The 103,645-nt window shown below is 67.0% G+C and carries 101 protein-coding genes (1 of these 101 cut by a window edge); 46 read left to right on the top strand and 55 right to left on the bottom strand.

The genetic code is table 11. The features are described 5' to 3' along the window. Positions 1–1,161, top strand: partial view of an RNA polymerase sigma factor gene (locus C2862_RS06375; RefSeq protein ID WP_136219376.1) — the 3' portion only. The gene continues 111 nt to the left of window position 1, outside the view; 1,161 of the gene's 1,272 nt are visible here — the last part of the coding sequence; its start codon lies beyond the left edge, outside the window; the stop codon is at positions 1,159–1,161. A gap of 83 nt (positions 1,162–1,244) precedes the next feature. Here the strand turns inward: C2862_RS06375 and C2862_RS06380 are convergent, their stop codons facing one another. From C2862_RS06380 to C2862_RS06390, 3 genes are all read right to left on the bottom strand, one after another. After that, positions 1,245–1,631, bottom strand: coding sequence for a cupin domain-containing protein (locus tag C2862_RS06380; RefSeq protein WP_136219268.1), 387 nt, complete (start codon positions 1,629–1,631; stop codon positions 1,245–1,247). Positions 1,632–1,730: 99 nt separating this feature from the next. Beyond that, positions 1,731–2,498, bottom strand: a complete 768-nt coding sequence (locus C2862_RS06385) for an anti-sigma factor (protein ID WP_136219269.1) — start codon at positions 2,496–2,498, stop codon at positions 1,731–1,733. After that, entirely contained in the window at positions 2,495–2,980 is a 486-nt protein-coding gene (locus C2862_RS06390; RefSeq protein ID WP_136219270.1) for an RNA polymerase sigma factor, read from the bottom strand. Before C2862_RS06390 ends, C2862_RS06385 begins: the two co-directional genes overlap by 4 nt. Before the next feature lie 105 nt (positions 2,981–3,085). Between C2862_RS06390 and C2862_RS06395 the strand changes: the two genes are divergently transcribed. The 6 genes from C2862_RS06395 (at position 3,086) to C2862_RS06420 (ending at position 8,435) form a co-directional block, all read left to right on the top strand. Continuing rightward, positions 3,086–4,393 (top strand): S8 family serine peptidase, encoded by a 1,308-nt coding sequence (locus tag C2862_RS06395; RefSeq protein ID WP_136219271.1) that lies wholly within the window; start codon positions 3,086–3,088, stop codon positions 4,391–4,393. Between the two features lie 100 nt (positions 4,394–4,493). Then, the gene (locus C2862_RS06400; protein ID WP_136219272.1) at positions 4,494–5,306 is read left to right on the top strand and encodes a hypothetical protein; all 813 of its coding nucleotides are present in this window, start codon (positions 4,494–4,496) and stop codon (positions 5,304–5,306) included. A gap of 163 nt (positions 5,307–5,469) precedes the next feature. Further along, positions 5,470–6,303 (top strand): ABC transporter substrate-binding protein, encoded by an 834-nt coding sequence (locus C2862_RS06405; RefSeq protein ID WP_136219273.1) that lies wholly within the window; start codon positions 5,470–5,472, stop codon positions 6,301–6,303. Between the two features lie 2 nt (positions 6,304–6,305). After that, the gene (locus tag C2862_RS06410) at positions 6,306–6,998 is read left to right on the top strand and encodes an amino acid ABC transporter permease (protein ID WP_136219274.1); all 693 of its coding nucleotides are present in this window, start codon (positions 6,306–6,308) and stop codon (positions 6,996–6,998) included. 7 nt (positions 6,999–7,005) lie between these two features. Next, complete coding sequence (locus C2862_RS06415) at positions 7,006–7,710, top strand: amino acid ABC transporter permease (RefSeq protein WP_136219275.1); 705 nt, start codon at positions 7,006–7,008, stop codon at positions 7,708–7,710. After that, entirely contained in the window at positions 7,707–8,435 is a 729-nt protein-coding gene (locus tag C2862_RS06420; protein WP_136219276.1) for an amino acid ABC transporter ATP-binding protein, read from the top strand. The genes C2862_RS06415 and C2862_RS06420 overlap by 4 nt, the downstream gene beginning before the upstream one ends. Here C2862_RS06420 and xth read toward each other — a convergent pair whose 3' ends face one another. Next, positions 8,436–9,245 (bottom strand): exodeoxyribonuclease III, encoded by an 810-nt coding sequence (gene xth / locus C2862_RS06425; protein ID WP_136219277.1) that lies wholly within the window; start codon positions 9,243–9,245, stop codon positions 8,436–8,438. 184 nt (positions 9,246–9,429) lie between these two features. Here xth and C2862_RS06430 point away from each other — a divergent pair, with 184 nt between their 5' ends. The 3 genes from C2862_RS06430 (at position 9,430) to C2862_RS06440 (ending at position 11,441) form a co-directional block, all read left to right on the top strand. Further along, positions 9,430–9,942 (top strand): hypothetical protein, encoded by a 513-nt coding sequence (locus C2862_RS06430; protein ID WP_229467313.1) that lies wholly within the window; start codon positions 9,430–9,432, stop codon positions 9,940–9,942. 149 nt (positions 9,943–10,091) lie between these two features. Further along, positions 10,092–10,430 (top strand): hypothetical protein, encoded by a 339-nt coding sequence (locus tag C2862_RS06435; RefSeq protein ID WP_136219278.1) that lies wholly within the window; start codon positions 10,092–10,094, stop codon positions 10,428–10,430. A 90-nt stretch (positions 10,431–10,520) separates the two neighbouring features. After that, entirely contained in the window at positions 10,521–11,441 is a 921-nt protein-coding gene (locus C2862_RS06440; protein ID WP_136219279.1) for a polysaccharide deacetylase family protein, read from the top strand. 32 nt (positions 11,442–11,473) lie between these two features. Here C2862_RS06440 and C2862_RS06445 read toward each other — a convergent pair whose 3' ends face one another. Both C2862_RS06445 and C2862_RS06450 read right to left on the bottom strand, forming a co-directional pair. Further along, positions 11,474–12,592, bottom strand: coding sequence for a metallophosphoesterase (locus tag C2862_RS06445; protein ID WP_136219280.1), 1,119 nt, complete (start codon positions 12,590–12,592; stop codon positions 11,474–11,476). Beyond that, positions 12,592–13,551, bottom strand: coding sequence for an MYG1 family protein (locus tag C2862_RS06450; RefSeq protein ID WP_136219281.1), 960 nt, complete (start codon positions 13,549–13,551; stop codon positions 12,592–12,594). Before C2862_RS06450 ends, C2862_RS06445 begins: the two co-directional genes overlap by 1 nt. A gap of 245 nt (positions 13,552–13,796) precedes the next feature. On the opposite strand from C2862_RS06450, the gene C2862_RS06455 reads away from it, so the two are divergent. Together C2862_RS06455 and C2862_RS06460 are read left to right on the top strand one after the other, a co-directional pair. Beyond that, a complete protein-coding gene (locus tag C2862_RS06455; RefSeq protein WP_136219282.1) occupies positions 13,797–15,182 on the top strand; it encodes a hypothetical protein in 1,386 nt (461 codons plus the stop codon). 9 nt (positions 15,183–15,191) lie between these two features. Beyond that, complete coding sequence (locus C2862_RS06460; protein ID WP_136219283.1) at positions 15,192–15,974, top strand: N-acetylmuramidase domain-containing protein; 783 nt, start codon at positions 15,192–15,194, stop codon at positions 15,972–15,974. 4 nt (positions 15,975–15,978) lie between these two features. On the opposite strand, the gene C2862_RS06465 is transcribed toward C2862_RS06460, so the two are convergent. The 3 genes from C2862_RS06465 to C2862_RS06475 are packed head-to-tail and all read right to left on the bottom strand — an operon-like array spanning position 15,979 to position 19,213. Beyond that, positions 15,979–16,929, bottom strand: coding sequence for an alpha/beta fold hydrolase (locus C2862_RS06465; RefSeq protein ID WP_136219284.1), 951 nt, complete (start codon positions 16,927–16,929; stop codon positions 15,979–15,981). Further along, positions 16,926–17,735, bottom strand: coding sequence for an SDR family oxidoreductase (locus C2862_RS06470; protein WP_136219285.1), 810 nt, complete (start codon positions 17,733–17,735; stop codon positions 16,926–16,928). The genes C2862_RS06465 and C2862_RS06470 overlap by 4 nt, the downstream gene beginning before the upstream one ends. Next, complete coding sequence (locus tag C2862_RS06475) at positions 17,732–19,213, bottom strand: NAD(P)/FAD-dependent oxidoreductase (RefSeq protein WP_136219286.1); 1,482 nt, start codon at positions 19,211–19,213, stop codon at positions 17,732–17,734. Before C2862_RS06475 ends, C2862_RS06470 begins: the two co-directional genes overlap by 4 nt. A gap of 81 nt (positions 19,214–19,294) precedes the next feature. On the opposite strand from C2862_RS06475, the gene C2862_RS06480 reads away from it, so the two are divergent. Beyond that, complete coding sequence (locus C2862_RS06480) at positions 19,295–19,945, top strand: TetR/AcrR family transcriptional regulator (protein WP_136219287.1); 651 nt, start codon at positions 19,295–19,297, stop codon at positions 19,943–19,945. Next, entirely contained in the window at positions 19,942–22,209 is a 2,268-nt protein-coding gene (locus C2862_RS06485; RefSeq protein WP_136219288.1) for a sensor histidine kinase, read from the top strand. The genes C2862_RS06480 and C2862_RS06485 overlap by 4 nt, the downstream gene beginning before the upstream one ends. 24 nt (positions 22,210–22,233) lie before the next feature. Here the strand turns inward: C2862_RS06485 and C2862_RS06490 are convergent, their stop codons facing one another. The 24 genes from C2862_RS06490 to C2862_RS06605 all read right to left on the bottom strand — a co-directional run bounded on the left by C2862_RS06490 (position 22,234) and on the right by C2862_RS06605 (position 48,652). After that, positions 22,234–22,596: a response regulator transcription factor gene (locus C2862_RS06490; protein ID WP_136219289.1), complete on the bottom strand. Its 363-nt coding sequence runs from the start codon at positions 22,594–22,596 to the stop codon at positions 22,234–22,236. After that, on the bottom strand, positions 22,589–23,677 hold the full coding sequence (locus tag C2862_RS06495; protein ID WP_136219290.1) for a sensor histidine kinase KdpD: 1,089 nt from the start codon (positions 23,675–23,677) through the stop codon (positions 22,589–22,591). Before C2862_RS06495 ends, C2862_RS06490 begins: the two co-directional genes overlap by 8 nt. Before the next feature lie 5 nt (positions 23,678–23,682). After that, a complete protein-coding gene (locus C2862_RS06500) occupies positions 23,683–24,321 on the bottom strand; it encodes a response regulator (RefSeq protein WP_136219291.1) in 639 nt (212 codons plus the stop codon). Between the two features lie 2 nt (positions 24,322–24,323). Then, positions 24,324–27,182, bottom strand: coding sequence for a PAS domain S-box protein (locus C2862_RS06505; protein WP_168710015.1), 2,859 nt, complete (start codon positions 27,180–27,182; stop codon positions 24,324–24,326). A 249-nt stretch (positions 27,183–27,431) separates the two neighbouring features. Further along, positions 27,432–29,237: a glutathione-regulated potassium-efflux system protein KefC gene (gene kefC / locus C2862_RS06510; protein ID WP_136219293.1), complete on the bottom strand. Its 1,806-nt coding sequence runs from the start codon at positions 29,235–29,237 to the stop codon at positions 27,432–27,434. After that, positions 29,227–29,793: an NAD(P)H-dependent oxidoreductase gene (locus C2862_RS06515; protein WP_136219294.1), complete on the bottom strand. Its 567-nt coding sequence runs from the start codon at positions 29,791–29,793 to the stop codon at positions 29,227–29,229. The genes kefC and C2862_RS06515 overlap by 11 nt, the downstream gene beginning before the upstream one ends. A gap of 70 nt (positions 29,794–29,863) precedes the next feature. Next, positions 29,864–30,865, bottom strand: a complete 1,002-nt coding sequence (locus C2862_RS06520; protein WP_136219295.1) for an aldo/keto reductase — start codon at positions 30,863–30,865, stop codon at positions 29,864–29,866. Positions 30,866–31,007: 142 nt separating this feature from the next. Continuing rightward, positions 31,008–31,511 (bottom strand): outer membrane beta-barrel protein, encoded by a 504-nt coding sequence (locus C2862_RS06525; RefSeq protein WP_136219296.1) that lies wholly within the window; start codon positions 31,509–31,511, stop codon positions 31,008–31,010. 298 nt (positions 31,512–31,809) lie between these two features. After that, positions 31,810–32,313, bottom strand: a complete 504-nt coding sequence (locus tag C2862_RS06530; RefSeq protein WP_136219297.1) for a porin family protein — start codon at positions 32,311–32,313, stop codon at positions 31,810–31,812. Between the two features lie 244 nt (positions 32,314–32,557). Further along, a complete protein-coding gene (gene lpdA / locus C2862_RS06535; protein WP_136219298.1) occupies positions 32,558–33,955 on the bottom strand; it encodes a dihydrolipoyl dehydrogenase in 1,398 nt (465 codons plus the stop codon). 4 nt (positions 33,956–33,959) lie between these two features. Next, positions 33,960–35,345 (bottom strand): dihydrolipoamide acetyltransferase family protein, encoded by a 1,386-nt coding sequence (locus tag C2862_RS06540; protein ID WP_136219299.1) that lies wholly within the window; start codon positions 35,343–35,345, stop codon positions 33,960–33,962. Next, complete coding sequence (locus C2862_RS06545) at positions 35,346–36,395, bottom strand: alpha-ketoacid dehydrogenase subunit beta (protein ID WP_210735900.1); 1,050 nt, start codon at positions 36,393–36,395, stop codon at positions 35,346–35,348. It lies immediately after the preceding gene. A 1-nt stretch (position 36,396) separates the two neighbouring features. Beyond that, on the bottom strand, positions 36,397–37,629 hold the full coding sequence (locus tag C2862_RS06550) for a 3-methyl-2-oxobutanoate dehydrogenase (2-methylpropanoyl-transferring) subunit alpha (RefSeq protein WP_136219300.1): 1,233 nt from the start codon (positions 37,627–37,629) through the stop codon (positions 36,397–36,399). Positions 37,630–37,953: 324 nt separating this feature from the next. After that, entirely contained in the window at positions 37,954–39,285 is a 1,332-nt protein-coding gene (locus C2862_RS06555) for an efflux transporter outer membrane subunit (protein ID WP_307723534.1), read from the bottom strand. Between the two features lie 47 nt (positions 39,286–39,332). Then, complete coding sequence (locus C2862_RS06560; RefSeq protein WP_136219302.1) at positions 39,333–40,556, bottom strand: HlyD family secretion protein; 1,224 nt, start codon at positions 40,554–40,556, stop codon at positions 39,333–39,335. A 5-nt stretch (positions 40,557–40,561) separates the two neighbouring features. Beyond that, entirely contained in the window at positions 40,562–42,229 is a 1,668-nt protein-coding gene (locus tag C2862_RS06565; RefSeq protein ID WP_136219303.1) for an MFS transporter, read from the bottom strand. After that, complete coding sequence (locus tag C2862_RS06570; RefSeq protein ID WP_136219304.1) at positions 42,230–42,778, bottom strand: TetR/AcrR family transcriptional regulator; 549 nt, start codon at positions 42,776–42,778, stop codon at positions 42,230–42,232. It lies immediately after the preceding gene. Between the two features lie 207 nt (positions 42,779–42,985). Then, on the bottom strand, positions 42,986–44,344 hold the full coding sequence (locus C2862_RS06575; RefSeq protein WP_136219305.1) for an amino acid permease: 1,359 nt from the start codon (positions 44,342–44,344) through the stop codon (positions 42,986–42,988). Between the two features lie 57 nt (positions 44,345–44,401). Beyond that, positions 44,402–45,097: an MBL fold metallo-hydrolase gene (locus C2862_RS06580; protein WP_136219306.1), complete on the bottom strand. Its 696-nt coding sequence runs from the start codon at positions 45,095–45,097 to the stop codon at positions 44,402–44,404. A gap of 39 nt (positions 45,098–45,136) precedes the next feature. Next, positions 45,137–45,571 carry a DUF6691 family protein gene (locus C2862_RS06585; RefSeq protein ID WP_136219307.1) on the bottom strand — a complete coding sequence of 145 codons (435 nt, stop codon included), beginning with the start codon at positions 45,569–45,571 and terminating at the stop codon, positions 45,137–45,139. 8 nt (positions 45,572–45,579) lie between these two features. Continuing rightward, entirely contained in the window at positions 45,580–46,011 is a 432-nt protein-coding gene (locus tag C2862_RS06590) for a YeeE/YedE family protein (protein ID WP_136219308.1), read from the bottom strand. Further along, positions 46,008–46,340, bottom strand: coding sequence for a helix-turn-helix transcriptional regulator (locus tag C2862_RS06595; protein ID WP_307723535.1), 333 nt, complete (start codon positions 46,338–46,340; stop codon positions 46,008–46,010). Before C2862_RS06595 ends, C2862_RS06590 begins: the two co-directional genes overlap by 4 nt. Positions 46,341–46,417: 77 nt before the next feature. Next, positions 46,418–47,230, bottom strand: a complete 813-nt coding sequence (locus C2862_RS06600) for a TlpA disulfide reductase family protein (protein ID WP_136219309.1) — start codon at positions 47,228–47,230, stop codon at positions 46,418–46,420. Between the two features lie 69 nt (positions 47,231–47,299). Further along, positions 47,300–48,652, bottom strand: a complete 1,353-nt coding sequence (locus C2862_RS06605) for a hemolysin family protein (protein ID WP_136219310.1) — start codon at positions 48,650–48,652, stop codon at positions 47,300–47,302. 196 nt (positions 48,653–48,848) lie between these two features. On the opposite strand from C2862_RS06605, the gene C2862_RS06610 reads away from it, so the two are divergent. Continuing rightward, complete coding sequence (locus tag C2862_RS06610; protein ID WP_136219311.1) at positions 48,849–49,817, top strand: amidohydrolase family protein; 969 nt, start codon at positions 48,849–48,851, stop codon at positions 49,815–49,817. A gap of 48 nt (positions 49,818–49,865) precedes the next feature. Here the strand turns inward: C2862_RS06610 and C2862_RS06615 are convergent, their stop codons facing one another. From C2862_RS06615 to hmgA, 3 genes are all read right to left on the bottom strand, one after another. Continuing rightward, positions 49,866–50,429, bottom strand: coding sequence for a PEP-CTERM sorting domain-containing protein (locus C2862_RS06615; RefSeq protein ID WP_229467314.1), 564 nt, complete (start codon positions 50,427–50,429; stop codon positions 49,866–49,868). A gap of 136 nt (positions 50,430–50,565) precedes the next feature. Then, positions 50,566–50,979: a secondary thiamine-phosphate synthase enzyme YjbQ gene (locus C2862_RS06620; RefSeq protein WP_136219313.1), complete on the bottom strand. Its 414-nt coding sequence runs from the start codon at positions 50,977–50,979 to the stop codon at positions 50,566–50,568. Positions 50,980–50,983: 4 nt separating this feature from the next. Further along, positions 50,984–52,294, bottom strand: a complete 1,311-nt coding sequence (gene hmgA / locus C2862_RS06625; RefSeq protein WP_136219314.1) for a homogentisate 1,2-dioxygenase — start codon at positions 52,292–52,294, stop codon at positions 50,984–50,986. A gap of 109 nt (positions 52,295–52,403) precedes the next feature. On the opposite strand from hmgA, the gene C2862_RS06630 reads away from it, so the two are divergent. The 6 genes from C2862_RS06630 (at position 52,404) to C2862_RS06655 (ending at position 57,821) form a co-directional block, all read left to right on the top strand. Next, positions 52,404–53,309, top strand: coding sequence for a LysR family transcriptional regulator (locus tag C2862_RS06630; RefSeq protein ID WP_136219315.1), 906 nt, complete (start codon positions 52,404–52,406; stop codon positions 53,307–53,309). Between the two features lie 94 nt (positions 53,310–53,403). Beyond that, positions 53,404–54,729, top strand: coding sequence for a selenium-binding protein SBP56-related protein (locus tag C2862_RS06635; RefSeq protein WP_136219316.1), 1,326 nt, complete (start codon positions 53,404–53,406; stop codon positions 54,727–54,729). Continuing rightward, positions 54,726–55,409, top strand: a complete 684-nt coding sequence (locus C2862_RS06640; protein ID WP_136219317.1) for an SCO family protein — start codon at positions 54,726–54,728, stop codon at positions 55,407–55,409. The genes C2862_RS06635 and C2862_RS06640 overlap by 4 nt, the downstream gene beginning before the upstream one ends. A 191-nt stretch (positions 55,410–55,600) precedes the next feature. Continuing rightward, a complete protein-coding gene (hppD, locus tag C2862_RS06645; RefSeq protein ID WP_136219318.1) occupies positions 55,601–56,689 on the top strand; it encodes a 4-hydroxyphenylpyruvate dioxygenase in 1,089 nt (362 codons plus the stop codon). Positions 56,690–56,740: 51 nt separating this feature from the next. Continuing rightward, complete coding sequence (locus C2862_RS06650; RefSeq protein WP_136219319.1) at positions 56,741–57,091, top strand: CidA/LrgA family protein; 351 nt, start codon at positions 56,741–56,743, stop codon at positions 57,089–57,091. Beyond that, a complete protein-coding gene (locus tag C2862_RS06655; protein WP_136219320.1) occupies positions 57,084–57,821 on the top strand; it encodes an LrgB family protein in 738 nt (245 codons plus the stop codon). The genes C2862_RS06650 and C2862_RS06655 overlap by 8 nt, the downstream gene beginning before the upstream one ends. Positions 57,822–57,955: 134 nt before the next feature. Here C2862_RS06655 and C2862_RS06660 read toward each other — a convergent pair whose 3' ends face one another. After that, the gene (locus C2862_RS06660; protein WP_136219321.1) at positions 57,956–58,591 is read right to left on the bottom strand and encodes a hemerythrin domain-containing protein; all 636 of its coding nucleotides are present in this window, start codon (positions 58,589–58,591) and stop codon (positions 57,956–57,958) included. A 353-nt stretch (positions 58,592–58,944) separates the two neighbouring features. Between C2862_RS06660 and C2862_RS06665 the strand changes: the two genes are divergently transcribed. Both C2862_RS06665 and C2862_RS06670 read left to right on the top strand, forming a co-directional pair. Further along, positions 58,945–59,853, top strand: a complete 909-nt coding sequence (locus C2862_RS06665) for a manganese catalase family protein (RefSeq protein WP_136219322.1) — start codon at positions 58,945–58,947, stop codon at positions 59,851–59,853. Between the two features lie 129 nt (positions 59,854–59,982). Next, entirely contained in the window at positions 59,983–60,891 is a 909-nt protein-coding gene (locus C2862_RS06670) for a ZIP family metal transporter (protein WP_136219323.1), read from the top strand. A 182-nt stretch (positions 60,892–61,073) separates the two neighbouring features. Here the strand turns inward: C2862_RS06670 and C2862_RS06675 are convergent, their stop codons facing one another. After that, positions 61,074–61,712 carry a dienelactone hydrolase family protein gene (locus C2862_RS06675; RefSeq protein WP_136219324.1) on the bottom strand — a complete coding sequence of 213 codons (639 nt, stop codon included), beginning with the start codon at positions 61,710–61,712 and terminating at the stop codon, positions 61,074–61,076. A gap of 110 nt (positions 61,713–61,822) precedes the next feature. Further along, entirely contained in the window at positions 61,823–63,166 is a 1,344-nt protein-coding gene (locus C2862_RS06680) for an MFS transporter (protein ID WP_136219325.1), read from the bottom strand. A 142-nt stretch (positions 63,167–63,308) separates the two neighbouring features. Here C2862_RS06680 and cyoA point away from each other — a divergent pair, with 142 nt between their 5' ends. From cyoA to C2862_RS06715, 7 genes are read left to right on the top strand one after another with little or no spacing between them, the layout of a single operon-like run. Beyond that, positions 63,309–64,319, top strand: coding sequence for a ubiquinol oxidase subunit II (gene cyoA / locus C2862_RS06685; RefSeq protein ID WP_136219326.1), 1,011 nt, complete (start codon positions 63,309–63,311; stop codon positions 64,317–64,319). Positions 64,320–64,321: 2 nt separating this feature from the next. After that, positions 64,322–66,325 (top strand): cytochrome o ubiquinol oxidase subunit I, encoded by a 2,004-nt coding sequence (gene cyoB, locus C2862_RS06690; protein ID WP_136219327.1) that lies wholly within the window; start codon positions 64,322–64,324, stop codon positions 66,323–66,325. Further along, positions 66,318–66,953, top strand: a complete 636-nt coding sequence (cyoC, locus tag C2862_RS06695) for a cytochrome o ubiquinol oxidase subunit III (protein WP_136219328.1) — start codon at positions 66,318–66,320, stop codon at positions 66,951–66,953. Before cyoB ends, cyoC begins: the two co-directional genes overlap by 8 nt. Next, entirely contained in the window at positions 66,950–67,375 is a 426-nt protein-coding gene (cyoD, locus tag C2862_RS06700; protein WP_136219329.1) for a cytochrome o ubiquinol oxidase subunit IV, read from the top strand. Before cyoC ends, cyoD begins: the two co-directional genes overlap by 4 nt. Next, positions 67,372–68,178, top strand: a complete 807-nt coding sequence (locus tag C2862_RS06705) for an SURF1 family protein (protein WP_229467315.1) — start codon at positions 67,372–67,374, stop codon at positions 68,176–68,178. Before cyoD ends, C2862_RS06705 begins: the two co-directional genes overlap by 4 nt. Positions 68,179–68,202: 24 nt before the next feature. Further along, positions 68,203–69,546, top strand: coding sequence for an ATP-binding protein (locus C2862_RS06710; RefSeq protein ID WP_136219330.1), 1,344 nt, complete (start codon positions 68,203–68,205; stop codon positions 69,544–69,546). Next, complete coding sequence (locus C2862_RS06715) at positions 69,539–70,087, top strand: response regulator transcription factor (protein WP_210735902.1); 549 nt, start codon at positions 69,539–69,541, stop codon at positions 70,085–70,087. The genes C2862_RS06710 and C2862_RS06715 overlap by 8 nt, the downstream gene beginning before the upstream one ends. 42 nt (positions 70,088–70,129) lie before the next feature. Here C2862_RS06715 and C2862_RS06720 read toward each other — a convergent pair whose 3' ends face one another. From C2862_RS06720 to C2862_RS06730, 3 genes are all read right to left on the bottom strand, one after another. Next, on the bottom strand, positions 70,130–70,654 hold the full coding sequence (locus C2862_RS06720) for a DUF2726 domain-containing protein (RefSeq protein ID WP_168710016.1): 525 nt from the start codon (positions 70,652–70,654) through the stop codon (positions 70,130–70,132). 157 nt (positions 70,655–70,811) lie between these two features. Beyond that, entirely contained in the window at positions 70,812–71,435 is a 624-nt protein-coding gene (locus C2862_RS06725; protein ID WP_136219332.1) for an exopolysaccharide biosynthesis protein, read from the bottom strand. Positions 71,436–71,474: 39 nt separating this feature from the next. Continuing rightward, positions 71,475–71,813, bottom strand: a complete 339-nt coding sequence (locus tag C2862_RS06730; RefSeq protein ID WP_136219333.1) for a DUF5710 domain-containing protein — start codon at positions 71,811–71,813, stop codon at positions 71,475–71,477. A gap of 143 nt (positions 71,814–71,956) precedes the next feature. Between C2862_RS06730 and C2862_RS06735 the strand changes: the two genes are divergently transcribed. Then, on the top strand, positions 71,957–72,595 hold the full coding sequence (locus C2862_RS06735) for a hypothetical protein (RefSeq protein ID WP_136219334.1): 639 nt from the start codon (positions 71,957–71,959) through the stop codon (positions 72,593–72,595). A gap of 4 nt (positions 72,596–72,599) precedes the next feature. Here the strand turns inward: C2862_RS06735 and C2862_RS06740 are convergent, their stop codons facing one another. Beyond that, the gene (locus C2862_RS06740) at positions 72,600–73,361 is read right to left on the bottom strand and encodes a ZIP family metal transporter (RefSeq protein ID WP_136219335.1); all 762 of its coding nucleotides are present in this window, start codon (positions 73,359–73,361) and stop codon (positions 72,600–72,602) included. 136 nt (positions 73,362–73,497) lie between these two features. On the opposite strand from C2862_RS06740, the gene C2862_RS06745 reads away from it, so the two are divergent. The 7 genes from C2862_RS06745 (at position 73,498) to C2862_RS06775 (ending at position 80,163) form a co-directional block, all read left to right on the top strand. Beyond that, positions 73,498–74,889 carry a metallophosphoesterase gene (locus C2862_RS06745; protein ID WP_229467316.1) on the top strand — a complete coding sequence of 464 codons (1,392 nt, stop codon included), beginning with the start codon at positions 73,498–73,500 and terminating at the stop codon, positions 74,887–74,889. Positions 74,890–75,104: 215 nt separating this feature from the next. Continuing rightward, entirely contained in the window at positions 75,105–76,289 is a 1,185-nt protein-coding gene (locus C2862_RS06750) for a cation:proton antiporter (RefSeq protein WP_136219336.1), read from the top strand. A 2-nt stretch (positions 76,290–76,291) separates the two neighbouring features. Continuing rightward, positions 76,292–77,416 carry a YbdK family carboxylate-amine ligase gene (locus C2862_RS06755; RefSeq protein WP_136219337.1) on the top strand — a complete coding sequence of 375 codons (1,125 nt, stop codon included), beginning with the start codon at positions 76,292–76,294 and terminating at the stop codon, positions 77,414–77,416. Positions 77,417–77,473: 57 nt separating this feature from the next. After that, positions 77,474–78,058, top strand: coding sequence for a helix-turn-helix domain-containing protein (locus tag C2862_RS06760; RefSeq protein ID WP_136219338.1), 585 nt, complete (start codon positions 77,474–77,476; stop codon positions 78,056–78,058). Beyond that, a complete protein-coding gene (locus C2862_RS06765; RefSeq protein WP_136219339.1) occupies positions 78,055–78,576 on the top strand; it encodes a GNAT family N-acetyltransferase in 522 nt (173 codons plus the stop codon). Before C2862_RS06760 ends, C2862_RS06765 begins: the two co-directional genes overlap by 4 nt. A 1-nt stretch (position 78,577) precedes the next feature. After that, a complete protein-coding gene (locus tag C2862_RS06770; RefSeq protein WP_307723537.1) occupies positions 78,578–79,510 on the top strand; it encodes a DMT family transporter in 933 nt (310 codons plus the stop codon). Between the two features lie 86 nt (positions 79,511–79,596). Beyond that, complete coding sequence (locus tag C2862_RS06775; RefSeq protein ID WP_136219340.1) at positions 79,597–80,163, top strand: DUF6438 domain-containing protein; 567 nt, start codon at positions 79,597–79,599, stop codon at positions 80,161–80,163. 46 nt (positions 80,164–80,209) lie between these two features. Here the strand turns inward: C2862_RS06775 and C2862_RS06780 are convergent, their stop codons facing one another. After that, a complete protein-coding gene (locus C2862_RS06780; protein ID WP_136219341.1) occupies positions 80,210–81,601 on the bottom strand; it encodes a sigma-54 dependent transcriptional regulator in 1,392 nt (463 codons plus the stop codon). 3 nt (positions 81,602–81,604) lie between these two features. After that, positions 81,605–82,966 (bottom strand): sensor histidine kinase, encoded by a 1,362-nt coding sequence (locus C2862_RS06785; protein WP_136219342.1) that lies wholly within the window; start codon positions 82,964–82,966, stop codon positions 81,605–81,607. 397 nt (positions 82,967–83,363) lie between these two features. Here C2862_RS06785 and C2862_RS06790 point away from each other — a divergent pair, with 397 nt between their 5' ends. Beyond that, positions 83,364–84,359: a hypothetical protein gene (locus C2862_RS06790; RefSeq protein ID WP_229467317.1), complete on the top strand. Its 996-nt coding sequence runs from the start codon at positions 83,364–83,366 to the stop codon at positions 84,357–84,359. A 108-nt stretch (positions 84,360–84,467) separates the two neighbouring features. Here the strand turns inward: C2862_RS06790 and C2862_RS06795 are convergent, their stop codons facing one another. Next, positions 84,468–84,983 (bottom strand): MarR family winged helix-turn-helix transcriptional regulator, encoded by a 516-nt coding sequence (locus tag C2862_RS06795; RefSeq protein WP_136219343.1) that lies wholly within the window; start codon positions 84,981–84,983, stop codon positions 84,468–84,470. Between the two features lie 190 nt (positions 84,984–85,173). Between C2862_RS06795 and C2862_RS06800 the strand changes: the two genes are divergently transcribed. Next, positions 85,174–87,540: a penicillin-binding protein 1A gene (locus C2862_RS06800; RefSeq protein ID WP_373888246.1), complete on the top strand. Its 2,367-nt coding sequence runs from the start codon at positions 85,174–85,176 to the stop codon at positions 87,538–87,540. 161 nt (positions 87,541–87,701) lie between these two features. On the opposite strand, the gene C2862_RS06805 is transcribed toward C2862_RS06800, so the two are convergent. The 3 genes from C2862_RS06805 to C2862_RS06815 all read right to left on the bottom strand — a co-directional run bounded on the left by C2862_RS06805 (position 87,702) and on the right by C2862_RS06815 (position 90,118). Further along, positions 87,702–88,541, bottom strand: coding sequence for a glucose 1-dehydrogenase (locus C2862_RS06805; RefSeq protein ID WP_136219345.1), 840 nt, complete (start codon positions 88,539–88,541; stop codon positions 87,702–87,704). 91 nt (positions 88,542–88,632) lie between these two features. Further along, positions 88,633–89,775 (bottom strand): mechanosensitive ion channel family protein, encoded by a 1,143-nt coding sequence (locus tag C2862_RS06810; protein ID WP_136219346.1) that lies wholly within the window; start codon positions 89,773–89,775, stop codon positions 88,633–88,635. Between the two features lie 160 nt (positions 89,776–89,935). After that, positions 89,936–90,118: a DUF3606 domain-containing protein gene (locus C2862_RS06815; RefSeq protein ID WP_136219347.1), complete on the bottom strand. Its 183-nt coding sequence runs from the start codon at positions 90,116–90,118 to the stop codon at positions 89,936–89,938. A gap of 285 nt (positions 90,119–90,403) precedes the next feature. Between C2862_RS06815 and C2862_RS06820 the strand changes: the two genes are divergently transcribed. The 4 genes from C2862_RS06820 to C2862_RS06835 all read left to right on the top strand — a co-directional run bounded on the left by C2862_RS06820 (position 90,404) and on the right by C2862_RS06835 (position 95,604). Beyond that, positions 90,404–93,496: a PD40 domain-containing protein gene (locus C2862_RS06820; protein ID WP_136219348.1), complete on the top strand. Its 3,093-nt coding sequence runs from the start codon at positions 90,404–90,406 to the stop codon at positions 93,494–93,496. Between the two features lie 99 nt (positions 93,497–93,595). Then, positions 93,596–93,913: a thioredoxin family protein gene (locus C2862_RS06825; protein WP_136219349.1), complete on the top strand. Its 318-nt coding sequence runs from the start codon at positions 93,596–93,598 to the stop codon at positions 93,911–93,913. An 8-nt stretch (positions 93,914–93,921) separates the two neighbouring features. Further along, a complete protein-coding gene (locus C2862_RS06830) occupies positions 93,922–95,217 on the top strand; it encodes an MFS transporter (protein WP_136219385.1) in 1,296 nt (431 codons plus the stop codon). Next, the gene (locus C2862_RS06835; RefSeq protein WP_229467318.1) at positions 95,218–95,604 is read left to right on the top strand and encodes a YkvA family protein; all 387 of its coding nucleotides are present in this window, start codon (positions 95,218–95,220) and stop codon (positions 95,602–95,604) included. It abuts the gene before it with no gap. A 76-nt stretch (positions 95,605–95,680) separates the two neighbouring features. Here C2862_RS06835 and C2862_RS06840 read toward each other — a convergent pair whose 3' ends face one another. Then, on the bottom strand, positions 95,681–97,126 hold the full coding sequence (locus C2862_RS06840; protein WP_136219350.1) for an App1 family protein: 1,446 nt from the start codon (positions 97,124–97,126) through the stop codon (positions 95,681–95,683). A 194-nt stretch (positions 97,127–97,320) separates the two neighbouring features. Here C2862_RS06840 and C2862_RS06845 point away from each other — a divergent pair, with 194 nt between their 5' ends. Further along, positions 97,321–98,406: an endonuclease/exonuclease/phosphatase family protein gene (locus C2862_RS06845; RefSeq protein WP_136219351.1), complete on the top strand. Its 1,086-nt coding sequence runs from the start codon at positions 97,321–97,323 to the stop codon at positions 98,404–98,406. Between the two features lie 16 nt (positions 98,407–98,422). Here the strand turns inward: C2862_RS06845 and C2862_RS06850 are convergent, their stop codons facing one another. From C2862_RS06850 to C2862_RS06870, 5 genes are all read right to left on the bottom strand, one after another. After that, positions 98,423–98,608: a hypothetical protein gene (locus tag C2862_RS06850; protein WP_136219352.1), complete on the bottom strand. Its 186-nt coding sequence runs from the start codon at positions 98,606–98,608 to the stop codon at positions 98,423–98,425. Between the two features lie 86 nt (positions 98,609–98,694). Next, positions 98,695–99,045: a hypothetical protein gene (locus C2862_RS06855; protein WP_136219353.1), complete on the bottom strand. Its 351-nt coding sequence runs from the start codon at positions 99,043–99,045 to the stop codon at positions 98,695–98,697. 37 nt (positions 99,046–99,082) lie between these two features. Next, positions 99,083–100,156, bottom strand: a complete 1,074-nt coding sequence (locus C2862_RS25485; RefSeq protein ID WP_210735904.1) for a DUF2515 family protein — start codon at positions 100,154–100,156, stop codon at positions 99,083–99,085. Positions 100,157–100,316: 160 nt separating this feature from the next. Continuing rightward, entirely contained in the window at positions 100,317–101,129 is an 813-nt protein-coding gene (locus C2862_RS06865; protein WP_136219354.1) for a YdiY family protein, read from the bottom strand. Between the two features lie 215 nt (positions 101,130–101,344). Then, positions 101,345–102,637, bottom strand: coding sequence for an NCS2 family permease (locus C2862_RS06870; protein WP_136219355.1), 1,293 nt, complete (start codon positions 102,635–102,637; stop codon positions 101,345–101,347). Positions 102,638–102,859: 222 nt separating this feature from the next. On the opposite strand from C2862_RS06870, the gene C2862_RS06875 reads away from it, so the two are divergent. Then, the coding region (locus C2862_RS06875; protein WP_136219356.1) for a cache domain-containing protein at positions 102,860–103,645 on the top strand (786 nt) is incomplete at its 3' end.

Raw genomic sequence — 103,645 nt, forward strand, 5'->3', positions numbered from 1 at the left:
GCCGGCGACGCGCTGGTGGCCGCGCTCGAGCACTGGCCGGCGTCCGGCATTCCCGACAACCCGGGCGCCTGGCTGATGCGCACGGCGAAGAACGCCGCGCTCGATTATCTGCGGCGCGAAAAGTCTTACCAGGAAAAATGCGCGCAGATCGGCCAGGACCTGGAAGCGCTGGAGGCGCACATCGTGCCGGATTTTGTGGATGAACTTGATGCGGCCCGCAACGATCCGATCCAGGACGACCTGCTGCGCCTGATCTTCACGGCCTGCCACCCGGTGCTCAGTACCGAAGCGCGGGTGGCGCTGACCCTGAAGCTGCTGGGCGGCCTGAGCACCGGAGAGATCGCGCGCGCCTTCCTCGTGCCGGAACCGACCATTGCCCAGCGCATCGTGCGTGCCAAGCGCAGCCTGGGCCAGGCGCGGGTACCGTTCGAGCTGCCGCCGGCGGCCGAACTGGCGGACCGGCTCGGCTCGGTGCTCGAGGTGGTCTACCTGATCTTCAACGAAGGCTACACGGCCACCAGCGGCGGCGACTGGATGCGCCCGGCCCTGATGGACGAAGCCCTGCGCCTGGGCCGCATGCTGGCCCAGCTCGCGCCGCGCGAGCCCGAGGCCCAGGGCCTGGCGGCGCTGATGGAACTGCAGGCCTCGCGCGCCGCGGCGCGGGTCGACCGCGAGGGCAGGCCGGTGCTGCTGCTGGACCAGGACCGCCTGCGCTGGGACGGCATCCTGATCCGGCGCGGCCTGGCGGCGCTGGCCCGCGCCGAGCTGCTCGGACCGCCGGGACCCTACACGCTGCAGGCCGCGATCGCCGCCTGCCATGCGCGGGCGCGCACTGCGGCGGATACGGACTGGTCGCGCATCGCGGCGCTGTACGGGGAGCTGGCGCGGGTCAGTCCCTCGCCCGTGGTCGAGCTCAATCGCGCGGTGGCGGTCGGGATGGCCGAGGGGCCGGCGGCGGGCCTGGCGCTGGTCGATACGCTGGCGGGCGATCCGGCGCTGGCGCGCTACCAGTGGCTGCCGGCGGTGAGGGGGGATTTGCTGGAAAAGCTGGGGCGGCGTGACGAGGCGAGTTCCGAGTTCCTGCGTGCTGCCGGGATGGCGTCGAATGCGCGCGAAAAGGCCTTGCTTGAGGAGCGGGCACGAGCGAACGCCGAAAACTGAGACGAAGTGTCTCGGCGCTGAACGCGTGGGCGGACAAGCCGCCCACCTTACGCCTCACTGCGCCGTACGCTCACCCACCGGCATCAATGTCCGTGCTGCTTCTCGTACTCGTCCGCTTCCGCCTTGGTCGCGTGCACGATACCGTCCGGATGCTCGGGCGGCGTGTACAGGGTGTACAGGCGCATCGGCTCGGTCTTCGAGGTATTGATGACGTTGTGCTCGGTGCCGGCCGGGATCACGACGGCGACGCCGTCCTCCAGCCTGTGTTCCTCGCCGTCCAGGATGGCCACGCCTTCGCCCGCTTCGACGCGGATGAACTGGTCATGTCCTTCGTGGTGTTCGAGGCCGATTTCCTCGCCGGCCTGCAGGGTCATGATGACCAGCTGGCTGCGCTGGGTGGTGTACAGGACTTCGCGGAAGTTGTTGCCCGCGAGGGTTTTTTCTTCAATGTTGATGCTGTAGCCCGACATATTCTTCTCCTATTCGATGCGGCGCCCGCTCGACAATGGGAGGGCGCCGGGTGGAGTTGATTGTATAGCACGGGCTCGAAAGCTGCCGGCGGCGCCTGCTCAGCGCTTCCAGCCGCGCTCGCGCGCCACGCGTTCGGCGGCCGCGTTCATGGTCTCGCCGGCGATGCGGTCGTCGATCGCGTCCAGCACGGCTTCCGGCGTGCTGCTGGAGGCCTGGCGGTAGGCGCCGCTTGCCGTCACCGCTTCGCTCAGCACCGGGATGTGCCAGCTCTCGCCGCTGCGGCAGGCCAGGCCGGCGCTGGCGCCGACGCTGAAGCTGCGGCAGTAGCCGCCGTCGCGGGTGGCGAAGCTGACGCCGATGCGCACCGGGCTGTTCGGCGCCGGATCGCTCGCCAGCTGGCGCGACAAGGCCCCCGCCAGCTGGCCGCGCGCAGCCAGGCGTCCGCTGGCGTCGGCACTGATATAGCCGGCGTCGCTGTCGGCGCCGCTGAACCACGCGCTGCCGGCCAGTACGCCGAGCACCAGGGTCGCGGCCAGCGCGGTCCAGCGCGGCCAGACGGCGGGGCGCGGCGCGCTCGGCGCCGCCGCGCTGCTGCGGGCGCGGGCGTTGCGCGCGGCGTCGAGCGAGAGCACCTTGCCGGGCGCGTTGGTTGTCCCAGCCTGCAGGCGGCCGGGCACCGGTTCGTCAAGCACGCCCGCGAAAGCATCGAACACGTCCTTGCGCAGCGCGCGGTGGCGTTCGACAGCGGCGGCCAGGGCGGGATCGGCGCGCACGGCGCGCTCGACTTCGCTGCGCTGTGGTTCGTCCAGTTCGCCGTCGGCATAGGCCATCAGGATTTCGTCGGGGTAATTAGAGGTGCGGTTCATGATGCGGCTCTTTCTTCGGACAACAGTTTCTGCAGGGCCTCACGGGCGCGGGCCAGGCGGCTGGTAAGCGTGCCCATCGGGATCTCGAGCACCGCGGCAGCTTCCTTGTAGGGCAGGCCATCGACCAGCACCAGGCCGATGACCATCCGGTGCTCCTCGGACAGCAGGCTCATCGCTTTCTGCACGGCCAGGCGCTGGCTGTGGGCTTCGAGGCTGTCGTGCCCGACGTGCTCGCCTTCTTCCTCGGGAGCGAAGACGGCGTCGCGCCGGACCCGGCTGCGCACTTCATCGATCCAGGCATTGCGGATGATGCGGAACAGCCAGCTGTCGAGCCGGGTTCCTTCGGAATATTGCTCGCTATGGCCGAGCGCGCGCTCCATCGCGACCTGGACCAGGTCATCGGCGTCTTCCCGGTGGAAAGTGATCGAACGCGCAAAGCGTCGCATCCGGGGCAGCAGGGCGGCAAGTTCGTTGGCAAGCATGGGGTTTCTATGGTTCACATGAATAAAACGTCGGCGGCATGGATTTTATTCCATCCGTCGAACGTTTTTCATACAGAACACTTTCTATCCTTTATGATCGCGACCATGAACCGCCTTCGTTTCCTTGCCAGGCACCTGGCCTGCCTGCTGCTTCTGTGCGGCGCCGGCGCCGCCCAGGCCCAGTTGCGCCTGCCCGGCCTGAACCTGCCGCAGCCACTCGGCGCACCTGGGCTGGACGGTCTGGTGCGCCCCGCCGAGCGCTTCCTCGAGCGCACCGTGCCGGGCGACCTGCGCGGCCTGCGCCTCGACGCTATCAAGACCCTGCTGCTGCGCCACGGCGCCGTGCTGGAAGCCGATCCGCGCGGCGCGCCGGTCGTGCGGCGCGAGATCCTGGCCAATTCGCCGAGCGAGGCGGCCCTGCGCATGGCGGCCGGGCTGGGCTTCCAGGTCGTGCGTGAAGAACGCTTCGAGGAACTCGGCGAATCGCTGGTCGTGCTGCGCGTGCCGGACGACCTGGCCACGAGCGAGGCCCTGGCACGCCTGCGCGCGCTCGACCCGGGCGGCTCCTACGATTTCAACCATATCTATACCGGCAGCGCGGGGCTGCCCGTGGCCGGCGGCGCGCCCGGGCAGGACGCTAGCGGCAAGCCCGGCGGCAGCGGGGCGGTCGGCCTGGTCGACAGCGGCGTCGACGTCGCGCATCCGGTGTTCGAGGATGCCGCCATCGAATCCTTCGGCTGCGACGGGACGCGCCACCCGGCGCCGCACGGCACGGCGGTGGCGGCCCTGCTGGTCGGGCGCTCCGAACGTTTCAGCGGCGCCGCCCCCGGCACCCGCCTGTTCGCGGCCGATATCTATTGCGACAGCCCGGCCGGCGGTTCGGCCGACAAGATCGCCGGCGCCCTCGGCTGGATGGCGCGCTCGCGCGTCGGCGTGGTCAACATCAGCCTGGTCGGGCCGCCCAACGCGACCCTCGAGCGGGTCGTGGCCGCGATGGTCGCGCGTGGGCACCTTCTGGTGGCGGCGGTCGGCAACGACGGTCCGGCCGCGCCGCCCCTGTATCCGGCCAGTTATCCGGGCGTGGTCGGTGTCAGCGGCGTCGACCGCCAGGGGCGGCCGCTGCCGGAAGCGGGGCGCGGTTCGCAAGTGATGTTCGCGGCGCCCGGCAGCCAGATGGTCAGCGCCGCTATCGGCTCGCCGCCGTACCGCCAGGTGCGCGGCACCTCCTTCGCGGCGCCGCTCGTTGCGGGACTGCTGGCCAAGTCGCTGCCACAGCCGGACCGCGCCGGGGCCGCACGCGCGCTCGCCGCGCTGGCGTCCCAGGCGGTGCGCGAGCGCGACACCGTCAGCAATGCCACCGGCCATGGCGTAGTCGGAACCGCCTTGCGCGTCGATCCCGGGCGCTTCCGCTAACAATTTTAAAAATATTTTCGGGTGGATGGAATAAACGGCTGAGCTCGTTCGTTTTCCTGATAACGGCGCCAGATGCGCGCCTCTAACAGGAGAAACCACCATGAACACCAAAAACATCGTCCGCCAGATCGCCATCGTCTTCGCCCTGTCCGCCGCCGCGTCGGCCCAGGCTCAGTTGCTCGGAGGCGGCGCCCTGGGCGGCTCCGTCGGCGGCATGATCGGTGGCGGAATGGGCGGTGGCTTTGGCGGGATCCGCCAGATGGCGCCGATGCCGGACGTGCGGCGCGCCGAGCGTGTGTTGCCGGCCGAACGCAGCGCACCGGTGCGCGCGGCGAGCGCCGATGCATCCGGCGGCGGCCGCGGTAGCGCGTCGGGCGGCCTGACTGGCGGCCTGACGGGCGCCCTCGGCAGCGGGGCCGCGCAGGCGAGCGGTAGCGGCAGTGGCGACGCCGGCCTGGCCGGCGGCATCTCGCGCGGCGCGCCTGGCCTGGCCGGCACCACCCCCGCCAATGGTGCGGCTGCCGCACCAACCCCGAGCGGCGCCTCTGGCAAAGCGAGCGGGAACGCGGCTGGCGGCGCCGGCATTTCCGGTAGCCTCAATTCCGCTGGCCTCGCCGGAGGTGCCCGCGACATGGCCGGCAGCGCGGCAGGCAGTGCACGTGCGGCCGCCGCGCCGGCAGCCGGCGCCGCCCGTACCCAGGTAGCCGCCACCCGCGACTATGCGGCCGGCACCGCCGCCAACGCACGCGGCGCGGCCCAGTCCAGCGGCGCGGCTGTCGCTGGCGGCGCGCGCAGCCTGGCGGGCCAGGCACAGGCAACCCAGCTGCCGGCCTCGGGCTCGGTCAGCGGCTCGCTCGGCGGTTCCGCCTCGGGTAGCGGCCAGGCCGAGGGCAAGACTGCCGGCGGCAAATAAGGCAAGCAAGACCAGCCGCAAGCTTCGAACAGGCGCGGCGCCGACTACCCGGCGCCGCGCCTTTATGCCAGTTGAACATGTTCTTATAGGAATTTGATCCTTCACCCTGTCATTCACATGACATATACTTCACGGTTCGTTTATTCATGCCGTCGGAGATCTCATGGCCAACCGCCGTACCCTGCTTGCCTGCGCGATTGCGCTTACCGCCCAGTTCGCCTTCGCGAACGGCGCCCACGCCGACCAGCTGGCCGACATCAAGAAGAAGGGCGAGATCGTCTTCGGCGTGCTCGGCACCGACGAGCCGAACAGCTTCATCGATCCGAAGACGCGCGAACTGGTCGGCTACGAAGTCGACATCGCCAAGGCGGTAGCGAAGAAGCTCGGGGTCAAGCCCGTGTTCAAGCAGATGTCGGTCGCGGCCCGCATTCCCGAACTGCAGCAGGGCCACGTCGACGTGCTGGCCGCCACGCTCACGCACAACAAGGAACGCGAATCGCAGGTCGATTTCGCGCTGACCCACTTCGTCACGGGTTCGAAAGTCATGGTGCGCGCGTCCAGCGGCATCAACGCCTTGCCTCAGCTGGCGGGCAAGAAGGTCGTCACCGTGCGCGGCGGCACCCAGGAAACCAATATTCGCGCCGCCGTCCCGACCGCGACCGTCGTCACCTTCGAGAACACCCAGCAGGCTTTCCAGGCCCTGCAGCAGGGCAAGGGCATCGCCTACGTCAACGACGAATCCTCGCTGCTGGCCGACTACGGCAAGCTCGGCCCGGCCGCCAAGAACTTCACCATCCTCCCGAACAGCATCGGCGTCGAATCGATCGCGCTCGGCCTGCGCAAGGGCGAGAAGAGCCTGAAGGCGGTGGTCGACGCCACCCTGCGCGAGCTCGAGACGAGCGGCGCGGCGAACGCCCTGTTCAACAAGTGGTACGGCCCGGGCACGCGTCCGAACATCGCCAAGCGCACCTTCACGATTAACACCGACAAGATCTGAGTTTGAGCTTCTTCGATTCAAACCTGCTCCGGTCCGGCGAATACCACGACTGGCTGGTGCAGGGCTTCCTCACCTCGCTGCAGCTGCTCGGCGCCAGCTTCGTGATCGCCTTGCCGCTGGGCGTGGCGATCGCGCTGATGCGCACCTCGCACAGCCGCGTCCTGCGCGCGATCGGCGCCAGCCTGGTCGAAGGCATCCGCAACGTGCCGCTGCTGGCGCACCTGCTGTTCTGGTACTTCGCCTTCCCCGAGCTGCTGCCCGAGACGCTCAAGCTCGCCCTCTACGACAGCAACCCCGAATTCATTTGCGCCGTCATCGCGCTCTCGCTGTACGCGGGCGTGCACATGGCCGAAGACATCCGCAGCGGCATTCGCGCCGTGCCCGTAGCCCAGATGGAAGCCGCGCGTTCGCTGGGCCTGGGCCGCATCGCCAGCCTGCGCCTGGTGCTGCTGCCCCAAAGCATCCGCATCGCCGTGCCGCCGCTGCTGTCGCAAACCGTCAACCTGTGGAAGGACACCAGCGTCGCCACCGTCATCGGCGCGGCCGAGATGATGTACCAGGCGGCCCGTGTCGAGACGGCCACCTTCCGCAGCGTCGAAGCGTTCACCTTTGCGACGCTGGCCTATCTCACCGTCTCGCTGGCGATCTCGCTGGCCGCGCAGCTGTATGCGCGCCGTTTCCCGGTGCGGACCTGAGGCGGCCATGATTGAACTCATCCAAGACTACTGGCTCTACTTCCTGGTCGGCCAATATCCGAACGGGCCGCTCGGCGGGCTGACGCTCACGGTACTCCTGTCCGCCGCGGCGCTGCTCCTGGCGATGCCGCTCGGCCTCTTGCTCGGCGTGGCCCGGGTCAGCCCCTGGCGCGCCGTGCGCTGGCCGACGGCCGTACTGGTGCAGGTCGTGCGCGCCGTGCCGCTGCTGCTGGTCGTGTTCTGGGCATACTTCTTCCTGCCGGCCGTGACGGGCGTGAAGACGGGCCAGGCCACGACCATGCTCATGACCCTGGTGCTGTTCGACGCCGTCTACCTGGCCGAGATCGTGGCGGCAGGCATACGCGCGCTGCCGAAAGGGCAGTTCGAAGGGGCGCGCTCGCTCGGCCTGTCCTACGCCCAGTCGCTGCGCCTGGTGATCCTGCCGCAGGCGCTGCGCCACGTCTCGCCTTCGCTGGTGAGCCAGCTGGTCGCGACCATCAAGGCCACCTCGCTCGGCTACATCATCGGCTTGTCCGAGGTCTCCTTCATCGCCACCCAGGTCAATACCCTGGTGTTCACCAAGGCGGTCGAGGTCTACCTGGTGCTGGCCCTGACTTATTTCATCCTGTGCTTCGGCCTCTCGCGCCTGGCCTTCCTGCTCGAGCGCCGCATGACGGCGCGCGCAGCTCCTGCAATCAAGGTAACCGCATGATCGTCCTCGACAAAGTTAACAAGTGGTACGGCCAGTATCACGCCCTCGCCGACGTGTCGGAACGGGTCGAGAAGAACGAAGTCGTCGTGGTCTGCGGCCCGTCGGGCTCGGGCAAGTCGACCCTGATCCGTACCCTGAACCGGCTCGAGGAAATCGACGGCGGCACCATCAGCATCGGCGGCCGCGACATCCATGCGCCCGGCCTGGACGTGAACGCGCTGCGCGCCGGGATCGGCTTCGTGTTCCAGCACTTTAATCTGTTTCCGCACCTGACAAGCATCGAGAACTGCATGCTGGCGCCGGTCAACCTGAAGCGGGCAAGCAAGGCAGAGGCAAAAGCCTACGCACTCGAACTGCTCGACGGCGTGGGTCTCGCGCACAAGGCCGACGCCTATCCGCACGAACTCTCCGGCGGCCAGCAGCAGCGCGTGGCGATCGCGCGGGCGCTGGCGATGCGTCCGCCCGTCATGCTGTTCGACGAGCCGACCAGTGCCCTCGATCCGGAAATGGTGGGCGAAGTGCTGCAGGTGATGCGCAAGCTGGCGGGGCAGGGCATGACCATGGTCTGCGTCACCCACGAGATGGGTTTTGCGCGCGAAGTGGCCGACCGGGTCTGGTTCATGAGCGAAGGGCGCATCCTGGAGCGGGCCACGCCGGAAGACTTCTTCACCCATCCTGCGCATCCGCGCGCGCAGCAGTTCCTGGTGGACTACAACAGCCGCTGATCAAGCCTTCTTCGCCGCCTTCTGCACGGCGAGCGCGCTCAGATCGAGCTCGATCCAGGTCGGCACATGGTCGCTCGGCTTCTCGCGCCCGCGGATCTCGTGGTCGGTCCCCGCCGCGCGCAGGGCCGGCGCCAGCGTCGGGCTGAGCAGCAGGTGATCGATACGCAGCCCGGCGTTGCGGCCGTAGGCATTCCTGAAATAGTCGTAGAAGGTGTAGATCACCTCGTCAGGGTGCATGGCGCGCAGCGCGTCGGTCCAGCCCTGGTTTACCAGCCGGTGGAAGGCTTCGCGGGACTCCGGGCGGAACAGGGCGTCATCGAGCCAGCGCTCCGGTTTGTAGACGTCGAGCTCGGTCGGCATGACGTTGTAGTCGCCGGCGATCACGACCGGTGCGCCGGTATCCAGCAGTTGCTGGGCGCGCGTGATCAGGCGTTCGAACCAGGCCAGCTTGTAGTCGAACTTCGGGCCCGGCGCCGGGTTCCCGTTCGGCAGATACAGGCAGGCCACGACCAGGTCGCCGATCACGGCTTCCAGGTAGCGGCTCTGCTCGTCGCTGTCGTCGCCGGGCAAACCGCGCGTGACCTCCACCGGGTCCTGGCCACGCGCCAGGATCGCGACCCCGTTCCAGCTCTTTTGCCCTTGCCAGATCGCGCCGTAGCCGGCGGCATTGATCTCCGCCAGCGGAAATCGCTCCTGCGGCGCCTTCAGTTCCTGCAGGCAGGCCACGTCCGGTTTCTTTTCCTCGAGCCACTCCAGCAGGGCGGGAAGGCGGCTGCCGATGCCGTTGATGTTGAAGGTGGCGACGCGCATGGTTTCTCCGTAGTGATGAGTGTGATGTTGTAACGCAGGCAGCGTTAAACCGGCGCACGGAAGCGTTGTCAATGTTGCTGAAAATATATGTATCTTGCGAACGACATGCACTGCTGAGTGTGCGCGCCGAATTTTGTAAAAAATATATTATTGAATCTTACTTACTTAACTACGGAGAAACACAATGTTCACTTCCTTCCTGCGCACGATCGCCCGCCCTGCCGCCGTGACTCTCCTGCTGGCGGCTTCGGCCTCGGCATCCGCAGGTGGCTGGGTCACCAAGCAGCTCGACGTCGAGGGCGTCCTGGTCGAGGCCGTCGGTCCAGCCGATCGCTGCCTGTCGAAGTTCGGCGGCACGATCAGCGGCCACGGCGAAAGCGCAATGATGGGCGGCAAAGTGGTCTTCATCGCGACCGACTGCATCACTCCGGTAGGTCCGCTGTTCAACTTCAGCGGCGGCAAATTCATCGTCATGACGACTTCGGGCGACCAGATCTTCGCCAACTACAGCGGCCAGTTCGTCCCGACCGGCGAGGGCGCGAAATATGTCTTCTCGGGCGCGACCTTCCAGGTCACCGGCGGCACCGGCAAGTATGCCAAGATCACGGGCGGCGGCACCCTGTCGGGTGGCGAGGACATGATTACCGGCACCGGCAACATCAAGCTGACGGGCCGTGTGCTCTACCTGACGAACTGATCGGAACAGGATCGGCATTTGACGGCGCCAGCAATGGCGCCTTTTTTTTCGCCCGTGCGGCCAGTCCTACAGTGTCGCCTCCGGTGCGCCGCTTGCCCTCCCGCGCTGGCATCCTATGATGTCAAGGTACCAATGAAAAGGAGGACAGCATGTCGACTTACGACGACAAGAAGGATGCGAAAGGCCGTTCCTGGGACCAGATCACCAAGAACGGCACCGGCAGCGCCGCCAGCGTAGGCGTGGGCGGCACCGGCGACAGCGGCAAATTGCAACGCGAGGGCAGCCAGCAATCGGCCAGCCGTACCGACGACCTGCTCGACGACGGCTCCTCGCAGGAAAACGAGGCCGGCTACAGCCGCAGCGGCGGCCAGGTGCAGACGGGCCTGGAAGGCATCGGCAACCTGAGCGGCGGCGCGCAGGGCAATCGCCAGTCGGGCCAGGCACAGAACCGGCGCGAGGGCGACAAGAAGGACGGGCAGGGCCGCTGAGCCCTGCCGAACAGGCACCGGCATCGAAAGGCCGGTGGCTTGCTACGCCCATCGATTACACTGCGGCTAGTCCTTCACTGAGGAAGCCGCATGCTCCGCACATTCGTCCTGCGCCTGTTCGTTCTTTGCCTGCTGACGCCGGCCGCTTTTGCCCAGACTGTTGCGATCACCTTCGACGACGGTCCAGCGCTGGCCGCCACGCCGCGCCTGACGCCGGCCGGGCGCAACGCGGCCCTGCTGGCGGCGCTGGCCAGGCACAAGGCGAGCGCCGCGCTGTTCGTCACCGCCGCCAATGGCGCGATCCGGCCCGAAGGCCTGGCGCTGGCGCGGGCCTGGGGCGAAGCGGGCCACGTTCTCGGCAACCATACGATGACCCATCCGGACCTGCACGCCCAGAGCGTCAGCCTGGCCGACTACCAGCAGCAGATCCTCGATTGCGAGCGCATCGTCGCGCCGCTGCCCGGCTACCGGAAATGGTTCCGCTTTACCTATCTGCGCGAAGGGAATACACCCGAAAAACGCGATGGCATGCGCGAGTTCCTGCGCAGGCAGGGCTACCGCAATGCCTACGTGTCGCTCGACACCAGCGACTGGCGCCTGAACGACAAGCTGGTCGAGGTGCTGGAGAAGAACCCCGATGCGGACATCGCGCCGATCAAGGCCGCCTACCTGGCCCATATCCGCCAGCGCGCGCTGGCCTACCGCGCGCTGTCGCAACAGCTGCAGGGGCGCGACATCGCCCATGTCCTGCTGCTGCACCATAACCTGATCAACGCTCTGTGGCTGAACGACGTGCTGGCCCAGTTCCGCAGCATGGGCTGGACCATCGTGACGCCGGAAGTGGCATTCGCCGATCCGGTCTACCGCCTGCAGCCCGAGCGCGCCGCGCCCGGCCAGAGCCTGCTGCTGTCGATGGCGCGCACGCTGGGCCTCGGCAAGTTCGAGGGCTGGGAACGGCTGGTGGACGATGGCGACTACGAGATCGAGGCCTTGGCGCGCCAGGGGTTGTAGGGTGGGCATGCCCACCCTACGGTACACGGCTGTTACGGCTTTAAGGACGGCACGCGCAAGGTAATCAAGACGATCTCGCCCGGCTGCCACAGGCGCATGCGCGGGCCCCAGCTGCCGGCGCCGCGGCTGATGATCAGGTCCATTCCCCTGACCGCGTGCTGCCCCACCAGCTGCGGAAAGCGGCGCTGCACCAGGTAGCTGAAGGGCCAGATCTGGCCGCCGTGCGTATGCCCGGACAGCATCAGGCCGGCGCCGCGCGCCGCCGCCATGTCGATCACGGGCGCGGCCGGGATGTGCGAGAGCAGGATCGTCGCCTCGGTCGCGGATTCCGGTAGTACCCCTGCGAGACCGCCGGTGATCGCGCCGGCGCCGCGCATGGCGCGGCCGACGTCCTCGATGCCCGCCAGGCGCAGGCCCGGCGCCAGTTCGACGCTGGCGTTGCGCAGCCAGCGCACGCCGCCTTCTTCGAACTCCCTCACCGTCGTCTCGACGTCGCCATAGAACTCGTGGTTGCCGGTCACGGCCCACACGCCGCGCGGCGCCTTCAGGCCGCGCAGGACCGCCGCCAGTTGCGGTTCGCCCAGCGGATTGTCCTCGACCTGGTCGCCGACCATCAGCACGGCCGCCGGCTGCAGGGCATTGATCTGGGCGACCCGCGCCGCCATCCAGTCGGCGCGGCGCTGGGCGCCCAGGTGCAGGTCGCTCACCATCACCAGGCGCATGCCGTCCAGGGCCGCGGGCAGCTTCGGCAGCGCGACCTCGTAAGAGATGACCACCGGGGCCCGGACGCCCTGCCAGATCGCGAAGGCGCTGAGCAGCAGGCCGAGCACGGCGGCGCCACGGCGCAGGCCCTGTGCGCGCGCCTTCCACCACCAGCCGAAGCCGGTCGCGATGTCGGCCGCCAGCAGCGGCAGGGTCATCACGAACAGGATGCCGAGCCAGGTCAGCGCAAACTGGCCCGGCCACCAGCGCCAGTCGATCGCTTCGTCGCCCAGGTGCACCCCGAGCAGGTAGACGATCCAGACCAGCAGCGCGCCGAGCCACCAGATCTTCGCCGGCACGCGTGCGCGCACCGGCCCGAGGCTGTGGATGCGCTGCGCCACGTAGAAGTGGAACAGCGTGCCGATGACGTTCAGGACGATCGAAAACATCAGTCGGCTACCGGACCCTGGGCCGCATCCAGCAGGGCCAGGCGCGCCAGCTCGCGAATGCCCTCGTAGGATTTGGCGGCGGCGATGAAGCGGCCGTTGTGGCAGAAGGTCGCATCCGGCACGCCCGTCACCCGCGCCAGGTCGGCGTCGCGCAGGCCGGCCCAGGATGCGGGCAGGTCGGCCCTGGCATCGAAACTGTCGGCGCTGACGGGAACCGCATGGATCATGTAGCGCTGCTCGGCGATGCTGTGGCTGATGACGAACAGGACCTTCGGCATCTCCTTGCGCACCACGGCGGTCCAGGGCAGGGCGCCGTTGTTCAGGAACAGCAGGCGGCCGCCTTCGAGCACTTCGGCGCCGCGCACCTGTTCCAGGGCCAGCAGGGCGCCGACGCGGTACTTGACCGAATTGATCATGATGTCGGTGAGCAGGGCCATCGCCTTGCGGAACTGGCTCAGGCGATAGGCATCGGCCGCTTCGCCGTAGCCGAGGCGCTGCTCGTCCATCCAGTTCGGATTGAAGCCGGAGACGACGGCCGAGAGGCCATAGCCGCCCGGCGCGTTCTTGGCCGCGCCCACGTCCGAGAGATCCAGGTACTGGACGATGTCGGCGTCGATCGCGTAGGCCATCTGCTGGGCCGCCTCGGGACCGAGGGTCTGGCCCGTGTGCTGCAGGGCCAGGCTTGCTACGCAGCGTGCGCCGTATTCGCGCCAGACCAGGCCCGCGCTGGCGTAAGGCACGCCGCTCGGGCGCGCGGTATCGAAACCTTTCTGGTGGTGGTCGAAGCGGCCGGTGGCCGGATCGTGGATCCCGCCGACGTCGATCGCGAAGTCGGCCGCCTCGATGGTGGCGGGGTCGCGCGTACGCACCAGCTCGCTGTCCGGGTACAAGATGAACAGGACCGCCACCGCCCATGCGTCGTCCGCGTGAAATTTACCGCTATGCGTTACCACTACCATACAACACTCCGATCGTTGACCACTGCGACGCATCCGTGCCGGCTGCGCCATGCGTAATGCTCGATGATACCGGTTCAGCCGTACTCGCGTGCGCACGCCGCATGCGAATGGCGGGGCCAGGGCCGTTGTGCGAACGAAATGCGCAGCGGACGATCTTATGGGAACAGGCCGCGCCGTGCGCGGGCGCCTGCACTGTCCCCGAGACCGCGTCGGGCCGATCGGCTGTCCGTTCTGGAAGGAAGATCATGTGGAACATCAGCAAGGTTTCATGGGCCAAGTACTTTGCCGTGCTGGTAACGCTTCTGTGCCTGGGTACGGCGATCGCTTATGTGATCGAACCTTACGACATGGATACACGCGCCACGGCCGCACATGCGGCTGCGACGGAGGCGGGCGCGAAGGGCGCCGCCGCCCCTCAGGGTGGTGGAGCGCCTCCCGAGGCGGCCGACCGCCTGCATGACGACAGCCGCATCTGGTACAGAGTGTTGCTGTTGGCGAGCGTTGCGAGCGGGGCGGCGTGGTTCGCTTATGCGTTCACGGGCGACCCGGTCGCCCGGCGCCACGAGCAGGTCCAATTCGCGTACTTTTTCGTGATCGGATCGTTCGCCGTATTGATGATCCCGCCTTTCGTGAAGAGCCAGGCCATCGGCAGCGAGCCGATCGGCATCGTGTCCGGATGCGTGCCGGGCGCCGACGCCGTGCAATTGAGCTGCAATCCGCGTGCGACGCGGGCCGGCGCCGAGGGTGGCGGCGGTATCGACGCGGCCGCGGGCAGCCAGGGTGCAGAGCCGCGCTACAACCAGTGGCTGGTGAATATCGGCGGCGCCCTGCGCGAGCAGGCGCCAGGCGAATGCCGTTTGCGCGATCCCGCCGATTGCAAGCCCGGCTCGGTCGGCAACCGGGTCGAGATCACCGGGGGCGTGGTGGTGCCGCTGCCCTTCATCGTCATTGCCCTGTTCGGCGGCGCGATCAGCCTGTCGCGCCGCATTCCCGAAATCCAGAAGCGCTCCGAGACCGGCTACGTGCCGACCGAAGCCGAGCCGGCGATGGACATGCGCGCGGCGCGCGAGGAACTGGTGTTCCAGATCATGCAGTTCATCTCGGCCCCGCTGATCGCCATCGCCGCGCACCAGGTCATCGAACCCGACAGCCAGTCGACTGCGGTCGGGCTGGCCTTCCTGGCCGGCTTCGGTTCGGAGTCCATCCTCTTGATGATCCGTGGCGTCGCCAACGGCATCCAGCCGAAAAGCGCGGTGCGGCGCTCCGCGCCGGAACCCGCTGCGGCCCCGGACGCGCCGGCCGGCGCCGCGCAGGCCGGGCTGCTCGCAGCGGGCGCCGATGCGCCCCTGCGCCTGACCCAGGGCCTGGAGACCGACGCTCCCGCCGATCCGGTGCACCTGCGCCTGTGCGTGGAGGACGAGGGCATCGAGCCCGGTTCGCTGACGATCAGTGTCGACGGCCGGCCGGCCGCGGTGACGGGCGCCGGCTGTGCCGAACTGGAGCTGGCCTCGGGGCGGCGCTACCGGATCGAAGCGCGCGCCGTGCGTGGAGGCAGCGAGGTGCGCGGCGAACTGGCGCTGACGGCGGACGACGACGACGATGGCAAGCCGGTGCTGCTTGAACTAGCCTAGGAGACGGTCATGGACAATTTTCATGGGAGTGCGGCGCCCCTGAGCCAGAACGGATTCGCGAAGACCATGGACGCGCTCCGGGTCGACGCTCCGACCCTGTGGGCCCTGATTACGGTGGAGACCAGCGGCTTCGGCTTCCTGCCGGACCGGCGTCCGAAAATCCTGTTCGAACGCCATGTATTCCACCGCCGGACCGGAGGCCGCTTCAGCGCCCTGCATCCGGATATCAGCGCGCCGGCGGCGGGGGGCTATCTCGGCGGCGCTGCCGAATACCTGCGCCTGGAGCGCGCCATGCGCCTGGACCGCCAGGCGGCGCTCGACAGCGCATCCTGGGGCCTGGGGCAGATCATGGGCTACCATGCGCTGCGCCTGGGCTATCCGAGCACGCAGGCGATGGTCGACAGTTTCGAGGCCAGCGAAGACGAACAGCTGGCGGGCGTGCAGCGCTTCATCAGCGCCAACCCACCGCTGGAAAAGGCCTTCAAGTACAAACAGTGGTCGCGTGTCGCGTTTTTCTATAACGGCGCCGGCTATACCAGGAATGGTTACGACCGCAACCTCGAGCACTACCATGACTCGTACACGCTGGCCGGGACCCCGGACATCCGGCTGCGCCAGGCCCAAGCCTGGCTGACCTATCTCGGCTACAAGCCGCGCGGCATCGACGGGATCATCGGACCCGGGACGCGGGCGGCGCTGCTGGCCTTCCAGAAGGCCAAGGGCTTGCCGCCCACGCCCGAACTGGACGACCTCACGTTCGCCCAACTGGCGGCGGCCGCCAACGGCGGGTGAGTTTTCAGGCCGCCGGGAGGGCGGCGAGTGCGGCGCGCTCGATAAAGGCCGCCGTTGCCTGCGGCTGCGTGACGGGCAGCATGTGGCCGCCGTCGACCAGTTCCAGCCGGGCTCCCGCCACCTTGTCGGCCAGCGCCTGGCCGTTCGTTTGCCAGTCGAGGATGGCGTCTTCGCGGCCGTACAGCACGCGCGTCGGAACCGACAGTTCGCCATAGCGCGCCTGCACCCGCGGCATGTGGCCGGGCAGGGCCTGCATGTCGGCCGACGCGGCCAGGAACTGGCGCGGGCGCAGGCTCAGCATGCCGCCGCCCTTGACCGGGAAGTCGCGCGGCGCGGCTTCCGGCGCGAAGACCGCGGCCAGTACCTTCTTGCCGCCGGCGATCGAACCGGGCGTGGCCAGGGTCCATGCGAACAGCTTGCGCAGCCAGGGCGATTCGATCGCCAGCGCCTTGAACACTTCCGGCGCCGCCGCCTGCAGGTGGGTGAGCGGGGCGATCAGGGCAAGCGCGCCGACCTTGTCGGGGTGCTCGAGCGCCAGCGTCAGCGCGATCGCGCCGCCCAGCGAGTGGCCGGCTACCGTAGGGCGTTCGAGTCCGAGGCGATCGATCAAGGCGGCCAGGCTGGCGGCCTGGGTCGAGACGTCCGCCGCCGCGGCGGCGTCGCGGGTCGAATGCCCGGAACCTGGGCGGTCGACCACGACCACGCGGTGTGTGCGCGCCAGGTAGGCGGCCACACCGTAGTCGAAGTGCGCGCTCTGGCCGCCGAGGCCGTGGATCAGCAACACGGCAGGGCCGCTGCCCGATTCGCGCACATGCAGGCGCGCGCCCGGCACGTCGACGAAACGTCCCTGCGGCGGCAGGAAGGCCTCGATGCGGCGTGCGGTGCGGTGCGTGAACCAGGCCAGTCCGAGCACGACCAGCAGCACCAGGGCCAGGATAAAATACAGGATCGTCATCGGGCAGTCGCTTTCTTGAGGATGCGCCAGTAAGCCACCGGCGCGAGGCGTTCGAGGAAGGAGACGAATTTGGCGTCGCTGCCGACCAGGATGCGGGGCGCGCGCCGCTCGATGCCGCGCACGATGATTTCGCCCGCCGTGTCCGGCGGCATGCGCAGCAGCTTTTCAGCCAGCTTGCGGCCGCGCGCGGTTTCGTCCGCCGGTGCGTCAGCCGGCACGCGCACATTGCGCGCGATCGCGGTCGCCACGCCGCCCGGATGCACCACGCTCACCGCGACGGTGCTGCCTTCGAGCTCGTGGCGCAGCGCGTTGGAGAAGCCACGCACCGCGAACTTGCTGGCCGAGTAGGCGGCCTGTCCCGGCGGCGAGACGATGCCGTAGATGCTGGAGACGTTGACGATGCGTGCCTCGTCGCTCTGGCGCAGCAGCGGTAGAAAGGCGCGGGTCATGCGCACCACGCCATTGAAATTGATGTCCATCAGCCAGTCGAAATCGTCCTCGGCCACCTGTTCGAAGCTCCCGCCCAGAGCGACGCCGGCATTGTTGACCAGCAGGTCGACGCGCTTGTGGGCATCGTGGACGATGCCGGGCAGCGCGCGCACGGCGGCGCGGTCGGCCACGTCGAGCGGATGGGTGGTGACGCGCACGCCCAGGCTGCAGAGCATCCAGGTGGTCTCCTTCAGGCCCTCGGGGTCGATGTCGGCCAGGGCCAGGTGGCAGCCGCGGCGGGCCAGGGCGAGGGCGGTGGCGCGGCCGATGCCGCTGCCGGCGCCGGTGATGACGGCGACCCGGTTCGAAACGTTCATGGCAAGCTTCCTTTCGGTCCGAAACGCATGACGCCGTCGGCGATGCGTCCGTAGCGGATGGTGAACATGTCCTGCAAATAGTTCTGGTACACCTGCCAGGGCCGGCGGCTGCCCTGTTTCGGCAGCAGGCCGGCGGAGCGCTGCACGTAGCCGGAGGTGAAACTCAGGAAAGGCTCCGGCGCCACGCCGTCCTGGCGGCGCACGACGGCGATCGCCTGGCCCTTGCGGTCCATGTAGTTCAGCAGGCGGCAGACCCAGGCCGCCGTCAGGTCGGCCTTCAGGGTCCAGGAGGCGTTGGTGTAGCCGAAGGTCATGACGCTGTTCGGCATCCCGCTCAGCATCATGCCTTTATAGGCCATGGCCTCGCTTGGAACAAACGGCCGGCCGTCGACGACGACCTGGGCGCCGCCCAGTACCGAGAGCGACAGGCCGGTGGCCATCACCACCACGTCGGCCTCCAGCTCGCGCCCGGACCGCAGCACGATGCCGCGTTCGCTGAAGTGCGCGATGTGGTCGGTCACGACCTCGGCCTGGCCACGCCGCAGGGCCTTGAACAGGTCGCCGTCCGGGACCACGCAGACGCGCTGGTCCCAGGGCTTGTAGTCGGGCGTGAAATGGGCGACGTCGACGCTCGGCCCCAACTGGTGCGCGGCCATGTCGACGATCTTCTTTTTCGCGAGTTCAGGCTTGCCGCGCGCGATGCGGTACAGGAGCATGGATTCGGCGATCACGCGCCAGCGTACCGCCCAGTAGGCGAGCTTCGGCGGCAGGCGCCGCTGCAGGCGCCGCGCGAAGCGGTATTCGGACGGGCGCGAGACCACATAGGTCGGCGAACGCTGCAGCATGGTGACGTGGGCCGCCTGCGCGGCCATGGCCGGCACCAGGGTCACGGCGGTGGCGCCACTGCCGATCACGACCACGCGCTTGCCGGCGTAATCCAGGTCCTCGGGCCAGAACTGGGGCTGGACGATACGGCCCCGGAAACGCTCCTCGCCGTCGAAGCGCGGACGATAGGCCTGGTCGTAGCTGTAATAGCCGCTGCACATGTGCAGGAAGCGGGTGCGCATCGTCACGAGCTCGCCGGCGTCTCCGGTCTGCGCTTCGACCGTCCAGAGCGCCTCGGCACTGGACCAGGACGCGCGCACCACCTTGTGGCGGAAGTGGATGTGCTGCTCGATGCCGCGCTCGTGCGCGGTCTCGCGCACATAGGCGCGGATCGACGGACCGTCGGCAATGGCCTTGGAAGCGAGCCAGGGCTTGAAGCCGTAGCCCAGCGTGTACATGTCGGAGTCGGAACGGATGCCGGGATAACGGAACAGGTCCCAGGTCCCGCCGATCGCGGCGCGCGCCTCCAGGATGGCGTAGCGCTTGGCCGGACAGCGTTCCTGCAGCATGGCGGCCGCGCCGATACCGGACAGGCCGGCGCCGACGATGAGTACGTCCAGCGTCGTGTCGGCGGACGAAACAGGCATGTTCATGGGTCTCTGATTGTTTTTTGTACTGTTGACACTCTACATTGTCACATTCGCGATGACAAGTTCGTATGTCAAAATAGGGATATGACCGTAGAACAGACCACCTCCCGCGCTTACCGCGGCGTCTCACCCGAACAGCGCCGCGCCGAGCGGCGTGCCAAGCTGATTGCCGCTGCCATCGCCGTGTATGGCGAGCGCGGCTACCGCAATGCCACGGTCAAGGCCGTGTGCGAGGCCGCCGGACTGACCGAGCGCTACTTCTACGAATCCTTCGAGAACAGCGAGGCGCTGCTGGTCACTTCCTTCAATGCCGTCACCTATGCCGTGTTCGACGAGATCACGGCGGCGGCGCAGGCAGCGGGCAGGGGCCGCGTGGCCAAAGCGCGCGCCATGCTCGACGCTTATTTCGGCGCGCTGCAGCGCTCGCCGGCCTCGGCCCGCGTCTACCTGGTCGAGATCCGCGGCGTCAGCCGCGAGGTGGACAAGGCCTTCGATGCGGCCCTGCGCGCGATCGGCGCCGAGGTGGCGCGCCGGATCGCGCCGGCCGGTCTCGAAGCCGACGAGCTGCTGCAGGCGGGCGTGGTCGGCGGCGTGATGCACATCGCGCTGCGCTGGATCGATGCCGGCTACCAGCCGCCGCTGGCCCGGGTGACCGATGCGGCGCTGCGCCTGGGTATGGTCCTCGCGCACACGGGCGCGAGGACGGCGCGTCCGCCACGGAGCGCTGCGGCTTGAAGGCGCTCTTTCCACGCGGCCTGCGCGCGCGCCTGGCGCTGGCCTTTTCGCTCTTGTCGGTGATCCTGGCCCTGGCGCTGCTCGGGACAGTCGAGCGGCGCGCCGTCGGCCAGCTCGAGCGGCAGATCGGGGCCGGCCTGGCCGACCTCGCGGTCCAGGCCTCCGACAAGCTCGAGCGCGGCATGTTCGAGCGCTACCGCGAAGTCGCGCTGATCGCCGACCGCCCCTCGCTGGCCGACCCGGCCTACGACAATGCGCGCCTGACGCGCACCCTGCGCCGGGTCCAGGAAACCTACAGCTACTACGAATGGATCGGCGTGGCCGGCATCGACGGCAAGGTCAAGGCAACCGGCAACGGCCTGCTGGTCGGCGCCGACGTGTCGAAGCGCCCCTGGTTCCGCCAGGGCCTGGAAGGCGGCTATGTGGGCGACGTGCACGAAGCCGTGCTGCTGGCGAAGCTGCTGCCGGCCCAGGCCGAACCGCGCCGCTTCGTCGACGTCGCTTTCCCCTACGTCGACGCCGCCGGCAAGGTCCAGGGCGTCCTCGGCGCGCACGTGTCCTGGAACTGGGCGCGCGAAGTCGCGCGTTCGGTGGTCGACGCCAATGCCCGCAGCGCGCCGCTCGATGCCCTGATCCTCGACGCCGGGGGCCGCGTCCTGCTCGGCCCGCCCGATCTGGCCGACCGCGTGCTCGACCTCGAGAGCGTGCGCCGCGCACGCACGGGCGCGGATGCCCGGCGCGGCCAGCACCTGGTCGAGCGCTGGCCCGACGGCCGCGACTACGTGGTCGGCTACCAGAAGGGCGCGGGACATGCGAACTATCCCGGCCTGGGCTGGACCGTGCTGGTGCGCCAGGACGTCGTCTACGCCTATGCGCCGGTGCGCGAGCTGCGCAGCCACGTGCTCTGGAGCGGCGCGGCGCTGGCCGCGCTGTTCTCGCTGGTCGGCATCTGGGTGGCGCGCAGCATCACGCGTCCGCTGGCGCGCCTGGCCGGCGCGGCCACCGATTTGCGTAAGGGCGGCGCCACGCCGATCGCCACCGGACCCGATGACTACGCCGAAATCCGCGCGCTGGGCCGCGCGCTCAACGCGCTGGTGAGCGACCTTGAGGCGCGCCGCGGCCAGCTCCTGGGGCTCAACGGCAGGCTGGAGGAACTGGTCGACGCGCGCACGCGCGAATTGCGCCGCGCGCTGGAAACCGTGCAGGCCAGCGAAGCGCGCATCCGCGCGATCGTCGAGACGGCGCAGGATGCCTTCATCGGCGTCGACCTGAAGGGACGCATCGTCGACTGGAACGGCCAGGCCGAGCTCCTGCTGGGGTGGCGCCGCGAGGAAGCCATCGGCCACGATCTCGGTGACCTGGTACGTCTAGACCAGTTGCGCGAAGCGGCCGGCGGCGCGCTGGGCGACTTCGCAGGCGGCGTGCAGGCCGGCCACGAGCGGCGCGTCGAACGCGTGGTCGCGGACCGCCACGGGGTCGAGATTCCGGTCGAGATGAGCACCGGCCTGACGGGCCAGGGCGAGGCCGCCGTGTTCAGCATTTTTCTGCGCGATATCACGGAGCGCAAGCGCATCGAGCGCATGAAGAACGAATTCGTCGGCACCGTCTCGCACGAGCTGCGTACGCCGCTGACCTCGATCCGCGCCTCGCTCGCACTGCTGGCCGACGGCGCGCTGGGCAGCTTGCCGCCGGACGTGCTGGAACTGGTCGAGATCTGCAACAGCAACTGCATCCGCCTGAACCGCCTGGTCGACGACATGCTCGACATCCAGAAGATCGAGGCCGGGATGATGTCCTTCGTGCCGGTCCTGCAGCCGCTGCTGCCGCTGGCGCGCGAGGCGATCCGCACCATGCGCGGCATGGCCGGCGCGGCCGGGGTGGCGCTTGAACTCGCGGTCGATCCCAACGACGAAGGCCTGCAGGCGCGCTTCGACCACGACCGCATGACGCAGGTGCTGGTGAACCTGCTGTCGAACGCGATCCGCATCGCGCCTGCCGATACCAGCGTGGTGGTGACGCTGGCGCCGCATGCGGATGGCGCAAGCCTGTCGGTGGCGGACAGCGGGCCGGGCATCGCGCCGGCGTTGCGCGAACGCGTGTTCCAGCCTTTCGTGCAGATCGGCGAACGGGGTTCCGCGCCGGCCGGCGGCACGGGACTGGGCCTGGCGATCTGCAAGCGCATCGTCGAAGAGCATGGCGGCAGCATCGCGATCGGCGATGCGCCCGGTGGCGGCGCCCTGTTCACGATCACGCTGCCGGCGTAAGGCCGGCCCGATTCGGCAACACGCTCAGGCGATCAGTTCGGCGCAGGCGGCCACCAGGTCCTTCGGGCTGAAGGGCTTGAGCATGTAGCGGTCGGCGCCGGCCGCCAGGCCGGCCGCCACATCCGCATCCTGGCCATAGGCCGACAGCAGCAGGATGCGGATGCCGCTGGTGGCCGGATCGGACTTCAGGCTGCGGCACAGTTCCAGGCCGCTCTCCGCGCCCAGGGAGACGTCGAGCACGATCAGGCGCGGGCGGTCGTTCGCTACCTGCGCAAGGGCCTCGGCCACGGTGCCGGCCGTCTCGACTCGTCCGAGGCTGAGGAGGCTGAGTCGAATCAGGAGGCGCAGCTCGCGCTGGTCGTCCACGACGAGGATGGGTTCAGCCATGGCTCCCTCCCAGCGCCGGCAGCAGGATGGTCAGCGCAGTCCCCGCCCCCGGGCTCGTGTCGAGTTCGACGCGGGCGCCGTGCAGGTCCATGATCTCGCGGAAGATGGCCATGCCCAGGCCAGTCCCTTCGGTGTCGAGCGCGCCCGGGCCGCGATAGAAGGACTCGAACAGCCGGCTGCCTGCCTCCTGCGTCATGCCGGGGCCGGCGTCGCGGATCTCGATGCCGATCGCCGGGCCCGGGGCCGCCCAGGTACGCACCAGCACCTCGGTGCCCGGCGTCGAGTAGCGCAGCGCGTTGTCGAGCACGATGCCCAGGGCTTGCGCCAGGCGCGCCGGGTCGGCCGCCGCGGGCGCCAGGTCCGAGGCCAGCTCCAGCCGCAGGCGGTCGTTCTGCCCGAGCGGGGCGACGATGCCCATCGCCTGCACCAGCGCGCCGTCGAGCGGCGTGGCGGCAATGCGTAGCCCGGCGCGGCCTCCGGCTTCGAGCCGGGCCAGGTCGAAGGTCCCGTTCAGCACCTTGAGCATGCGTCCGGCCTGGGCATGCACGATCTCGAGCAGCTCCTGGCGGCCGGCGGCATCGAACTCGCGCTTGAGCAGCAGCTCGGAAAAGCCGAGGATGCTGGCCAGCGGCGTGCGCAGTTCGTGCGAGGCCTGGGTCAGGTAGCGCTGGCGCCGCTCGCCGCCGGCGCGCAGCTGCGCGGCGCCCGTCAACGCGTGCACGGCGAGCGCGGCGAGGTCGGCCAGCCGGGCGCGCTCGTCCTCGCCGAAATGGCGCGGCGCGGGATCGAACAGGCACAGCGTCGCCAGGCGCGCACCGTCCGGCGCCGCCAGCGCTACGCCGGCCAGGAAACCATGGGCCTGCGCGTCCTCGGCGACCGTGATCCCGTCGCGCAGGGCGATATCGGTACAGAATCCGGCAAGGGCGCCTTGCTGGACGGGCCGGGCGCCGGCCCAGGCGGCCAGCCTGGTGCCGTCGCTCTCGTGCAGTGCGATGCCGGCACCGGCGACGCCGCATTGGCGCAGCGCCATGCGCGCGACACGCTCGAGCTCCGGAAGCGGGAAGGACAGGGAAGCCGGCATGGGGCTCAGCGCGCGACGGCGGTGGCGGGCGCCGCGATCGCTTCCTCGACGGCGGCGCGCAGCTGGGTGAAGGGCACCGGTTTCGGGAATACCGGGATGTCGGGCGGCAGGCCCATCGAATCGATGGTCGGGCGATCGAGGCCGCTGACGACGACGATCGCCATGTTGGCGCAGAGCGGGTCGGCGCGCAGGGTGCGGATCATGCGGAACCCGTCCATGCCCGGCATGCTCAGGTCGCTCACCAGGATGTCGGGACGCTGCTCGCCGATGCGCAGCAGGGCTTCGAAACCGTCGTGGGCCTTGACCACGTCGAGCGGCAGGTTCCAGCCGGCGATTTCGAGTTCGTACAGGCGCAGCAGGGTGCGGTCGTCGTCGACCAGCAGCAGCTTCTTCTGCTCGGGCGCGGGCGCGGCGGCCGTGGTCCCGGTGCCCGTGATTTCACGCCGTTCGTTGACCAGCTTGTGCACCGACGCCATCGTGATGCGGCGGTGGCCGCCGGCGGTCTTCCAGGCCTGCAGCGCGCCGTTCTCGACCCAGAGCTGGACCGTGCGGTGCGAGACGCCGAGCAGGCGCGCGGCATCCTTGGTCGAGCAGAAATCGGCGGCGTTGTAGGCGAGGTCGGAATGTGCGTCGGGTTTTTGCATGGTTACGAATCGTTCGGCGCCGGGGCCTGCGCACCGGCATTAAAAGAGTCATTATCGTCGAGGACGGCGCAGAGCGCAGCCAGATCGACCGGTTTCACGAAATGGTGATCGAAGCCGGCGCCGCGCGCCCGCACCTTGTCCTGCGCCTGGCCGTAGCCGGTGAGGGCGATGTAGCGCGCCGGGCGGGCACCCTGCAGGGCGCGCAGGCGCCGCACCAGCTCGTAGCCGTCGATGTCGGGCAGGCCGATGTCGAGGATGAACACCTCCGGCCAATCGGCGCCGGCGGCCAGCAGCCCCTCGTGCGAGCTGTTGCGGGTCGTGACCGCATGGCCGAAGGCGCCCAGCACCTCGGCCAGCGACTGCGCCGCGTCGGCATTGTCGTCCACGACCAGCACGCGGCGGCGCGGCGGCGCGGCGTTCGCCTGCAGGGCCGCGCCGGCATCCGCGCGCGCAGCGGGGCCGCGGGCGGCCGCGTCGAGCAGGTCGAAGACCACGCCGAAACTGCTGCCGCGTCCCAGTCCATCGCTGTGCGCCTCGACCCGTCCCCCGTGCAGCTGCACCAGGCTTTTCACCAATGCCAGGCCGAGACCGAGCCCGCCCTGCGAGCGGTCCGGGGTGCGCTCGGCCTGCGAGAACAGGTCGAACACGTGCGGGAGCATGTCGGGACCGATGCCGATGCCGTTGTCGCGCACGGTGAGCGCGACGCAGGCGCCGCGCAGGGCGACCGCGAGCGTAATCCGTCCGCCCTGGGGCGTGTACTTGGCGGCGTTGTTGAGCAGGTTGGACAGCACCTGCACCAGGCGTGTGCGGTCGCCGACGATGCGTGTCCCGGGCGCGTCCTGTTCCAGCGTGAAGTGGTGGCCGCGCGCCTCGATCAGCGGGCGCGCCTGCTCGATGGCGCCGGCGACGATCGCGTCGACCTCGACCACGTCGCGTTCCAGCGTCACCAGGCCGCGCGTGACGCGCGAGACGTCGAGCAGGTCGTCCACCAGGGCCGTCATGTGGCGTACCTGGCGGATGATGACTTCGCTCGACTGGCGCACGCGCGCTTCGTTCGAGCCGGCCATGGTCAGGAGCTGGGCGGCGTTGCTGATCGGGGCCAGCGGGTTGCGCAGCTCGTGCGCCAGCATCGCCAGGAATTCGTCCTTTCGGCGCGAGGCGGCGCGCAGCTCGTCGGTGCCGGCGCGCTGTTCGTGGATGTCGGTCATGGTGCCGACCCAGTGGGTCGCGTGGCCCGTCTCGTCGAAGGTCGGCAGGGCGCGGTTGAGGACCCAGCGGTAGCCGCCGCCATGGTGCGCCAGCCGGTGCTCGGCCTCGAACGGGCTGTTGTCGGCGAAGCTGGTCTTCCAGCGCGCCAGCAGCGCGGGCAGGTCGTCAGGATGGATCACCTGGCGCCAGCCGCGCCAGGCGAGGTCGATGTGGCGGATGCCGGTGTACTCGTGCCAGCGTTCGTTCACGTAGTACTCGGTGCCCTCGACATTGCTCGACCAGACCATCTGCGGGATCACGTTGGCGATGCTGCGGAATTTCTGCTCGCTTTCCTTGAGCGCGCGCTCGGCCTGTACTTGCGCCGTGATGTCCATGGTCGCGGCCACGGCCCCGGCCGGGGTACCGGACCCATCGAGCATGCGCTGGGCACGCACCAGGACGGTCTTGCGCACGCCGGGCGCCCGGGCCGGCTCGATCTCGAGTACGGCCTCGACGCTGTCGGCGCCGGCCAGCACGCGCGCTGTCGGCCAGTCGGTGCTCGCCAGCGGCGCACCGTCGGCCGCGGTCCAGCCGCGCCATGCGCCGTAGCCGGCCACGCCATCGGGCGCGTGGTCGCCCCAGATGGCGCGGTTGGCGGCGTTCGTCATCAGGAAGCGGCCCTCCAGGTCGGCGTAGGCGATGCCGACCGGCGCCGCTTCCAGCAGGGCGTCCAGGCGGCGCCGGCTGTCTTCGGCGCGCAGCGAGGCGGCTGCGGCGCGCGCTTCGCTGGCGATGCGCGCTTCCTCGGCCGCCTTGCGCGCGCTGATGTCGACGGCGATACCGGCAAAGCGCCGCCGGCCGCTGGCCGGATCGGCAAACACCTTGCCGCGTGCGTTGACCCAGACGTCGTGTCCGGCGCGCTGGGGAATGCGGTAGTCGATGTCGTAGCGGCTGTCCTCGCGGATGGCGGTCGCGATCGCGACCACCACGCGCGGACGGTCCTCCGGGTGGATCATGTCGGTGAAGCGTTCCAGCTCGGTGCCGGAACGTGCCAGCGCCGCGTCCACCTGGAACAGGCGCGCGAAGCGCTCGTCGACAAAGGTGGCGCCGTCGTCCAGGTCGTAGGACCAGGTGCCGATATTCCCGGACGCTTCGAGCGAGAGCGCGAGGCGTTCTTCCGCCTCCTTGTGGCGCGCGAGCGCCCGTACCTTGTCGGTGACTTCGACGCAGGTGCAGATCAGGCCGCGCACGGCGCCGAGATCGTCGCGCAAGGGGCTGTACGAGAAGGTGAACCAGGCCTGCTCGGGATAACCGTGGCGCTCGAGCGTGGTCGCGTAGTTCTCGAAGAAGAAGGATTCGCCGGCCAGCACCCGGCGGACATACGGTCCGAGGGTGTCCCAGACTTCGTGCCAGACGGCCGGGAAGGGCGCGCCCAGGCTGTCCGGCTTTTGCCCCAGCATCGGCTCGTAGGGATCGTTGAAGAACAGGGTCAGGTCCTCGCCCCAGACCAGGAAGGTCGGGAAGGACGAGCTCAGGACGATGCCAAGGCTGGTCCGGAGCGCGGCATCCCAGTCTTCCACCGGGCCGAGCGCATGCTGCGACCAGTCGCGGCTGCGGATACGGCGGCCGATGGCGCCGCCGTTGTCCAGGAAGCCGTACCGGCTTTGTTGCATGTTCACATTCGTCCCAGGTTGCAAAACTTTGTATTCTACACACGTTGACGAGTCGGCAATGGACGAAGCCACGGATGCGCCCCCGCTTCCGGCCCGTCCGGCAGGCTGGCGCGGCGCTTCCTCCTCGTGTATTAAGTTATCGTTTTTGCCGATTTCGATCATGTGCCGATACTACGGCATTTTGGCTGTTTCCTACCGAAAACATTTCGCATAAGTGGGAATAGGCGTTGCGGGCGCGACACAATTGACTCAGTCCCAGCCCTGCTCCGATTCCTTTTCGACACGCTTGAGGTCGCGCGCGAACATCTCGTTGAGCTCGTCGCGTGCGCGCTTGGCCATCGAGACGTACTGTTCGCGGTCCTTGTAGAAGGGGTAGACGGCATCCACGCTGGCCTTGTTGTGCTCGCGGAATTTCAGCGTCGCCTCGCGTGCGCGGTAGGCGCCGTAGCCCAGGTGGCACAGCGCGCGCCGTCCCAGCTGCAGCGCCGATTCGAAGGTTTCGCGTTCGATGATGGTCACGCCGCGGTCCATCAGCTGGTAGTAATGGGTGACGTTGCGCGCGCGCGCGAGGATGGGCAGGTCCGGAAAATTGTCGCGCAGGGCGTCGGCCAGGGCCAGGCTGTCCTCGATGTCGTCGATCGCCAGCACCAGGGCGCGCGCCTTGGCCGCCCCGGCCGCCTGCAGCAGGTCGATCCGGGTGGCGTCGCCATAGAAGACCTTGAAGCCGAAGCGGCGCAGCAGCTCGATCTGGTCGGGATCGTGGTCGAGCACGGTCAGCGGAACGCGGTTGGCGTGCAGCAGGCGTCCGACGATCTGGCCGAAACGGCCGAAGCCGGCGATGATCACGTGGCCCTCGTTGTCGTCGATGGAATCCGGCTCGCGCACGTTCTGGCCGTGGTAGCGCGGTTCGAGTATTTTGTCGTAGAGGACGAGCAGCAGCGGCGTGGTGACCATCGACAGGGCCACCACGGCCACCAGGATCGAGCCGGTCTCCGGCGTGAACACGCGCGCCGCGCCGGCCGCGCCGAAGACGACGAAGGCGAATTCGCCGCCTTGCGAGAGCAGGAAGGCGAACAGCCAGCGCTGGCCGCGGGCGATGCCGAAGCGGTGCGACAGCGCGAACAGCACGGCAAGCTTGAGCAGCAGGAAGCCGAGCACCAGCCCGAGGATCAGCCAGGGACGCGAGACGAAGACGCCGAAGTCGACCGACATTCCGACCGCGATGAAGAACAGGCCGAGCAGCAGTCCCTTGAAGGGTTCGAGGTCGGTTTCCAGCGCGTGCCGGTATTCGGAATCGGCCAGCAGCACGCCGGCCATGAAGGCGCCGAGCGCCATCGACATCTCGACCCACTGCATCAGCAGCGAGATCGCGATCACCAGCAGCAGGGCGAAGGCGGTGAAGATTTCGCGCATCCCGGACTTGGCGATGATGCGCAGCGCCGGGCGCACCAGGAAGCGGCCGGCGACGATCACACCGAGGATCACGCCGCCCAGGCGCGCCGCGCCGAGCCAGCCGTCGCCGGCGCCGCTGTCGCCCGCCGCGACGCCGAGCAGGGGGATCAGGGCGATCATCGGGATCGCCGCGATGTCCTGGAACAGCAGGATCGCGAACCCGGCCTGGCCGGCCGGTGTTCCCATCAGGTTGCGCTCGCCCAGGGTGGCCAGGGCGATCGCGGTCGAGGACAGCGACAGTCCGAGGGCGCCGACCAGGGCCACCTGCCAGGCCACGCCCAGCAGGAGCGCCGCGCCGAACAGCACGGCCGCCACACCCAGTACCTGGGCCGTGCCCCAGCCGAAGATCGGGCGCCGCATCGACCACAGGCGCGCCGGCTCGAGTTCGAGGCCGATCAGGAACAGCAGCAGGACCACGCCAAACTCGGAGAAATGCAGGATGGTTTCGACCTGCGTGATCAGGCCAAAACCCCAGGGACCGATCGCCATCCCGGCCAGCAGGTAGCCGAGCACCGCGCCCAGGCCGAGGCGCCGGGCCAGCGGCACGGCGAGGACGGCGGCGCCGAGGTAGACCACGGCGTTACTCAATAAGCTATGCTCCATGGGCGATCTCGTTTGGCTTGGTCATGAGAAAAGCTTCGAGGCGCGCACGGAAGCTCGCGACGTGGGCATCGATGGCGGCGTCGTCCGCGCCGTTCGCGCCATGCAGGATGTGCGGCGGCCACCAGTGCATCCCGCACAGCAGGGCCGTCTGCTCGAAGGGCGGCAGGTAGGCTTCGAAAGGGCGGCCATGGCGTTCGCCGGTGTGGTAGGCGTCCTCGGGACTGCCGGTGGTGACGGCCAGCCAGTAGCCCTTGCCGCGCAGCGCCGTGGCGCCGGGGCCATAGGCCCAACCCGGTTCGAGCACGCTGTCGACCCATTCCTTCAGCAGCGAGGGCATGCTGTACCAGCGGATCGGATGCAGGAACACGACCAGCTCGGCCTGCGCGAGCAGGGCCTGCTCGCGCGGGACGTCGATGAAGAAGTCTGGATAGGTTTCGTAGAGGTCGTGCACCAGCACCCCGTCGAGGGCACGCGCGGCATCGGCCAGGCGGCGGTTGATGCGCGAGCGGTGCGGCGCGGGATGGGCATACAGGACCAGGATGCGGGGCGTCGGCATGGGTGTGCTGGGTAATTGTCTTGCACGATTGTACATGCCGGTGCAGGGCAGGCGCTCTCCGCGCCTTCGCTTACACGCCCGGCGCCGCTCCCGGCAGCGGCGCCGCAGGCGGCAACAGGCCCTCGTCGACCAGCGTGCGCCAGAAGGCCGGCGGGATCTCGATGGCCATCAGGGTGGCGTTGCGGCGCAGGTGCTCGGGGCTGCTGGCGCCGGGGATGGTGGCCGCCACGACCGGGTGCGCGGCGCCGAACTGCAGGGCCGCGGCTGCGAGATCGACCCCGTGGCGCGCGGCGACCTGGCGCAGGCGCTCGCGCTGCGCGTGCTTGTCCGGCCCCGCCGGCCGGTAGTCGTAATGCTCGCCGCCGGCCAGGAAGCCCGAGTTGAAGGGGCCGCCCAGCACCACGCCGGCGCCGCGCTCGGCGCACAGGGGAAAGAATTCGGCCAGCGGCGTGGTTTCCATCAGCGTGTAGCGCCCGGCCAGCAGGAAGATGTCGGGATCGGACTGGCGCAGGCAGCGCAGGCAGGGCTCGACCGTGTTCACGCCCATGCCCCAGCCCTTGATCAGGCCTTCCTCGCGCAGCCGTACCAGGCCCTCGAAGGCGCCGCCCGGTCCCGCGGCGATGGCGAAATAGTGTTCGAACTCGGCGCGGCTGAACTGGTCGGGCGAGAGATCGTGCACGTAGACGATGTCGATGTGGCCGAGCGCGAGCCGCTGCAGGCTGTCCTCGACCGCGCGGCGGGCGCCGTCGGCCGTGTAGTCGACCACGCGCCGGAACGGCAGGCTCGATACGAAAGGCGCGGCGATTTCGCCGCTCGGATCCGGCCGCAGCAGGCGGCCGACCTTGGTCGAGAGCGTGTAGTCCTCGCGCGGGCGCCGGCGCAGCGCCTGCCCGAAGCGGTGCTCGGACAGGCCGGCGCCGTAGTGGGGCGCGGTATCGAAATAACGGATGCCGGCATCCCAGGCCGCGTCGACGGTGGTGCGGGCCGCCTCGTCGCTGGTGGTGTGGTACATGTCGCCCAGGCCGGTGCCGCCCAGGCCCAGGTGCGTGATCGGTCGGTAGCGCTGGTTCACGGTGCGTCCTTCTCGTCGGTTGGCGGAAGGGACATGATGCCCGCTGCCTCCGGCGCGCCGCGCACGCTTGACGTAAAAAACCCGGCCAGCGGGTGCTGTCCGGGTTGTGTCGCGATGCCGGCCGAGGCCGGCTGCGGGTCGATCAGAAGTGGAAGGCGACGCCGGCGCTCAGCTTCGTCAGGTCGCTGGTTGGCTTCGACACTTCCAGGCGGCCGGTCACGGTCGGCGAGAAGGAGTAGCCCAGGCCGACGCCGTAGACGACGCCGTCGTCCAGCGAGTCCGATGCCGAGATGCCCTGGAACTTGGCCTTGACCTTGATGTCGTTGTAGCCCAGGCGGCCGTACAGGTTGAAGCCGCTCGACAGCGGCAGGGTGCCGATCACCGCGATTTGGGTCTGGTCGACGTCGACGTCCACGTCGTCGCCGTCGAAATCGAAGGTGCCTTTTGCCAGGCGTGCGTAGCCGGCTTCGACAGCGATGGTTTCGCTGAACTTGTAGCCGACGAAGCCGCCGAAGCCGCCTTCACGGTCCGCGCCGTCCACTTTGGTGGAGGTGCCTTCGAGGCCGGCGTACAGCTTGGTGGTTTGGGCCAGAGCCGACGACGAAGCGATGACCAGGGCTGCTGCGACTGCGATTTGCTTGAACATGTCTTGGAACCTTTAATACAGTTATTTTTGGTGTGCTATGAATATGGCAGCAATGTTGCTGCACGGAACTAATTATGACAGGCTTTACGATAATTTACAATTCGCCTACAGAAAAGAGTTGTAAGCATATGTTAGGAAATACATATAAACCACATGGATTCAAGGGCTTGAAAACTCACAGATTCTAACCGGAGGTTTATATTTCCCTGCGGTAAATGTGAAATAGGAGCGGCAAGGCCCAAGGAAAAACAGCCTGGACCGCTTCAGCAAATCCGGGCTGTCAATGGTTCGTAGCCGATCAGAATTTGAATACGACGCCTGCGGCGATCTTGGTGACATCGCTGTTCGGCTTCTGCACTTCCAGGCGGCCCGCAACCACCGGCGTAAAGGCGTACGCCAGCCCCAGGCCGTAGACCAGCTTGCTCTGGTGTTCCTTGCCGAAGAAACCCGGGGCGTCGACGTCGACCGTCAGGCGGTTGTAGCCGAGGCGGCCGTAGAGATCGAAGCCGCTGCTCAGGGGCACGGAGCCGAGCACCGAGAGGTCGTACTGGTCGATCTGGACGTCCGCGTTCAGCGTGCCGGCGCTGTAGCGCTTGTCGGCCAGGCGGTGGAAACCGGCTTCCACGGAGATGTTGTCGTTGTATTTGTAGCCGACAAAAGCGCCGAAACCGGTGTCGCGGTCGAAGTCATCGAAATCGGTGGACGAGATGTCGATGCCGGCGTAGAAGGACGGCGGTTCGGCGGCGAAGCCGGCCGACGATGCGGCGAGTAGAAATGCTGCGGCTGCAATTTTCTTGAACATATCGGGTTTCTCTTTTGGATAATGAATTGAAAGAGGCCAAAAACATCGCTTCGGCCGGGCGCGGCTTGTCGATTGCCAGCCAGCGATTGTTGTCCGCGTCGGGCCATGCCGATATTGATCGCGCCCAGAATGGCGCGCCAGGCGATGCGCATTTCCAACGTTTTAATACGGCGCGCATGCATTGGCAGGCGTTACGAAATAAAAAGGCCTGCTCGCGCAGGCCTTTTTGTATCGAAGCAGTGCTTCAGATATGCAGCGCATGCCCCAGTGCCCGCAGCGCGGCTTCCTGCACCGCTTCGCCAAGGGTCGGGTGCGCGTGGATGGTCCCGCCCACGTCTTCCAGGGTGGCGCCCAGCTCGATCGAATGGCTGAAGGCGGTCGACAGTTCCGACACGCCGCGTCCGACCGCCTGCCAGCCGAGGATCAGGTGGTTGTCGCGCCGCGCCACGACCCGCACGAATCCGTCCGTCGATTCGATCGTCATCGCGCGGCCATTCGCCGCGAAGGGGAAGTTCGACACGATGGCATCGATGCCGGCGGCCTGCGCCTCGTCCGGGACCATACCCACAACCACCACTTCGGGATCGGTGAAGCAAACCGCCGGCATGGCGTTCGGCGCGAAGTGGCGGCGCTTGCCGGAGATGATCTCGGCCACCATCTCGCCCTGGGCCATCGCCCGGTGCGCCAGCATCGGCTCGCCGGCCAGGTCGCCGATCGCCCAGACGTTGCGCATCGAGGTGCGGCACTGGTCGTCGATCTTCACCGCGCGCCCGTTCATGTCCAGCTGCAGGGTTTCCAGGCCCCAGCCGCCGGCGCGTGGACGGCGGCCGACGGCCACCAGCACGCGATCGGCGGAGAGCACGATTTCCTCGCCGTTCGGCTGCTGGATGCGCACGCCGTCGCCGGCCGCGTTCAGGCCCAGCACCTTCGAACCCAGGCGCAGGTCGATGCCGAGGCGCTTCAGGGCCGCGCCGACCGGCTTGGTCAGCTCCGCGTCGTAGGCCGGCAGGATGCGGTCCGCCGCTTCGACCACGGTGACCTCGGCGCCGAGCTTGCGATAGGCCGTACCCAGCTCCAGGCCGATGTAGCCGGCGCCCACGACCACTAGCTGTTTCGGGATCACGGTGGGCGAGAGCGCCTCTGTCGACGAGACCACCATGCCGCCGAAAGGCATGAAGGGCAGCTCCACGGCTTCCGAACCGGCGGCCAGCAGCAGGTGCTCGCAGCGGATGCGCTGCAACTCGCCGTCCGCGGTTTTCACTTCGACTGTCTTGCCGTCCAGGATGCGGGCGAAGCCCTTAATCACCTGGACGTCGTTCTTCTTGAGCAGGCTGCCGACGCCGCCGGTCAGGCGCTTGACGATGCCGTCCTTCCAGCCGACGGTGCGGCTGACGTCGATCGACGGCGCGGCGCTTGAAATGCCGAGCGGCGAATCGCCGGCGTAGTGGCTCGCCTTCTCGAATTCCTCGGCCGCATGGATCAGGGCTTTCGAGGGAATGCAGCCGATGTTCAGGCAGGTGCCGCCCAGCTGGGCGCTTTCGACCAACATGGTCGGGATGCCCAGCTGGCCGGCCTTGATGCCGGCGACGTAGCCGCCGGGGCCGCCGCCGATGATGAGTAAAGTAGTGACGAGTTGCTGCATCGGCTCACTCCACGAACAGGGTTGCCGGGCACTCGAGGTAGCTCCGGATGGTCTGGATGAACTCGGCCGCCACCATGCCATCGATCACGCGATGGTCAAACGAGGAGGACAAATTCATTGTCTTGCGCGCGACCATGGCGCCATTCAGGATCACCGGCTTGTCGATGATGCGGTTGACGCCCACGATCGCCACTTCCGGACGGTTGATCACCGGCGTGGTGACGATGCCGCCCAGCGCGCCCAGGCTGGTGATGGTGATGGTCGAGCCGGAGAGCTCCTCGCGCAGGGCCTTGCCGCTGCGCGCCGCTTCGGCCAGGCGTGCCACTTCGGCGGCGCTGGACCACGGATCGCGTGCTTCGGCGTTGCGGACCACCGGCACCATCAGGCCGGCGTCGGTCTGGGCCGCGATGCCCAGGTGGACCGGATTGTAGGTGGTGACGATGTTGGCGTCGTCGTCGAAGCGCGCGTTCACCGAGGGGTACTTGCGGATCGCCAGAACGACTGCGCGCATGATCAGCGGCAGCAGGGTCAGTTTCGGACGCTGGCCGGCATAGCGCGCATTCAGCTGGACGCGCAGCGCTTCCAGTTCGGTGACGTCGATTTCCTCGACATAGGTGAAGTGCGGGATGCGGCGCTTGGCCTCGGCCATCTTCTCGGCGATCTTGCGGCGCATGCCGATTACCGGCATGGCCTGCTCGCCTTCCAGCACGGCGTAGCGGCGGTCGCCTTCGGCCGCCTTTTGCTGGCCGCGCGAGACAAAGGCGTCGAGGTCGGCGTGGCTGATGCGGCCGGCGGGACCGGAGCCGGTCACGTACTGCAGCTCGATGCCCATGTCCCAGGCGCGCTGGCGCACGGCGGGCGCGGCCAGCGGTTTCTCGCCGGCGGCGCGGCCGTGGTGGGCCGGGGCGGCGGCATAGGCCTGCGCGCCGCTGGAAGGCTGTACTGCCTTCGCCGGTGCCGCCGTCTCCGCGCTCGTCACCGAGGTGACGACGGTTTCCGGCTGGGCCACCGTGACCGGAATGAACTCGTCGACGGTCGCGCCGCCGTTCGCACGCGCGGCGGTGTTGCCGGCGCTTTCGGCCGCGGCCACCGCCTGGTTGCGCGCGGCCTGGGCCGGGGTCTTGGCGTCGCCGTTGAAGTTGCCTGCACCTTCGACCTCGAGGCGGATCAGTTCCGCGCCGACGGCCATGGCTTCACCGAGCTTGCCGCCCAAAGAGGTGACGGTGCCGTTGACCGGCGAGGGAATCTCGACGGTCGCCTTGTCGGTCATGACGTCGGCCAGCACCTGGTCTTCCTTGACCGTGTCGCCGGGCTGGACGTGCCAGGCGACGACTTCGACTTCGGCGATGCCTTCGCCCAGGTCCGGCATTTTAATGACGTGAATACCCATTTATTTTGCCTCCATCGCACGTTTGAACGCGGCGCCGACGCGGTCGGGCCCCGGGAAATACGCCCATTCCTGCGCGTGCGGATAAGGGGTGTCCCATCCGGTGACGCGCTCGATCGGCGCTTCCAGGTAATAGAAGCAGTGTTCCTGCACGAGTGAAGCCAGTTCCGCGCCGAAGCCGCTGGTGCGCGTGGCTTCGTGCACGACCACGCAGCGGCCGGTCTTTTTCACCGATTCGACGATGGTGTCGAGGTCGAGCGGCCACAGGGTGCGCAGGTCGATGATCTCGCAATCGATGCCGGTTTCCAGCGCGGCGGCCTCCGAGACCCAGACCATGGTGCCGTAGGTGAGCACGGTGAGATCCGCGCCCGGGCGGAAAATCGCCGCCTTGTCCAGCGGGACCGTGTAGTACCCTTCCGGGACTTCGCCCATCGGATGCTTGGCCCAGGACACCACCGGACGGTCGTGGTGGCCGTCGAAGGGGCCGTTATACAGGCGCTTCGGTTCCAGGAAGATTACCGGGTCGTCGTTCTCGATCGAGGCGATCAAGAGGCCCTTGGCGTCGTAGGGATTCGAAGGCATCACGGTGCGCAGGCCGCAGACGTGGGTGAACATCGCTTCCGGGCTCTGGCTGTGGGTCTGGCCGCCGTAGATGCCGCCGCCGCAAGGCATGCGGATAGTGAGAGGAGCCGTGAAGTCGCCGGCCGAGCGGTAGCGCAGGCGCGCCGCTTCGGAGACGATCTGGTCGGACGCCGGGTAAAAATAATCGGCGAACTGGATCTCCACGACGGGGCGCAGGCCGTAGGCGCCCATGCCGACCGCGGTGCCGACGATGCCGCCTTCGGAAATCGGGGCGTCGAACACGCGCTGCTTGCCATACTTGGCCTGCAAACCGTCGGTGGCGCGGAACACGCCGCCGAAGTAGCCGACGTCCTGGCCATAGATCACGACGTTGTCGTCCTTGCCGAGCATGACGTCCATGGCCGAACGCAGGGCCTGGATCATCGTCATTTGCGTGGTGACCGGTTTTGAATCATTGTCGTCGCGCGCCATCTCACACTCCCAATTGTTGACGTTGGCGGCGCAGGTGCTCGGGCATCTCTTTATAGACATCCTCGAACATCGACGCCGCGCTCGGGACGCGGCCATCGGCCAGCGTGCCGTATTGTTCGGCTTCCTTCTGCGCGGCCAGGACTTCGGCCTCCAGCTCGGACTGGACCTTCTCGTGCTCCTCATCGGACCAGGCGCCGATTTTTGTGAGGTGCTGGCGCAGGCGCGCGATCGGGTCGCCGAGCGGGAAGCGGGTCCAGTCGTCGGCCGGGCGGTAGCGCGACGGATCGTCGGAGGTGGAGTGCGGGCCCGCGCGGTAGGTGACCCATTCGATCAAGGTCGGCCCGAGGTTGTTGCGGGCGCGCTCGGCGGCCCAGCAGGAAGCCGCGTACACGGCCAGGAAGTCGTTGCCGTCCACGCGCAGGCTGGCGATGCCGGCGCCGACGCCGCGCGCGGCGAAGGTCACGCTCTCGCCGCCGGCAATCGCCTGGAAGGTCGAGATCGCCCACTGGTTGTTGACGACGTTGATGATGCAGGGCGCCCGGTACACGTGGGCGAAGGTGAGGGCGGTGTGGAAGTCGGATTCGGCCGTGGCGCCGTCGCCGATCCAGGCCGAGGCGATTTTCGTGTCGCCCTTGATCGCCGAGGCCATGGCCCAGCCGACCGCCTGCGGCACCTGGGTCGCCAGGTTGCCGGAGATGGTGAAGAAGCCTTTGGCCTTGACCGAGTACATGACCGGAAGCTGGCGGCCCTTCATCGGGTCGCGCTCGTTCGAGAGCAGCTGGCAGATCATGTCCACCATCGGATACTCGCGCGCCATCAGGAGGCTTTGCTGGCGGTAGGTCGGGAAGCACATGTCGCCATCCTTCAGGGCCAGCGCGTGCGCGGTGCCGATGGCTTCCTCGCCGAGCGAGGTCATGTAGAAGGACATTTTCTTCTGGCGCTGGCCGATGACCATGCGCGCATCGAAGATGCGGGTCTTCATCATCGTGCGCAGGCCGAAGCGCAGCTGCTCGGCGTCGATCTGCGGCGCCCACGGACCGACGGCATTGCCGTCTTCGTCGAGCACGCGGATGAGCGAAGAGACGAGATCGGCGGTATCGCCGAACTGGACGTCGGTCGGCGGCTTGCGAACTTCGCCGGCGGCGCTCAACTGTAAGTACGAAAAATCGGTCTTGCAACCCGGGCGGCCGGTTGGCTCCGGGACATGCAGCGACAGAGGGTTACCCTGGCTCATAATGCGCGTTTCCTTTGTGAGGTGATGTGCGGCAAGCTGAGATCATAAAGCGTGCGGCGGCGCGCACGGTCATTGCAGAGAAGTATTTTCGTGGTGCTTTGCAGCATAGATTGTGGGTGTCGGCACGCGCGCGGCGGCGATTGCGTCACCTATCACCGCGTGGGCGGGACACCCGCCCACCCTACGGCCAAGGTCGTAGGGTGGGCGGCTTTGCCGTCCACGCGGTGATCGCAATCGTTCGAGTTGCCACGGAGGCTACGGGAAAAACGTACCATGCCGAGCGCACGATCAGCCCGATACAAACCAAAGGTGCGCGTTGGAGGGCTATTGCTGTGCCACCCATCCGCCCCCAAGTGCCCGGTACAGCGCAATCAGATTCTCGACCTGTGTGCGCCGCAGCGTAACCAGACTCAATTCCACCTGGAATAAATTGCGTTGCGCATCGAGTTGCTCCAGATACGAGGCATACCCGGCCTGGTAGCGGTCGGTTGCATAGCCCAGCGAGCGGCCGAGGATCTCGCGCCGGCGGGCAGCATGGTCCACCTGCTCGGCCAGGCGCGGCACGCCGGCCAGCGCGTTCTCGACCTCGGAAAACGCCGTCAGGACCGTGCGCCGGTAGGCAAACGCCGCCTGGTCGCGCTGCGAAGCCGCCGCCTCGTACTGCGCAGTGAGGCGTCCGCCCGTGAACAGGGGCGCCAATACGCTGCCGCCCAGGTTCCAGACGGTGACCGGGTCGTAGTCGAGCGCGTTCACGAACAGGCTGCCCAGCTGGGCGCTGAGCGTGACCTGGGGCAGGAAGGCCTGGCGGCGCAGGGCGAGCGCCGCGTCGCTGGCGGCGAGCAGCAGTTCGCGCTGGGCGACGTCGGGCCGGCGCGCCAGCAGCGTCGATGGCAGGACGACGGGCACCGGCGGCAACGTCAGGGCGTCGAAGCCGGCGCCGCGCGCAACGGGGCCGGGCAGCTCGCCCGCCAGCAGGCGCAGCGCGTTTTCCTGGCGCCGCACGGCCAGTTCCAGTTCCGGAATCGCGCCGAGCACCGACTGGTATTCGGACTCGGCTTGGGTGAGCTGGAGTTGCGAGATGTAGCCAACCCGGGCCTGGTCCTGGGCCAGGCGCAGGGCCTCGTTGCGCGAAGCGACCGTTTCGCGCGTGATGGTCAGCTGGGCGTCGAGGGCGAGCAGGGCGACGTAGTTCTGCACGGTGCCGGCGGCGACCGCCAGTGCCGCCGCATCGCGCTCCGCCTGGCTTGCTTGGAACTGCAGGCCTGCGGCGCGGATCTGGTTGCGGATGCGCCCGAACAGGTCGGGTTCCCAGCTGGCTTGCAGGCCGGGCTGGATCGAGCGGCTGGTGCTGATCCCGGTGGCGGTCAATGAATGGCCGGCCTGGATGCCGAGCGCCGCGTTCAGCGCGGGCAGGCGTGCGCTTTCGGCCAGCTCGGCCTGGGCCCGTGCTTCGTCCACGCGCGCCACTGCGATCAGCACGTCGCTGTTGCGTGAAAGTGCTGCCTCGACCAGGCTGGCGAGCACCGGGTCGCCAAAGGCGCGCCACCAGTGCGGATCGACCGCGGCCGGACCCGCAACGGGCTCGCGCCAGGCCTCGGGGGGCGCCACCCGCGCTGCGTCCGGCATCTTGCGCACGGCCGGCAGACAGCCGCTCACTGCCACTGCCGTACCCGTCGCCAGCGCTATCGAAAAGCGACGCCGCTTCATCGGCCGGCCCCGCGTGTACCTTCGCGCTCGGTTTCGCGTGCCACCGCACCGGTATCGACTTCGGCCGTCACCGACATGCCTGGCCGCAGGCGCTTCGCCAGTTCCTGGTCCGGATCGATGGCAATGCGCACCGGCAGGCGTTGCACGACTTTCGTGAAGTTGCCCGAGGCGTTATCGGGCCGCAGCACCGAGAATTCGGAGCCGGTGGCCGGCGCGATCTGCTCCACGTGCCCGCTCAGGACTTCGCCCTCGAAGGCATCGACCTTGAAGGTGGCCTGCTGGCCGATGCGCATGCGCCAGGTCTGGCCTTCCTTGAAATTGGCCACGACCCACAGGGTGTCGGGCACGAGGAAGAGCAGTTGCGAGCCGGCGGTGACGTACTGGCCGCGGCGCACGCTCGCCTCGCTGACCTGGCCGTCGCGCGGGGCGCGGATCACGGTGTTGGCGAGGTCGATCTTCGCCAGTTCGACCTGGGCCTGGGCGATGCGGACCTGGGCTTCCAGGCCGCCGCGTGAGACCGTCGTGCCCTTCACACGCTGCTGCGAGATCTCGATCTCGGCCTGGGCTTTCAGTACATTGGCCGCCGCGAGGCGCGCCGTGGTGCGCACGCGGTCACGTTCGTTGAGCGAGACCGAGCCGCGTTCGGCCAGTTCGTCCACGCGCGCCTGCTCGGCGCGGGACCGGGCCTGCTCGGCCTGCGCCGCCGCCAGGTTGGCGCGCGCGGAGCCGACGGTGGCCGTGTTCTGGGCCTGCGTCTGCTCGGCGTTGTTCAGGGCGGCGGTCGCATTCTCGACCTGGGCCTCGGCCGCGCGTACCCGCTCGCGGTAGATGCGGTCGTCGATGCGCAGCAGTTCCTGGCCGGCCTTTACATACTGGTAGTCCTTGACCAGCACCTCGCTCACGTAGCCGTTGACCTGGGGCGCCAGCACCGTGATCGCGCCGCGCACGTAGGCGTTGTCGGTGCTGACCCGGTTCGTGTTGAAGGGACCCAGGTGCCAGGCCCACATGATGAGGGCGATGCCGACCGCGGCGACGACGACCATGATGCCGACCGAGGCCGGGGTGGCGCGGATCTTTTTCGGCGGCGCTTCGGGCTGCGTGCTTGCTGCGGACGGGCCGCTCGGCGCGGCGCGTGCGCTGTCGTCGGAGTCGGTCGGGGCCGGTGGATTGGCTGCGGCAGCCTCGATCTCTTCTCGGGTGGGTGGTTGCTGGCTAGTCATGCGCGTCAGGATGAGGGAGCGCCGGGTGGCGCCGGGTTGGTCGAAAGGGCGGCTGCGCGGCGGTCGCGGATCGCGGCGCGGGTCGCCACGAACAGGGACCAGAACAGGAACAGCAGGGCCAGCACGCCGCTCACGGCGAAGACGTCGTTGTAGGCCCGCACGTTCGCTTCGCGCCGCGTGATCTGGCCCAGCAGGGCCGCTCCCTGCGCCGCGCGCAGAGCCGGATCGGCAATCGTGCCGCGGTAGATTCCGCCCTGCAGCTGCAGGCGCTGGGCGACTTGCGGGTCGGCGGGATTCAGTTGCGACACCAGGTCGCTGGAATACACCTGTTCGCGGTGCAGCTGGTAGGTGGACAGCAGGGCCGAGCCGCTCAGGCCACCGAGAGTCTGGGTCATCGACAGCACGACCGTGAAGGTGATCACGTAGTTGGGTCCGAACTTGAGCGCCTGGGTGATCCCGAGCAGGACCAGGGGCCCGAGGAACATGCCGCTTCCCAGCGCGACCAGGAACTGGCTGAAGTAGAAGTCCTGCGGCCGGTCCAGGCTGGTGCGTCCGTAATCGATGGCGGCCGCGGTGCCGAACAGGATAATGGCGACGATGATCTGCGGGATCAGCGTCTTGGGGCTGAAGGTCAGCGCGCTGGCGGCGATGCCGGCGATGGTGCCGAGCAGGATCACGCCGAACAGCGGCTGCATCTGGTCCGGCCCCATGCCCAGCACCCTCAGCAGGCCGACCGCGCCGACGGTCTGCTCGGTGGTGAGAAAGCGGATCAGGAAGGCGCCGACGATGAAGCGCAGCATGGTCGGCGTGACCAGCCAGCGCGTCTGGATCAGCGGGTTCTCGCGGTGGTGCTCGATGTAGAAGGCGGCGCTGAGCAGGACCACGGCGCCGATCGCGAGATACGCGAGCCAGGGCTCGTCGAACCACCACTGCGAATAGCCCTGGGCCAGCACGGCCACCATCATCGCGGCACCGGGCGCCATCAGGGCGAAGGTGAGGAAGTCGAGCTTTTCAAACACCTTGATGTGGATGCCCGGCGGGAGTTTCAGTACCACGACCGCCGCCAGCGAACACAGGGCCAGGCCGGCCTCGAACAGATACAGGTTGTGCCACTGGCCGTAGACCAGCAGGGTCGGCGAGAGCAGCCAGGCCAGCGGCGTGGCCAGTTGCGGGATGCCGACCCCGATCACGACCATCTTGCCGGTGTAGGCGCGCGGTGCGGCCTGCAGCATGTAGAGCATCGACAGGGTGGTGGCCGCGGCCGCCGCGAAGCCGCTGACGGCGCGCACCGCGACCGCCATGGTGAAGCCGCCGACCAGCAGGTGCAGCACGGTGACGGCGGCGTACAGGGCCAGGCCGATCTCCGTGAACAGGCGCAGGCCGTACTGCTGGCGGAATTTGAACACCAGCAGGTTCACCGTGATGTTGACCATGATGTAGGCGGCCGGCAGCCAGGTCGCTTCCGAGGGCGTGAGGCCGAGCTGGCCCTGGATGGTGGGCAGGTTGGCCGACACCAGCGCGTTGCCCAGGCCGCCGGTGATGCCGACCAGGATCGCCACCAGCCCATAGGCCAGGCGCACGGCCGGCGTATGGTAGGGCATCGAGGCGGAGCCGGGCAGGGTCGGCTTTTCGTGTTCCTCCCAGTTCGGCGTGGGCCGCAGCAGCTGCGCCATCTAGCGTCCCTTGGCCACCGGCTGCAGGCCGCCGTCGACCAGTTCGAGTGCGCGCCGTACCAGCGTGCGGCGCTTGGCGGGCGTGCCGCCGCGTAGCGCTGCGCCCAGCATGCCGCAGACCAGCACGAGGTCGGTGGCGCGCAGGTCGGGCCGGCAGGTCTTGCTCTTCAGGGCCGCCGCCAGCGGCGCCTTGAACAGGCGCGCCAGCCGTTCGCGCGCCGCTTGCGCCGCCGGATGGCCGGGCTCCAGCGCGCGCCAGTAATCGGCGATCGCCGGCCCGGCGGCCAGGTTGAGCCCGACCTGCTCGACCAGGCCGGCCAGGTCGTGCGCCGGCGCCGCCGCTTCCAGCGCGGCCATGGCACGCTCGAACAGGGCCTCGACCAGGGCCGCGCGGTCGGGGAAGTTACGGTACAGGGTCGCGCGCCCGACGCCGGCGCGCATGACGACCAGGTCGAGCGGCGCGGTGATGCCGTACTCGGAGAACACCGCGTCGGCGGCATCGAGGATCTGGTCGCGCCGCAGGGCGGCATCGGAGCGCAGTAGGGTCATGGTATCTGGACACCGTTGTCCGGTTGAGAGCCGGTCACCAGAATACTGCGATGCGCCCGGGGCGAGCGCACGGGTGGGAGGAATGGATACGTCGTACCGCGTGGGCATGAATGCCCACCCTACAACGGCGACCGTAGGGGGGCATTCATGCCCACGCGGATCAACGAAGCGACGGCGCCGCACGCAACAGCGCCAGAAACAGACGCGTTACGTCTGTTTCAATGCCGCGATCCGCCGCTGGCGCAAGGCATACCCGATGCACAGCACCACCAGCCACACCGGAATCAGGTACACCGACAGGCGCATCCCCGGCGTCATGTACATGATCGCCGTGATCCCCGCCAGGAAGGCCAGGCACAGCCAGTTCGCCAGCGGGTAGAACGGACTCGGAAACTGCGAGCGCGTGCCGGCTTTCGCGCGGCGAAAGCGCAGGTGCACCAGCGAGATCGTGGCCCAGTTGATGATCAGGCCCGACACCGCCAGCCCCATCATCATGCCGAAGGCCTCGGCCGGCAGGAAGTAGTTCACGGCGATGCAGGCGAAGGTCGCCAGCGCCGAGACGCCCAGCGCGGCCAGCGGTACGCCGCTGCCCGAGAGCTTCATCAGGAAGCGCGGCGCGTTGCCCTGCGCCGCCAGGCCGTAGAGCATGCGCGTGTTGGCGTACACGCCGCTGTTGTAGACCGAGAGCGCGGCGGTCAGCACGACGATGTTCAGGATGGTCGCCACCGCATTGCTGTTCAGCGCCGCGAAGATCAGGACGAAGGGGCTGCCGCCGCTGACGACCTTCTGCCAGGGGTAGAGCGAGAGCAGGATGAACAGGGCGCCGATATAGAAGATCAGCACGCGGTAGAGCGCCTGGTTGGTCGCGCGCGGGATCGAGCGCGCCGGGTCGTCGGCTTCGGCGGCGGTGATGCCGATCAGTTCCAGGCCACCGAAGGAGAACATGATGACCGCCATCGCCATCACCAGTCCCTGCGCGCCATTCGGGAAGAAGCCGCCGTGGCGCCACAGGTTGGCCACACCCGCTTCGGGGCCGGCCGTGTTCGAGAGCAGCAGCCAGCCGCCGAACAGGATCATGCCGATCACGGCCACCACCTTGATCACGGCAAACCAGAATTCGAGCTCGCCGAAAGCGCGCACGTTGAGCAGGCTGAAAGAATTAATAATCAGGAAGAACACCAGCGCCGACATCCAGGTCGGCACCTCGGGAAACCAGTACTGGATGTAGATGCCGACCGCCGACAGCTCGGCCATGGTAACGAGCACGTACATCACCCAGTAATTCCAGCCCGAGATGAAGCCGGCCATGTGGCCGCCGTACTTGTCGGCGAAGTAGCTGACGGAACCGGCGACCGGTTCCTCGACCACCAGTTCGGCCAGCTGGCGCATGATCAGGAAGGCGACCACGCCGGCGATGCCGTAGCCGAGCAGCACCGAGGGGCCGGCCATCTGGATGGTCTGGGCGATGCCGAGGAAGAGGCCGGTGCCGATGGCGCCGCCGAGGGCGATCAGCTGGATGTGCCGGCTCTTGAGGCCGCGCCTGAGTTCTTGTTTTGGTTCCGCCATTCCGCCTGCCCAGTGTGCAAAAGTCAATGATTCTAATGCATCTGGGCATGAATTGGGTCAGGCCGCGTGTGCTAGTCCCAGTCGGCGGTTGGCGGGCACGGCGACGTCGATCAGCTTGGGCTGCGGCAGGTCGAGCGCCGCCATCAGGGCGATGAAGTCCTCGCGCCCCCGTCCGGCCAGGCGCGCGTTGTGGCGCTTTTCCCAGCCGATGGTCGAGACACTCTGGCCACGGTAGTCGTGTCCCGGCCAGACCCGGGTGGCGTCAGGCAGCGTGAACAGCCTGGCGTGGACGCTGTCGTACAGGGCGCCGGCGCTGCCGCCCTGGAAGTCGGTGCGCCCGCAGCCGTCGATCAGGAGGGTGTCGCCCGTGAACAGGTTGCCGCGCCAGAGGAAGCTGACGCTGCCGGCCGTGTGGCCGGGCGTGTGCAGCACCGTGATCTGTTCGTCGCCGAAACGTACGAGCTCGCCATCCTCGAGCTGGCGGTCGGCCGGCGCGATGCCGCAGCCGCTGGGCGCGCAGGCCAGGGCGCCGGTCAGTTCGCGCAGGCGGCCGCTCGACGTGACGTGGTCGGCATGGGCGTGGGTTTCGAGCGCATAGGCCAGGCGCAGGCCGAGCCGGCGCAGGTGCGCCAGGTCGCGCTCGCAGTGGCGGTCGACCGGATCGATGATGGCCGCCTCGCCGTTTGCGGCGGCCAGGATATACGTGTAAGTAGACGACTCGGCGTCAAAGAGCTGGATCGGATTGATGTGCATGGGGTCTCCTCGCGCGCATTGTACGGCAGCGCTGCGAGCTCAAGCCGTTTTTGGACTGCGCAGCCGCCAGCGCTCGACCAGTTCGAAGACGCCCATGCCAGCCACCATCGCGATCACGAAAAGCAGCGGACCCGGCAGCCCGGTGGCAAGCGAGGCCAGCGCCGGTCCCGGACAGAAGCCGGCCAGGCCCCAGCCGGCGCCGAACACCACGCTGCCGAGCACCAGCCGCCGGTCGAGCACGCCGGCGGAGGGCAGCCGCAGCGGCGTGCCGAGCAAGGCCGTGGTGCGCCGGCCGGCGAGGCGAAAGCCCACGGAGGCGACCAGGATGGCGCCACCCATGGTGAACAGCAGCGAGGGGTCCCAGTTGCCGGCCAGGTCGAGGAAGGCCAGCACCTTGGCCGGATCGGTCAGGCCGGACAGGATCAGGCCCAGGCCGAACACCAGGCCGATGAGAAAAGCGGAGAGCAAAACCATGATCGGCCTCAGGCGAAAACGTGGCGCAGCAGCCAGACGGTGACGAAGCCGACGGCAACGAAAGTGCAGGTAGCGGCGATCGAACGCGGCGACAGGCGCGCCATGCCGCACACGCCATGGCCGCTGGTACAGCCGGAGCCGTAGCGGGTGCCGATCCCGACCAGCAGGCCGGCGGCGAGCAACATGCCGGGGCCGGCCTCGATGTTCGGCAAGGGCAGCGGCCCGGCCATGCCCCAGACCAGGGGCGCGAGCACCAGGCCGAGCAGGAACAGCAGGCGCCAGGCGCTGTCGCCGGCGTTTGGTCGCAACAGGCCGCCGAGGATGCCGCTGATGCCGGCGACGCGGCCATTGAACAGGATCAGCAGCGCCGCCGCCAGTCCGATGAGCATGCCCCCGGCCAGCGAGGTCCAGGGTGTGAAGTGTTCCCAGGCGATGGTCATGACGTTTCTCCTTCCCGCTTTGGACAGTACAAGTCGTACAAGGTGCGCATCACGGCCAGCGCCTCGAGGCTGGCGATCGTATAGAACACCTGCTTGCCTTCGCGCCGGGTCTGCACCATGCCTTCGTCGCGCAGCACGCCGAGCTGCTGCGAGAGGGTCGGCTGGACGATGCCGAGCGCCGCCTCGAGTTCGCCCACATTGTGTTCACCCTCGGCCAGCTTGCACAGCAACAGCATGCGGTCGGGATTGGACAGGACTTTGAGCAGGGCGCGGGCGCGCTCGGCGGCGGCGCGCATGGCGCCCAGGTCGAGGGAGTCGGATGGTTTCACGGTCGGCAGGCATTGTTATGCAAGCCGATATTCTATCACCAGATAATCTATCGGGTGATATATCGTTGCCGAGTCCGCTAAGGGGCGCCGCGCAAGGCCTTCATCTGTTCGTCCAGCCCCGCGCGCGAGATTTCTCCCGCGTGGCGCGCGGCCAGCATGCCATGGCGGTCGTAGAACAGCGTGGTCGGATAGCCGGGCGCGCCTACCGTGCGCGCCGTGCTGAGCAGCCGATCGAGCACGACGTTGGGCAGGGCCAGCCCGCCTTCTTCGAGGTAGCTGCGGACGGCCTGCGCTTCCTCGCCGGTGTTGACGAACACGAACTGCACATCGGGATTGGCCGCCTGCGCCGCCGCCATGGCCGGCATTTCGCGCCGGCAGGGCGGGCACCAGGTGGCCCAGATATTCAGGACGACCGGCTTTCCTTTCAGTTCGGGCAGGCGCAGCGTGCCGCCGTCCAGGCGCTGCAGCACGAGGTCGGGCAGAGGCGTGCTGGCCGGCTGGCTGGCCTTGATGGCGAAGCCGGCGCCGGCCCAGACCAGGATGCCGGCCAGCGCCGAAGCCAGCAAGGGCCGGCGCAGGGCGGCGTCGCGCCGCGTCTGCTCGAAACCGACGGCGCAGGCCACCAGCAGCCCGGCATAGGCGACAAAGCCACCGTCGCGGATGTCGAGCATGCTCAACGGCGCTTCGAGGTAGGGGTCGAGGTGCTTCAGGACGAAGGCGGCGCGCGCGGCGACGAAACCCCACAGCGTCATGCGCCACAGGGCCGGGCCGGCATCGACGCCGCGCCGGCGCAGCCAGAACCAGGCGGCGGCATTCGCCACGCCGAGCGCGGCGAGCGGGCTCAGTACCCGCAGGGGCAGGACCAGGGGTCCGAGGTTGATGGCATCCACAGCGCTCTCCCGTGTTCGCCGGCACCGGCGGTCAGCTGAGGAGAATAACTCAGCAGTATTAACGGAAGATTAAGATGCGCGCTCGCTGCCTTGATCTCCATCATTGATCGTTTCGTGGGTGGGCTGCACCTTCGTCACCAGCAGCTGGTCGATCCGATTGCCGTCCATGTCCATCACCTCGAAGCAGTATTCGCCCCAGTGGGCGGTTTCGGCGATCTTCGGGATGCTGCCGAGCTGGTACATCATGAAGCCTGCCAGGGTGTGATAGGCCCCGGTTTGCTCGTCGGGGAAGCGCATGCCGGTTGCCAGGATGTCGCGGAAGCGCTCGAGGGCGACGCCGCCGTCGAGCAGCCAGCTGCCGTCCTCGCGCTGGACCGCATCGTTCTCGCCTTCCTCGCCGATCACCGAGACGTCGCCCACCAGCGCGCTCATCACGTCGGTCAGCGTGACCATGCCCTGGATGTCGCCATATTCGTCGACGATGAGGGCTATCTCCGCCTTGTTCTTCTTGAACAGCTCGAGCAGGGCCATGGCGCTGATGGTTTCCGGCACGTAGAGGATCTCCTGCACGGCCGCCTCGATGTCGATCGCATCGATCGAGCGTGCGCGTACCGCCTGCGCGAGCAGGTCGCGGCAGTGCACGAAGCCGATGATGCGCGAGCGGTCGCCGCGGCAGACCGGCATGCGGCTGTAGCGGCTGCAGGCGATGCGCGCCAGGTTGTCCTCGCGCGGTATCTCGAGGTCGACCAGCGTCAGGTCGACGCGCGGCGTCATCAGGGATTTCAGATGCTTGTCGTCCAGGCGCAGCGCGCGCGAGACGATGTCGTATTCGGTCTTTTCGAACACGCCGGCGTCGGTGCTCTCGCGGATCATGCCGGTGATGTCTTCCTCGGTCGGCGCTTCCTCCTTGTGGCGGCCCATGCCGAAGAGCCGCACGATGGCCTCGGTCGCCAGGGCCAGCAGTTTGACAAAGGGCGCCATCACCACCGAGAGCACGCGTAGCGGCGGCGCGATGAGAGTGGCCATCGCCTCCGGATACTGCATTGCGATGCGTTTGGGAACCAGCTCGCCAAGGATGATCGACGCCACCGTGATGCACATCACCACAAGTCCCAGCGAGGCCTGGTAGGCGTAGGGCGCGAGCAGCGGTATGTCCTTGAACAGCGGCACCAGGCGCGCCACCAGCGAGGCTTCGCCGAAGGCGCCGTTGAAGATGCTGATCAGGGTGATGCCGACCTGCACGGTGGAGAGGAAGTGGCTAGGCTCGTCCGCCAGCCCGAGCGCGGTACGTGCGCCACGGCTGCCTTCCGCGGCGGCCTTCTCCAGCCGCATGCGCTTGGCCGAGACCAGCGCCAGTTCCGACATCGCAAATACACCATTGAGCAAGATGAGGAAAAGAATGATCAGGATGTCGGTGATCATAAGAACGCGGTGCGCCTCCGGAGCGATATCGATAACGAATTGACATCTTCGCATGTTCGGGGCGGGCGAGCCGCACCGCAGGCGGTCCCTCGGGTGCACCCTTCATGCGCCGATTTCGACGCTTCGTCGCGCGGCGCTGGGGCAGGGCGGGGCGCGGTGCTAAGGTCGCGCTGACCATTCCAATGACGGAGACGCCATGTCCACCAGACGCATTCCCCTCGCCGCGCTCGCGGCCCTCCTGCTGTGCGGGGGCGCGCAGGCCCAGACCCTGCCTGCCGCCGACCATCACCAGCATGTGTTCAGCGACCAGATCATCGCCCTGATCGGTCCGGATTCCGGCCTTAAGCCCTTGCCGGCGAAGGAAGTCGTCGCCTTGCTCGACGCCGCCGGCATCCGGAGAGGCGTGCTGCTGTCGACCGCCTACATGTACGGCAGCCCGCGGCGCCAGGTCGCGGACGAGTACGCCCAGGTGCGGCGCGAAAACGACTGGACCGCAGCGCAGGCGGCCCAATACCCGGACCGGCTGCTAGCCTTCTGCGGCATTGCGCCCTTCAAGGACTACGCGATCGAGGAGATCCGGCGCTGCGCCCGCCAGCCCGGCCTGAAGCGCGGCATCAAGCTGCACCTGGGGAATTCCGACGTGCAGCTGGACCAGGAAGCCGACCTGAAACGCCTGGCCGACGTGTTCGCGGCCGCCAACCGCGAGGGCATGGCGATCGTCGTCCACATGCGCGCCAGCATCCGCAACAAGCGGCCCTACGGCGCGCCCGAAGCCCAGGCCTTCCTCGACAAGGTGCTGCCGGCCGCGCCCGACGTGCCGGTGCAGATCGCACATCTGGCCGGGACCGGTCCCGGCTTCGACGATCCGCCGGCGCGCGCCGTGCTGGCCACCCTGGCGGCGGCGGTCGAGCGCGGCCATCCGGCCACGCGCAAGCTGTATTTCGACGTCGCCTCGATCGCCCAGAACGACACCACGCCCGCGGATGCCGCCTTGCTGGTGAAGCATTTGCGCCAGATCGGCATGGGACGCATCCTGTACGGGACGGATTCGGCGCAGGGCGACAACCTGCGGCCGAAGGATGCGTGGGCGGCGTTCAGGAAGCTGCCTCTGACGGAAACCGAGTTCGCGCAGGTGGCGGAAAACGTGGCGCCCTACCTGAAATAAAGGCGGCGCCCGCAGGCGCCGTCCTCTTGCCGGGTTCCCGCAATCCGCTCAGCGCCGGCGGCGCAGCGCCAGGCCTGCCAGGCCGGCACCCATCAGCGCAAGCGTAGCCGGCTCCGGGACTTCGCCCGTGCCGCCGCCGGGCACCCAGCTGATGTGGCTGAGGCGGCCGATATTGCAGCTGTTGTCGTTCGGACCGTTCGAGCAGTCGCCGCCGGTCAGGAAATTGACTTGCGCATTGCTCCAGACGAGCTGCGCCATCTCGGCGCTGTTGTGGAAGACATAGGTGTCGAGCGTGGTTTTCAGGTTGGCGCCGACGCCGAACTTCAGAAGGAAGTAGCCGGGGGCGGCGGGCGTCACCTCGATCTTCCAGAGCTGTGCCACCGCGTCGTAGCTGGCACCGCCCTGGCCGTTGATCGTGTGCAGGTCATCGGCGGAGAAGTCCAGGCCGGTGGCGTCTTCGAGCATCGCCAGTTCGCTGGCTGCGCCCGAGTTCGCGCTGTCGTAAGCCTTCAGGAACACGTCCATCGTCGATGCCGCCGCCGCGCTGCCCGCCGCCAGTACCGTTGCTGCGACTGCTGCAATCAGAATGCTCTTCAAGTGCATGGCTTTCATGGGACTCCCCTTTTTTATGGTGAGCTCATCAATAAGCAAGCAACATGCCTGAAAGCACAAGTTGTTCATTTTTTGTCTATTTTACTTTCTGTCGGTAAATTACGATTATTAATTGCAAAGTTGCTTGACGCGGCTATCAGTCCAGGACCGTGACTACGATCGTGCGCCGGTGCGGGCTGGTCCGGTGTTCCAGCAGGTAGATGCCTTGCCAGGTTCCGAGCAGCATGCGGCCGCCGCCCACCGGAACCGTCAAGCCGCTGCCGGTCAGTACGCTGCGCGCGTGGGCGGCCATGTCGTCAGGGCCCTCGTCATCGTGCCGATACGTCGGATCGCCGTCCGGCGCAAGACGGGAGAGGATCGTTTCGAGATCGCGCCGCACGTCGGGATCGGCATTCTCCGTGATCGTCAGCGAGCAGCTGGTGTGCTGGACGAAGACATGCACCAGGCCGCAATCGATGGCGGAGGCGGCGACCACCTGCGCCACCTCGCGCGTGATGTCGCGGCTGCCGCGGCCTTTCGTTTCGAACTGCAGGATCGCCTGGTGCGCCATGGGCTTACGGGGTCGGGCGGAAGTTCTTGCGGATACCGGCCCAGCACTCGTGGTAGCCGCTTTGCAGTTGCGGCGAAGCGAGGGCGTGCTTGGTCGGGCACAGCACGGTGCGGGTCTCGAACATGAAGGCCATGGTATCAGGCACCTTGCCGGGTTTGCTGGTGTCCGCCGCGCTCGCCTTTTCGAAGGTCGCCGCGTCGGGGCCGTGGCCGCTCATGCAGTTGTGCAGGCTGGCGCCGCCGGGCACGAAGCCCTCGGCCTTGGCGTCGTAGGCGCCATGCACCAGGCCCATGAATTCGCTGGCGACATTGCGGTGGAACCAGGGCGGGCGGAAGGTGTCTTCGGCGGCCAGCCAGCGCGGCGGGAAGATCACGAAGTCGAGCGTGTCCACGCCGGGCGTGTCGCTCGGCGATTGCAGCACCAGGAAGATCGACGGGTCCGGGTGGTCGTAACTGATCGAGCCGATGGTGTTGAAGTGGCGCAGGTCGTATTTATAGGGCGCGTAGTTGCCGTGCCAGGCGACCACGTCCAGCGGCGAGTGGCCGATCTGCCCGCGCCACAAGTTGCCGCAGAATTTCGCGACCAGCTCGAAGTCGCCTTCGCGGTCTTCATAACGGGCCACCGGCGTCAGGAAGTCGCGCGGGTTGGCCAGGCCGTTCGAGCCGATCGGCCCCAGGTCGGGCAGGCGCAGCAGGGCGCCGAAGTTCTCGCAGATGTAGCCGCGCGCTGCGCCGTCGGGCAGGCGGACCTGGAAGCGGATGCCGCGCGGGATCACGGCGATTTCCTGCGGCTCCACGGCAAGCAGGCCCAGTTCGGTGGCGATCTCGAGGCGGCCCTGCTGGGGCACGACCAGCAGTTCGCCATCGGCCGAATAGAAGAAACGATCAAGCATCGACTTGTTCGCCGCGTACAGGTGGATCGCGCAGCCGTTCATGCTCTCGGCCGAACCGTTGCCGGCCATCGTCACCCAGCCGTCGACGAAATCGGTGGGCGCGTCGGGCATCGGAAGCGGGCTCCAGCGCATCTGGTTCGGCGGCGGCGCATTCTCTCCGAAGCTGGCGACGATGCGTCCGCTGTCGACCTGCTCGAAGGGGCCGTGCATGGCCGCCGGGCGGATGCGGTATAGCCAGGAGCGGCGGTTGTGGCCGCGCGGGGCCGTGAAGGCGGTGCCGGAGATCTGTTCGGCGTAGAGGCCGTAGGCCACGCGCTGCGGCGAATTGCGGTGCTGGGGCAGGGCGCCGGGCAGGGCTTCGGTGGCGAATTCGTTGCCGAATCCGGATTGGTAACCGGTCTGTGTACCGATGTGGGTGGTCATGCATGTCTCCTGGCGAAATACGCTTTTCTGCACTCTAAGTCAGGCGTTGGTATTTTACGACGTGAATAGATGAATGTAGACTATTTACGAAATCAATACTGGAGGCCCCGTGATCGAACCCCATGACGTCGATTTGAACCTGCTGGCCGTGTTCCAGGAGGTCTACCGCGAACGCCAGATTTCCGGCGCCGCGCGGCGCCTGAACCTGAGCCAGTCGGCCGTCAGCAACGCGCTGGCGCGCCTGCGCCGTTTGTTCAGTGACGAGCTCTTCGTTCGCACCGGGCAGGGCATGCAGCCTACGCCCTTTGCCGAGAGCCTGGCCGAACCGGTCGGCAGCGCGCTGGCCCAGGTCGCGCTGGCCCTGAACCGGCGCAGCGGCTTCGATCCCGCCAGCAGCACGCGCCGCTTCACGATCGCCATGACGGACGTCGGCGAAGTGCACTTCATGCCGGCCCTGATCGAACGCTGCCGCGCGCTGGCGCCGCACGTGCAGCTCAGCTCGCGCCGGGCGGGCAGCATCGCCCTGAAGGAAGAGATGGAAAGCGGCCGCGTCGACCTCGCCATCGGCCCCTTCGAGGACATCTCCGAAGCCCTGTACCAGCGCCTGCTGTTTCGCCAGCCCTATGTCAGCATGGTGCGGCGCGGCCATCCGCTGACAAGCGGGAAGGTCGACCTGGCGCGCTTCGCCGCCGCCGAACACCTGTTCGTCGACTCCAGCGAAAGTCCCTACGACCGCATCAACCAGCTGCTGGAAAAGGCCGGCATCGGCGCCTCGACGCGCTTCCGGGTGCCGCATTTCACGGCCGTGCCCTACATCATCGGCAGCAGCGAACTGGTGGTGACGGTGCCGCAGAAGCTGGCCGAACGCGCAGGTCCCCCCTTCGGCCTGGCCTGGATCACGCCGCCCCTGAACCTCCCGCAGCTGCAGACGAATATGTTCTGGCACCGGCGCTACAACCAGGACCCGGGCAACCAGTGGCTGCGCGCCGTGGTGGCGGAGACCTTCGCGCAATAGGCTCGAGTTCGGTTCGACCGCTGGATTTGATCCAGCGCAAACCGTATTACGCACGGACAGCGATCCTGATGGTTTGGCCAGACAGGAGACCATCATGCAGCTGAACCGACTCACCCGTGCGGTGCTTGCCGCTTTTGCCCTCGGCTGGCTCGTGCCGCCCGCCCTGGCCGACGAGACCTGCAACTCGCCCTATCTCTCCAACCTGATCAAGGGCCAGGAAGACTACGTCTATGTGTGGACGCTAGGCGTGCCCGGCATGGGTGACGGCTCGGACAAGCTGGTCACCCTCGACGCCAATCCGAAATCGAAGACCTTCGGCAAGGTGGTGGCCCAGGTCTCGGTCGGTGGACGGGGCGAAGCCCACCACGCCGGCTTCACCGACGACCGCCGCTTCCTGTGGGCCGGTGGCCTGGACGACAGCAAGATCTACGTCTTCGACATCCACAGCGATCCGGCCAAGCCGCGCCTGGTGAATACGATCGCCGACTTCGAAAAACGTTCCGGCCTGGTTGGGCCGCATACCTTCTACGCGCTGCCGGGCCGCATGCTGATCGGCGCGCTGTCGAATACCAAGGACGGCGGCGGTGCGACCGGGATGGCCCTGTACAACAACAAGGGCGAGTTCATCCAGAAATACGCGATGCCGGCGGCCTCGGCGATGAAGGGCGCGGACGGCTACGGCTACGACCTGGCCGTGAATCCCGCCCGCAACGTGATCCTGAGTTCCAGCTTCACCGGCAAGAAAAACTACATGACGCCGCTCGGCACCCTGATCAAGGACGCGGGCGCGATGAAACAGTTCGGCAACACCATGGTGGTGTGGAACCTGAAGGCGATGCAGCCGGAGCAGGTGCTGAGCGTGCCGGGCGCCCCGCTCGAGATCCGCTGGTCGCTGAAGGAGGGCGACGACTGGGCGCTCACCGCGACCGCGCTCACCTCCAAGCTGTGGCTGGTGAAGAAGGACGCCAAGGGCCAGTGGCAGGCGAAGGACGTCGCCACCATCGGCGATCCGGCCAAGACCCCGCTGCCGGTCGACATCTCGATGCGCGCCGACGGCAAGGGGCTCTGGGTGAATACCTTCATGGACGGCACCACCCGCTACTTCGACATCAGCAACCCGGAAGCGCCGCGCCAGACCTATGAGAAAAAGACCGGAGCGCAGGTCAACATGATCTCGCAGAGCTGGGACGGCAAGCGCGTCTACGTCAGCTCCTCGCTGCTGGCCAACTGGGACAAGGCCGGCCGCGAGAACGAACAGTTCGTCAAGCTGTTTGCCTGGGACGGCAAGGCCCTGAACGAGCAGTGGAGGGTGGACTTCACCCAGCTCAAGCTGGGGCGCCCGCACCACATGAAGTTTGGCGCCCAGACCGGCCAGCGGACGGCCTGGACGGCCGACCCGGCCCGGGTGGCAGGACGGTGAGGCGCGCGGCCGCTCTTGCGCTGGCCCTGGCCGCCGGTGCGGGCGCGGCGCAGGAACCCGCCGTGCCTGCGCTCGCCTACGTGCCGCCCGCGCCGGGCAGCTACCGGCTCGAGCGCATCCTGCGTGCGCCCGACGGCAACGTGCTCGACAGCGACGGGCGGCTGCACCGCCTGTCGGAATTAACGACCGGCAAAATCACCCTGTTTTCCTTCATCTACACCTATTGCAGCGACCCCAAGGGCTGCCCGCTGGCCTACGCCACCCTGCACAGCCTGAAGCAAACGGTCGAACGTACGCCCGCGCTGCAGGGCAAGATCCGTTTCGTCAGCATGAGCTTCGACCCGGAGTACGACACCCCGGTGGCGATGCGCAGCTATGGCGGGCAGGAGGCGCGCGCCGGCGGTCCCCTGGAATGGCGTTTCCTCACCACCCGCAACGGCCGCGAACTGGCGCCGCTGCTGGATGGCTTCGGGCAGGACGTCTCGGTGGCCGCAGCCCAGCCGGCGGGCCGGCGCATCCCCGTGCTGAGCCACATGCTGAAGGTCTACCTGATCGACCCCGGCGGCACGGTGCGCGAGATCTATTCGACCTCGTGGCTGCACCCGGCGGTGTTGCTCAACGACATACAAACCCTGCTGCAGGAACGGGCCCAAGCGCCACTTCAAGCACGGCGGCGCTGAAAAATCTCCGCTTCCCGCCATGCCCGGCCTCGGGTATGCTCCGCCGCGAGCATGACGATTCGACATCACCGCGCCGGCCGGAGGCCTGGCTGGCGTATCATTTCGGTCGTCGCGCACGGTTCCGCCAGGAAGCGCGCTCACGAGGCGCGCGCCGGCTGGAGGAGATCATATGCACCAGATAAGGAAACAACATGGCTGACCTGTTTGAGAATCCAATGGGCCTGATGGGCTTCGAATTTGTCGAATTCGCATCGCCGACGCCGGGCGTGCTCGAGCCGATTTTCGAGGCGCTGGGCTTTACCAAGGTCGCGGTGCACCGCTCGAAGGATGTGGTGCTCTACCGCCAGGGCGAGATCAATTTCATCGTCAACAACGAACCGAAGAGCTACGCCGCCTATTTCGCCGCCGAGCACGGCCCATCGGCCTGCGGCATGGCCTTCCGCGTCAAGGATTCGCACAAGGCCTACAAGCGCGCGCTGGAACTGGGCGCGCAAGCCGTCGACATCCCGACCGGCCCGATGGAACTGCGCCTGCCGGCGATCAAGGGTATCGGCGGCGCGCCGCTCTACCTGATCGACCGTTTCGAAGAGGGCAAGTCGATCTATGACATCGATTTCGAGTTCATCGAAGGCGCCGAGCGCCACCCGGTCGGCCACGGCCTGAAGATCATCGACCACCTGACCCACAACGTCTACCGCGGCCGCATGGCTTTCTGGGCCGGCTTCTACGAAAAACTCTTCAATTTCCGCGAAATCCGCTACTTCGACATCAAGGGCGAGTACACCGGCCTGACCTCGAAGGCGATGACGGCGCCGGACGGCAAGATCCGGATTCCGTTAAATGAGGAAGGCAAGGCTGGCGGCGGCCAGATCGAGGAATTCCTGATGCAGTTCAACGGCGAAGGCATCCAGCACATCGCCCTGCTCACCGACGACCTGATCACGACCGTGGACGGCCTGCGCGCCGCCGGCGTCCCGCTGATGAGCGCGCCACCTGCGACCTATTACGAGATGCTGGACGGCCGCATTCCCGGCCACGGCGAAAACCCGGCCGAACTGCAGGCCCGCGGCCTGCTGCTGGACGGTAACGTCGTCGACGGCAAACCACGCCTGCTGCTGCAGATCTTCGGCGAAGCCCAACTCGGTCCGGTCTTCTTCGAGTTTATCCAGCGCAAGGGCGACGATGGCTTCGGCGAAGGCAACTTCAAAGCCCTGTTCGAGTCGATCGAGCGCGACCAGGTCAAGCGCGGCGCCATCGGCAAGACCGCAGAAGTCGCGTAATGTGGCGCGGCGGTGGCATATTGCCGCCGCGTCAATAGATACGGAAAACACTTGCTCCCCGCCTTCGCCATCCTGCTCCTGTTCCAATGCCTCGGCGAAGGCATCGTCTTCCTGCTCGGCCTGCCCGTGCCCGGCCCGGTGGCCGGCATGATCCTCCTCTTCATTTCGCTCCTGCTCTGGCCCGCGCTGCAAACCCGCATCGAGGCGGCTGCCAACGAGTTGCTGCGCCACCTGTCCCTGCTGTTCGTCCCGGCCGGCGTCGGCATCGTCGCCACTGCGGGCAGCGGCAGCGGACACTGGCTGGCGATCCTTGCCTCGCTCGTCGTCAGCACGCTGTTGACCCTGGCCCTCACGGCCCTGGTCCTCAAGGGGATAAAGCCGGAAGGAGAGGGCGATGCCTGATTTCGCCCAGCTCAGCAGTTTCTGGGTCTACCTGTCGGCCTCGCCCCTGCTGGGGCTGACCATCACCCTGTGCGCCTATGTCGTGGCCCAGGGCATCTATGCCCGCTGCAAGTACTCGCCGCTCGCCAATCCGGTGGCGATCGCGATCGCCCTGGTCAGCGTCGCCTTGCTGGTCAGCGGCATGTCCTACCAGCGCTACTTCGCCGGCGCCCAGTTCGTGCATTTCCTGCTCGGGCCGGCAACCGTCGCACTGGCGGTGCCGCTGGCCCGCGCCTTGCCGCGCATGCGGCGCGCCTTCCTGCCGCTGCTGGGCGCGCTGTTCACCGGCTGCGTGACGGCCATCGTCTCGGCAGTCAGCGTGGTGCTGCTGCTGGGAGGGTCGGAGGAGCTGGCGCGCACCGTCGGGCCGAAGTCGGCCACCACGCCGATCGCGATGGCGGTCTCGGAAGGTTTAAGAGGGGTACCGGCGCTGACCGCCGTGCTGGTGATCAGTACGGGGATTTTCGGCGCCGTGACGGCGCGCTTCCTGTTCAATGCGATGAAGATCGAATCGCACGCGGCGCGCGGCTTCGCCTTGGGCGTGGCCGCGCACGGGATCGGCACGGCGCGCGCCTTCCAGGTCAGCGCCGAGATGGGCGCGTTCGCCGGCTTGGGGATGGGGCTGAACGGCATCATGACGGCCGTGCTCGCTCCCTGGCTGGTGCCGCTCATGCTGCGCCTGCTGGGCTGAGAGCGCCTAACAAAAGCGCCATGGCTGCGTTGCAGCGCCTCGCCGTACCCTCGTACTGTCTTCGGCGCTGCGCCTTGCCCTAGCGCTTTCGTTAGGCGCTCTGCGCCGGCAGGCGCAGGCTTGAAGCGCGCGGTTCAGCTCGCGTGCGGGGTCGAGTTGGCGTTAGCCCAGGTGTGGGTATTGCTGGAGGCGCCGCCCGGTTTCTTGACCAGGGTGCGCAGGGCCAGCAGGGCGGAGAGGCCCCCGACCACCATTGCCGTGGTGCTGCCCGAGAAGCCGACCGCATGGCTCTTGGCCAGCTTGCCTGCCTTCGGCGCCACCAGTTCCATGCGGCGCTTGGTCATCTGCGAGCCGAGTTCGGACAGGCGCGCCTTGCTCATCAGGGTCTCGGCTTGCGGCAACAGGGTGGTTTCCTCGTCGGCCACGTGGTGGATCACGTCGCGCATCAGTTCCAGCAGAACCTTGTCGTGGCGTGGGTCCGAGGCGCTCGTACGGCGCAGCTCGGCGATCAGGCGGCGCATGTCGTTGTGCTCGGGCTCCGCCTTGTGCACGAAGGGCTCGCCCTTGTCGAGCTGGCGCATCACCGGATAAAACACTTCTTCTTCCAGCGTGGCGTGGATCTCGAGGGCGGTGCAGATGGTATCGGCCAATGCTTTCTTGACGCTCGGCGACTTGTCTTTCGTGTACTGGTGGAATGTCACCATCACGTGCGAATGATCGAAACGGATCATGTCGGTGATAGTCGGGCTCAGCTGGTTCATGGAAAACATGGTGGATCCTCCGAATTGACTAATGAATAAGATCGTATGCCGACCGCCGAGCGTTCCGCGTAGGAGTGCGACGCAAGGCCATGTCGGCAAATGCCGCGCGTGTTCCCGATTATTTCGTAACCGAAAGTAGTTGCTCTGCCGCACCGGATAACACAAGGTTCCCAATGGAAAAGATATACTGTTTGTCACCGATATCCTACAAGGGCACGGCGAGCCTACTGATTACTTGTCAACTCCACGCCTGCCAAGATGAACCCACGTTCGACTGACGGAGCAAAACCGCGCAGCCGTTTTGAGAAGGTGAGGCACGCACTCGCGTGCTCACTTAGTTTTCATCTATCGGAGGAGCTGGAATGTTTGCACATAACAAACGCCTGCAATACACCGTCCGCGTCGCGGCACCGAACCCTGGACTCGCCAACCTGATGCTGGAGCAATTCGGCGGACCCCAGGGCGAGCTGGCCGCGGCCATGCGCTACTTCACCCAGGCCGTATCGGAAGACGATCCAGGCCGCAAGGACATGCTGTTCGACATCGCGACCGAGGAGCTGAGCCACCTCGAGGTCATCGGCCACATCGTCGCCATGCTGAACAAGGGCGCCAAGGGCCAGCTGGCCGAGGCGGCCGACACCGAAGCCGAGATGTACCGCAAGATCACCGGCGCCGGTAACGACAGCCACATCACCCAGGTGCTGTACGGCGGCGGCACGCCGCTGGTGAATTCGGCCGGCGTGCCCTGGACCGCCGCCTATATCGATTCGATCACCGAGCCGACCGCCGACCTGCGCTCCAACATCGCCGCCGAGGCGCGCGCCAAGATCGTCTACGAGCGCCTGATCGCGCTGACCGACGATCCGGGCGTGAAGGAGGCGCTGGGCTTCCTGATGACGCGCGAAGTGGCGCACCAGAAGTCCTTCGAGAAGGCCTTGTATTCGATGGAGTCGAACTTCCCGCCGGGCAAAATGCCGGTCGACCCGCGCTTCTCCAGCGTCTACTTCAACATGTCCCAGGGTCCGGGCGAAATGCGCGGCCCATGGAACCAGGGCGAGAAGTGGGATTTCGTCACCGACCGCGAGAAGCAGATGGCGGTCGACGGCGGCTCGGGCGAGGCGGAAGTGAAGCTGCCCGCTGACGACATCACGGTGCTCAAGCAGATGCAGGCGCGTACCCTGTCGGATCCAAGCAAGGACCCGCAGACCGGCGCCGAGCTGGGCCTGGATCCCTCGACGCCGAAGGGCGCCTCGGCTGTCAGCAAGCCATAAGGAGCAGGAGAGGGCGTGCGCACGGGACCCCGATTCCCTCGCGCGCGCCCTGTCCGGTCGGGATTTTGCTACCCTGCTCTCGAAGCAGGGTAGCGCCCGTTCGGCACCGGCCGGATAAGAGGAACGTGGATGAACCTGGATATACATAAATTGCGCTGGACGGGCGCCCTGGGGCGCGCGTTGACGCTCAGGCGCCTGATCGGCTTGCTGATCTTCTCGATCGGCGGCTTCCTCATGCTCGGCAGCCTGGTGCAGCAATTGCTGAGCGCAAATCCGAAGATGCATGCCGCCCTGCTGGGCGGCTCGACGGCGGCCGCGGCCACCGCCCTGGGCACCTTGCCCGTCCTGTTTTCACAGAATTTCTCGAAGCGTACCTACGACGGCTTCCTCGGCTTCGGCGCCGGCGTGATGCTGGGCGCCACCGCCTTCTCGCTGGTGATCCCGGCGCTGGCCGCGGCCCGCTCCTCGGGCGCCGGCCCGTGGGAAGCGAGCCTGCTGGCCGGCGTCGGCATCATGGGCGGTGCCGGCGCCATCCTCCTGATGAGCCGTGCGACCGAGCCGGCCCAGGTCCTGAGCAGCGACGTCCACGGCAGCTCGCTGCGCCGCGCCTGGCTGTTCGTCACCGCGGTCGCCCTGCACAACATGCCCGAAGGCCTGGCGATCGGCGTCGCCTACGCCGGCATCGACATCGAAAAAGCCCATTCCCTGATGACCGGCGTCTCGATCCAGGACGTGCCGGAAGGCCTGGTGGTGGCCCTGGCCCTGCGCACGGTCGGCTACAGCCGGCTCGTGTCGGTCGGCCTGGGCGTGCTGTCCGGTGTGATCGAACCGATCGCCGCCGCCTTCGGCGTGGCCCTGATCGGCATCGCCGCCGGCATGCTGCCGGTCGCCCTGGCGGCGGCGGGCGGAGCGATGCTGTTCGTGATCGTCAACGACGTGATTCCCGAGATGCGCGAGAACGGCAACGGGACGTCGGCGACGATCGCGTTGATTTTCGGGTTCATCCTGATGACGGTGCTGGATACGGCGCTGGCATGACCGGTAGGGCGGGCATGCCCGCGTGACGCACGTATCCGCCATGCGACGCCTCGCCGGTGCCACCGCATCGTTCCGATGCCGTGGGAGTTCATGCAAAGGCGCTCGACGAAGCGCGGCAGCAGGTGCGAGCCGGCGCACGTAACGCGGGCATGCCCGCCCTACGTTAGGCCGCTTTTCAGGTTTCACACGTCGAAATGGTGCACGAACCAGTTCGTCGCCAGTTGCGCCACCTGCTCCAGCGCCCCCGGCTCCTCGAACAGATGCGTCGCGCCCGACACCACCTTGAGCTCCTTCGGCCCGCCCAGCGCCGCCAGCGCCTGCCGGTTCAGGTCGACCACCACGCCATCCTCCCCACCCACGATCAGCAAGGTCGGCGCTATGACTTGCCCGAGCGCCGCGCCGGCCAGGTCAGGCCGCCCGCCGCGCGAGACGACGGCGGCAATCCCCGTTCCGCTGTCGGCCGCGACCCGCAGCGCCGCGGCGGCCCCGGTACTGGCGCCGAACAAGCCCAGCGGCAGGGGTGCCGTGAGCGGCTCGGTCCCGAGCCAGGTGGCGGCGGCATGCAGGCGCGCCGCGAGCACCTCGATATCGAAGCGGTTCCGGTACGTGGCGTCTTCCTCGGGCGTGAGCAGGTCCAGCAGCAGGGTGGCCATGCCGGCATCGCGCAGTGCGGCTGCCACCTGGTTGTTGCGCGGGCTGAAGCGGCTGCTGCCGCTACCGTGGGCGAAGAGGACGACGCCGATCGGCGCGGCCGGCAGTTCGAGCATGCCTTCCATCGTGGCGGCGCCGGCCACGATGGAACTCAACAGCTTGCGTGTCATGGCGGCCTCCGGAAAATCTTTTAGACCCCGCCCCAAAAAGAAAAATCCGGGCGGACACGCGGTCCGGCCGGATTCGGACGGGGCAGGGCGCCGCGCGCCCTGCGAACCGTTTAGTCGCGGATCTCCAGCTTGCGGTTCAGCGACAGCGCCGCCAGCGAGCCGACCGCGCCCGACAGCAGGTAGAGGCTGACGTAGCCGAGGCCGAAGTTGGCCGACAGGCCGAGCGCGACCAGCGGGGCAAAAGCGGCGCCCACCAGCCAGGCCAGGTCGCTCGTCAGCGCGGCGCCGGTGTAGCGGAAGCGCGATTCGAAGTTGGAGGTCACGGCGCCGGCTGCCTGGCCGTAGGACAGGCCCAGCAGGCCGAAACCGATCAGGATGAAGGTGTTCTGGCCGGATTCGCCGCCGTCGATCAGCATCGGCACGAAGGCCGAGAAGATCGCGATCAGCGCCGCCAGGGTGCCGAGCGTGGTACGGCGGCCGACCTTGTCGGCCACCAGGCCCGACACCAGGATGCAGACGGCGGCCACGGCGGCGCCCCACATCTGGATATACAGGAAGCCGCTGATCGGACGGGTGTCATACAGCTGCATCCAGGACAGCGGGAACACGGTCACCAGGTGGAACAGGGCGTAGCTGGCCAGGGCGGCGAGGGCGCCGATGACGATGTTGGTACCCTGGCTGCGCACCAGTTCGCCAACCGGGGCCGGATCGAGTTCGTGGGCATCGAGCAGGTGCGTATACTCGGTGGTCGAGACCAGGCGCAGGCGGGCAAAGAGGGCAACCACGTTGATCGCGAAGGCGACGAAGAAGGGGAAACGCCAGCCCCAGGTCAGGAAGTCGTCGTTTTGCAGATTGTCCAGCATGTAGGCAAACAGGCCGGCGGCGATCAGGAATCCTAACGGTGCGCTCAATTGACCGAGCATCGCGTACCATCCGCGCTTGTGCTGGGGAGCATTCAGGGCCAGCAGCGAGGGCAGGCCGTCCCAGGAGCCGCCCTGGGCCACGCCCTGGGCAATGCGCATCAGGGCCAGCAGGACGATGGCGGTGCTGCCGATCTTGTCATAGGTCGGCAGGAAGGAAATCACCACGGTCGCGGTACCCATGAGGAAGAGCGCGATGGTCAGCTTGATTTCCCTGCTGAAGCGCTGCTGGATTGCCATGAAGACAACGGTGCCGATGGGGCGCGCGATGAAGGCGAACGCAAAAATCGTAAAGGAGTAGAGTGTGCCCTCGAGTCGGTCCGCGAACGGGAAAAAGATCGCGGGAAAGACGAGCACCGATGCGATCGCATAGACGAAGAAGTCGAAATACTCGGAAGCGCGGCCGATGACCACGCCGACAGCAATGTCGCCCGGCGAAATGTGGCTATCCCGGGCGTTGATGTTGCGCGCCCCGCTATGCGGGGCAGTTACGGGAGCGGCTCCTGCGCCGCCGTAGGTATTCGTGCTTTGCATATTCTTCGTCTCCAGGTAGGTCCGCGGCCTTCAAGAAGTCCCTTGGCCTGGGCAAGGGTGGGACAAAACGTCCAATGTGCAACGAAGGCCGATGGCAGTACAGTAGCATGTTCTCATTCCCATGTAACGTTAGATACCTAGCATGATTCCTAAAATTGTCCGTCCCGGGCTGTCATTACTGCTGATTGCGCTGCTGTCCGGCTGCAATACGGTCGTGATGAACCCTACCGGTGATATCGCCAAGCAACAGGCCGACCTGATCACGGTCTCGGTCCTGCTCATGTTAATCATCATCATTCCAGTGATGATCCTGACCGTCCTCTTCGCCTGGAAGTACCGCAAAAGCGCGAACGCCAAGTACGAGCCGGACTGGGATCACTCGACCAAGCTCGAGCTGGTCATCTGGGGCGCGCCGCTCCTGATCATCATCGCGCTGGGCCTGATCACCTGGATCAGCACCCACAAGCTCGACCCTTACCGCCCTCTGGAGCGCCTCGACGAGAAGCGCCCGGTGGCTGCCGGCACCAAGGTGCTGGAAGTGCAGGTCGTGTCGCTGGACTGGAAATGGCTGTTCATCTATCCGGAGCAGGGCATCGCCACGGTCAACGAACTCGTGACCCCGGTCGATACGCCGGTCCGCTTCAAGCTGACCTCGTCGACCGTGATGAACGCGTTCTACATCCCGACCCTGGCAGGCATGATCTACACGATGCCGGGCATGGAAACCCAGCTGAACGCGGTGATCAACAAGGCCGGCGCCTACAAGGGCCAGTCCTCGCACTTCAGCGGCGACGGTTTCTCGCACATGAAGTTCGCCTACCACGGCACCAGCCAGGCCGAGTTCGACGCCTGGGTCGCCAAGGTCAAGGCCAGCGGCCAGACCCTGGGCCGCAACGACTACCTGGCGCTGGAAAAGCCGTCGGAAAAGGAACCGGTCAAGTACTACGGCAACGTGGCGCCGAACCTGTTCCTGTCGGTCGTGAACCGCTGCGTGGCCGAAGGCTCGGTCTGCATGAGCCACCAGATGGCCCATGACGCCCAGCGCGTGCGCAATGACATCGCCCTGAAGCAGGTGCCGCAAGACGCAAAACGCGTCGCAGCGAATACCGACGCCGAAGTCTGCGAAACCCCTACCAATCCTGTGAAGAAGTAAACATGCAAGACTCATTTGACTTGACGAAGCTTATCTTCGGACGGCTCAGCTGGGACGCGATTCCGTTCCACGAGCCGATCCTGATCGCTACCTTCGCGGGCGTGCTGGTCGGTGGTGCTGCCCTGCTGGGCCTCATCTCCTACTTCCGCCTGTGGGGCACCCTGTGGAACGACTGGATCACCAGTATCGACCACAAGAAAATCGGCATCATGTACATGATCCTGGGCCTCGTGATGTTCCTGCGCGGCTTTGCCGACGCGCTCATGATGCGCGCCCAGCAGGCCATCTCCTTCGGCGAGAACGCCGGCTTCCTGCCGCCGCACCACTACGACCAGGTCTTCACCGCCCACGGCGTGATCATGATCTTCTTCGTGGCGATGCCTTTCGTGACCGGCCTGATGAACTACGTCGTGCCGCTGCAGATCGGCGCACGTGACGTTGCCTTCCCGTTCCTGAACAACTTCTCGTTCTGGATGACGGCCATGGGCGCCGTGCTGGTCATGGCTTCGCTGTTCGTCGGCGAATTCGCGCGTACCGGCTGGCTGGCCTTCCCGCCGCTGTCGGGCATCCTGGCAAGTCCGGGTGTCGGCGTCGACTATTACATATGGTCATTGCAGATTGCGGGTGTCGGCACATTGCTCTCAGGGGTCAACCTGATCGTCACCATCGTCAAGATGCGCGCACCGGGCATGGACCTGATGAAGATGCCGGTCTTCACCTGGACCTCGCTGTGCACCAACATCCTGATCGTGATGTCCTTCCCGGTCCTGACCGCCGTGCTGGCCATGCTGGGCATGGACCGCCTGTTCGACACCAACTTCTTCACGAACGACAAGGGCGGCAACGCCATGATGTACGTGAACCTGATCTGGATCTGGGGCCACCCGGAGGTCTACATCCTGATCCTGCCGGCCTTCGGCATCTTCTCGGAAGTCGTCTCGACCTTCTGCGGCAAGCGCCTGTTCGGCTATACCTCCATGGTCTATGCGACCGTCGTGATTATGGTGTTGTCGTACCTTGTTTGGCTGCACCACTTCTTCACCATGGGTTCCGGCGCGAGCGTCAACGCGTTCTTCGGCATTACCACGATGATCATCTCGATCCCGACCGGGGCGAAGATCTTCAACTGGCTGTTCACGATGTACAAGGGCCGTATCCGCTTCGAGCTGCCGATGATGTGGACCGTCTCGTTCATGCTGACCTTCACCGTCGGCGGCATGACCGGCGTGATGCTGGCCATCCCGGCGGCCGACTTCGTGCTGCACAATTCGCTGTTCCTGATCGCCCACTTCCACAACGTCATCATCGGCGGCGTGCTGTTCGGCCTGTTCGCCGGCATCAACTACTGGTTCCCGAAAGCCTTCGGCGTCAAGCTGAACCAGTTCTGGGGCAAGGTCTCGTTCTGGCTGTGGTCGATCGGCTTCTGGGTCGCCTTCACCCCGCCGTACATCCTGGGCTTCATGGGCGTGACCCGCCGCATGAGCCACTTCGAAGACCCGGAACTGCAGCCGCTGTTCCTGATCTCCTTCATCGGTACCCTCATGATTGCGGGCGGTATCGGCGCCATGCTGATGCAGTTCTTCATGACCTGGAAAGACCGCAACAAGCTGCGCGACGTCACCGGCGACCCGTGGGACGGCCGTACCCTGGAGTGGGCGACCTCGTCGCCGCCGCCTGACTACAACTTCGCCTTCACGCCGGTGGTGCACGACAACGACACCTTCGCCGACATGAAGAAGAACGGCTGGAAGCGTCCGCTGAACGACTTCGTCGCGATCCACATGCCGAAGAACACCTGGGCTGGTTTCGTGATCGCCGCGCTGTCGATGGTGGTGGGTTTCGCGATCATCTGGCACATGTGGCTGCTGACCGGCCTCGCGTTCTTCGCGATGATGGTGGCGATCATTGTCCATACGTTCAACTACAAGCGTGACTACTACATCCCGGCGGAAGAAGTGACCCGTACCGAGAACGCACGTACTAAATTGCTGGAAGCTCATGTCTAATAACACCGCAACCTTGAACGGCGCCGCCGGCGCCGACACCGGCTCGCGCTACCACGTGCGCGAGCACCATCCGGAACAGGGCACGCTGCTCGGTTTCTGGATCTACCTGATGAGCGACTGCCTCATCTTCGCCAGCCTGTTCGCGACCTATGCCGTCCTGGGCCGCAACTACGCCGGCGGTCCGTCGGGCGCCGAACTGTTCGACCTCAAGCTGGTGGCCATCAACACGGCCTTCCTGCTGGTGTCGTCGATCACCTTCGGCTTCGCGATGATCTCGGCGCAGGCGAAGAACCTGGCCAAGACCCAGCTCTGGCTGGCCGTCACCGGCATCCTGGGCGCCTGCTTCCTGGCGCTCGAGATCTACGAGTTCTACCACCTGATCCACGAAGGCGCCGGCCCGTCGCGCAGCGGCTTCCTGACCGCATTCTTCTCGCTGGTCGGCACCCACGGCCTGCACGTGCTGTTCGGTACCGTCTGGCTGGTCACGCTGATGTTCCAGCTGCCGAAGCATGGCATCACGCCGGAAAACATGCGCCGCCTGTCGTGCCTGTCGCTGTTCTGGCACTTCCTGGACGTCGTCTGGATCTTCGTCTTCACCTTTGTCTACCTGATGGGAACCATGCCATGAGCGACCACAGCATTCACCACCCGCATGACGCTCATGACGCCCTGCACGGCCATACCCATGGCGATGAACCGGGCGTGCACTACAGCCTGAAGGACTACACGACCGGCTTCGTGCTGGCCGTGATCCTGACCGTGATCCCGTTCTGGCTGGTCATGGGCAATGTCCTCGATCCGGCGATGACGCGTTTCGTCATCATGGGCTTCGCGGCAGTCCAGCTGGTCGTGCACATGATTTACTTCCTGCACTTGAATTCGAAGTCGGAAGGCGGCTGGAACATGATGGCCCTGATCCTGACCATCATCCTGCTGGTCATCGTGCTCGGCGGTTCGATCTGGGTCATGTACCACATGAACGCCAACATGATGCCAGGCATGGGTGATGCGGCGGCCGTGACCGGCCACGGCAACCACGACATGCAATGATGGACCGGCGCGGTCCGGACGAGAGTGCCCCTGCAATGGGGCGCAAGGGTGGCGCCGCCAAAGTCGTATTGGCGGTGCTGGCGACTCTCCTGATCGTGCTGTTTGCGGGGCTGGGGACCTGGCAGGTGCAACGCCTGCAATGGAAACTGGCCCTGATCGAACGCGTGAACACGCGCGTTCATGCGGCTCCAGGCGCGCTGCCCGATGCGGCGCGCTGGCCGCAGGTTTCAAAAGAATCCGACGAATACCGGCACGTCAGTCTGGCCGGACACTTCCTCTACGAATACTCGACGCCTGTCCAGGCGGTCTCCGAACTCGGGGCCGGCTACTGGCTCGTGACGCCGCTGTGCACGCAGGACGGCCACATCGTCCTGGTCAACCGCGGATTCATTCCCGCCGCCGACAACCGGCCCGGCACCTATCCTGCTCGCCGCGCCAACGGCAATCCCTGCGCGGCCGTGTCGGGCCCGGCGCACGCACTCACCGGCCTACTGCGCCTTGCCGAACCCGGCGGCGGCTTCCTGCGCGAGAACGATCCTGCCAACAACCGCTGGTTCTCGCGCGACGTGGCCGGCATTGCCGCCGCGCGCGGCCTGGGCAATGTCGCCCCGTTCTTCGTCGATGCTGCCCGCGGGCAGGACCCGGCCGGCGCCCCGGAACACCCGGTCGGCGGCCTGACCGTCATTTCCTTCCAAAACAATCACCTCGTGTATGCCATCACTTGGTATGCTCTTGCCTTGATGGTTGCCGGCGCGTGGTGGTACGTTGCGCGTTCGGGCAGCGTGAAGAAACCGGCAACGTGAAGGAAACCGCCAAAGCGGGGAACAATGGCAGTAAAGCTTGATCTACTCACAAAAATAAGTCCCTCGATCGCATCGAGCGCCGAGGCGAATGTCGAATACGCCGCCGGCCACAAGAACATGCTGCAGCTCATCGAGCTGCGCTGGATCGCCGTCATCGGCCAGGTCACGACGATTGCCGCCGCGATCCTGGTCTTCGACATCAACCTGCCGCTGGTGCACATGCTGCAGGTGCTGGCCTGCCTGATCGCCTTCAACATCGCCAGCCACCTGCGCTGGCACGAGCGCCGGCCGGTCGCCAACAGCGAGCTGTTCATGGCCCTGCTGGTGGACGTCGCCACGCTGACGGTCCAGCTGTATCTGTCGGGCGGCACCACCAATCCCTTCGCCTTCCTGTACCTGTTGCAGATTATTATCTCGGCCGTGCTGCTGGAAGCCTGGTCGACCTGGACCATCGTCGTCGTCACCCTGGTCTGCCTGGCCTTGCTGGCCGTGTTCGCCCAGCCTTTGGCGCTCCCGTTCGACCACGCGCGCGGCATCGCCAGCATCTACGTGCAGGGCATGCTGCTGTGCTTCGCGATCAACGCCGCGCTGCTGGTGATTTTCATCTCCCGCATCAGCGTTACCCTGCGCGCAAAAGCGGCGCAGCTGGCCGACCTGCGCCAGCGTGCCGCCGAGGAAGACCATATCGTGCGCATGGGCCTGCTGGCCTCGGGCGCGGCCCACGAGCTGGGCACGCCCTTGGCGACCCTGTCCGTGATCCTGGGCGACTGGAAGCGCATGCCCGAGTTCCGCGACAACCCGTCGCTGGCCGAGGAAATCGCCGAGATGCAGACCCAGCTGAAACGCTGCAAGGCCATCGTCAGCGGCATCCTGCTCTCGGCCGGCAGCGCGCGCGGCGAATCGGCCGTGCGCACGACCCTGCACACCTTCCTCGACGGGCTGCTGGAAGAATGGGAAGAGCGGCGCCAGGTGGCGGCCCTCGAATACGAGAACCGCATCGTCGAGGACATCCCGGTCGCCTTCGACTCCGCCCTGAAGCAGACCATCGACAACCTGCTCGACAACGCCTTCGAGGCCTCGCCCGATTGGGTCAGGCTGGAAGCGAGCGTTGAGGACGACACCCTGCGCCTGGTCGTGCTCGACAAAGGACCGGGTTTTGCGCCCGCCATGCTGGCCCAGTTCGGCAAGCCCTACCAGTCGACCAAGAACCGGGCCGGTGCCGGCGTCGGCCTGTTCCTGGTCGTGAACGTCGCGCGCACGCTGGGCGGCGCGGTGGCTGCCCGCAACCGGGAAGAGGGCGGCGCCGCCGTCACGCTGACGATTCCGTTGGCCTCGATCGCGCTGAGCGGGGAGGGCGAACATGCCTGAGATCGTGACCGACACCCCCGTCCTCCTGATCGTCGAGGACGACGAGGCCTTTGCCCGCACCCTGGGCCGCTCCTTCGAGCGGCGCGGCTACCGGGTGCTGCACGCACCCGGCTACGAAGAGGCGGCCGAGATCCTCAAGGAGCACGATCCCGGCTACGCGGTGGTCGACCTGAAACTGAAGGGCAATTCCTCGGGCCTGAATTGCGTCCAGCTGCTGCACGCGCACGATCCCGAGATGCTGATCGTGGTCCTGACAGGCTTCGCCAGCATCGGCACCGCGGTGGAGGCGATCAAGCTGGGCGCCTGCCAGTACCTGGCCAAGCCCTCGAACACCGACGACATCGAGGCCGCCTTCGGCCATGTCGCCGGCAACGCCGACATCGAGGTCACCAACCGCTCGACCTCGATCAAGACGCTGGAGTGGGAACATATCCACGCCGTGCTGGCGGAGACGGATTTCAATATCTCGGAGGCGGCGCGCAGGTTGGGGATGCACCGCAGGACGCTGGCGCGGAAACTGGAAAAGCAGCGGGTGAAGTAGGGCGGCCCGCGTAGGACGGCCCGCGTAGGGCCGCCTGCCGGATCAGACGATGGCCGACTCGGCGGCGGCTTCGACCGCCGGCTTCGGCTGCTCGGCGACAGGCGCCGGTCCGCATACCGTGACGCGGATCGCCGCCGGGGTCGGCTTGCTGCGCGACTGGAAGCGTACCGTGCGAATGCCGGCCTGCTCGAGGCGCGAATCGCGCAACTGATCCTTCGCTCTGGAATGGGTGCGGTCGTCCAGCTCGACGACCGCCACCACCTCGCCCGCATGGGTACAGACCACATAATCGACACATTGCTGGGCGATCCGCAAGCGATCGCCGTGGGCGAGCTTCCTGTCGCTGCTGGCCGCCTCGATCAGCGCCGGCATGGCCACCTGCGGAAAGATGTAATGGTCGGGAAGCGCCGCCACCAGCCGGCCGAAGAATTCGAGTTCGTTATCGGTCATGAGTTTGCGGCGGCGGTAAGCCCCGGCCCGGCTTTTGCCTTTTGCGCCGTTTGCCAGAGCAGCGACGAAGATAAATGCAAGGAAGGCGAACAGTACGAGGGCGAGCAGGATTTTCATGGGCATCCGATCTTCGTCAGGTCACGGGCGCGCGGCGGAGGCCGCTGCCCGATAATGTTTCCGTAGGGAATTATATTATTGACCTGTTTTGAAGATTTGTCATCCTCTTCGTTGCCCGTGCACGGCCTTCATGGCCGGCGTGTACCCGACCGTCGCCTTACGCGGTCAGGCGCGTGAACGCTTCGCGCAATGCCAGCCCGCCGCCGCCGATCAGCAAGGCGAAATACGCGATGGTCGCGATGTTGCTTGCATGACCGAGCAGCACGCAGACGCCGTCGCGCTGCAGCAGGCCGATGGCGAAGAAGAGCAGGGCGATCGCCGGGAAGGTATTGCTGAAGGGGATCAGGCCGAAGGGCATCATCAGCAGGATGGCGCCCAGGATCAGCGAGGCGTTGTTCAGGTGGGCGACCGGGCCTTCGGCCACCAGCCACTGGATGCGGTTCGGCCGGCTGACGCGCTCGATCTTCTGCAGCCAGGGCAGGGCCTTGCGCAGCAGGGGACGCAGCTTCTTGGTGCCGATGCGCCTGTGTTCGATGCGCGCCGGGATCCACAACTCGCGCCGCAGCAGCCGGCTCAGGCCGATCAGGAGGATGGCGGCGCCGAAGACCGTGGAGACGCCCGGGATCGACACGGGGATCAGGAAGACCAGGGTCAGCAGGGCGGTCAGGATCAGCAGGCCGTCGCTGCCGACACGGTGCACCAGCTCGCTCAAGGTGATGCCGCCCGGTGGCAGCGCGCGGACCAGGGAGCGCAGGCGCTGGGAAAGTGGTTCGTCATGCATCGTCGATCATCCTCGTGTCGGTGTCTGTGTAGTGTGGGCTCAGAGCCCGGCCAAGAGCTTGCGCACGGCCTGGTGCGCTTCCAGCCAGCCGCTCTCGATCAGCTTCGGCCGGCACTCGGCGCATTCCTCGAAGGGATTGCAGGCGTGCGGCAGTTCGACGTACTTCGCGCCGATCACCGGCTTGGCGCCGAAGGCGTCGCGCGAGGAGGGCGCCTTCGCGGCATCCGCGCCGGCGTCCGCGCCGCCGGCGATCCAGCGGGCGAAGGGCTCCTTGTCCTTGCCGTCCGGGACGTACCAGCATTTGCGGGTCGGGTTCCAGCGGGCGCCCAGGGCCTTGGCTTCGTCTTTTTCGGCGTAAGGGACCTTCAGGAAAATCATGGTGTTCTCTCGACTGAGCCGCGGCAGTGCGGCGCCCGGTATTGTACGGGATGGCGCAGGCGCGGCGGGGCCAAAATGGGATTCCTGAATCTTGTTCAATTGCTATAATATTATTTTTGAACAACATTATTTGGGGACTCGCTGTGGAACACGAAAGCCATCACCATCATCACCCGCACAAGACGGGCGTCCGCTGGCTCGACCTTGGCCTGGGCATTGCGGCCGGTGTCGTATCGCTGGTCTCGCTCTGGCTGGGCCTGCATTCTGCGCACTCGATGGAAAAACTGGTGGCCTCGAACAGCTATCCGTACGTCGAACTGATGCGCTCGACCTCGACCGAATACAAGGACGGCGAGGCCAACAAGGTCGGGCGTCGCGTGCGCTACATGCTGGAAAACAATGGCGTCGGACCGGCAAGGATCGAGTGGGTGCAGTTCAACTTCAAGGGGCAGCCGGTAGCCAACCTGACTGAGCTGCTGGACAAGTGCTGCTCGGCAGGCCCCGGCGAGGCCAGGGGCGTCGATGCGCGCGGCGGCATTGCCGGTTCGCTGATCCGGCCTGGCGCGATGGTGCAGATGTTCGACTGGAGCGAAACGTCCACGCCGAACCCCGCCTTGCTCGCGCTGCACAGGCAGATGAACGACATTGAATGGTCGGCCTGCTATTGCTCGGTATTCGACGACTGCTACGTCACCAGCAGCCGTGACGACGACAAGCCGCGCGCCGTCGAGCAGTGCACGCCGCCAGCCAAGACCTTCCGTCCGGACTTTCCACGCAACTGAACCCTCAACCGCCCATCTTGCTGAGCGCAAAGGCGGCCAGGAAGCCCGCCACCGTGATCAGGCCCGCGAAATCGTGGGCTTCTTCGAATGCTTCGGGAATCATGGTGTCGGCCAGCATGGCCAGGATCGCGCCGGCGGCCGTCGCCGTCGTCGCCGCCACCATGGCCTTGGACACGCCTTCGAAGAGCGTGAAGCCGGCCAGCGCCGCCAGGCCCGAGGCCAGCGCAATCCCGCCCCAGATGCCGAAGATGTAGCGCGGGCTGCGGCCCGCCTTCTTCATTCCCGCCGCGCTCGACAGGCCCTCCGGCACGTTCGAAAGAAAGATCGCGGTCACCGCCACCATGCTGACCTTGCCGCCGCCGAGCATCGACAGGCCGATCACGATCGATTCCGGAATCCCGTCGAGCAGGGCGCCGACGGCGATCGCTATGCCGCTGCCGCCGTGCTCGGCCTCGCTCGGCTGGCAGCCCGAGCGCTTGCGATGGCGCGCGCCGCCATGGGCCAGCCACCAGTTGGCCAGCGTGTACACCGCGGCGCCGCCCAGGAAGCCGAGCGCCGTGGCGGGAAAGCCGCCGGTGCGGAAGGCCTCGTCCATCAGTTCGAACGAGAGCGCCGAGATCAGCACGCCGCTGCCGAACGCCATCACCGCCGCCACCAGGCGCGCAGGCACCTTGAAGCGGTAACCGACCGCGGCGCCGACCAGCAGGGCCGCGCCCGCCACCAGGCCCCAGAATCCCGCCTGCAGCCATACGGGTATGTGTTCCATCGATTCGCCTCCTTTTGCCAAAATGTTACGCCGATGCGCGAAACGGCCGCGTTCGCATGAAGCAGCTTGCAGGCGGCCCGGCATAGGGCTGTGCTACATGGCTGTGCTACATTGCCGGTTTTGCACGGAGCAGCACATGATTTCACCCTCATTGGCCCGCATCGGCCTGCTCGTCCCCGCCTTCCTGCTCGCGGCCTGTTCGAGCCTGGTGCTCGACCCCGGTCCTGACGACGTCGCCTTCGTCGTGATCGGCGAAGATGGCGCGGCCACGGCGCGCCTGATCACCGCGGCGCCGGCCTGTCCACCGTTGATGGTCGACAACCGCGCCATGCCGATGCGCGTACGGGTGCCGAAGTCGGCGATTCCCGCGCGCCCCGGCCAGGCGCACATGCCGCCGTCGAGCGCGATGCTGGCCTGCGAGGCGCCGATCGCCGCGGGCGCCGTCACCGCCAGCGTGGCCGGTATCGCGCTTCCGGTGCCGAAGGCGGCGCCAAAACGCATCGTCGTCATCGGCGACACCGGCTGCCGCCTGAAAGGCAAGGAATTCCAGGACTGTAACGATACCCAGGCCTTTCCGTTCGCGCGCGTGGCCGCCGGCGCCGCGGCCTTCCAGCCCGACCTGGTGATCCACGTCGGCGACTACCACTACCGCGAAGATCCGTGCCCGGCCGGCCGCGCGGGTTGTGCCGGCAGCCCCTATGGCTACGGTTACGATGCCTGGGCCGCCGACTTCTTCACGCCGGCGAAGAAGCTGTTCGCGGCCGCGCCCTGGGTCCTGGCGCGCGGCAACCACGAGAACTGCAGCCGCGCGGGGCAGGGCTGGTGGCGCTGGCTCGACCCGCGGCCTTACCAGCCTGGGCGCGACTGCGATGCGCCCGCCAACGATGCCATCGGCGAGCACAGCGAACCGTATGCCGTGCCGCTCGGCGGCGGCGCCCAGCTGGTCGTGTTTGACACGGCCAACACCAGCTACAAGGGCCTGCCGACGTCCGACCCGCGCCGCGCGGCCTATGCCGACAGCCAGCGCAAGATCGCACGCCTGGCCGCACAGGCACGCTACAACATCGGCGTCGATCATCACCCGCTGTTCGCCTTCGGCGCCGAGCGCGACAAGAATACGCAGGAGATCAGGCTGTTCGGCGGCGACAAGGGCCTGCTCGACGCCTTCGGCGACGCCGATCCGGGCTACCTGCCGCGCTCCTTCGGCATGCTGCTATCGGGCCACGTGCACCTGTGGGAGCAGCTCAGTTTCGCCAGCACCCATCCGACCCAGTTCGTCTCGGGCTTTTCCGGCACGGCGGAGGACATCGTGCCGCTGCCTGCGACGCCGCCGACGGGCCAGACGCCGGCCCCGGGCGCCATCGTCGAACACATGAGCTCCTGGATCGACGGTTTCGGCTTCATGAGCATGGAGCGTACCGGGCCCGATAGCTGGCGCGTGCTGGTCCACGACCGTGACGGCCGCGAGCGCAATCGCTGCCTGGTCGAGGGCCGGAAATCGCGCTGCGAGCTTGCCCAAGTTCATTAAATGTAATGACATTGGCACGAATGTAGTTGCCATTAATATATATCTCAGGCAATATAGCCGGGTTGAGGGCGAGGCCGCCAGGCTGGGCTCTCGATCAGCGATGAGGCGCTCTTGCGTTTCTTTTTGTGCCCCCGGAGCCTTCCGGGGGCCGTTTTTTCGCGGGACGTGCACCGCCCGGTGCGCAGCAGTTCTCCCGCCCTCGAGGAGGATTCCTTATGCCCGACTACGCCGATCTCGGCTTGCAACTTGCCTGGCCGCTGGCCATCGCCCTGTCCTGGATGGCAGGCGAACTGATTTTCCGCTGGACCGCGCTGCCGCGCATCGCCGTGTACGGCGTCGCCGGCTTCGTGTTCGGCAACCTCGCGGCCGGCTACCTGCCGCCCTCCGAATCGAAGAACTTCATGCTGCTGGCGAACCTGGGCTTCGGCCTGATCCTGTTCGAGCTGGGCTACCGCATCAACCTGCGCTGGCTGCGCAATAACCCCTGGATCGTCGCCACCTCGCTTGCCGAAGCCGCACTGACCTTCGCCGCCGTGTACTGGGTGGCCACCGCCTGCGGCATGGAAGCCCTGCCGGCTGCGCTCACCAGTTCGCTGGCGATGTCGAGTTCGCCCGCCGGCCTGCTGCGCGTGCTGAACGAGCAGGGCGCCGCCGGCCAGGTCACCGAGCGCGCCATGCACCTGACCGCGCTGAATTGCGTGATGGCCGTGTTCACCTTCAACGTCGTGGTCGGGATCGGCGTGTTCCAGACTTCCGGCGACCTGCCGCACGCGGCCGGCAGCAGCCTGCTGGTGCTGTTCGCATCGAGCGTGCTGGGCGCGCTGTTCGGCGCCCTGGTGCCGCTCTGGCTGCGCCTGATCGACGCTGCCCGTGACGCCACGCTGGCGTTCGCGCTGGCCGTGGTCTTGCTGGTGGCCGTCACCCACGTGCTGCAGTTCTCGCCGGTGCTCGCGGCCCTGACCTTCGGCCTGGTCGCGCGCCATCGCCGCATCGCGCTGGCGCCGGCGCAACGCAACTTCGGCGTGCTGGGCGACCTGCTGGCGGTGTTGATGTTCTTTTTTGTGGCAACCAAGGTCGAGGTCGAGCACCTGGGCGGCGGCATCCTGCTCGGCGTGCTACTGGTACTGGTGCGCGGCCTGGTCAAGGTCGGCGTCTGTACCGCATTCGCACGCGTGTCCGGCATCTCGGCGCGCAAGGGCGCCTTGTCGGGCCTGGCCCTGACGCCGATTTCCGTGTTCGCGATCCTGCTGATGGAGCAGACGCGCTGGATCGGCGTCGACCTGTTCGACAGCCTGGCGCCGCTGGCGGCCGTGATGCTGCTGCTGGACGTGCTCGGCCCGGTGCTCACCCAGCGCGCCGTCGTCTGGGCCCATGAAACCCGTCACATCAAGGAGGCGTGAAGATGGCACTTCCACCATTCGCCCAATCCCAGTCGCTCACCATGGGCGTCGAACTGGAACTGCAGCTGGTCAGCCTGTCGGACTTCGACCTGGTTGCCGCCTCGCCCGACATGCTGGAACTGCTGGAGCGGGCACCTTTCCCCGGTAACGTCACGCCCGAGATCACCGAGAGCATGCTCGAGATTAATTCGAGCGTGCATACCCGGCACGGCGAACTGCTGGCCGAGCTGCGCGACATCCGCGACACGCTCCTGCGCGCCGGCGACCGCCTGAACGTCGGCATCTGCGGCGGCGGCACCCACCCGTTCCAGCAGTGGACCCAACGCAAGATCTTTTCCAAGCCGCGTTTCCGCGAAGTGTCGGCCCTATACGGTTATCTCGCCAAGCAGTTCACGGTCTTCGGCCAGCACGTGCACATCGGCTGCAAGTCGGGCGACGAAGCCCTGTTCCTGCTGCACGCCTTGAACCGCTACATCCCGCACTTCATCGCGCTCTCGAGTTCCTCGCCCTTTCTGCAGGGCAGCGACACCCAGTTCAACTCGGCGCGCCTGAATAGCGTCTTCGCGTTTCCCCTGTCGGGACGGGCGCCGTTCATCCTGAAGTGGGACGCCTTCGAGCGCGATTATTTCGCGCGCATGGAGAACACCGGCATCGTGCGCAGCATGAAAGACTTTTACTGGGACCTGCGTCCCAAGCCGGAATACGGCACCATCGAGCTGCGCGTCTGCGACACGCCGCTGACGGTCGAGCGCGCGGCCGCGCTGGCCTGCTACCTGCAGGCGCTGTGCCGCTATCTGCTGGAGGGGAACGAGCCGGCGCCGCTGGAAGACGACTACCTGGTCTACAACTACAACCGCTTCCAGGCCTGCCGCTTCGGTTTGGACGGCACGCTGGTGCATCCGCAGAAACACGAGACGATCTCACTGCGCGAAGACATTTTGACCACCTTGCGCCGCCTGGAACCGCATGCGAAGGCGCTGGGCAGCGAGGCGGCGCTGGAGCACATCTATAACGAGACGCATACCGGGAGCGATGCCCACATGCTGCGCGAGGCCCATGCAGAGGCGGGGAGTGCCGAGGGGATCGTCGACGCGGCGCTGCGACGGTTCCGGGTCGATATCGACTGAAAACAATGGGCTTCAAAATCCAGTATACAGGAATTCGTAATCCTATATACTGGAGGCATGGACATCAATCAGCTCATCGCCTCCCGCCTGCGTGAACTGCGCCTTGCGCAGGGCCTGACGCTGGCCGACCTGGCCGAACGGAGCGGCGTCAGCCGTTCGAACATCTCGCTCATCGAGCGCGGCGAAAGCAGCGCAACCGCGACGGTGCTTGACAAGCTGACAGGCGCGCTTGGCGTCACGCTGGCGTCGCTCTTCGAACAGGCGCCCGCCGAGCCCTCTCCCGTTGCGCGCCGCCAGGACCAGCCGGTGTGGACCGATCCGGACTCGGGCTATTCGCGCCGTAACCTCTCGCCGTCGGTGTACTCGCCGATCCAGCTGGTTGAAGTCGATTTCCCCGCACGGCAGCGGGTGACCTACGAAACCACGACGCGTAATCTCGAGATGCATCAGCAGGTGTGGATCATCGAAGGGACCATGGATATCACCGTCGGCGATACGCTCTGGCGTCTGGAGGCCGGCGATTGCATCGGCCTGCGGCTCGATCAGCCGCTCAGCTTTCACAACCCGAGCGATGATCCGGCGCGCTATCTCGTGGCGCTCGTCTCCCAGTCACACAAACCACCCAGGGAATCCAAGGCATGAATGGCGAGTTCATCACTTCTGTTCCAGGCCTTCACACGGAACGGCTCACGCTGCGCGAATATCGCCGCGAGGACTTCGACGCATTCGCAGCGCACCTGGCCGACCCGGTCAGCGCGGCCCACCTGGTCCCGGCCGACCGCCAGGCCGCATGGCGAATCTTCTGTTCACAGGCAGGACTGTGGCTGATACATGGCGCCGGATGGTGGACGGTCGAGGAAAAGCAGACCGGCCGCGTCGTCGGGAACGTCGGCGCGTTCTTTCGCGAGGACTCCACGGTGATGGAGCTCGGCTGGAATACCTATCGTGCTTTCTGGGGGCGGGGATTCGCGAACGAAGCGGCGGCGGCGGCCCTGCATCATGCGCTCGCTATCCGGCGTGAACCGAAAGTCCGGGCTGTCATCGCTCGCGCCAATGAATCGTCGCTGCGCGTTGCCAGGCGCCTGGGCCTGAGCTACGAGGCGGACACCGAGATATACGGCAAGGCGGTCGGCATTTATACGCGCGAGCGGGGAGGGTAAGTTGTTCAAGCCTGCAGGACTGCATGCAGAGGACCGTTTGAACCGCAATCCGGAAAACCTGCGCAGCATGGCCGCGATGTTGGTCGCGGTGGCCACGTTTTCGGTCAGGGACACGATCATGAAGCTGCTGGCTGCCCACTACCCGCCGATCCAGGTCGCCGCGCTGCGTTCGCTGGTGCCGCTGCCCCTGGTATTCGCCTGGGTCGCCTGGCGCGGGGCGCTGCGCTCCGTCCTGCAGGTCAACTGGCCTGTCCACCTGCTGCGGGCGGCGCTGGGCATCGCCATGCTGTCGCTCTTTGCCTTCGGCCTCAAGGACCGCCCGGGCCAAGCCCCGGGCCTGGCCTCGGCGTATACCATCTTGTTCATCGGGCCGATCCTGATTACCGCGCTGTCTGTCGTCATGCTCAAGGAGCGCGTCAGCCCGCAGCGCTGGATGGCGGTGGCGATCGGCATGGCCGGCGTGCTGGTGGTACTGCGCCCGGACGGCAACGGCTTCCTTACAATCGGCAGTATCGCCATCCTCGCAACGGCGGTGTGTTACGCGGTATCGGCCATCAGTGCCCGCATGCTGGCCCGCACCGACCGCATCGAACACATGATGTTCTGGCTGATGATCCTGATGGCCATCGGCGCCACAAGCCTCGCTGCCCCCGGCTGGGTGGCGATCGATCCGGCGCACGCACTGCTGTTGTGTGGGCTGGCCATCGGCGGCTTCTTTGGCCAGATGGCGCTGAACGAAGCCTTCGCCCGCGGCGAGGCGGCGCTCGTCGCGCCCCTCCAATACTCCGCGCTCGCCTGGGCTGTGGCGATCGACTGGATCCTGTGGCAAACCCTCCCCGATGGCACGACGCTGATTGGCGCGGCCATCATCATCGGCAGCGGCGTGTACATCCTGTACCAGGAGAAGGACCGGGTCGCGGCTGGACACCCCTGAACACCTGCAGCTTTCGGGACGCGATCGATTGAAGGCGAACAGGCTGCCTGCTTGGCATCGTATCGACAAGCTCGTACACTGCGTCGATGAAATCGACATCGACATGGATCTTCGCCGTGCTGGCATTGCTGCTGTCGGCGTGCACGAACGCCGACTCGCGCGAACGCACGGCGCCGAAGCCCTTCACCGACTTCGACGAGCTCATCTTCGAGCAGACCGCCTGCCTGTTCGACTGCGCGGCCTTCGAGCTTGCGGTGTTTGCCGATGGACGGGTGCTTCATACCGGCCCGACCTTCGACAATACCGGCGGTCCCCACGAATCGCGCATCGACGCGCGCGGCCTGGCCCGGATCGCGCAGGCGGTGCGCGAGGCGCGCCTCGACGAGATGCGCGGCAGCTACCAAGAAACGGCCGACGGCTGCGAGCACTGGTTCACCGACATGTCGACCCAGAGCGTGCGCGTGAACCGGCGCCAGGGCGCCCGCAGCGACTACGTCATCCTCTACGCCGGTTGCCTGGGGCCCACCGTCCCGACCCGGCGCATCAACGCACTGTTCAGCGCCGTCGACCAGGTCACGGGCACCGGCGCCTTGATCGAGCAGCGAAAGCGGGCACGCCGGCCGAATGCCGAGGCTGTCGAGCCGGCGAAATAGACCGCGGCTTGACAGCTGCGCCGGCCGGGCCTGGGTTCGAACCGCTTCAGGAGTCGCCCTTGATGCTGTATTTCTCGATCCGGTAGCGCATCGCGTCGCGCGACAGCCCCAGACTCTTCGCCGCCCGCGTGACGTTCCAGCGGGCCTGCCCTAGCGCTGCGAGCAAGTATTGGCGCTCCATGCCTTCGAGATTCATCTCCTGTCCCGGCAGGGCCGCCGGCGCGGCGGGCGCACTGGCGCGAACCGCAGGCGGCGGCAGCGGCAGGTGCTCCGCCGCGATGGCCTCACCCCTTGCCATCAGGGCGATCTGCTCGAGCATGTTACGCAGCTCGCGGACGTTGCCGGGCCAGTGCCAGGCGCGCAAGGCCCGTTGCGCACAGGGGGTGAAGAACAGCCCGGGCTTGCGGTACCGGGTTCCGTGCAGGGCGAGGAAGCTCCGCGCCAGGAGCAGGACGTCGTCGCCCCGGTCGCGCAGCGGCGGCACCTCGAACTGCACCATTTTCAGGCGGTAGTACAGGTCGGAGCGAAACCTGCCTTCCCGTACACGCTGCTGCAAGTCCTGGTTGGTTGCCGCGATCACGCGGAAATCGATGCGGTGTTCCTGCAGGCCGCCCAGGCGGCGCAGCTTTTTCTCCTCGAGTACCTTCAGCAGCTTGGCCTGCATCGGCAATTCGAGTTCCCCGATTTCGTCAAGGAACAGGGTGCCGCCGTCGGCCGCTTCGATCAGCCCGTACTTGCGTTCGCGGGCATCGGTGAAGGCGCCGCGTTCATGCCCGAACAGCTCGGCCTCGAGCATCTGCGGCGGGATGGATGCGCAGTTGATCTCGATGAAGGGCTGCGCCTTGCGCGCGCCTTCGAAGTGTACCGCCCGGGCCACGCATTCCTTGCCGGCCCCGGTCTCGCCAATGATCAGTACGGTCGGCAGATCGTTGTCCAGCACCAGCCGCTCCGCTTCGGCCAGACGGCGTATGGCTTCCTTCAGCGCCAGCATCGGGCCTGACTCACCGGACAGCTTGTCCAGTTCGCTCCCGCCGGGCTGGGCGGCCGGCCCGGCATGCGCAGGCGCGCCCGCCTGGCCGATGCCGAGTGCGCGGTCGACCAGCAGGCGCAACTCGCGCAGCACGACCGGCTTGCTCAGGTAATCGAAGGCGCCCAGTTTCATCGCCTGCACGGCCACCTTGACCGTGGCATCCCCGGTGATCATGATCACCTTGATGGCGCGATTCCGGGAGCGAATGCGCGACAGCACTTCCAGGCCGTCCATGCCGGGCAGGTGGAAGTCGAGCACGACCACGTCGGGCGGGGCGCCGTCGAGCCTCGCGATTCCCTCTTCGCCGGAATGCACCACGGTCGCCGCGTGCCCATGGCGTTCGAGATAGGTCTTGATGTTCTTGGCCAGCACCCGTTCGTCTTCGATGATGAGGATGGCGTGCGTCATCGTTCAGGCTCCGAGGAAGACGAGGGTGACCGCGGTTCCCGCGCCGGGCGTGCTGTCGATATGCAGGTCGCCGCCGAAGCGCCGCGCAATGCGCCGCACCAGGGTCAGGCCGACTCCCAGCCCGTCGGCCTTGGTCGTGTAGAAGGGCTGGCAGATGCGGCTGAGTTGCTCGGGCCCGATCCCGGCACCCGTGTCGCGCACCTCGATGGCGATCTGGCGTGTGTCCGGTTTGCTGCTGCAGGCAATGGCGATGGTGCCGCCGTCCGGCGGCATCGCCTCGAGCGCATTACAGATCAGGTTATTCAAGGCCTGGGTCAGCAGCGCGGCATTGGCCTGGATGTCCGGCAGTCCAGGCGGCACGCTCAGGTCGATGTTCACCTTGCGGCGTTTCAGTTCGCGCGTGAAACCCTCGATGCTGCGTTCGATGATCGGTCCGGGCGCCGTCGCTTCCTGGCGGTAGTCGGGAGGCGCCGAGTAGGTCAAGAGCTCGCGGATCCAGCGCTCGATGCGATGGACCTCGAGGATGATGTCGGTTGCCGCCTCGGCGTCCTCGGCCCGGGCCGTTTCCTGCCACAGCTCGGCCGACGACCTGATCGAGGCCAGCGGGTTGCGTATGCCGTGCGCGACGGCGGCAGCCATCTCTCCCAGGGCATCCATGGTCTCGGACTCGATCAGGCGTTCCTGCTGTGAGCGGATCAGGCGGTCCGCGCGCCGCACGATCCAGAACAGTACCGCGTAGAGGAACAACCCGCTACCGATCGAGGTGAGCCATGTGAGCGTGGTGCCCGCCTGAATCGCCCGTGTCAGCGCAATCGGGATGCGGTAGAGCTCGACGACCCCGACGACCGTCCTGGTGCCGGCGTCACGCAGGGGAATATACAGTTCGACAAAGCGGGCGCGCGATCCGCCCAGGTGATAGTGCTCGGCCTTTTGCCTGTGCCGGCCGCCGATCTCGCCGCTCTCGATCTCGAGCTGTCCCTTCAGCGCTTCGGCCAGCTCCGGATTGCCGCCGTACTTCCTCCCTTGCAGCCGCTTGTCGCTCGACCAGAGCAGGGTCGAATCGGTGGCGTACACATTGGCCCGCGCGACGTCGGGCATGGCGGCGACATGCTTGAGGAAGGCGGCCAGCCGCTCGACCATCTCGGGGTGGTCGAGCGAATAACCCTTGGCCAGTTCGGTCTCCATGACATTCTGGACGAAATCCCTGGTGACCTCGGCGTCGCGCTGAAGCAGGCGGTTGGTCAGGAAGCGCGACATGAGGGCGGCGGAGGCGATCGAGACGATGCAGATCGCGATCAGGCTCAGCAGCAGGAATCGACGCATGAGGTCGAACTGGCTGTGCGATTCAGTCTCCAGGCGAGGCATGGTCGTCCGATCCCTCTACGTTGAACCCCGCTTGGCGCCGGGGCGGCCGGCATTGCAAGGACAGCGCGTGCTGTCAATACAATGCTGCTTGCATGATACTCCCGCCCGCTGCGCTATCCCATCGTTTTATGTGCATCTTTGCAAGTGTGTTCAGTTGCCAACAAGATTCACGGCAGTCTGGACAGGAACACGGCGTGTGCGCCGTTGGGGGAAATCACGCAACGAGTGGGTGTAATGCCCCAATTAGTTTTTCCCAGGCAAGACAAACAGCGCGCCATGCCAGGTCCTGCCCCGTACACGCACCGCGCCATGTCTGGCACGGGTATTGCTGACATCGACCGTATCAACGCCGTTACGGCCGCATCCCGCCGCCGTCGACCAACTCGAGGAGAGATCGATGAACCTGCACCCGCCAGCCGTATTGAGCACCTTATCGCCCGCATTGCCCTGGCACGGGCGCAAGCGCAGCTGCAAGGCGGCTGCCGCGGCCCTCTGCCTCTGCCTGCTCTCTCTCTATGGCGGCCAGGCGGCGGCAGCCTCGTCCGAAGGCTGCGAAGGCGGCGGATTCACGGTGCTGGGCCTGAGAGGGCCGGTCGAGCGCACCGTCGCGGCGAATGCACTCGGGAGCGGGAACCTGATTGCCGTGCGCGGCAAGTACGTCGAGTTCGACATCGACAAGCGTACTTTCGGGATCCTGAACTACACCCTGACCGGCGCGCCGAACCGGCTCGACCTTACCGGCGGCCGCCGCACGCGGGTCTTCGACAGCAAGCGTCCCGACCATCGCGGCCTGGTACTGACGAGCGCAGTGGAGCTCGAACTGGACGGGGAATCGCTGCTCATCCTGCGCGAAGGACCGGGCCTGACCATGAAGATCCAGGCCAAGGACTGCGCCACCGGCGGCGTGTTCCAGATGGAGCCGGAACGGGCCGACCAGTCCCGGACCAGGTTCACGCACGTGCTGTCCGCCGAAGCGTTTTATTTCGATAACGGTAACTTCCGCGCACGCGAAGGCGATATCGTTCCGTACAAGGACACGACGATCGAGGTGCCGTCGCGCATCAACTTCGCCAACAACTTTTCGCGCAAGTTCGTCGGCCGCGACAGCGCGCAGGTGGCGGAGCGGGTGGACGAACCGCGCTGCAGCAACGCCATTCGTACGCGCACCGGTGTCGAGACGGTCCTGCATTGCGGCAGGGTGTCGACCTGGCTGGTGGCCAGCGGCGGGCGCATGGGGCAGGTCATGGGCGAGGATGCCGTCGAAGTGGCGCCGCCGGCGACGGTCTGCGTCCGGAAATGCCGCGCGCAGAACCGGGTGCGCGGACGCGCGGTCGTGCTGGGCTTCCCGTTCCCGGTGCCGGTCGAGCAACAACTGAAACCGCCGTTTCCCTGATGCGGTCACGGTTCAGAGTGATTCAGGACGTCCTGAATTGTGCCGGCGGACCCCTAAGACGCTCAAACAGGCACATTTGCCCGGCCTCGTGCCGGGCTTTTTTTGCACTCAGAGTTGTGCCAGCGGCACCTGCGCGCCGGCTTCGTCGGCAGCAAGCAGGGTGATCAGGCGCCCCAGATCCTGCTCCAGCCGGCGCAACGTCGCCTCGTCCAGGCTCGAGAGAGCATCCGGCAGCACGCCGGCAAACGGCATCGGCGCGCTCTTCAGCAGCGGCTCGGCCGCGGGCAGGGCGCGCAGGGCGACCCCGCGGCGATCAAAACCTTCGCGCGCGGCCGAGACCAGGCCGCGCTGCGTGAGCGTGCGCACCAGGTTGCTGGCCGTCGACTGGTGGATGTCGAGCGACCGGGCCAGTTCCGTCACGCCGATGCCGGGCGACTGCGCGATCACCGACAGCGCCCACAGCTGCGCGCCGCCGAGACCGGCTTCGCGCTCGACCTGGCGGAAGTGGGTTTTCACGGAGTTGAAAACGATGCGGAACTGGCGCAGCACGCGCGTGGCGGGCTCGGTCGCCGGATCGGCAGAGTCTGGCTGCGGGGTTTCCGCAGAGATGGATTGTAAAGACATTGTGACATCATAGCGGAAAGTACAAGCTGCCGCGAGCTCGGCAGCGCTTGGCGTGGCCCGCGGTCCACATGTGCGCCCCATGTGCGGAGGGTGCCGTCGGCTATACTGCGCATGCCAGATCAATTTAGCAAGGAAAATAGTGGACCAGGACGAGAAGACCGAGAGTGGGATTCGGCAGCAGGCGAGGGATTTGTTCGGCAGCGCAGGCGGGAGGGCGAAGGCCGGGGTGCGCCAGGCGCATGGCTTCCTGTCCGGGCGGCCGCGCCGGCAGCAGGTGCTGATCGTCGGCCTGGCCTCATTCGTGGTGCTGCTCGCCGCCTTTATCGCCTATCTGATCATCCTGATTCCGCTCACGCCGGGCGTCGACGACCTGAAGCAGGTCACCAGCGCGCGCCCGAGCACGATCCTGTCCGCCGACGGCAAGGAGCTCGGCAGCTTCGAGCAGGGCCTGCAGGAGCGCGTGAAACTGTCGCAGATCTCGCCGCACGTGATCACGGCCCTGATCGCGACGGAAGACCACCGCTTCTACGACCACCACGGGGTCGACTTCACGCGTATCGGCGGCGCCATGCTCGCCAGCCTGAAGGGCGATGCGCAAGGCGGCTCAACGATCACCCAGCAGCTGGCGCGCAACATGTTCCCGGAAGAGATCGGGCGTGCGCGCAGCATCAACCGCAAGCTGAAGGAACTGATCACCGCGATCAAGATCGAGAACACCTACAGCAAGACCGAGATCCTCGAGGCCTACCTCAACACGGTGCCTTTCCTGTACAACGCGCGCGGCATCGAGATGGCGGCGCGTACCTATTTCGGCAAGCCGGCGTCGAAACTGGACGTGCTGGAAGCGGCGACCCTGGTCGGCATGCTGAAAGGGACCTATTACTACAATCCCGTCACCAATCCGGAGCGCTCGCTGGCGCGCCGCAACGTGGTGCTGGGCCAGATGCTCAAGCGCGGCGCCTTCAACGAGGCGCGCTACAAGGCGCTCGTGAAGCGGCCGCTGCGCCTGGATTTCGAACGCCAGCTTGAACGCAGCGGACGCGACAACCACTTCACCGCCTACGTGCGCAAGTGGCTGCTCGAGTGGGCCAACGAAAACGACTACGACCTCGAACTGGACGGCCTGGTGGTGCAGACCACGCTCGATACCAACCTGCAGGAAGCGGCCCTGCGCGCCGTCGAGAAGCAGGCCGGCGCGTTGCAGGCCGTGGCCGACGTGGAATGGGCCAATCCGACGCCGCCCGGTTCGACCTCGATCGGCACCTATACCTCCATGCGCAGCAGCATCGCGCCCTTCGACTACTACTGGCACACCCACGGCGCCCAACTGGACGCATTTGTCCGCGAAACGCCTGACTACCGCAAGGCGGTGGACGGTGGAGAGGCGCCGGCAGCGGCGCTCAAGCGCATCAAGGCCGACCGCAGCTTCATGCGCCGCCTGAAGGAAGCCAAGTCGCGCCTGGAAGCGGGCTTCGTCGCCATCGATCCGGCCACCGGCGAAGTGAAGGCCTGGGTCGGCAGCCGCGACTTCGCGCGCGACCAGTTCGACCACGTGGCCCAGGCCGCGCGCCAGCCGGGATCGACCTTCAAGCCCTTCGTGTACGGCGCGGCGCTCGAAAACGGCATCCCGCCCGAGCAGCCCTACGTCGACGCCGTGATGGATATCCGCGCCGCCGACGGCACGGTCTGGCGCCCGACCGACATGTCGGGCACCACGGGGCGCCAGATGACGATGCGCGACGGCCTGGTGTATTCGAAGAACACGATCACGGCCCAGGTGATGCGCGACGTCGGCTTGCCGCCGGTGGTCAAGCTGGCCCAGAACCTCGGCATCCGCCAGAGCAAGCTGTCCCAGGTGCCTTCGCTGGCCCTCGGTACCAGTCCGGTGACCCTGCTCGAGATGGTCAGCGGCTATGCGTCGATCGCGGCCCAGGGCGAATACCGCAAGCCGGTCTTTGTCCGCCGCATCAGCGACCGCGACGGCAACGTGATCGCCGACTTCGGCGCCAATGCGCCCGAGCGCGCGATGTCGGCGGCGTCGAGCGCGACCCTGATCGACATGCTGCGCGGCGTCGTCAACCGCGGCACCGGCACGGCCGTGCGCTACCGCTTCGGCATCAACGGCGACGTCGCAGGCAAGACCGGCACCACCCAGAACAACGCCGACGGCTGGTTCATCCTGATGCACCCGAACCTGGTGGCGGGCGCCTGGGTCGGCTTCAACGACAACCGCGTCACCATGCGCTCGAGCTACTGGGGGCAGGGCGGCCATAACGCGATCCTGCTGGTCGGCGACTTCTTCAGGAGCGCGCTGGACGCCGGCAAGATCGACCGCGATGCGCTGTTCCCGGGAGGCCGGCCGCCGGCGCCGGTGCGCGCGCGCGAGGAGGAGCCGGAAGAGGAATTCATCCAGCCGGGCGACCTGGTCGAGGGCATGCCGGCCGATGCGCCGCAGCCGGAGGAACCGGCCGCGGACGAGGCCGAGGAAGTCGAGGACGCGCCGATGGAAGGCGTGCCGCCGCCACCGCCGACGCCCGTTCCGACGCCGTTGTATTAATGCTGACTGTGGCGGCATGGCCCGCGGCCTGGCGAAACGGTGCGGCATGCACCGGCATGTAACGCGGGCATGCCCGCCCTACGTTACGCACCGATACGGGTTGTAGAAGCCCGGGACGGTGGTGCACCGTAGGGCGCGCATGCCCGCGGGTTTTTCCCGGTTCAAAGGATCGGCGTCCCGCCCGTCACGGCAATCCGCGCACCCGAAATATAGCTGGCCTGATCCGACGCCAGCAGCACATACACCGGCGCCACTTCCGCCGGCTGCCCCGGCCGCTTCATCGGCACCTGCTGCCCGAAACTCTCCACCTGGTCCGGCGGCATGGTCGACGGAATCAGCGGCGTCCAGATCGGCCCCGGCGCCACCGAATTCACGCGGATGCCTTTTTCCGCCAGCAGCTGGGCCAGGCCCGCCGTGAAGTTGGCGATCGCGCCCTTGGTGGCGGCATAGGCCAGCAGGGTCGGTTTCGGGTTGTCGGAGTTGATCGAGGTGGTGTTGATGATGCTGGAGCCGGGCCGCATGTGCTTCACCGCCGCTTTGCAGATGTGGAACATGGCCGTGATGTTGACCTGGAAGGTGTAATCCCATTCCTCGTCCGGGATCTCCTCGATCGCGTCGTGGCTCATCTGGAAGGCGGCGTTGTTCACGAGGACGTCGATGCGGCCGAATTCCTGCACCGCGCGCTCGACGATGGCGCGGCAGTGGGCGGGCTCCGCCAGTTCGCCCGGCATCAACACGGCGCGCCGGCCCGCTTCCTCGACCAGGCGCGCCGTTTCCTTCGCGTCATCGTGTTCGTTCAGGTAGGCGATCAGGACGTCCGCGCCTTCGCGCGCAAAGGCGAGGGCGACGGCGCGGCCGATGCCGCTGTCGCCGCCCGTGATCACGGCCGCCTTGCCGGCCAGCTTGCCGGAACCCTGGTAGCTCGTTTCGCCGTGGTCGGCCTTCGGGGTGAGTCCGGATTCGCGTCCGGGCGGCTGCTGTTGCTGCGTGGGCATATTCATCGCGCTGCTCCTTGTCTGGTGATGGAGCCAGCCATGCTAGCCCACGCCCGGCCGGCCCGGCGCGCGTTCCCCGAAGCCCCGTCAGGCGCCCTCAGCTGCCCTGGTGCAGGCTGCGCAGCGAGGCCGGCTGGCGCGCGCGCGGACCCTCGGGCAGGTCCGGCGCACTTGGTTCGACCGCTTCCTGCAACAGCAGTTGCTGCGCGCGCGGGGCGGTCGAGATGCCGAGGTCGGCGAACATCTGCATCGAGGCCAGGATGAGCGCCTGCTGGGTGTTCATGAACAGGTCGTAATTGGCGTCGAGGATGGTGTAGACGATCTCCCACTCGATGTAGTCCTGGGTGTACTTGCTCAGGTGGGCGCGGTCGAAGCGCACCTTGTCCTGGCGGCCGATGAATTCGGCGATCGCGGTCGGCACCCTGGCCGCCACCGAGGCCGGCGTGTCGGGGTGGGCGCGCAGGTTGAAGACGATGCGGCGCGTGACCATACGCTTGAAGTTCGAGACCGTCGACTTCAGCAGCTCGGCGTTCGAGACGATGATCTGTTCGCCGCTGGCGGCGCGCAGGCGCGTCGTCTTCAGCCCGACCTTCTCGACCGTGCCCGAGGTGCTGGACGTCGAGATGAAGTCGCCGACCTCGAAGGGCTTGTCGATCGCGATCGAGAGCGAGGCGAACAGGTCGCCGAGCACGTTCTGCACGGCCAGGGCGATGGCGATACCGCCGATCCCGAGGCTGGCCACAAAAGTAGTGATGTTGATGCCGAGGTTGGCCAGCAGGGCCAGCGCGAAGATCACCCAGACGCTGGTCTGCAGCACCCAGATGATCAGGGTGTGGGCTACCGTGACCTGGCTGTCGGCGGATGCATGTTCATGGGTGCGGAAGTAGCGGCGCGCAGTGACCTTGATCGCGCTGTGCAGGTAGATCGCCAGCTGCAGGCCCAGGGTCAGGAACCACAGGTGGCTGACGCGCGCATTCCAGGGCGGCGGCAGGTCGAGCGCCGACAGGCCGATCAGGATGCTGGTGGCCAGCACCACGATGTTGCTGGTGCGCGCGAGGGTCTTGCGCAGGACTTCGGCGACGGGACGGTGCGCATGTTCGTCCGACAGCTTGTCGAGGCGGCGCCGGAACAGCATCAGCAGGCCGTGGATGGCGACGAAGCTGGCGACCGCGAGGGACAGCGCGAACAGGGCATTGGGCAGGGTGATGTCGAGGGATGCGACAAAGGCGCGGATATCCACTTTGGGCTCCTTTTTTTATGGAAGAGGGGGCGCAAGGGCGCGCAAGGGTACACGGGTTCCGGCTGCAGGTCGCCGAATGGCGGCGTAGGGAACACTACGGCGTGGCCGCGGGGCGAACCCGCGGCCAGGGCGGACGCATGGCGTCCGGGAAGGCTCGAACTTACTTGCGGTTCTTCAGGTGCTGGCGCACGGCTTCGGCCGAGACACCGACTTCGGCAACGGCGCGTTCCAGCTCTTCGCGCGAGACGCCCAGAGCCTCGGTCCAGTGGCGCACTTCCCACTCTTCGTGCACGTTGATGCGGCTGCGGTCCTGTTGACCGGCTTTTTGCAGATTGTCGGACATGATGGGCTCCTATTGACGAGTTTGAATTGAATATGCCACTGCCGGACGCTCTCGTCGGTTAAGCATTTCACCTTGTGCCCGCATTGCTCGGTTGCAGCTCAGCCGGCAGAAAGTTCCCGCTCATCAGCTTAGGAAATTGATCGGAATCAGCCCAGCCGTAATCAGAGCCTCGGACATTGCCAGGCTGACTCATCAGTCAGCACTTCGTCAGGCAGCCTCGTGAAGATCGATGGGTGAGCCGTGCACTACCTTGGTGCAATTTGGCAACTAACCCGGAGGCCGCACATGAAAACCCAGCCACAGCGCCCACGTCAACCTTCCTTCACCCGCAATGTGCTTGCCGCTGCCGTCGGGGCAGCCCTGCTGGCCGCCTGTCAGTTTCCGGGCGGCGTCGACCAGCTGAGCGACCTGCGCGGCGCCACCCGCGATTACACGGTCGAGCTGCGCGAAGGCACCAACATGGCCGCCAGCCCGTCGCCGGACGGCAGCCGCATCGTGTTCTCGGCCCAGGGCGCGCTCTGGGTCATGCCGGCTGCCGGCGGGCGCGCGACCCGCATCACCGACTGGCAGCTCGAGCCGACGGCTCCCGTCTGGTCGCCCGACGGCAAGCGCATCGCCTTCCAGAACTACGCGCCGGAGGGCAACTTCCACATCTGGACCATCAGCCCGGACGGACGCCACGCGCGCGAACTGACCGAAGGCCCATATGACGACCGCGAACCGGCCTGGCTGCCCGACGGCAGCGGCCTGGTGTTTTCGTCCGACCGCAGCCGCGACGGCCAGTACAAGATCTGGCGCGTGGGCGCCGGCGGCGGCGCGCCGAGCCAGGTCACGACCGGCCCCGGAGCCGAGAGCAACCCGGTGGTCTCGCCCGACGGCACGCGCCTGGCCTATGTCGACGGTACGAACGTGCTGACGGCTCCCCTTGCCGGCGGCGCGCCGACGATCGTCGCTCCCGGCACCGCGCCCGCGTGGACGCCGCTTGGTGACGCCCTGGTCTACCAGAACGCGGCGCGCCAGTTGGTCGTGGGCGGCACGCAGGTCACGACCGACGAGGATATCTTTCCGTTCCCGGTGCGCTTCCTGCCGGACGGCCGCTTCCTCTACACCGCCGATGGCCACATCCGCACCCGCGCTGCGAATGGCAGTGCACCTGCCGACATCGCCTTCAGCGCCGAACTGAAACTGCGGCGCCCGAGCTTCGAGCGCCGCAAGGACCGCCATTTCGACGACTTCAAGCGGCGCCCCGTGCGCGGCATCAGCGCGCCCGTGCTCTCGCCGGACGGACGCAGCATCGCCTTTGTCGCCCTGAACGACGTCTGGACCATGCGCATCGGCGAAGCGCCGGTGCGCCTGACCGAGGACCCCGACCGCGACGCCAATCCGCAGTGGACGCCTGATGGCAGCGCGATTTATTTTTCCTCGGAGCGCGGCAACGCCGGCCAGCTCGCGGTCGACCGCATCGACCTTGCCAGCCGCACCCGCACGCGCCTGGCCGCGATTCCCGGGCGCTCGCTGGTCACGCCCAAGCTCTCGCCCGACGGCACGCGCCTGGCCTACACGACCCTGTCCGGACAGCTGGAAATCCGGACCCTGGCGACAGGCGTGTCGGAGGTGATCATCCCATCGGTCAGCACCCAGGTCAGCACGCCGCAGTGGACGCCGGACGGCCAGCGCATCCTGCTGGTCGATAACGAGCGCATCAACAACCGCTTCCGCGAGGGCTACAACAAGCTGCGCGTGATCGACCTCGCCACCCGCACCGGCACCTTCTACGCGGTCGCACCCGAGCCGCGCCAGATCGCCGAGCGCGACGAGGGCGCCGCTGCCTTGTCGCCCGACGGGACCAAGGTCGCCTTCATCATGGACTCGCGCCTGCACGTGATGCCGCTCGGGTCGGATGGCGCACCCGCCGGCCCGGCGCGCCAGGTCAGTGAGGACATGGCCGACCTGCCGGCCTGGGGCGGCGATTCCCAGACCATCCTCTACAAATCGGCCGAGCGCGTGCGCACCGTGCGCTTCGATGGCAGCGGCACGCGCGACATTCCGGTCAAGCTCCATTGGCGCCAGGCGGTGCCGGCGGCACGCACGGTGGTGCATGCCGGCGCCCTGTGGGACGGCGTGGGGACGAGCCTGCGGCACGACGTCGACGTCGTCATCGAGGGCAACCGCATCGTCTCGGTCGCGCCCCACGCCGAACATGATCCCGACGTGCGCGTGGTCGACGCCAGCGGCCTGACCGTGATGCCGGGCCTGATCGAAACCCACCTGCACCCGCTGACCCTGTACCAGGGTGGCCAGTTCGGCCAGATCGCCCAGTTGATGCTCTCCTACGGGATCACGACCGCGCAATCGGTGGCCGGCCCGCTGCACCAGAGCATCGAGATGCGCGAAGCGCTCGAGGCCGGCAACCTGATCGGGCCGCGCCTGTTCGTCTCGCCGCCGCTGTGGGAAGGCAACCGCCTGTTCTACAGCTTCGCGCGCACCCTGCGCACGCCGCAGATCGCCGACATCGAGATCGCCAAGGCCAAGCGCTTCGACGTCGACTTCCTGAAGAGCTACGTGCGTGCGCCGATCCCGGTCATGGCCCGTATCGCGCAAGGCGCGCAGGACCTCGGCATCCCCAGCGGCACGCACATGGTGCAGCCGGGCGCGGCGACCGGCCTGGCCGGCACCACCCACCTGTCGGCGACCCAGCGCATGGGCTACGGCTGGTCGAAGTCCTTTGTGCGCGCGATTACCTACCAGGATGCGGCCGACGTCTACGGCAAGGCCGATTTCCACCTGATCGATACCCTGTTCTCGGCCGGCGCGCTGGCCGGGCTGGATCCGGCCATCGTTACCGATCCGCGCTTCATCCTGGTGCCGCCGAACTTCGTGCCGGGCCTGCAGAACGCCCAGCCGCCGACCGCCGCCCAGCTGGCGAGCATCGTCAACGACGCCACCCAGCAGGCCAAGGTCAAGGCCGCCGGCGCCCTGGTTGCGAACGGCACCGACTCGCCGCTGGTGGTGCCGGGCATCTCCCTGCACCTGAACATGCGCGGCGCTGCACTGGTGCAGGGCAACCTGGCCGCGCTGTATTCGGTGACGCGCGACGCCGCCCGCATGGCCCTGGTTGGCGAGGACCTGGGCACGGTCGAGAAGGGCAAGCTGGCCGACCTGATCGCGGTGCGCGGCAACCCGCTGCTTGATCTGCGCGCCGCCGCCGCGGTGCAGGTGGTGCTCAAGAACGGGCGCGTCTTCACCCAGGACGACATCCTCGCCCCGGCGCGCACCCCGGCCCAGATCGAGGCGCGGCGCCTGGCGCTGGCGGCGCAGGAGACGCTGTGCCGGGATGAGCCGGAGCATTGCGAGGAGCCGGGAGGGCATGCGCACTGAGCTGGGAACCCGCCGCATTGAAATCGTGCAATTAAATGTTGGCTCCTCGATGGTGTTTCAGGTACGCTTGTCGAATCGGCACTATTGAGGAGCATCGCTATGTCTTATCAAACGTCCCAACCCGAGCGCAGCGCGGTCGACGCGCTGCCCGGGATCGTCGCCCTCGACTTCGGCACCAACTGGTGCGGCTACTGCCGCGCCGGCGAGCCGCACATCGCGGGAGCCCTGAAGGAACAGCCCGCCGTCCAGCACATCCAGGTCGAGGATGGTCCCGGCCGTCCGCTCGGGCGCTCCTTCAAGATCAAGCTGTGGCCCACCGTCGTGGTCCTGAAGGACGGGGTCGAAGTGGCCCGCGTCACCCGTCCCGACAGCGTCGACGAAGTCCGTGAAGCCCTGAACAAGGCGGTGAGCGCATGAGCCAGACGATGAAGCAACCCGCCAACAAAGCGCGTACCGTCCTGTTCGCGAGCCTGATCGGCACCACCATCGAATTCTTCGATTTCTACATCTACGCCACCGCCGCCGTGCTGGTGTTCCCGAAACTGTTCTTCCCGGCCGCCGATCCGGCGGCCGCCACGCTGCAATCCTTCGCCACCTTCGCCATCGCCTTCTTCGCGCGTCCGGTCGGCTCGGCCCTGTTCGGCCACTTCGGCGACCGCATCGGCCGCAAGGCCACCCTGGTCGCGGCCCTGCTGACCATGGGTATCTCGACCATCGTGATCGGCCTGCTGCCGACCTATGCCTCGATCGGCACCCTGGCGCCGCTGCTGCTGGCGCTGTGCCGCTTCGGCCAGGGCCTGGGCCTGGGCGGCGAATGGGGTGGAGCCGTGCTGCTCGCCACCGAAAACGCGCCGCCGGGCAAGCGCGCCTGGTACGGCATGTTCCCGCAGCTGGGCGCGCCGATCGGCTTCCTGCTGTCGGGCGGCACCTTCCTGATCCTGACCCAGACCCTGACCGACGCCCAGTTCTTCGGCTGGGGCTGGCGCATTCCCTTCCTGGCCAGCGCGCTGCTGGTCGCCGTCGGCCTGTATGTGCGCCTGAAGATCCACGAGACGCCTGACTTCCAGGCGGTGCTGGACAAGGGCGAACGCGTGAAAGTGCCGTTCCTCACCGTCTTCAAGGACCACGGCCGCGCGCTGCTGCTGGGCACCCTGATGGCCACATCGACCTTCGTGCTGTTCTACCTGCTCACCGTGTTCGCGCTGAGCTGGGGCACGACCGGCCTGCATTACTCGCGCACCCAGTTCCTGCTGCTGCAGCTGGGCGCCGTGGTCTTCTTCGGCCTCCTGATCCCGCCGTCGGCCGTGATCGCCGACCGCTTCGGCCGGCGCGCCGCGATGATCGGCGTGACGGTGGCGATCATGGTCTTCGGCCTGACCTTCGGCGCGCTGTTCGTGGCCGACAACCTGGTGAAAGCCGGCCTGTTCCTGGTGATCGGCCTGTCGCTGATGGGGCTGACCTACGGCCCGCTCGGCACGCTGCTGGCCGAGCTGTTCCCGCCGGCGGTGCGCTACACCGGTTCCTCGCTGACCTTCAACCTGGCCGGCATCCTCGGCGCCTCGCTGGCACCGTATATCGCGACCTCGCTGGCGAAGGACTACGGCATCGAGTACGTCGGCTATTACCTGACCGGCGCAGCGCTGCTGAGCCTGATCGCGCTGATGCTCACGAAGGGCACGAGCACGCAAACGGCAGCGAAGGTCGGCACGACGGCGGCCTGATTGGAAAGTGCGGCGAAGCTGAGGGAATGGGCGCGCAGGATCAAGCGCAACGGCGTCACCCTCTGGTTCGCCTGCAAGCATCCCGGCACCCCGATGGCGGCGAAGCTGCTCGGCTTCGTCGTCGTCGCCTACGCCCTCAGTCCGATCGACCTGATCCCGGACTTCATTCCGGTGCTGGGCTACCTCGACGACGTGATCCTGCTGCCGGTGCTGATTTGGATGGCCGTGCGCCTGATTCCGGCAGGCGTGCTGGCCGAATGCAGGGGCAAGGCGGAGGACTGGATGGCGGCCGAAGGACGCAAGCCGCGCAGCGCCTGGGGCATCGTGTTCGTCGTCGTAGTCTGGCTGCTGGCCGGCTGGGCGATCTGGCGCTACCTGTTGATCTAGGCGAGCGGTGGGCACGGGGCGCCCACCCTACCTGAGCCGTAGGGTGGGCGCCCCGTGCCCACCATGCCCGAACGCCTCACACTGACGGCAGCAGCTTGTCGTCGTCCTTCTTATCGGACCGGACCGACGCCAGCCGGTCCACCGCGATCAAACCCTCCGCCGCCGCGTGCGAGGCCGCGAACACGCTGTCCGGCGCCAGGAACAGCTGGGTGCCGGTGCTGCTGACTTCCTCGATCAGCTTGTCGAGCGCCTCGATCCGCATCGGGTCCGGATTCACGTTGCGGATATAGATCATCCGAACTTGCTTGGGATGGCGCCGCACGATCTCGGCATAGATTTCCGGGTCCTTCTCGCCGCTGTCGCCGATCAGCACGAACTGCATGTCGGGGTAAAAGCTCAGGATCAGTTCGATTTTCTCCAGCTTGTGATTGCCATGTTTCGTCAGCTTGAAGACGTCGCGCATGCCCAGCTCGCGCAGCAGCAGCGGGCCGACGGGGATGCCCTGCAGGCGCAGGAAGTCGACCAGGAAGCCGAACAGGTGCCAGGGGCTGCTCGACACGTAGAACAGCGGATTGTCCTCATTGCCGCCGGCGCCGTCGCGTAGCGCGCGGTAGAAGGCGGCCACGCCCTTGAAGGGTTTGCGGGTATGGGCGTTGGTGCGCGCCATCATCAGGGCCATGTTCAGCTTGTTGGTGACGTTCGTCCACAGCACCGTGTCGTCGATGTCGCTGATGATGCCGAAGCGGGCCGTGGCACTCGGCACGAAGGCTTCGGCGGATGCGCGGATCGGCTGGCCGTCGGCGCCTTTCCACTCGGGCAGCTCGAGCGCGATCCGGTGCGATCCGCCGGCCAGCGGCGCGGCGGGCAGGATCTCGAATTCGAAATAGCCGCCGCTGTCGGTCACGGTGTCAAAACGCCGGCCGTCGAACTGCGCCACCACGCGCGCGCCGGCCACCTCGTCCGATTCGAGCCGGTGGTACAGCGCGACCAGGTTGCTCCAGCTGCTGTCCTGGCCGGTCTGCTCGCGGAAACTGGCCTCGTCCAGCACCCGGCCCTTGATCCAGAGTTTATTCGCATTGCCGAAGCCGAGGTAGGGCAGGACCAGCAGCGGGCGGTCGCTTCCGGCCTGGCGCAGGCGGTGGAGGGCACGTGTGGCGCGCGTGGCGAACTGGCCGGCCACGCCGGCCAGGCGTTCGTGCAGGGCAGGCACATGCGGGACCGGCTGCGGCGGCTCGGCCGCAGGTGCCGCAGGAATGGCGGCGGCAACCGGATGCTCGATCCAGAGCCGCTGCGCCGGCAGTCCCAGGCCCTGCAAGGTGCGCTCGAATTCGCCGGAGAGCGCGGCGGGGAGGGCCGCCGGCAGGACTTGTACGCTTGCGCCGGATGCGGCCAGCTGCGCGATCTCGTCCGCCGTCGCCACACCCGGATTCAGGAACAGGGCGGCGCGGCCGGGCAGCTCGCGCGCCGCGAGGTCGGCAAAGCCGTCGCGGGTCAGGATCAGGAAAGCGGATTCAAGGCTCATCGGCTACGGGCGTCGTGGATGCGGAACGCCAGTATCGCGTACTGGCCAGGATGGCAACGCACGACTGGCCGCCTGCGCACTGTGCACGCTAGCGCACAGTCCGATGTCGAAGAACAGGGCATACTCCAGTTATTGTCTTCTTGTTACGCTTTTATCGGATTCGCATTTCAACCTGTCTTCGGGACCACCTCGCCATGTCTTTCTTCATCATCGCCGGTCTGGTCGTGCTGATCGTGATCGCCACCCTGCTGCCCCTGTCGCGCCACACCGAATGGTGGATACGCGACCTGGACTTCCCGCGCCTGCAGATCGCAGCGGTGGCGCTCGGCGTGCTGGTGGCGGAGTTCGTCTTCCTCGACATGGGCGAGCGCGAATCGCCCTTCCTGATGATCGTCACCGCGGCCTGCCTGGCCTACCAGGCCTGGTGGATCGTTCCCTATACCCGGCCCTGGAAGAACGAGGTCAAGCAGGCGGTGGGCGGCGCTCCGGGCGACCGCATCCGCATCCTGACCGCCAACGTGCTGACCCCGAATCGCAATACCGAGGGCCTGATCGCCCTGATCCGCGAACACGAGCCGCACGTCTTCGTCACGCTGGAGACGGACCAGTGGTGGCAGGATCGGCTCGACGTGCTGGAAGGGGACTACCCGCACGCGCTCAAATGCCCGCTCGACAACCTGTACGGCATGCACGTGTACTCGAAGCTGCCGCTGGAGGACGCGGCGATCCAGTTCCTGGTCGAGGACGATATCCCGTCGATGCATGCGCTTGTCCTGCTGCCTTCGGGACGCAAGGTGCGCATGCATTTCCTGCACCCGACGCCGCCCAGCCCGACCGAACACGCCGAATCGACCGAGCGCGACGCCGAACTGCTGGTGGTGGCGAAAAGCGTGGCCGGCCTGGACACCCCGGTGATCGTCGCCGGCGACCTGAACGACGTGGCGTGGTCGACCACGACCCGGCTGTTCCGCAAGATCAGCGGCCTGCTCGATCCGCGCATCGGACGCGGCATGTTCAACACCTTCCATGCCGATTTCTGGTTCCTGCGCTGGCCGCTCGACCATTTGTTCCACAGCCGCCACTTCACCCTCGGCTTCATCCGCCGTTTGCCGTCCTTCGGCTCGGATCACTTCGCGATGCTGGTGGAGCTGGTCTACGACCGCGTGCGCGGGGAAGACCAGGAGGGCCTGGTGGCGGACAAGGAAGACCATGAACTGGCCGAGGAAAAGATCGCGGCCGAGCCGGTGACGGTGGACGACGTCCACGAGCCGCAGGCGTGACCAGGACCACGCCGGTTCACGCCTCGCGCTTGAACTCCGGTGCCGGCAGCGGATGGCGCCGCTCGTCGGGCCGCATCAGCACCCGGCGCGCCACGTCGAAAGGCACGCCCATGCCCGCCAGCACGCGGGCCGGCGAAGCGTCGGTATCACGGATTGCCGCGTCGATCAGGAGCGCGGTCTTGTAGTCGGTGCGTCGGTCCATGCGGCCATTGTCGCACGACTGCCCTGGAAAGCATCCGTACCGCTGCGTCCTTGAAGCGCGCGGTCGTCCTGTTCCGACCCTGCGAATCAGCCGCCAAAGCCAAAGTTGGGGATGGACTGACCCATTACGATCACAAGCAGGATCCATAAGGCACTGGGAATGCCGCTGAGCAGTGCCGCGGTGACAACGGACCAGCGTGAGGCCGGAGCGTGACGCCATATCCAACGGCTCAGAAGCAGGCCGACCGCGAGCATGGCGAATGCCAGCGGGGGGCCGGGCAACGCGTCCAGGCGGGCTAGCGTGGCGGGAGCGAGGCTATCCGAAATCGGGAACAGAAAGCCGAACGGACCAAAGCAGAGCATGAACAGCCAGGTACCCAGCAAGAAGCCGGCAACCAACCCGATGGCCAGATACAAGGCAGACCTCAGGTTCTTCATGGGTACTTCTCCGGTCGTAACAGCGTCGTCATCTTTTTTACTCCACGCCTCGCCCATCGGCAATAGCCCGGATGGACGCTTCCACATGTGGCCGCGCGCTGCTGTTCAACAAGCGGTCGAACTGTTCGGCAGCCCGGAGAACAAACTGCATACGCTGCTCGACGACCCACAATTTCGCGTACCGGTTGCTGGAAAACGGCAAGGTAAATCCAGGTTTAGCCTTGCACTGGGCCGACAGCGTGAGTTCGATCGCCTCGGCTTCACCCGTCGGGATGCCGGTTACGAGCGCATACTGGTTCAGGGCGAGCAGGCGTCGCATCACCGGGTCGTCATACAGGATGGGCTGGAGGACGTTCACCTGTTCATGCTTGGCAAGCCATTTAACGCTTTCAACGAGGCAGTTCTCGTCGATATACCTGAACCCTTCCCGTATTTCGTGAAGCGGCTTTCCGAACGGAAGAATCTCATCGTCGACCTTCCAATACACCGGGTATTTGCGGGTCTGCCGATGCGGGAGATAGTCCTTGAACTCCTTCCAGCCGCGCTCCATGAAAAAGCGATGCAAGGGATAGATATCGAGGAACAGATGGGCATTGCCGAAGCCGAGCTTCGCATGCATGTAAGCCGCACCTGCCTCCGCGCCGGCTTGCAGTCCAACGGCGGCCTCTGCGCCAGGCATTCCGGCGACGAACGACAAGCCGACGGCTTCCCGCACGCTGCGGTTCCTCGCCTCTGTCGCTGTTGCATGAAGCAGCCCGCAGCCCACCTGTTTCGACGCAAACGCGGCCAGGCCCGCCCATTGAAACCGGTTATCGGCAAGCCACAATCTGGCGTAAGCGGCGCTGATGCGTCTGTTCCGCTCTTGCGATTTGGCTTCCATCGAACCATCCACCCTGATCAGTTCTTCGGCTTCGACCTGGAAAGTGCGCCACAGGTGTTCGGGCGTCAGGATCGGGACGGCGATTGCTCGTTCAACAGTAGCGGCCGGACCGACGATATGGTGCAACGTGCATTCGGAGACCGGCTTGATATTCCGGTACACCGGTATGCCCGCGAACGGATGTGTAGGGAAGTACCGGTTCGGTTTGCCGGGCACATACGCGCTGGGCATGAAGCGCTGCCTCCGTGGATAACTGAATCGATCCAATCTAGTCAGAGAGGTCGACGGCAGCCTTGGGGCAACGCAAGCATGGGCACTCTTGCGCGTTCAACTGTCGCACGTATGACGCGTGCCTGGCGGCGGACAGAGGGGAGCTGGCCCCTCCAGCTGGTCAGAACGAATACACCAGCGTCAGCGAGGTCTGGGTATCCAGGTTCTTCTTGTCCTCCGGCACGTTGGAATCGTTGCGGGCCGAGAAGGCCGCCTTCATCTGCATCGTGTCGTTGATCTTGGTGGACAGCGCGGACTCGGCGATCGAGTGCACGTTCGACGTGCCGCGCTCGACGCTGACGGTCTGCACGAAGGCCGCCGACGGGCTGACCTGCCAGCGGAAGCGGGCCGCGCCGCGCACCGTCATCCCGTTCTCGCGTTCGCCCGACTCGCGCTCGCCGCTGAAGTAGCCAGGACCGATCTCGACGTCGAGCGCCTTGTCGTCGCTGTTGTAGAGCTGCGAGCCGTGACCGACCGCGAACGAGGTGTAGCGCGTGTAGGCGCCGAAGCGGTCGTTGACGTGGGAGCCGAGGACGAAGGCGCGCGAGCCTTCCTTCATCAGCTTGTAGGCGGCTTTTGCCGACGCGGCCCAGCGCTGGGCCGAGCGTGTGCGGTAGCGTTCGCCGTCGTCGTCGGTGATCTCGTCTTCCTTGAAGAAGCCGCTGACGATGTACTCGTTGCTCCAGTCGGCGGTCTCGTGGCGGGCGTCGATCTTGCCGCTGATGGAGGTGCCGGTGGTGTTGCCGGAGGTATTGATCGCACCCAGTTCGGCCGAGGTGAACCAGCTACCATCGGGAATCGTCTCCGGACGGGCCACGGTCAGCGCGCTATGGATATTGCCGATTTGCGGCAGGTCGTCGGCGGCGCCATCGGCGTGGGCGGGGAAGTGGGCCAGGCCCAGCAGGGCCAGCGCGTACAGCGGGAATGATTTCATAAGCTTGTCTGCGGCCGCGGCGCCGGCCTGGTCGGCCGGACCGCTACCTGCCGGTCGTCATCTAGTGGAACGCGAAAGAGCGCCGGTGCGCGCTGTGCGGCAAAGGGGCTCGACCGGGATTGTATCCCAGAAGCAGCAAAAATGCGCCCCGTAGGCAACCGAATCGCGCATTTTGCTGCACATGCGCGACTCAGCAGTGGGGCGCGAGAGGGCGCTCAGGTGCCGATATAGACGATCTTGAAAATGAACAGGGCCGCGATGATCCAGACGATCGGCTTGACCTGGCGTGCGTGCCCGGTGAGCAGTTTCAGGGCCGCGTAGGTGATGAAACCGAAGGCGATGCCTTCCGCGATCGAATAGGTGAAGGGAATGACCAGCGCCGTGATCGCGGCCGGGATGCTTTCCGTGGTGTCGCCCCATTCGATGTCGCCGAGGTCGCGCAGCATCAGGCAGGCCACGAACAGCAGGGCGGGGGCGGTGGCGTAAGCCGGCACCACGCCGGCCAGCGGCGCGATGAACAGGCAGGCCAGGAACAGCACGGCCACCGCGAGGGCGGTCAGGCCGGTACGGCCGCCGGCCTGCACGCCGGCCGCGCTCTCGATGTAGGCGGTGGTGCTCGAGGTGCCCAGCACGGAACCGGCGACGATGGCGCCGCTGTCGGCCAGCAGGGCCTTGTTCAGGCGTTCCATCTTGCCTTCGACCAGCAGGCCGGCGCGGCTGGCCACGCCCATCAGGGTGCCGGTGGCGTCGAACAGTTCGACCAGGAAGAAGACCAGCACGACGTTCAGGATGCCGACCGAGAGCGCGCCCGGGATGTCGAGCTTGAACAGGGTCGGATCGATCGAGGGCGGGGCGGAGAAGATGCCCTTGAAGCTGTTGCCGCCAAAGAAGAACGAAAGGATGGTGACGACGATGATGCCGATCAGGATGGCGCCGCGCACCTTGAGGCGGTCGAGCGTGACGATCAGCAGGAAGCCGAGGATGGCCATGATGGCCTCGGGCTTGTGCAGGTCGCCCGCCTTGACCAGGGTCGGCTCGCTGCCGACCACGACGCCGGCGTTCTTCAGCGCGATCAGGGCCAGGAACATGCCGAGGCCGACGGTGATCGCCACCCGCAGCGAATGCGGGATCCCGTTCACGATCATGCCGCGCAGGCCGAAGACCGAGACCAGGATGAAAAGGCAGCCCGAAATGAACACGGCGCCCAGCGCGGCCGGCCAGGCCACGCCCATGCCGAGCACGACGGCGTAGGCGAAATAGGCGTTCAGGCCCATGCCGGGCGCCATGCCGATCGGATAGTTGGCGTACAGGCCCATGACGGCGCTGCCGAGGGCGGCCACCAGGCAGGTGGCGACGAACACGGCTTCCTTCGGCATCCCGGCGTCGCCCAGGATCGAGGGGTTGACGAAGATGATGTAGGCCATCGTCAGGAAGGTGGTCAGGCCGGCGAGCAGCTCGGTGCGCACGTCGGTGCCGCTTTCCTTGAGTTTGAAGTAGTTGTCGAGCATCGTGGATGGATGTGGAAGAATGAAGAAGGATGAGCAGTGGGATGACCGAAGCATAACACCGCCGCGCCCGCAGCATGGCCCCAGGCATGACAAAAACGCCATGCAGGGACTCCGTCTGGCGAGCCCGGCCGGGTTTTTACTCTTTTCTTGCTTTATGTTGCAGGATTGGTATCATCGACTTGCTGGCTGTCATGTCGACGGCCGTCTACCTGTGAGCTCGCGATGCAGATCCGTGCCTACCTGTATCTGATGGCTGCGGCAATCCTGGTCCCGGTGATCCTCTTCGCCGGATTCTCACTGCGCTTGATCGAGGGCAGGGAAAGCGAACTGGCCCGTACCCAGGTGGCGAAGGCGGCGCAGCGCGCCGCGCTGCTGGTCGACGCCGACCTGGCCGCCACCCAGGCCGCGCTGCGCGCGCTGGCCGGCTCGCCCTCGCTGGCGCGCGGCGAGCTCGACGCCTTCTACCGTGAGGCGCAGGCGGCCGTCGGCGGTCCCGACGCCTGGGCCATCCTGATCGACGAGAACGGCCGCCTGCTGTTCGACACCACGGCATCGAAAGGGTCGCCGGCCACCGACGAAGCGCCCCCGGTCTACCTGTCCGCGCTGCTCGGCGCCCAGCGTCCTTTCGTGACCGACCTGATTCCCTCCCAGGTCAGCGGCCGCCTGATGACCGGGGTCGGCATGCCGCTGCGCGCGGGCGGGCGCCAGTACCTGCTGGGCGTGGGCCACGGCGCCGATCACTTCCGCCAGCTGCTGCTCGGCGCCGGCCTGCCGCAGGACTGGCAGCTCGACATCTACGACCGCAAGGGCAAGCTGGTGGCTTCGAACCTCGGCCCCGCCGCCTTGGTGGGCCAGGACGCGCCGCCCGAGCTGAGCACGGCCGAGACCGCCGATGGCATCCTGGCGCTGCCCCTGCGCAGCGGCGTGGCCGGCACGGTCGCCTTCAGCCGCGTCCCCGGCCCCGGCTGGAAGCTCGCCGCCGGGGCGCCGGCCGCGGCGCTGGTCCCG

It is taken from the genome of Massilia sp. Mn16-1_5 (genome assembly GCF_004798585.1).
In the GTDB taxonomy this organism is placed as follows: Bacteria; Pseudomonadota; Gammaproteobacteria; order Burkholderiales; family Burkholderiaceae_D; genus Telluria.

Coding starts and splice junctions, on each gene's coding strand:
- C2862_RS06615 (WP_229467314.1), bottom strand. CDS start 50,429: ATGAAAGCCATGCACTTGAAGAGCATTCTGATTGCAGCAGTCGCAGCA.
- C2862_RS06620 (WP_136219313.1), bottom strand. CDS start 50,979: ATGGCGCACCAGGCGATCCTGCAGTTCGAAACGAAAGGCCGCGGCAGC.
- C2862_RS06480 (WP_136219287.1), top strand. CDS start 19,295: ATGACCGTAGAACAGACCACCTCCCGCGCTTACCGCGGCGTCTCACCC.
- C2862_RS06475 (WP_136219286.1), bottom strand. CDS start 19,213: ATGAACATGCCTGTTTCGTCCGCCGACACGACGCTGGACGTACTCATC.
- cyoD (WP_136219329.1), top strand. CDS start 66,950: ATGAGCGACCACAGCATTCACCACCCGCATGACGCTCATGACGCCCTG.
- C2862_RS06785 (WP_136219342.1), bottom strand. CDS start 82,966: ATGCCTCGCCTGGAGACTGAATCGCACAGCCAGTTCGACCTCATGCGT.
- C2862_RS06865 (WP_136219354.1), bottom strand. CDS start 101,129: ATGAAATCATTCCCGCTGTACGCGCTGGCCCTGCTGGGCCTGGCCCAC.
- C2862_RS06680 (WP_136219325.1), bottom strand. CDS start 63,166: ATGCAAAGCACGAATACCTACGGCGGCGCAGGAGCCGCTCCCGTAACT.
- C2862_RS06505 (WP_168710015.1), bottom strand. CDS start 27,182: ATGCAACAAAGCCGGTACGGCTTCCTGGACAACGGCGGCGCCATCGGC.
- C2862_RS06850 (WP_136219352.1), bottom strand. CDS start 98,608: ATGGACCGACGCACCGACTACAAGACCGCGCTCCTGATCGACGCGGCA.
- C2862_RS06715 (WP_210735902.1), top strand. CDS start 69,539: ATGCCTGAGATCGTGACCGACACCCCCGTCCTCCTGATCGTCGAGGAC.
- C2862_RS06705 (WP_229467315.1), top strand. CDS start 67,372: ATGATGGACCGGCGCGGTCCGGACGAGAGTGCCCCTGCAATGGGGCGC.
- C2862_RS25485 (WP_210735904.1), bottom strand. CDS start 100,156: ATGCCCAGCGCGTATGTGCCCGGCAAACCGAACCGGTACTTCCCTACA.
- C2862_RS06855 (WP_136219353.1), bottom strand. CDS start 99,045: ATGAAGAACCTGAGGTCTGCCTTGTATCTGGCCATCGGGTTGGTTGCC.
- C2862_RS06525 (WP_136219296.1), bottom strand. CDS start 31,511: ATGTTCAAGCAAATCGCAGTCGCAGCAGCCCTGGTCATCGCTTCGTCG.
- C2862_RS06530 (WP_136219297.1), bottom strand. CDS start 32,313: ATGTTCAAGAAAATTGCAGCCGCAGCATTTCTACTCGCCGCATCGTCG.
- C2862_RS06390 (WP_136219270.1), bottom strand. CDS start 2,980: ATGCTTGCCAACGAACTTGCCGCCCTGCTGCCCCGGATGCGACGCTTT.
- C2862_RS06795 (WP_136219343.1), bottom strand. CDS start 84,983: ATGTCTTTACAATCCATCTCTGCGGAAACCCCGCAGCCAGACTCTGCC.
- C2862_RS06740 (WP_136219335.1), bottom strand. CDS start 73,361: ATGGAACACATACCCGTATGGCTGCAGGCGGGATTCTGGGGCCTGGTG.
- C2862_RS06460 (WP_136219283.1), top strand. CDS start 15,192: ATGGACAATTTTCATGGGAGTGCGGCGCCCCTGAGCCAGAACGGATTC.
- C2862_RS06380 (WP_136219268.1), bottom strand. CDS start 1,631: ATGTCGGGCTACAGCATCAACATTGAAGAAAAAACCCTCGCGGGCAAC.
- C2862_RS06495 (WP_136219290.1), bottom strand. CDS start 23,677: ATGCCGGCTTCCCTGTCCTTCCCGCTTCCGGAGCTCGAGCGTGTCGCG.
- C2862_RS06490 (WP_136219289.1), bottom strand. CDS start 22,596: ATGGCTGAACCCATCCTCGTCGTGGACGACCAGCGCGAGCTGCGCCTC.
- C2862_RS06725 (WP_136219332.1), bottom strand. CDS start 71,435: ATGCATGACGAACCACTTTCCCAGCGCCTGCGCTCCCTGGTCCGCGCG.
- C2862_RS06780 (WP_136219341.1), bottom strand. CDS start 81,601: ATGACGCACGCCATCCTCATCATCGAAGACGAACGGGTGCTGGCCAAG.
- C2862_RS06610 (WP_136219311.1), top strand. CDS start 48,849: ATGTCCACCAGACGCATTCCCCTCGCCGCGCTCGCGGCCCTCCTGCTG.
- C2862_RS06580 (WP_136219306.1), bottom strand. CDS start 45,097: ATGCACATCAATCCGATCCAGCTCTTTGACGCCGAGTCGTCTACTTAC.
- hmgA (WP_136219314.1), bottom strand. CDS start 52,294: ATGACCACCCACATCGGTACACAGACCGGTTACCAATCCGGATTCGGC.
- C2862_RS06540 (WP_136219299.1), bottom strand. CDS start 35,345: ATGGGTATTCACGTCATTAAAATGCCGGACCTGGGCGAAGGCATCGCC.
- C2862_RS06750 (WP_136219336.1), top strand. CDS start 75,105: ATGCCCGACTACGCCGATCTCGGCTTGCAACTTGCCTGGCCGCTGGCC.
- C2862_RS06805 (WP_136219345.1), bottom strand. CDS start 88,541: ATGAATATGCCCACGCAGCAACAGCAGCCGCCCGGACGCGAATCCGGA.
- C2862_RS06660 (WP_136219321.1), bottom strand. CDS start 58,591: ATGTTTTCCATGAACCAGCTGAGCCCGACTATCACCGACATGATCCGT.
- C2862_RS06400 (WP_136219272.1), top strand. CDS start 4,494: ATGAACACCAAAAACATCGTCCGCCAGATCGCCATCGTCTTCGCCCTG.
- C2862_RS06775 (WP_136219340.1), top strand. CDS start 79,597: ATGAAATCGACATCGACATGGATCTTCGCCGTGCTGGCATTGCTGCTG.
- C2862_RS06450 (WP_136219281.1), bottom strand. CDS start 13,551: ATGGTAGTGGTAACGCATAGCGGTAAATTTCACGCGGACGACGCATGG.
- C2862_RS06405 (WP_136219273.1), top strand. CDS start 5,470: ATGGCCAACCGCCGTACCCTGCTTGCCTGCGCGATTGCGCTTACCGCC.
- C2862_RS06790 (WP_229467317.1), top strand. CDS start 83,364: ATGAACCTGCACCCGCCAGCCGTATTGAGCACCTTATCGCCCGCATTG.
- C2862_RS06430 (WP_229467313.1), top strand. CDS start 9,430: ATGTTCACTTCCTTCCTGCGCACGATCGCCCGCCCTGCCGCCGTGACT.
- C2862_RS06815 (WP_136219347.1), bottom strand. CDS start 90,118: ATGTCCGACAATCTGCAAAAAGCCGGTCAACAGGACCGCAGCCGCATC.
- C2862_RS06440 (WP_136219279.1), top strand. CDS start 10,521: ATGCTCCGCACATTCGTCCTGCGCCTGTTCGTTCTTTGCCTGCTGACG.
- C2862_RS06585 (WP_136219307.1), bottom strand. CDS start 45,571: ATGGTTTTGCTCTCCGCTTTTCTCATCGGCCTGGTGTTCGGCCTGGGC.
- C2862_RS06755 (WP_136219337.1), top strand. CDS start 76,292: ATGGCACTTCCACCATTCGCCCAATCCCAGTCGCTCACCATGGGCGTC.
- C2862_RS06470 (WP_136219285.1), bottom strand. CDS start 17,735: ATGAACGTTTCGAACCGGGTCGCCGTCATCACCGGCGCCGGCAGCGGC.
- C2862_RS06590 (WP_136219308.1), bottom strand. CDS start 46,011: ATGACCATCGCCTGGGAACACTTCACACCCTGGACCTCGCTGGCCGGG.
- C2862_RS06570 (WP_136219304.1), bottom strand. CDS start 42,778: ATGACCCTACTGCGCTCCGATGCCGCCCTGCGGCGCGACCAGATCCTC.
- C2862_RS06745 (WP_229467316.1), top strand. CDS start 73,498: ATGATTTCACCCTCATTGGCCCGCATCGGCCTGCTCGTCCCCGCCTTC.
- C2862_RS06710 (WP_136219330.1), top strand. CDS start 68,203: ATGGCAGTAAAGCTTGATCTACTCACAAAAATAAGTCCCTCGATCGCA.
- C2862_RS06435 (WP_136219278.1), top strand. CDS start 10,092: ATGTCGACTTACGACGACAAGAAGGATGCGAAAGGCCGTTCCTGGGAC.
- C2862_RS06825 (WP_136219349.1), top strand. CDS start 93,596: ATGTCTTATCAAACGTCCCAACCCGAGCGCAGCGCGGTCGACGCGCTG.
- C2862_RS06420 (WP_136219276.1), top strand. CDS start 7,707: ATGATCGTCCTCGACAAAGTTAACAAGTGGTACGGCCAGTATCACGCC.
- C2862_RS06455 (WP_136219282.1), top strand. CDS start 13,797: ATGTGGAACATCAGCAAGGTTTCATGGGCCAAGTACTTTGCCGTGCTG.
- C2862_RS06550 (WP_136219300.1), bottom strand. CDS start 37,629: ATGAGCCAGGGTAACCCTCTGTCGCTGCATGTCCCGGAGCCAACCGGC.
- C2862_RS06840 (WP_136219350.1), bottom strand. CDS start 97,126: ATGAGCCTTGAATCCGCTTTCCTGATCCTGACCCGCGACGGCTTTGCC.
- xth (WP_136219277.1), bottom strand. CDS start 9,245: ATGCGCGTCGCCACCTTCAACATCAACGGCATCGGCAGCCGCCTTCCC.
- C2862_RS06730 (WP_136219333.1), bottom strand. CDS start 71,813: ATGATTTTCCTGAAGGTCCCTTACGCCGAAAAAGACGAAGCCAAGGCC.
- C2862_RS06515 (WP_136219294.1), bottom strand. CDS start 29,793: ATGCCGACGCCCCGCATCCTGGTCCTGTATGCCCATCCCGCGCCGCAC.
- C2862_RS06445 (WP_136219280.1), bottom strand. CDS start 12,592: ATGTTTTCGATCGTCCTGAACGTCATCGGCACGCTGTTCCACTTCTAC.
- C2862_RS06665 (WP_136219322.1), top strand. CDS start 58,945: ATGTTTGCACATAACAAACGCCTGCAATACACCGTCCGCGTCGCGGCA.
- C2862_RS06560 (WP_136219302.1), bottom strand. CDS start 40,556: ATGACTAGCCAGCAACCACCCACCCGAGAAGAGATCGAGGCTGCCGCA.
- C2862_RS06670 (WP_136219323.1), top strand. CDS start 59,983: ATGAACCTGGATATACATAAATTGCGCTGGACGGGCGCCCTGGGGCGC.
- C2862_RS06385 (WP_136219269.1), bottom strand. CDS start 2,498: ATGAACCGCACCTCTAATTACCCCGACGAAATCCTGATGGCCTATGCC.
- hppD (WP_136219318.1), top strand. CDS start 55,601: ATGGCTGACCTGTTTGAGAATCCAATGGGCCTGATGGGCTTCGAATTT.
- C2862_RS06395 (WP_136219271.1), top strand. CDS start 3,086: ATGAACCGCCTTCGTTTCCTTGCCAGGCACCTGGCCTGCCTGCTGCTT.
- C2862_RS06415 (WP_136219275.1), top strand. CDS start 7,006: ATGATTGAACTCATCCAAGACTACTGGCTCTACTTCCTGGTCGGCCAA.
- C2862_RS06565 (WP_136219303.1), bottom strand. CDS start 42,229: ATGGCGCAGCTGCTGCGGCCCACGCCGAACTGGGAGGAACACGAAAAG.
- cyoB (WP_136219327.1), top strand. CDS start 64,322: ATGCAAGACTCATTTGACTTGACGAAGCTTATCTTCGGACGGCTCAGC.
- C2862_RS06765 (WP_136219339.1), top strand. CDS start 78,055: ATGAATGGCGAGTTCATCACTTCTGTTCCAGGCCTTCACACGGAACGG.
- kefC (WP_136219293.1), bottom strand. CDS start 29,237: ATGGAGCATAGCTTATTGAGTAACGCCGTGGTCTACCTCGGCGCCGCC.
- C2862_RS06575 (WP_136219305.1), bottom strand. CDS start 44,344: ATGGCGGAACCAAAACAAGAACTCAGGCGCGGCCTCAAGAGCCGGCAC.
- C2862_RS06635 (WP_136219316.1), top strand. CDS start 53,404: ATGCAGCTGAACCGACTCACCCGTGCGGTGCTTGCCGCTTTTGCCCTC.
- C2862_RS06465 (WP_136219284.1), bottom strand. CDS start 16,929: ATGACGATCCTGTATTTTATCCTGGCCCTGGTGCTGCTGGTCGTGCTC.
- cyoC (WP_136219328.1), top strand. CDS start 66,318: ATGTCTAATAACACCGCAACCTTGAACGGCGCCGCCGGCGCCGACACC.
- C2862_RS06870 (WP_136219355.1), bottom strand. CDS start 102,637: ATGCTCGACAACTACTTCAAACTCAAGGAAAGCGGCACCGACGTGCGC.
- C2862_RS06845 (WP_136219351.1), top strand. CDS start 97,321: ATGTCTTTCTTCATCATCGCCGGTCTGGTCGTGCTGATCGTGATCGCC.
- C2862_RS06605 (WP_136219310.1), bottom strand. CDS start 48,652: ATGATCACCGACATCCTGATCATTCTTTTCCTCATCTTGCTCAATGGT.
- lpdA (WP_136219298.1), bottom strand. CDS start 33,955: ATGCAGCAACTCGTCACTACTTTACTCATCATCGGCGGCGGCCCCGGC.
- C2862_RS06720 (WP_168710016.1), bottom strand. CDS start 70,654: ATGAAAATCCTGCTCGCCCTCGTACTGTTCGCCTTCCTTGCATTTATC.
- C2862_RS06545 (WP_210735900.1), bottom strand. CDS start 36,395: ATGGCGCGCGACGACAATGATTCAAAACCGGTCACCACGCAAATGACG.
- C2862_RS06675 (WP_136219324.1), bottom strand. CDS start 61,712: ATGACACGCAAGCTGTTGAGTTCCATCGTGGCCGGCGCCGCCACGATG.
- C2862_RS06820 (WP_136219348.1), top strand. CDS start 90,404: ATGAAAACCCAGCCACAGCGCCCACGTCAACCTTCCTTCACCCGCAAT.
- C2862_RS06655 (WP_136219320.1), top strand. CDS start 57,084: ATGCCTGATTTCGCCCAGCTCAGCAGTTTCTGGGTCTACCTGTCGGCC.
- cyoA (WP_136219326.1), top strand. CDS start 63,309: ATGATTCCTAAAATTGTCCGTCCCGGGCTGTCATTACTGCTGATTGCG.
- C2862_RS06830 (WP_136219385.1), top strand. CDS start 93,922: ATGAAGCAACCCGCCAACAAAGCGCGTACCGTCCTGTTCGCGAGCCTG.
- C2862_RS06760 (WP_136219338.1), top strand. CDS start 77,474: ATGGACATCAATCAGCTCATCGCCTCCCGCCTGCGTGAACTGCGCCTT.
- C2862_RS06500 (WP_136219291.1), bottom strand. CDS start 24,321: ATGCAAAAACCCGACGCACATTCCGACCTCGCCTACAACGCCGCCGAT.